The sequence below is a fragment of the Aurantimonas litoralis genome, assembly GCF_026153195.1.
GTDB lineage: Bacteria > Pseudomonadota > Alphaproteobacteria > Rhizobiales > Rhizobiaceae > Aurantimonas > Aurantimonas coralicida.
The window spans coordinates 1-112,276 of sequence record NZ_JAPFBM010000005.1 but is presented as its reverse complement, the minus strand read 5'-3'; the positions used below and the strand labels follow the sequence as shown (position 1 = coordinate 112,276).

The 112,276-nt window shown below is 67.4% G+C and carries 99 protein-coding genes, 1 tRNA gene, 1 pseudogene and 1 riboswitch (1 of these 102 cut by a window edge); of the genes and pseudogenes, 53 read left to right on the top strand and 48 right to left on the bottom strand.

Translation table 11 applies throughout. The features are described from left to right. Positions 1–383 carry the 5' end (the start) of an L-threonate dehydrogenase gene (ltnD, locus tag N7I30_RS12485; RefSeq protein WP_498639239.1) on the bottom strand. Its footprint begins 556 nt before the window's first position, so only the first 383 of its 939 coding nucleotides appear in the window; it begins with the start codon at positions 381–383; its stop codon lies beyond the left edge, outside the window. Between the two features lie 184 nt (positions 384–567). Between ltnD and N7I30_RS12480 the strand changes: the two genes are divergently transcribed. Then, positions 568–1,809, top strand: a complete 1,242-nt coding sequence (locus N7I30_RS12480; RefSeq protein WP_498639237.1) for an FAD-dependent oxidoreductase — start codon at positions 568–570, stop codon at positions 1,807–1,809. On the opposite strand, the gene N7I30_RS12475 is transcribed toward N7I30_RS12480, so the two are convergent. Continuing rightward, entirely contained in the window at positions 1,806–2,753 is a 948-nt protein-coding gene (locus N7I30_RS12475) for a D-alanyl-D-alanine carboxypeptidase family protein (RefSeq protein ID WP_498639235.1), read from the bottom strand. The genes N7I30_RS12480 and N7I30_RS12475 overlap by 4 nt on opposite strands. A 308-nt stretch (positions 2,754–3,061) precedes the next feature. Between N7I30_RS12475 and purU the strand changes: the two genes are divergently transcribed. Continuing rightward, positions 3,062–3,916 carry a formyltetrahydrofolate deformylase gene (gene purU / locus N7I30_RS12470; protein ID WP_498639233.1) on the top strand — a complete coding sequence of 285 codons (855 nt, stop codon included), beginning with the start codon at positions 3,062–3,064 and terminating at the stop codon, positions 3,914–3,916. Between the two features lie 19 nt (positions 3,917–3,935). Here purU and N7I30_RS12465 read toward each other — a convergent pair whose 3' ends face one another. From N7I30_RS12465 to N7I30_RS12450, 4 genes are all read right to left on the bottom strand, one after another. Then, the gene (locus N7I30_RS12465; RefSeq protein WP_498639231.1) at positions 3,936–5,024 is read right to left on the bottom strand and encodes an ABC transporter ATP-binding protein; all 1,089 of its coding nucleotides are present in this window, start codon (positions 5,022–5,024) and stop codon (positions 3,936–3,938) included. After that, positions 5,021–5,845, bottom strand: coding sequence for an ABC transporter permease (locus N7I30_RS12460; RefSeq protein WP_498639229.1), 825 nt, complete (start codon positions 5,843–5,845; stop codon positions 5,021–5,023). Before N7I30_RS12460 ends, N7I30_RS12465 begins: the two co-directional genes overlap by 4 nt. Further along, positions 5,842–6,759, bottom strand: coding sequence for an ABC transporter permease (locus N7I30_RS12455; protein WP_498639227.1), 918 nt, complete (start codon positions 6,757–6,759; stop codon positions 5,842–5,844). Before N7I30_RS12455 ends, N7I30_RS12460 begins: the two co-directional genes overlap by 4 nt. Before the next feature lie 72 nt (positions 6,760–6,831). Beyond that, positions 6,832–7,944 (bottom strand): ABC transporter substrate-binding protein, encoded by a 1,113-nt coding sequence (locus N7I30_RS12450; RefSeq protein WP_498639225.1) that lies wholly within the window; start codon positions 7,942–7,944, stop codon positions 6,832–6,834. A gap of 375 nt (positions 7,945–8,319) precedes the next feature. Here N7I30_RS12450 and N7I30_RS12445 point away from each other — a divergent pair, with 375 nt between their 5' ends. From N7I30_RS12445 to N7I30_RS12420, 6 genes are all read left to right on the top strand, one after another. Continuing rightward, a complete protein-coding gene (locus N7I30_RS12445) occupies positions 8,320–9,003 on the top strand; it encodes a DUF1045 domain-containing protein (protein WP_498639223.1) in 684 nt (227 codons plus the stop codon). A 1-nt stretch (position 9,004) separates the two neighbouring features. Then, entirely contained in the window at positions 9,005–10,141 is a 1,137-nt protein-coding gene (locus N7I30_RS12440) for an alpha-D-ribose 1-methylphosphonate 5-triphosphate diphosphatase (protein WP_498639221.1), read from the top strand. Then, positions 10,131–10,730, top strand: a complete 600-nt coding sequence (gene phnN / locus N7I30_RS12435) for a phosphonate metabolism protein/1,5-bisphosphokinase (PRPP-forming) PhnN (RefSeq protein ID WP_498639219.1) — start codon at positions 10,131–10,133, stop codon at positions 10,728–10,730. The genes N7I30_RS12440 and phnN overlap by 11 nt, the downstream gene beginning before the upstream one ends. Before the next feature lie 127 nt (positions 10,731–10,857). After that, positions 10,858–11,742: an SMP-30/gluconolactonase/LRE family protein gene (locus N7I30_RS12430; RefSeq protein WP_498639217.1), complete on the top strand. Its 885-nt coding sequence runs from the start codon at positions 10,858–10,860 to the stop codon at positions 11,740–11,742. A 33-nt stretch (positions 11,743–11,775) separates the two neighbouring features. After that, the gene (locus N7I30_RS12425; RefSeq protein ID WP_498639215.1) at positions 11,776–12,387 is read left to right on the top strand and encodes a glutathione S-transferase N-terminal domain-containing protein; all 612 of its coding nucleotides are present in this window, start codon (positions 11,776–11,778) and stop codon (positions 12,385–12,387) included. A 98-nt stretch (positions 12,388–12,485) separates the two neighbouring features. Beyond that, positions 12,486–13,559: a tartrate dehydrogenase gene (locus tag N7I30_RS12420; protein WP_009211212.1), complete on the top strand. Its 1,074-nt coding sequence runs from the start codon at positions 12,486–12,488 to the stop codon at positions 13,557–13,559. Between the two features lie 66 nt (positions 13,560–13,625). Here the strand turns inward: N7I30_RS12420 and N7I30_RS12415 are convergent, their stop codons facing one another. Next, the gene (locus tag N7I30_RS12415) at positions 13,626–14,564 is read right to left on the bottom strand and encodes a hypothetical protein (RefSeq protein WP_498639213.1); all 939 of its coding nucleotides are present in this window, start codon (positions 14,562–14,564) and stop codon (positions 13,626–13,628) included. A gap of 215 nt (positions 14,565–14,779) precedes the next feature. Here N7I30_RS12415 and N7I30_RS12410 point away from each other — a divergent pair, with 215 nt between their 5' ends. Next, positions 14,780–15,529: a response regulator transcription factor gene (locus tag N7I30_RS12410; RefSeq protein ID WP_498639211.1), complete on the top strand. Its 750-nt coding sequence runs from the start codon at positions 14,780–14,782 to the stop codon at positions 15,527–15,529. Continuing rightward, the gene (locus tag N7I30_RS12405) at positions 15,526–16,779 is read left to right on the top strand and encodes an ATP-binding protein (RefSeq protein WP_498639209.1); all 1,254 of its coding nucleotides are present in this window, start codon (positions 15,526–15,528) and stop codon (positions 16,777–16,779) included. The genes N7I30_RS12410 and N7I30_RS12405 overlap by 4 nt, the downstream gene beginning before the upstream one ends. 3 nt (positions 16,780–16,782) lie before the next feature. Here the strand turns inward: N7I30_RS12405 and N7I30_RS12400 are convergent, their stop codons facing one another. Both N7I30_RS12400 and N7I30_RS12395 read right to left on the bottom strand, forming a co-directional pair. Further along, the gene (locus tag N7I30_RS12400; RefSeq protein ID WP_498639207.1) at positions 16,783–17,340 is read right to left on the bottom strand and encodes a metallophosphoesterase family protein; all 558 of its coding nucleotides are present in this window, start codon (positions 17,338–17,340) and stop codon (positions 16,783–16,785) included. 214 nt (positions 17,341–17,554) lie between these two features. Beyond that, positions 17,555–17,767, bottom strand: coding sequence for a cold-shock protein (locus N7I30_RS12395; RefSeq protein WP_009211216.1), 213 nt, complete (start codon positions 17,765–17,767; stop codon positions 17,555–17,557). Positions 17,768–18,086: 319 nt separating this feature from the next. On the opposite strand from N7I30_RS12395, the gene N7I30_RS12390 reads away from it, so the two are divergent. Continuing rightward, on the top strand, positions 18,087–19,826 hold the full coding sequence (locus N7I30_RS12390) for a DEAD/DEAH box helicase (protein WP_498639205.1): 1,740 nt from the start codon (positions 18,087–18,089) through the stop codon (positions 19,824–19,826). An 82-nt stretch (positions 19,827–19,908) separates the two neighbouring features. Here N7I30_RS12390 and gbd read toward each other — a convergent pair whose 3' ends face one another. Next, positions 19,909–21,039 carry a 4-hydroxybutyrate dehydrogenase gene (gene gbd, locus N7I30_RS12385; protein ID WP_498639204.1) on the bottom strand — a complete coding sequence of 377 codons (1,131 nt, stop codon included), beginning with the start codon at positions 21,037–21,039 and terminating at the stop codon, positions 19,909–19,911. 342 nt (positions 21,040–21,381) lie between these two features. Between gbd and ugpB the strand changes: the two genes are divergently transcribed. The 8 genes from ugpB to N7I30_RS12345 all read left to right on the top strand — a co-directional run bounded on the left by ugpB (position 21,382) and on the right by N7I30_RS12345 (position 30,604). After that, positions 21,382–22,689 (top strand): sn-glycerol-3-phosphate ABC transporter substrate-binding protein UgpB, encoded by a 1,308-nt coding sequence (ugpB, locus tag N7I30_RS12380; RefSeq protein ID WP_187390049.1) that lies wholly within the window; start codon positions 21,382–21,384, stop codon positions 22,687–22,689. A gap of 108 nt (positions 22,690–22,797) precedes the next feature. Then, positions 22,798–23,679: a sn-glycerol-3-phosphate ABC transporter permease UgpA gene (gene ugpA, locus N7I30_RS12375; RefSeq protein ID WP_009211220.1), complete on the top strand. Its 882-nt coding sequence runs from the start codon at positions 22,798–22,800 to the stop codon at positions 23,677–23,679. A gap of 18 nt (positions 23,680–23,697) precedes the next feature. Continuing rightward, positions 23,698–24,546, top strand: coding sequence for a sn-glycerol-3-phosphate ABC transporter permease UgpE (gene ugpE, locus N7I30_RS12370; protein WP_009211221.1), 849 nt, complete (start codon positions 23,698–23,700; stop codon positions 24,544–24,546). 2 nt (positions 24,547–24,548) lie between these two features. Further along, a complete protein-coding gene (locus tag N7I30_RS12365; protein ID WP_475362067.1) occupies positions 24,549–25,622 on the top strand; it encodes a sn-glycerol-3-phosphate import ATP-binding protein UgpC in 1,074 nt (357 codons plus the stop codon). Positions 25,623–25,746: 124 nt separating this feature from the next. Then, positions 25,747–25,836, top strand: a riboswitch (glycine riboswitch). A 150-nt stretch (positions 25,837–25,986) separates the two neighbouring features. Then, entirely contained in the window at positions 25,987–27,282 is a 1,296-nt protein-coding gene (locus tag N7I30_RS12360) for a D-amino acid dehydrogenase (RefSeq protein WP_498639201.1), read from the top strand. 125 nt (positions 27,283–27,407) lie between these two features. Then, positions 27,408–28,220: an N-acetylmuramidase domain-containing protein gene (locus N7I30_RS12355; protein WP_498639199.1), complete on the top strand. Its 813-nt coding sequence runs from the start codon at positions 27,408–27,410 to the stop codon at positions 28,218–28,220. A 146-nt stretch (positions 28,221–28,366) separates the two neighbouring features. After that, complete coding sequence (gene otsB, locus N7I30_RS12350) at positions 28,367–29,110, top strand: trehalose-phosphatase (protein WP_498639197.1); 744 nt, start codon at positions 28,367–28,369, stop codon at positions 29,108–29,110. A 78-nt stretch (positions 29,111–29,188) separates the two neighbouring features. Beyond that, a complete protein-coding gene (locus N7I30_RS12345; RefSeq protein WP_277025105.1) occupies positions 29,189–30,604 on the top strand; it encodes an alpha,alpha-trehalose-phosphate synthase (UDP-forming) in 1,416 nt (471 codons plus the stop codon). Positions 30,605–30,631: 27 nt separating this feature from the next. Here N7I30_RS12345 and N7I30_RS12340 read toward each other — a convergent pair whose 3' ends face one another. Beyond that, positions 30,632–31,783 carry a YbfB/YjiJ family MFS transporter gene (locus N7I30_RS12340; RefSeq protein WP_475364934.1) on the bottom strand — a complete coding sequence of 384 codons (1,152 nt, stop codon included), beginning with the start codon at positions 31,781–31,783 and terminating at the stop codon, positions 30,632–30,634. A gap of 212 nt (positions 31,784–31,995) precedes the next feature. Here N7I30_RS12340 and N7I30_RS12335 point away from each other — a divergent pair, with 212 nt between their 5' ends. Further along, on the top strand, positions 31,996–32,799 hold the full coding sequence (locus N7I30_RS12335) for a polyphosphate kinase 2 family protein (RefSeq protein WP_230787842.1): 804 nt from the start codon (positions 31,996–31,998) through the stop codon (positions 32,797–32,799). A 33-nt stretch (positions 32,800–32,832) separates the two neighbouring features. Here N7I30_RS12335 and N7I30_RS12330 read toward each other — a convergent pair whose 3' ends face one another. Then, positions 32,833–33,243 carry a hypothetical protein gene (locus N7I30_RS12330; RefSeq protein ID WP_370196724.1) on the bottom strand — a complete coding sequence of 137 codons (411 nt, stop codon included), beginning with the start codon at positions 33,241–33,243 and terminating at the stop codon, positions 32,833–32,835. Between the two features lie 289 nt (positions 33,244–33,532). Here N7I30_RS12330 and glgX point away from each other — a divergent pair, with 289 nt between their 5' ends. After that, positions 33,533–35,767: a glycogen debranching protein GlgX gene (gene glgX, locus N7I30_RS12325; protein ID WP_024350721.1), complete on the top strand. Its 2,235-nt coding sequence runs from the start codon at positions 33,533–33,535 to the stop codon at positions 35,765–35,767. A 27-nt stretch (positions 35,768–35,794) separates the two neighbouring features. On the opposite strand, the gene N7I30_RS12320 is transcribed toward glgX, so the two are convergent. The 7 genes from N7I30_RS12320 to N7I30_RS12290 all read right to left on the bottom strand — a co-directional run bounded on the left by N7I30_RS12320 (position 35,795) and on the right by N7I30_RS12290 (position 42,767). Next, positions 35,795–36,046, bottom strand: a complete 252-nt coding sequence (locus N7I30_RS12320; RefSeq protein WP_187390057.1) for a DUF3329 domain-containing protein — start codon at positions 36,044–36,046, stop codon at positions 35,795–35,797. A gap of 63 nt (positions 36,047–36,109) precedes the next feature. Then, positions 36,110–37,387: a TRAP transporter large permease gene (locus tag N7I30_RS12315; RefSeq protein WP_498639193.1), complete on the bottom strand. Its 1,278-nt coding sequence runs from the start codon at positions 37,385–37,387 to the stop codon at positions 36,110–36,112. Beyond that, positions 37,387–37,938 carry a TRAP transporter small permease gene (locus N7I30_RS12310; RefSeq protein WP_498639191.1) on the bottom strand — a complete coding sequence of 184 codons (552 nt, stop codon included), beginning with the start codon at positions 37,936–37,938 and terminating at the stop codon, positions 37,387–37,389. Before N7I30_RS12310 ends, N7I30_RS12315 begins: the two co-directional genes overlap by 1 nt. A gap of 90 nt (positions 37,939–38,028) precedes the next feature. Then, positions 38,029–38,994 (bottom strand): TRAP transporter substrate-binding protein, encoded by a 966-nt coding sequence (locus tag N7I30_RS12305; RefSeq protein ID WP_498639189.1) that lies wholly within the window; start codon positions 38,992–38,994, stop codon positions 38,029–38,031. Between the two features lie 356 nt (positions 38,995–39,350). Beyond that, positions 39,351–40,895, bottom strand: a complete 1,545-nt coding sequence (locus N7I30_RS12300) for a tripartite tricarboxylate transporter permease (protein WP_498639187.1) — start codon at positions 40,893–40,895, stop codon at positions 39,351–39,353. A gap of 9 nt (positions 40,896–40,904) precedes the next feature. Continuing rightward, a complete protein-coding gene (locus N7I30_RS12295) occupies positions 40,905–41,669 on the bottom strand; it encodes a hypothetical protein (protein ID WP_498639185.1) in 765 nt (254 codons plus the stop codon). Positions 41,670–41,759: 90 nt separating this feature from the next. After that, entirely contained in the window at positions 41,760–42,767 is a 1,008-nt protein-coding gene (locus tag N7I30_RS12290; RefSeq protein ID WP_498639183.1) for a Bug family tripartite tricarboxylate transporter substrate binding protein, read from the bottom strand. 138 nt (positions 42,768–42,905) lie between these two features. On the opposite strand from N7I30_RS12290, the gene N7I30_RS12285 reads away from it, so the two are divergent. From N7I30_RS12285 to N7I30_RS12275, 3 genes are read left to right on the top strand one after another with little or no spacing between them, the layout of a single operon-like run. Continuing rightward, positions 42,906–43,925, top strand: coding sequence for an SMP-30/gluconolactonase/LRE family protein (locus N7I30_RS12285; RefSeq protein WP_498639181.1), 1,020 nt, complete (start codon positions 42,906–42,908; stop codon positions 43,923–43,925). A gap of 27 nt (positions 43,926–43,952) precedes the next feature. Continuing rightward, positions 43,953–45,008 carry a Gfo/Idh/MocA family protein gene (locus N7I30_RS12280; protein ID WP_498639178.1) on the top strand — a complete coding sequence of 352 codons (1,056 nt, stop codon included), beginning with the start codon at positions 43,953–43,955 and terminating at the stop codon, positions 45,006–45,008. After that, positions 45,005–45,709 carry a GntR family transcriptional regulator gene (locus N7I30_RS12275; protein WP_024350731.1) on the top strand — a complete coding sequence of 235 codons (705 nt, stop codon included), beginning with the start codon at positions 45,005–45,007 and terminating at the stop codon, positions 45,707–45,709. The genes N7I30_RS12280 and N7I30_RS12275 overlap by 4 nt, the downstream gene beginning before the upstream one ends. Before the next feature lie 96 nt (positions 45,710–45,805). Here the strand turns inward: N7I30_RS12275 and N7I30_RS12270 are convergent, their stop codons facing one another. The 4 genes from N7I30_RS12270 to N7I30_RS12255 form a co-directional block, all read right to left on the bottom strand. Next, positions 45,806–46,132 (bottom strand): putative quinol monooxygenase, encoded by a 327-nt coding sequence (locus N7I30_RS12270; protein WP_498639175.1) that lies wholly within the window; start codon positions 46,130–46,132, stop codon positions 45,806–45,808. Then, positions 46,129–47,217, bottom strand: coding sequence for an isocitrate/isopropylmalate dehydrogenase family protein (locus tag N7I30_RS12265; protein ID WP_498639173.1), 1,089 nt, complete (start codon positions 47,215–47,217; stop codon positions 46,129–46,131). Before N7I30_RS12265 ends, N7I30_RS12270 begins: the two co-directional genes overlap by 4 nt. 363 nt (positions 47,218–47,580) lie before the next feature. Continuing rightward, entirely contained in the window at positions 47,581–50,376 is a 2,796-nt protein-coding gene (gene fdhF / locus N7I30_RS12260; protein ID WP_498639172.1) for a formate dehydrogenase subunit alpha, read from the bottom strand. After that, positions 50,373–52,052: an NADH-ubiquinone oxidoreductase-F iron-sulfur binding region domain-containing protein gene (locus tag N7I30_RS12255; protein WP_498639170.1), complete on the bottom strand. Its 1,680-nt coding sequence runs from the start codon at positions 52,050–52,052 to the stop codon at positions 50,373–50,375. Before N7I30_RS12255 ends, fdhF begins: the two co-directional genes overlap by 4 nt. 270 nt (positions 52,053–52,322) lie before the next feature. Between N7I30_RS12255 and N7I30_RS12250 the strand changes: the two genes are divergently transcribed. Then, a complete protein-coding gene (locus tag N7I30_RS12250) occupies positions 52,323–53,516 on the top strand; it encodes a mandelate racemase/muconate lactonizing enzyme family protein (RefSeq protein WP_498639168.1) in 1,194 nt (397 codons plus the stop codon). A gap of 48 nt (positions 53,517–53,564) precedes the next feature. Here the strand turns inward: N7I30_RS12250 and N7I30_RS12245 are convergent, their stop codons facing one another. The 6 genes from N7I30_RS12245 to N7I30_RS12220 all read right to left on the bottom strand — a co-directional run bounded on the left by N7I30_RS12245 (position 53,565) and on the right by N7I30_RS12220 (position 57,063). Continuing rightward, entirely contained in the window at positions 53,565–53,921 is a 357-nt protein-coding gene (locus N7I30_RS12245) for an SH3 domain-containing protein (RefSeq protein WP_024350737.1), read from the bottom strand. Between the two features lie 129 nt (positions 53,922–54,050). After that, complete coding sequence (locus N7I30_RS12240) at positions 54,051–54,947, bottom strand: YiiX/YebB-like N1pC/P60 family cysteine hydrolase (RefSeq protein WP_498639166.1); 897 nt, start codon at positions 54,945–54,947, stop codon at positions 54,051–54,053. Then, positions 54,944–55,873, bottom strand: coding sequence for an MBL fold metallo-hydrolase (locus tag N7I30_RS12235; protein WP_498639164.1), 930 nt, complete (start codon positions 55,871–55,873; stop codon positions 54,944–54,946). Before N7I30_RS12235 ends, N7I30_RS12240 begins: the two co-directional genes overlap by 4 nt. Before the next feature lie 195 nt (positions 55,874–56,068). Further along, entirely contained in the window at positions 56,069–56,359 is a 291-nt protein-coding gene (locus N7I30_RS12230; RefSeq protein WP_050767741.1) for a YARHG domain-containing protein, read from the bottom strand. A 118-nt stretch (positions 56,360–56,477) separates the two neighbouring features. Beyond that, on the bottom strand, positions 56,478–56,678 hold the full coding sequence (locus tag N7I30_RS12225) for a hypothetical protein (RefSeq protein WP_498639162.1): 201 nt from the start codon (positions 56,676–56,678) through the stop codon (positions 56,478–56,480). Positions 56,679–56,978: 300 nt separating this feature from the next. Next, positions 56,979–57,063, bottom strand: a tRNA-Leu gene (locus N7I30_RS12220). Between the two features lie 524 nt (positions 57,064–57,587). Here N7I30_RS12220 and N7I30_RS12215 point away from each other — a divergent pair. Both N7I30_RS12215 and N7I30_RS12210 read left to right on the top strand, forming a co-directional pair. Then, positions 57,588–58,592 (top strand): complex I NDUFA9 subunit family protein, encoded by a 1,005-nt coding sequence (locus N7I30_RS12215; protein WP_370195636.1) that lies wholly within the window; start codon positions 57,588–57,590, stop codon positions 58,590–58,592. A 56-nt stretch (positions 58,593–58,648) separates the two neighbouring features. Then, entirely contained in the window at positions 58,649–59,398 is a 750-nt protein-coding gene (locus tag N7I30_RS12210) for a sulfite exporter TauE/SafE family protein (RefSeq protein WP_498639159.1), read from the top strand. Between the two features lie 21 nt (positions 59,399–59,419). Here N7I30_RS12210 and N7I30_RS12205 read toward each other — a convergent pair whose 3' ends face one another. Then, a complete protein-coding gene (locus tag N7I30_RS12205) occupies positions 59,420–60,313 on the bottom strand; it encodes an undecaprenyl-diphosphate phosphatase (RefSeq protein WP_228239275.1) in 894 nt (297 codons plus the stop codon). A 313-nt stretch (positions 60,314–60,626) separates the two neighbouring features. On the opposite strand from N7I30_RS12205, the gene N7I30_RS12200 reads away from it, so the two are divergent. Genes N7I30_RS12200 through N7I30_RS12185 form a run of 4 tightly spaced genes read left to right on the top strand, consistent with a single transcriptional unit; the run spans position 60,627 to position 63,762 of the window. Then, positions 60,627–61,319: a glutathione S-transferase family protein gene (locus N7I30_RS12200; RefSeq protein ID WP_009211238.1), complete on the top strand. Its 693-nt coding sequence runs from the start codon at positions 60,627–60,629 to the stop codon at positions 61,317–61,319. A 56-nt stretch (positions 61,320–61,375) separates the two neighbouring features. Further along, entirely contained in the window at positions 61,376–62,521 is a 1,146-nt protein-coding gene (gene queG / locus N7I30_RS12195; RefSeq protein ID WP_498639156.1) for a tRNA epoxyqueuosine(34) reductase QueG, read from the top strand. Beyond that, positions 62,502–62,837, top strand: a complete 336-nt coding sequence (locus N7I30_RS12190; protein WP_498639154.1) for a hypothetical protein — start codon at positions 62,502–62,504, stop codon at positions 62,835–62,837. The genes queG and N7I30_RS12190 overlap by 20 nt, the downstream gene beginning before the upstream one ends. Before the next feature lie 4 nt (positions 62,838–62,841). Next, a complete protein-coding gene (locus tag N7I30_RS12185; protein WP_498639152.1) occupies positions 62,842–63,762 on the top strand; it encodes an SDR family oxidoreductase in 921 nt (306 codons plus the stop codon). A gap of 17 nt (positions 63,763–63,779) precedes the next feature. Here N7I30_RS12185 and vapC read toward each other — a convergent pair whose 3' ends face one another. From vapC to N7I30_RS12160, 5 genes are all read right to left on the bottom strand, one after another. Beyond that, entirely contained in the window at positions 63,780–64,169 is a 390-nt protein-coding gene (vapC, locus tag N7I30_RS12180) for a type II toxin-antitoxin system VapC family toxin (protein ID WP_498639150.1), read from the bottom strand. Further along, positions 64,166–64,375: a type II toxin-antitoxin system VapB family antitoxin gene (locus N7I30_RS12175; protein ID WP_475362090.1), complete on the bottom strand. Its 210-nt coding sequence runs from the start codon at positions 64,373–64,375 to the stop codon at positions 64,166–64,168. Before N7I30_RS12175 ends, vapC begins: the two co-directional genes overlap by 4 nt. A 117-nt stretch (positions 64,376–64,492) precedes the next feature. Beyond that, on the bottom strand, positions 64,493–66,010 hold the full coding sequence (locus tag N7I30_RS12170; protein ID WP_498639147.1) for a RimK family ATP-grasp domain-containing protein: 1,518 nt from the start codon (positions 66,008–66,010) through the stop codon (positions 64,493–64,495). 9 nt (positions 66,011–66,019) lie between these two features. After that, the gene (locus tag N7I30_RS12165) at positions 66,020–67,285 is read right to left on the bottom strand and encodes a peptidase C39 family protein (protein ID WP_498639145.1); all 1,266 of its coding nucleotides are present in this window, start codon (positions 67,283–67,285) and stop codon (positions 66,020–66,022) included. Between the two features lie 751 nt (positions 67,286–68,036). After that, positions 68,037–68,255 (bottom strand): hypothetical protein, encoded by a 219-nt coding sequence (locus N7I30_RS12160; RefSeq protein WP_188075330.1) that lies wholly within the window; start codon positions 68,253–68,255, stop codon positions 68,037–68,039. A gap of 173 nt (positions 68,256–68,428) precedes the next feature. On the opposite strand from N7I30_RS12160, the gene N7I30_RS12155 reads away from it, so the two are divergent. Further along, the gene (locus N7I30_RS12155; RefSeq protein WP_498639143.1) at positions 68,429–69,160 is read left to right on the top strand and encodes a glutathione S-transferase; all 732 of its coding nucleotides are present in this window, start codon (positions 68,429–68,431) and stop codon (positions 69,158–69,160) included. Positions 69,161–69,242: 82 nt separating this feature from the next. On the opposite strand, the gene N7I30_RS12150 is transcribed toward N7I30_RS12155, so the two are convergent. Further along, on the bottom strand, positions 69,243–70,073 hold the full coding sequence (locus tag N7I30_RS12150) for a lytic murein transglycosylase (protein WP_187390083.1): 831 nt from the start codon (positions 70,071–70,073) through the stop codon (positions 69,243–69,245). Positions 70,074–70,379: 306 nt separating this feature from the next. After that, positions 70,380–71,330: a TAXI family TRAP transporter solute-binding subunit gene (locus tag N7I30_RS12145; protein ID WP_188075332.1), complete on the bottom strand. Its 951-nt coding sequence runs from the start codon at positions 71,328–71,330 to the stop codon at positions 70,380–70,382. A 188-nt stretch (positions 71,331–71,518) separates the two neighbouring features. On the opposite strand from N7I30_RS12145, the gene N7I30_RS12140 reads away from it, so the two are divergent. Continuing rightward, positions 71,519–73,690 (top strand): malate synthase G, encoded by a 2,172-nt coding sequence (locus tag N7I30_RS12140; RefSeq protein WP_498639141.1) that lies wholly within the window; start codon positions 71,519–71,521, stop codon positions 73,688–73,690. A gap of 213 nt (positions 73,691–73,903) precedes the next feature. Here N7I30_RS12140 and N7I30_RS12135 read toward each other — a convergent pair whose 3' ends face one another. The 5 genes from N7I30_RS12135 to polA form a co-directional block, all read right to left on the bottom strand. Next, positions 73,904–75,889: a polyhydroxyalkanoate depolymerase gene (locus N7I30_RS12135; RefSeq protein ID WP_498639139.1), complete on the bottom strand. Its 1,986-nt coding sequence runs from the start codon at positions 75,887–75,889 to the stop codon at positions 73,904–73,906. A 256-nt stretch (positions 75,890–76,145) separates the two neighbouring features. Continuing rightward, positions 76,146–76,439: a DUF1330 domain-containing protein gene (locus N7I30_RS12130; protein WP_187390087.1), complete on the bottom strand. Its 294-nt coding sequence runs from the start codon at positions 76,437–76,439 to the stop codon at positions 76,146–76,148. Positions 76,440–76,512: 73 nt separating this feature from the next. Next, positions 76,513–77,229 (bottom strand): orotidine-5'-phosphate decarboxylase, encoded by a 717-nt coding sequence (pyrF, locus tag N7I30_RS12125; protein WP_498639136.1) that lies wholly within the window; start codon positions 77,227–77,229, stop codon positions 76,513–76,515. After that, the gene (locus tag N7I30_RS12120; protein ID WP_230787904.1) at positions 77,226–78,443 is read right to left on the bottom strand and encodes a PAS domain-containing protein; all 1,218 of its coding nucleotides are present in this window, start codon (positions 78,441–78,443) and stop codon (positions 77,226–77,228) included. Before N7I30_RS12120 ends, pyrF begins: the two co-directional genes overlap by 4 nt. Before the next feature lie 122 nt (positions 78,444–78,565). Further along, positions 78,566–81,496, bottom strand: coding sequence for a DNA polymerase I (gene polA, locus N7I30_RS12115; protein WP_498639134.1), 2,931 nt, complete (start codon positions 81,494–81,496; stop codon positions 78,566–78,568). Positions 81,497–82,131: 635 nt separating this feature from the next. Between polA and N7I30_RS12110 the strand changes: the two genes are divergently transcribed. The 4 genes from N7I30_RS12110 to N7I30_RS12095 all read left to right on the top strand — a co-directional run bounded on the left by N7I30_RS12110 (position 82,132) and on the right by N7I30_RS12095 (position 86,748). Continuing rightward, a complete protein-coding gene (locus N7I30_RS12110) occupies positions 82,132–83,241 on the top strand; it encodes an S-(hydroxymethyl)glutathione dehydrogenase/class III alcohol dehydrogenase (protein ID WP_009211254.1) in 1,110 nt (369 codons plus the stop codon). Beyond that, entirely contained in the window at positions 83,241–84,077 is an 837-nt protein-coding gene (gene fghA / locus N7I30_RS12105) for an S-formylglutathione hydrolase (protein WP_498639132.1), read from the top strand. The genes N7I30_RS12110 and fghA overlap by 1 nt, the downstream gene beginning before the upstream one ends. A gap of 169 nt (positions 84,078–84,246) precedes the next feature. Further along, entirely contained in the window at positions 84,247–85,638 is a 1,392-nt protein-coding gene (locus tag N7I30_RS12100) for a M20/M25/M40 family metallo-hydrolase (RefSeq protein ID WP_498639130.1), read from the top strand. 276 nt (positions 85,639–85,914) lie between these two features. Continuing rightward, the gene (locus N7I30_RS12095) at positions 85,915–86,748 is read left to right on the top strand and encodes a MipA/OmpV family protein (RefSeq protein WP_024350763.1); all 834 of its coding nucleotides are present in this window, start codon (positions 85,915–85,917) and stop codon (positions 86,746–86,748) included. Positions 86,749–86,839: 91 nt separating this feature from the next. On the opposite strand, the gene N7I30_RS12090 is transcribed toward N7I30_RS12095, so the two are convergent. Next, a complete protein-coding gene (locus N7I30_RS12090; protein WP_228239314.1) occupies positions 86,840–87,634 on the bottom strand; it encodes an SDR family NAD(P)-dependent oxidoreductase in 795 nt (264 codons plus the stop codon). Between the two features lie 399 nt (positions 87,635–88,033). Here N7I30_RS12090 and N7I30_RS12085 point away from each other — a divergent pair, with 399 nt between their 5' ends. The 9 genes from N7I30_RS12085 to N7I30_RS12045 all read left to right on the top strand — a co-directional run bounded on the left by N7I30_RS12085 (position 88,034) and on the right by N7I30_RS12045 (position 98,707). Next, entirely contained in the window at positions 88,034–90,301 is a 2,268-nt protein-coding gene (locus tag N7I30_RS12085) for a transglycosylase domain-containing protein (RefSeq protein WP_498639127.1), read from the top strand. A gap of 508 nt (positions 90,302–90,809) precedes the next feature. Beyond that, positions 90,810–92,738: a molecular chaperone DnaK gene (dnaK, locus tag N7I30_RS12080; RefSeq protein ID WP_024350766.1), complete on the top strand. Its 1,929-nt coding sequence runs from the start codon at positions 90,810–90,812 to the stop codon at positions 92,736–92,738. A 239-nt stretch (positions 92,739–92,977) separates the two neighbouring features. Next, positions 92,978–94,060, top strand: a complete 1,083-nt coding sequence (locus tag N7I30_RS12075) for an acyltransferase family protein (RefSeq protein ID WP_498639125.1) — start codon at positions 92,978–92,980, stop codon at positions 94,058–94,060. A 150-nt stretch (positions 94,061–94,210) separates the two neighbouring features. Beyond that, positions 94,211–95,353, top strand: coding sequence for a molecular chaperone DnaJ (gene dnaJ / locus N7I30_RS12070; protein ID WP_024350768.1), 1,143 nt, complete (start codon positions 94,211–94,213; stop codon positions 95,351–95,353). A 118-nt stretch (positions 95,354–95,471) separates the two neighbouring features. Next, complete coding sequence (locus tag N7I30_RS12065; protein WP_498639122.1) at positions 95,472–96,098, top strand: class I SAM-dependent methyltransferase; 627 nt, start codon at positions 95,472–95,474, stop codon at positions 96,096–96,098. Between the two features lie 30 nt (positions 96,099–96,128). Then, the gene (locus tag N7I30_RS12060; RefSeq protein WP_498639120.1) at positions 96,129–96,770 is read left to right on the top strand and encodes a class I SAM-dependent methyltransferase; all 642 of its coding nucleotides are present in this window, start codon (positions 96,129–96,131) and stop codon (positions 96,768–96,770) included. Next, entirely contained in the window at positions 96,767–97,351 is a 585-nt protein-coding gene (locus N7I30_RS12055; RefSeq protein ID WP_009211266.1) for an NADPH-dependent FMN reductase, read from the top strand. Before N7I30_RS12060 ends, N7I30_RS12055 begins: the two co-directional genes overlap by 4 nt. 101 nt (positions 97,352–97,452) lie before the next feature. After that, positions 97,453–98,058, top strand: a complete 606-nt coding sequence (locus N7I30_RS12050; protein ID WP_498639118.1) for an HdeD family acid-resistance protein — start codon at positions 97,453–97,455, stop codon at positions 98,056–98,058. A gap of 1 nt (position 98,059) precedes the next feature. Continuing rightward, complete coding sequence (locus tag N7I30_RS12045) at positions 98,060–98,707, top strand: hypothetical protein (RefSeq protein WP_498639116.1); 648 nt, start codon at positions 98,060–98,062, stop codon at positions 98,705–98,707. Positions 98,708–98,716: 9 nt separating this feature from the next. On the opposite strand, the gene N7I30_RS12040 is transcribed toward N7I30_RS12045, so the two are convergent. Beyond that, positions 98,717–99,472 (bottom strand): SDR family NAD(P)-dependent oxidoreductase, encoded by a 756-nt coding sequence (locus N7I30_RS12040; protein WP_024350773.1) that lies wholly within the window; start codon positions 99,470–99,472, stop codon positions 98,717–98,719. Between the two features lie 144 nt (positions 99,473–99,616). Between N7I30_RS12040 and N7I30_RS12035 the strand changes: the two genes are divergently transcribed. The 7 genes and pseudogenes from N7I30_RS12035 to N7I30_RS12005 all read left to right on the top strand — a co-directional run. Continuing rightward, positions 99,617–100,861 carry an ABC transporter substrate-binding protein gene (locus N7I30_RS12035; protein WP_498639114.1) on the top strand — a complete coding sequence of 415 codons (1,245 nt, stop codon included), beginning with the start codon at positions 99,617–99,619 and terminating at the stop codon, positions 100,859–100,861. Between the two features lie 67 nt (positions 100,862–100,928). After that, positions 100,929–102,659, top strand: a complete 1,731-nt coding sequence (locus N7I30_RS12030) for an ABC transporter permease (protein ID WP_498639112.1) — start codon at positions 100,929–100,931, stop codon at positions 102,657–102,659. Further along, positions 102,656–103,312, top strand: a complete 657-nt coding sequence (locus N7I30_RS12025; RefSeq protein WP_498639110.1) for an ATP-binding cassette domain-containing protein — start codon at positions 102,656–102,658, stop codon at positions 103,310–103,312. The genes N7I30_RS12030 and N7I30_RS12025 overlap by 4 nt, the downstream gene beginning before the upstream one ends. Further along, positions 103,309–105,795 carry an ATP-dependent helicase HrpB gene (gene hrpB, locus N7I30_RS12020; protein ID WP_498639108.1) on the top strand — a complete coding sequence of 829 codons (2,487 nt, stop codon included), beginning with the start codon at positions 103,309–103,311 and terminating at the stop codon, positions 105,793–105,795. The genes N7I30_RS12025 and hrpB overlap by 4 nt, the downstream gene beginning before the upstream one ends. A 515-nt stretch (positions 105,796–106,310) precedes the next feature. Further along, complete coding sequence (locus tag N7I30_RS12015; protein WP_498639107.1) at positions 106,311–107,126, top strand: N-acetylmuramidase domain-containing protein; 816 nt, start codon at positions 106,311–106,313, stop codon at positions 107,124–107,126. Between the two features lie 8 nt (positions 107,127–107,134). Beyond that, entirely contained in the window at positions 107,135–108,655 is a 1,521-nt protein-coding gene (locus N7I30_RS12010) for a T6SS phospholipase effector Tle1-like catalytic domain-containing protein (protein ID WP_498639105.1), read from the top strand. Between the two features lie 492 nt (positions 108,656–109,147). Beyond that, a pseudogene (locus tag N7I30_RS12005) lies at positions 109,148–109,542 on the top strand (IS3 family transposase); the annotation flags it as partial. A gap of 26 nt (positions 109,543–109,568) precedes the next feature. Here N7I30_RS12005 and N7I30_RS12000 read toward each other — a convergent pair. From N7I30_RS12000 to N7I30_RS11985, 4 genes are all read right to left on the bottom strand, one after another. Beyond that, positions 109,569–109,700 (bottom strand): YHYH domain-containing protein, encoded by a 132-nt coding sequence (locus N7I30_RS12000; protein ID WP_498639521.1) that lies wholly within the window; start codon positions 109,698–109,700, stop codon positions 109,569–109,571. 39 nt (positions 109,701–109,739) lie between these two features. Further along, the gene (locus N7I30_RS11995; protein WP_498639103.1) at positions 109,740–110,918 is read right to left on the bottom strand and encodes a hypothetical protein; all 1,179 of its coding nucleotides are present in this window, start codon (positions 110,916–110,918) and stop codon (positions 109,740–109,742) included. A 14-nt stretch (positions 110,919–110,932) separates the two neighbouring features. Next, positions 110,933–111,463 carry a hypothetical protein gene (locus tag N7I30_RS11990; protein ID WP_498639101.1) on the bottom strand — a complete coding sequence of 177 codons (531 nt, stop codon included), beginning with the start codon at positions 111,461–111,463 and terminating at the stop codon, positions 110,933–110,935. A 283-nt stretch (positions 111,464–111,746) separates the two neighbouring features. Continuing rightward, positions 111,747–112,166, bottom strand: coding sequence for a hypothetical protein (locus N7I30_RS11985; protein ID WP_498639099.1), 420 nt, complete (start codon positions 112,164–112,166; stop codon positions 111,747–111,749). Positions 112,167–112,276 lie beyond the last annotated feature (110 nt).

Sequence of the window (112,276 nt, the reverse complement as noted above, 5' to 3'; positions counted from 1 at the left end):
CCGGCGGCCTCCAGTTCGGCGGCGATGGATTTGGCGTCGGCGACCGAGATCGTCGCGGAGACCATGACCGGCGTTCCCGCCTTCAGATGCGCGGCAAGGCCCTTCTCGCCGAACAGCGCATCCCGGCACTGGGCGGCGTTGACGGTGAGGAGGATGACGGCATCGAGGTCGCCCGCGAAGTCGCGCCCGTCGCTGGCCGCGCCGGCTCCGCCGGCCTTGACGAAGGCCTCGCAGGCCGTGTCGCGCGGGTCGATGCCGTAGGTGGTCAGGCCCGCCGCGACGCAGGAGGTCGCCGCGCCCATGCCCATCGAGCCCAGGCCGACCACGGCGACGCGCATCGACCCGCCTGTTGCGCCTGCGGCGGTGTTGTCCTCGTTACCCATCGTCGTCTTCCCCTCTTGGTCGATTCCCGCACGGCAGCGCGTGACATCATCATCGGTCATGCTGACATAGTCGTGCGAGCCCCCGGCAGTCTACCGCCCCGCCCGATCGCGTGCCGCCGGACCACAGGATAGGGGCGCGCTGGCGTGTTCGTGATCGTCGCGGGATTGCCCTGCGGCCAAGGGGATGCTTGGCGACAGATCAGGACCGGGCGGCGCTGCCGCCCTTGCGAACGGAGCCAAGCCCCTGCCCGAGACCCACAGCGGCCGACGCAAGCATCTGGTGCTTCTGGGCGCCGGCCATTCCCACGTGGCGGTCCTGAAGGCCTTCGGCGAGCGACCGCATCCCGATGTCGACGTGACGCTGGTCACGCGGGACGTCGCCACGCCCTATTCCGGCATGCTGCCGGGCTTCGTGTCCGGGCAATACACGCATGCCGACCTGCATATCGACGCCGGCGGGCTTGCCCGCTTTGCCGGCGCGACGCTGGTGACCGGCGACGCGACGGGCCTCGACACCACCGGCCGGACGCTGAGCATCGCCGGCCGGCCGCCGCTCGCCTACGACCTCCTGTCGATCGACATCGGTTCCGCGCCGAGCCGGCCCGCCGGCATGCCGGGCATTCCGGTCAAGCCGATCGGCGGGTTCGTCGAACGGCTGGAGAATCTGTCGGCGGAACTGGCCGCAAACCCGGACCCCGTTCGCATCGCCGTGATCGGCACCGGGCCGGCCGGGGTCGAACTGGCCCTGGCGCTGCATCGGCGCCTGTCGGGCGCCGGCCTGCAGAACGGGGAACGCAACGCGGCGAAGGTCGCGATCCGATTGCTCGGTCGCGCCGACACAATTCTTCCCGAACGCAGCCGGCGCACCCAGCGCCGGATCGCCGCCACGCTCGCGCGCCGGGGGATCGAGCTGCGAACCGGCTTCGACGTCACGAACTTCGAGAACGGCACGGTGCGGGCAGCGGACGGCCGTACGGTCGCGGCCGACATGCTGCTGTGGGCGACCAACAGCGCCGCCGCGCCCTGGCTGCGGGACACCGGCCTTGCCCTCGATAAACAGGGCTTCGTGCGGGTGGATGCCTGCCTGCGATCGCTCTCGCATCCCGAGGTCTTCGCCGCCGGCGACATCGCCGCGCTGCCCGATCCGCGGCCCAAGGCCGGTGTCTTCGCCGTCAGGCAAGGCCCGGTGCTGGCCAAGAATTTGCGCCGTGCGATCGACGGCGAAGCGCTGCAAGCCTACCGGCCCCAGAAGCACTGGCTGACGCTGCTCTCCACCGCCGATGGCCGGGCGGTCGCCGACAAATGGGGCCTGTCGCTGGAAGGGCGCTGGGTCTGGCGCTGGAAGAACTGGAACGACCGCCGCTTCGTCGACGGCTACAACGCCCTCGCCGCATCCGCCGGCGGCAACAGCACGCGACGCGGCTAGCGGGTCATGGAGAGACCCGGCAGCCCGGCCACGGCGCCGGATGCAGGGCCGAGATACTGGTCGATCAGCGCCTCGACCCTGGCATTGCGCTCGCGCCCGGTGCGGCCGCCCATCACCACGACGATGATCCGCCGGCCCCGGCGGGTGGCGGTGGCGGCCAGATGGAAGCCGGCGTCGCGGATATAGCCGGTCTTCAGGCCATCGACGCCCTCAACGCTGCCGAGCAGCTTGTTGGTGGCGTTGTAGCGGCGGCCATTATAGTCGAAGCCAGTCCGGGTGAAGAGCGAGGCATAGGCCGGAAAGCGGTTCAGCAGGGCCCGGCCGAGGGTCGCCATGTCGCGGGCCGTCGAGATCTGACCCTCGTCCGGCAGGCCGGAGGCATTGACGAAGCGCGTCCGGCTCATGCCGAGCGCGCGGGCCTTGGCGGTCATGGCATTGGCGAAATTGGCCTCGCTGCCACCGAGGTTCTCCGCGATCACCGTGGCGACGTCATTGGCCGATTTCACCGCGATCGCCTGGGCGGCGTCGGCGACCCGGATCGTTTCGCCGGCCTTGAGGCCGAGCTTGGAGGGCGGCTGCGACGCGGCGTTCTCGCTGACCCGCAACTCGCTGCTCATCGACAGCCGACCGGCCTCGATGGTCTCGAACAGGAGATACAGCGTCATCATCTTGGTGAGCGAGGCGGGATAACGCAGGCCGTCGGCCGCATCCTCGTAGAGCGTGCGCCCGCTGGCGAAGTCGAGCACCAGCGTCGATTCCCCGCGCACTTCCGCAACGCCCGGCGACGCCGTGGCCGCGCCGACCCGGGCATAAGGCAAGAGCCCGGCGGTCGTCAGCTCGGTCGACTGGCAGGCGACGAGCGTCAGCGCCAGGAGCGCGGCAAGCGCGGCCTTGAGGGATGCGAGCGGGCGAAGCGGGAACGACAGGCGCTGGGTCAAGATCATCTCGTCTGGATCGGATGGCCGAAAGCTAAGTCGTCCCGGCACGGCCCTGTCAAATAACAGTCCCGCCTTCATGATCGCTTAACGCTGGTTGTGCTTTCGCGACCACACTTCCCCGGGTGGCAGAAGACACGCTGTCCGCCCCGCGGCGACGCGCCGGGGGTGCAAGGCGCTAGTGGCGTTCCCATGTTGCGGCGGTCTAGAAGGGCCGTCAGGTCGCAGACCGACGGCGGCGCCCGGTCGCCCGCCCGTCACTCCCGCCGTGCCCCGTCCCGAACGTCTCCCCGCCGCCCATCCATCCCGGACCCGCCATGACCGAACACGCCTTCATCCTCACCCTGTCCTGCAGCGACCAGCCGGGCATCGTCGCCGCGGTGACGACCGAACTGGCCGATGCCGGCGCCAATATCGCCGAAAGCGCCCAGTTCTGGGATCGCCAGACGGGCCGGTTCTTCCTGCGCATCGCCTTCACGGCGCCGGCGAGTGCCAGCCGCGACGCCCTCGAGCGCCAGCTCGCGCCGGTGGCTGGGCGGTTCGACATGAAGCTCGCCATCACCGACGAGGCGCGGGTGCCGAAGATCATCCTGATGGTCTCGAAATTCGACCACGCGCTGCTGCACCTGCTCTACCAGATCAGGGTCGGCTGGCTGCGGGCCGAAGTGGTCGCCATTGTCTCCAACCACGAGGATTCGCGCCGCACGGCCGACCATGAAGGCGTGCCGTTCCACCATTGGCCGGTGACCCGCGAGACGAAGGCCGAACAGGAGGAACGGGTCCTGAAGCTGGTGCGCGACAGCGATGCCGACCTCGTCGTCCTCGCCCGCTACATGCAGGTTCTGTCGGACAATCTCTCGCGCCGGCTGTCGGGGAAGGTGATCAACATCCACCACTCCTTCCTGCCCAGCTTCAAGGGCGCCAAGCCCTACCATCAGGCCCATGAGCGGGGCGTCAAGCTGATCGGCGCCACCGCCCATTACGTCACGGCCGACCTCGACGAAGGTCCGATCATCGAGCAGGAGACCGAGCGCGTCAGCCACGCCATGTCGCCCGACGACTTCGTCGCGGTCGGACGCGACGTGGAAAGCCGGGTGCTGGCCCGGGCGGTGAAGATGCATCTGGAACGCCGGGTGATGATCAACGACCACCGCACGGTGGTCTTCCGCTGATCTGAGCGCCCGCCCCGCCTCAGGCGGGCTCGGCTGCCTTTGCCGACGCCGCGTCGTCCGGCTGGAGCGCGAAGACGTCGGCCGGTGAGAAGTGCAGATCGACCCGCGCGCCGCGCGCCGGCGGCGGCGTCGTCGGGCGGTTGAAGGTGTCGGCCAGCACCGTGCCGCCGGCGACATTCAGCTTCAGCCGCACCACCGAGCCGAGGAAATGCGTGTCCTCGACCACGCCGACGATACGGTTGGTCCGGTCCGGCGACGCCTCCAGCCGCATCGCCTCGGGGCGGAGCGCCAGGGTCACCGGCGTACCCGCAGCGCCGGGAGGCGGTTCGGCGAGGATGATCGGGCAGCCCTCGACCATGACCGATCCGTCCGCCGCGACGATCCCCTCGACCCGGCTCAGCGTGCCGACGAACCCCGCGACGAAGCGGCTTTGCGGCCGGTTGTAGATGGCGAAGGGCGCGTCGCACTGCTCGATCCGGCCTTCGCTCATCACCACGATGCGGTCGGACATGGACAGCGCCTCCTCCTGGTCGTGGGTGACGAAGATGGTGGTGATGCCGAGTTCGCGTTGCAGCGCCCGGATCTCCTCGCGCAGCGACAGGCGGATCTTGGCGTCGAGGGCAGACAGGGGCTCGTCGAGCAGCAGCACCCGCGGGCTCGGCGCGAGCGCGCGGGCCAGCGCCACACGCTGCTGCTGGCCGCCAGAGAGCTGGTAGGGGTAGCGGTCGCCAAGATGCGGCAGGCCGATCAGCGTGAGCATCTCCTCGACGCGCGCCGCGACGTCCGGCTTCGACCGACCGGCAACCTTCAGCCCGAAGGCGACATTGTCGGCCACCGACAGGTTGGGAAACAGCGCGTAAGCCTGGAACACCATGCCGATCCGCCGCCGGTTGGGCGCCAGCGCGGTCACGTCCTCGCCGTCGATGACGATGCGCCCCGCCGAGGGCGTTTCGAAGCCGGCGATCATGCGCAGCATCGTCGTCTTGCCGCAGCCGGAGGGGCCGAGGAAGGACACGAACTCGCCCTTCGCCACGTCGAGGGAGAAGTCGCGCACCACGGTGCTCGGCCCGAAGCTCTTGGACACGCCGTGAATTTCCAGGAAGCTCATCGCGCGGCACGCCTTGCAAGCTTGAACAGGGGACGCCCGGATCGCCGCCGCCCCGACGCGCTGTTGGCGAAGAGCTGCAGGAGACCCATGCAGGCCCAGGTGATGGCGAAGGCGATCATCGCCAGCGCCGCCGGCTCGTAGGCCCGATTGGCGCCGATCAGGGCGAGATAGGGGCCGAAGGCCGGGCGGTTGAGAAGGCTCGCCAGCACGAACTCCCCGATGACGATCGCGAAGGTCAGGAAGGCGCCGGACAGGACCGCGGCCCGCACATTGGGCAGGATCACCCGGAACAGGATCGTCGAGCGCTTCGCCCCGAGGCTTTCGGCCGCCTCGGTCAGGGTGCGGATGTCGATCGCCGCCATGCCGGTGTCCACGGCCCGGAACATGTAGGGCAGCGACAGGACCACATAGCCGAAGACCAGGAGGAGGTTGGTTCCGCTCGCACTGTTGGTGAAGGGCAGCCAGGACGAGGAATTGTAGAGCCGGATATAGCCGAAGACGAGGACGATGGGCGGGATCACCAGCGGCAGCAGGGTGATGAACTCCACCAGCGGTCGCAGCTTCGCGAAGCGCAGGCGGACCCAGTAGGCCGTCGGCACGACGAGCAGCGCGCCGAGCACGATGGTCGCCAGGGCCGCGATGACGGAGAAGGCGAAGGTCGTGCGGAACTGCGGGTCGGCGAAAACCACGCGGTAGGCCTCGAAGCTCCAGATGCCGCGCAGCATCGACAGCGAGAACTCGAAGGTCGCGACCAGCGGCAGGACGAAATAAAGGGCGCCAAGGAGGACGATCACGGCCGGACCGATGCGCGAGGCCGTCATCGCTGCCACCGTTCGGCGCGCGAGCGCAGCCACAGATAGAGAAGGTTGGAGCAGCCGGTGATGACGATCATGCCGAAGGCCAGCGCGTAGCCGAGATTGGGATTGTAGAGAACGTCGCCGCGGATCTGCGCATAGAGCAGGATCGGCACGATGTTCAGCGACGATCCGGTCAGCGCATAGGCGGTGGCGATGGCGCCGAAGGAATTGGCGAAGAGCAGGAGGAAGCAGCCGAGGATCGACGGCGCCAGCACCGGCAGCGCCACCATCCGCCAATATTGCCAGCGGGTTGCCCCGAGGATCGACGCGGCCTCGCGCCATTCGCCCTTCAGCCCGTCGAGGGCCGGCGTGACGATGAGCACCATCAGCGGGATCTGGAAGTAGAGATAGGTGATCGTCAGGCCCCAGAAGGACAGGAGGTTGAAGCCGAGAGCGTAGATGTTGACGCCTGCCGCCTCCTTCAGGAACAGCGTCACCAGACCGAGCCTGCCGAGGGTGGCCAGGAAGGCGAAAGCCAGCGGAATGCCGGCGAAGTTCGAGGCGACGCCGGAGAAGGTGACCACGGTGGGCCGAATCCAGGCCGGCAGCCGGCCGTGGACGATGGCGTGGGCGAGGAAGAAGCCGATCAGCGCGCCCAGCGCCGCCGAGGCGAGGCTGACCTGGATCGAGATGGCATAGGCCGCCATGATCTGGGGCGTGAACAGGCCGAGAATGTTGTCGAAGGTGAAGGCGCCGCTGCGATCCTGGAAGGCGCCGGCGACGAGGTAGAGCGTCGGCCCGATCAGGAACAGGATGGCGAAGCCGAAGAAGGGCGCGAGGCCCAGCCAGGCAAAGGAACGCGATGGCCGGCGCGACGGCGCCGCGCCCGTCTTGCCGTGGGCGGCCCCAGCCGTGGCTGCGTCGATGGCTGCGCCCATGATCCCCCGCTGCTGACAAATCCGGACGGAGGGGGCGGCGAACGGGCCGCCCCTTCCGAACTCGCTGTGTTGTTACTGGACGGTCGCGCCGACGACGCTGTCCCACTTGGCGGCGATCTCGGCCTTGGCGGCGTTCTGATCGTCGAGGGTCGGGAACACGGCCTTCTCGTAGGCTTCGGCCGGCGGCAGCTTGTCGAGCAGGTCCTGCGGGATCTTGCCGGCCTTCGACATGGCGTTGAAGCGGATCGGGTGGCAGTAGCCCTTCAGCCAGGTCAGCTGGCCCTCGTCGGAATACAGGTACTCCATCCACAGCTTGGCGGCGTTCGGATGCGGCGCGTAGGCGCTGATCGCCTGGACATAGACGCCGGCGACGACGCCGTCGGACGGCACCACGACCTCGATCGGCGGGTTGCCGTTGAGATTGTCGCGCATCGACAGGAGGTTGTAGTCCCAGTTCATCGCGACCGGCGTGGTGCCCTGGGCGATCGGGGCCGCCTCGGCGTCGACGGTGACGAAATTACCGGCTTCGTTGAGTTCCTTGAAGAACTCGAGACCGGCCGTCGCGGCCTCCATGCCGGTCTTGCCGCCCCGGGCGATGCCGGCTGCATAGAGCGACATGATGGCGTTGTTGGCGCTGCGCGGATCACCGGCAAGGGCGACCGAATTGGCGTAGTCGGACTTGAGGAGATCCTCGAAGCTCTGCGGCGCGGTGTCGATGACGTCCTTGTTGATACCGAAGGCCAGCACGCCGTAATAATCGCCGTACCAGTAACCGTCGGCATCCTTGGCGTCGTCCGGAATCTCGTCCCAGGTCGCGACCTTGTAGGGCATCAGCAGGTCTTCGGCCTTGGCAGACGGGCCGAATGACAGGCCGACATCGATGACGTCTGGCGCCTGCGGGCCGGTGTTGCCCTTGTTGGCCTTGATCGCCTCGATCTCGTCGCCGGACCCGGCATTCGGGTTCAGCTCGTTGATCTCGATGCCGTATTTGGCCTTGAAGCCCTTGATCATCTCGCCGTAATTGCACCAGTCGTGCGGCAGCGCGATCGTGGTGAGCTGGCCTTCCTTCTTGGCGGCCGCAACGAGATCGTCCATCGACATCTCGCCGGACTGGGCGAAGGCGAGGCTGGTGGACAGCGACAGGACCGTCGCCAGTGCCGTCGTGGACATGCGGGAAATCTTCATGGGTCACCCTCTGGGGAGCCGCGGCCATTGACGGCGCGGGCGAAAAACCGGATTGCGCCTCCGTTGCGGGGAAGCGCCAGTCCGGTAGCACCGGCCCATGACAGTCGCGTGTCGCATGCATCGCCGGGGCCACTGGCGCACAGGGCTTGCCGGTGTCATCAAGCGGACAGGCGCGGGCGCTAGAAGCGGCCGCGATCCGCGCCGGTCCCCGCTGTCGCCGCAACCTTCGGGTGCCGTGCGACACCTCCGCAGGGTGGCCGGATCGAAATGCCGCTTATATCCCCCGCGGACCCACCCTCTCCCGTGACCAAGCCGAGCGCGAGCGTCGCCGACCGACATGCCCTTCCGCTGCCCTCCAGTCCCAGGACCCTGACCATGCGCGCCGCGATCTATTTCACGCCCCCCGCCGGCGCGCCGCTGACCCGCACCGCCGCCGAATGGCTGGGCCGCAGCGCCTTCGACGGCGAGCCGACCCGCGCGCCCGATCCCACCGTCGATCCGCTCATCGCATCACCGGCGCGCTACGGCTTTCATGCGACCATGCGCGCGCCGTTCCGGCTTGCCGATGGCGTCGATCTGTCCGAGGTGGATGCGCGGCTGGCGGCCTTCTGCGCCTCGCGCGACCCGGTGCGGATCGCAGAGCTTGTGCTGGCGAGGCTCGGGCCGTTCTTCGCGCTGGTGCCCGAGACCGCGCCGCCGGCCCTCGGCGAACTGGAATCGGCCGTCGTGCGCAGCTTCGAGCCGCTGCGCGCCCCCGCCACGGCCGAGGAGATCGCGCGCCGCAAGCCGCACAAGCTGACCGAACGCCAGCGCGACTATCTGGAGAGATGGGGCTATCCTCACGTCTTCGAGGAATTCCGCTTCCACATGACCCTGACCGGCAAGGTTCCGGCCGCCGAGCGCAAGCCCGTCGAAGCGCGGTTGCGCGACAGATTCGCCCCATTCGATGGCGCCCCGCTTGCCATCGACCATCTGGCTCTCTTCATGGAGCCGGAGCCGGGCGCACCGTTCCGCGTCCATTCGGTCCATCCGTTCCGCCGCCCTTCGGAAGAAGCCTGACATGCCCGACGAGACCATCCTCACCAATGCCCGCATCGTCACGCCGGAAGCGGTGATCGACGGCCATGTGGTGCTGCGCGACGGCATGATCGCCGGCTTCGACGAAGGCCCGGCCAGCGGCGAGGACATAGGCGGTGACATCCTCATCCCCGGCCTCGTCGAACTGCACACCGACCATATCGAGGGCCATTTCAATCCGCGGCCGCGGGTGATGTGGAACAAGATGGCCGCCATTCAGGCGCACGACAACCAGATCGCCGGTTCCGGCATCACCACAGTCTTCGACGCGCTCAGGGTCGGCACCGAGGAGAACGGCACGCTGACCGCCGACGACATGGCGGAGATGGGCCGGACCATCGACCGCGCCGTCGCCGAGGGACGGGTGCGGGCCGACCATTACATCCATCTGCGCTGCGAGGTCTCGGCGGCGGACGTGGTCGAGGGCTTCGACAAGATCGCCGCCAATCCGCGGCTGAAGCTGGTGTCGCTGATGGATCATGCGCCCGGCCAGCGCCAGTTCGCCGACATGGACGCCTATCGCGCCTATTTCCAGAAAAAGCTGAACCTGTCGGATGCCGATTTCGACGCCTTCAGCGCCCGCCGGCTCGCCGAATCCGAGCGCCACGCGCCACCCGCCCGGCGTGCCATCGCGGGCGTCTGCCGCGAGCGCGGCATCGCTGTCGCTTCCCATGACGACGCCACCGCCGCCCATGTCGCCGAAGCCATCGAGCTGGGCACCCGCATTGCCGAGTTCCCGACGACGGTCGAGGCGGCCGCCGCTTCGCGCGATGCCGGGCTGCACGTCCTGATGGGCGCGCCCAACATCGTGCGCGGCGGCTCGCATTCCGGCAACATCTCGGCGATCGAGCTCCTGCGCCGGGGCACCCTCGACATCCTCTCCTCGGACTATGTTCCCTTCTCCATGTTGCAGGCGGTGTTCGCTTTGGCCGAGAGCGGCGAATGCGACTTGCCGGCGGCGGTCCGGCTGGTCACCGCCAATCCGGCCGCCGCCGTCGGCCTCGCGGATCGCGGCGCCATCGCCGAAGGGCTGCGCGGCGATCTGGTCCGCGTTGCCACCAGCGCCGGCGATCCGCCGGTGGTGCGCGCGGTCTGGCGGGAGGGCCGGCGTGTCGCCTGATCCCGCGCGCAGCGCAGGCGGGACGGCCCCAAGCGGCCCCGGCCTGTTCGTCGCCGTGGTCGGCCCGAGCGGCGCCGGCAAGGACACGCTGCTGGCGCTGGCGGCGGAAGATCTGGCGAAGACACAGGGCATCGTCTTTGCCCGGCGGATCGTGACCCGGGACGCCATCGCGGCGATCGAGGATCACGACGTGATGAGCCCTGCCGACTTTGCCGAGGCGGAGGCGTCGGGAGCGTTCTGCCTGTCGTGGCGGGCGCACGGCCTCGCCTATGGTTTGCCGGCGTATCTGACGACCGCGCTGACCGACGGAACCATTGTGGTCGCCAATGTCTCGCGCCGGGTCCTCGCCCAGGCCGCAGAGCGCTTCGCACGGCTTGCCATCGTCGAGATCACCGCGCCGCCCGCCGTGCTCGTCTCCCGCATCGCCGCGCGTGGCCGCGAAACGCCGGAGGAAATCTCCGCCCGCATCGCCCGGCAGGTGGAACTGAGCGTGCCGCCCGGCGCCGAGGCGCATCATCGCATTGTCAATGATGGCAGCCCGCAGGACGGCCGCCGCAAGCTGGTGGAGATCCTGCGCGCCGCAAGCTGACCGTCCTCGCAGGCCGAGGCTCGACAGGGGCGGCCGGCCAAGTCATCTTCGGCCCCGATTTGCGGCGGCGCGCGTCCGCCGCGCTGCGGCTGCCGAGCCGCCAAGAGGACAATCCGGACCCAGCACCATGCACGACGCCGACATATCCGTCAGCCTCTATTCGAATATCGCCTGCCGGCTCGGCGAGGGGCCGACCTACGATCCGGCGACGGACACCGCCTTCTGGTTCGACATCGAGGGCCGGATGCTGCTGGAAAAGCGCGGCGATGCGGCCGAGGCGACGACGCATCCGCTGCCCGTTATGGCCAGCGCGCTGGCGGTGATCGACGGCGATAGGCAGATGATCGCCGCCGAGGACGGGCTGTATATCCGGGAGACCGCCACCGGCCGCCTGTCCCTGCATACACCGCTGGAAGCCGACAACCCGGTCACCCGCTCCAATGACGGCCGCGTCCATCCCTCCGGCGCGCTGTGGATCGGCACCATGGGCAAGCACGCCGAGCCGAAGGCCGGGGCGATCTACTGGTACCGCGCCGGCGAGCTGAAACGCCTCTATGCCGGGATCGGCATTCCGAACTCGATCTGCTTCTCGCCGGACGGCGCCATCGCCTATTTCGTCGACACGCAGGCAAACCGCCTGATGCGCGTCGCCGTCGATCCGGCCAGCGGCCTGCCGACCGGTGATCCGGTGCTCTTCCACGACCATTCCGGCGGCGATGGCGGCCTCGACGGCTCGGTCTGCGACGCCGACGGCACGCTCTGGAATGCCCGCTGGGGCGGCGGTACGCTCGATGCCTATTCGCCGGACGGCGTACGCGTCAGGAGCGTCGCGCTCGGGGCGCGGCAGGTCACCTGCCCGTCCTTTGTCGGCCCGAATGCCGACCGGATGATCGTTACCTCGGCCTGGACCGGCCTCGACGGGGCCGGACGGCGCGCCGATCCCGATGCCGGCAAGACCTTCCTCGTCGATCTGCCGGTGCGCGGCCGGCTCGAACCGAAGCTGGTGCTGTGATGGAAATCGCTCCTTACGACCGCGAGCGCTGACATGCCGACGCTCCTGAAGAACAACACCTCGCCCTTCGCCCGGATCGCCCATGCCGCGCTGATCGACGCCGCGGTGCCCGACTTGAGCATCCGCATCGCCGACCAGTGGAACGACGACCCCGCGCTGCTGGCCGCCAACAGCGCCGGGCGTGTGCCCTGCCTCGTCCTCGACGACGGCACGGCGATTGCCGAATGCCTGCTGATCGCACGCTACGCTGACAGGATGGGGGCGGCGCCGGCGCCCGGGAATGACGCTCCGCAGATCCTGTCGATCGCTGGTCTGGCGCTGGGCGTCTGCGACGCCGCGGTGCAGACGCTGGTCGGCCGCAAGATCGTCAGCGGCGATTTCGCCGACACGACCTTCGACGCCAGCCCGATCGGCCGCAAGCGCCGCCGCACGATGGTGGACGGGCTGGCCGAACTCGACGCCCGGATCGACGCGTCGCCCGGCAAACGGCTCGATCTGGCGACCATCGCCGCGGTCACGGCGCTCGACTATGTGGCACTGCGGTTTCCCGATGCCGACTGGGTTCCCGACACGCCGCGGCTGAAAGCCTTGCGCGCGGCGACAGCGGAGCGCCCGGCGTTTCGCGACACGCGGCCATTTCTATGACGGACTTACTTCCGCTATAGCTCGTCCGCGGGCCGTGCGCGGCCCTCTCATTCCACTTCGCCGGCATCGCCGGCCATCGCAGCCAGAACGAGGTCTCCATGTCATCCAACGCGCTCAGGATCGCGGTCATCGCCGGCGACGGCATCGGCAAGGAAGTCGTGCCGGAAGGCCTGCGGGTCCTCGAAGCAGCTGCCGCGAAATTCGACCTGGCGCTGGAGTTCGACGAATTCGACTTCGCCTCCTGCGACTATTTCGCCAAGCATGGCGAGATGATGCCGGGCGACTGGAAGGCGCAGATCGGCGGCCATGACGCGATCTATTTCGGTGCCGTCGGCTGGCCCGAGACCGTGCCCGACCACATCTCGCTGTGGGGCTCGCTGCTGAAGTTCCGCCGCGAGTTCGACCAGTACGTCAATCTGCGCCCGGTCAAGCTGATGCCCGGCGTCAAGAGCCCGCTGGCCGGCCGCGAGCCGGGCGACATCGACTTCTTCGTGGTGCGCGAGAACACCGAGGGTGAGTATTCCTCGGTCGGCGGCCGGATGTTCGAGGGCACCGACCGCGAATTCGTGCTGCAGGAGACGGTGATGACGCGGACCGGCGTCGACCGCATCCTGCGCTACGCCTTCGATCTCGCCCAGACCCGCGAGAAGAAGCACCTGACCTCGGCGACCAAGTCCAACGGCATCTCGATCAGCATGCCCTATTGGGACGAGCGGGTGGAGGAGATGGCGAAATCCTATCCCGACATCGCCTGGGACAAGTACCATATCGACATCCTGACCGCCCATTTCGTGCTGAATCCGGACCGGTTCGACGTTGTCGTCGCCTCGAACCTGTTCGGCGACATCCTCTCCGATCTCGGCCCGGCCTGCACCGGCACGATCGGCATCGCGCCGTCGGGCAACATCAATCCCGAGCGCGACTTCCCCTCGCTGTTCGAGCCGGTGCACGGCTCGGCGCCGGATATTGCCGGCAAGGGCGTCGCCAATCCCGTCGGCCAGATCTGGGCCGGCGCGATGATGCTCGACCATCTCGGCCACAAGGACGCCGGTGCGGCGATCGTTCGGGCGATCGAGACCGTGCTGGCCGAAGACAAGCTGCGCACCGGCGATCTCGGCGGCCCGCTCGGCACGGTCGATTGCGGCAAGGCCATCGCCGACGCGCTCGGCTGAACCCACGCATGAAAACGGCCGGCCCCGAAGGGCCGGCCGCCTGGCGTTCGTCCGGAGATGACAGGATCAGCCGCGGTCGGGACGCTGCTCGCCACCGCCGTGGTGACGCTCGTGACGGCGCTCGCCGCCATCGCGCTTGTCGCCGCCGTGATGCCGGCGATGCATCTCGCCATGGTCACGGCCACCGCCGCGCTCCATCCGGCCGTGATGTCCGCCGCGCTCGCCGCCGCGGCCACCGCGCATTTCCATGCGGGCATCGCGCATCATCGAGCGCACGATCTTGCGGGCCGTGGTGACCTGCTCCGGCGTCAGCGTCGTCTGCAGATCGGCGAGCGCGCTCTTCAGCGTCTCGGCCTTGTCGCCGCGCTCGATGGCGCGGTCGGCCATGCGGTCGAGCATCCGGAAGGCGCGGTCGCCCCGTGCGGCCGCGTCGTCACCGGCCTCGGGCGCATCGGCCTCGGCCATGGTGTCCGCGTCGTCCGTCTCGTCCGCATCGATCGTGGTCTGATCGTCGGCGGCCTCGTCATCAGCATCGGCCGGGCCGGCGTCGTCATTCGGCATCATCCGCATGCCGCCACGGTCGTTGCCCCGGCCCATGCGCGGCGGCTGCGAGGCGTCGGCGAAGTCCACCAGCGCCGCGGTGAAGGCGCGCCAGCTTTCCATCTGGTCGGGCCGCACGCCGATGCCGGTCTCGATCGCGGCGAGCGCGCCGGCGACCTTGGCCGGGGTGAACATGCGGTGCATGGCGTGATGTCCGCCACGGCCCCCACGGCCGGCCCGATGATGCTTGCCGCCGCGCTCGCGCCGATGCTCGGCGACCCGCTTGTTGTCGCCGCGCTGGCCGGCATTTTCGGAAGCGGTGGTGGCCGCAGCCGGCGCGGCCGGTGCCGGCGTCGTCTGGGCGAAGGCCGAAGTGGCGGCGGCGCTGGCGAGGAGCGCGGCGCCGGCGAGACCCAGAAGGCGGTGCGAACGGCGGGTGTTCGTCTGGCTGTGCTTGGAGGTCATGGAGATTTCCTTCCCTTGGTGACTACCGAAACCGAAGCTAGTGCGCCGATGTTGCGAGGATGCGGCAGAATGTTGCGAAGCGTGTCGCCGACACGGAAACTTGTTACGCAATGTTGCGGGCCGCGGTTCCTGCAACGCGCCGTTACAAGAATGGTCTCGCGTCCCGCGCGCAGCCCGGTCACAGAAGGGCGAGAGCCATCATTCGAGAGCCCCGCATGAGCCAGCCCCACATCCTTGTCGTCGACGACGACCCCGAGATCGGACGCCTGCTCGGCAAGTATCTGGAGAGCCAGGGCTTCCGTTGCACCATCGCGGCCAGCCGGCGGGCCTGCGAACAGAAGATCGCCGACGCCCGCATCGATCTCGTCGTGCTCGACGTGATGCTGCCGGACGGCTCGGGTCTCGACATCTGCCGCGACCTGAAGGACCGGCGGCCGGAGATCGCCATCATCCTCCTGACCGCGCTGAAGGAAGACGTCGACCGGATCATCGGGCTGGAAATCGGCGCCGACGACTATCTGGGCAAGCCGTTCAATCCGCGCGAACTGGCCGCGCGCATCCGGGCCGTTCTGCGGCGCGGCGGCGGCGGGGACGCCGCCCCGGGCGAGGCGGCACCGACGCGCTTCACCTTCGAAGGCTTCACCGTCGATCCCGAGCGGCGCCTCGCCACCGACCCGGACGGAGCCGAAGTGGTCCTGACAGGGGCCGAGTTCGATCTCCTGATGATCTTTCTGGAGCGGCCGGGCCGTGTTCTGTCCCGCGACATCCTGATGGATCTCCTGCACGGGCGCACCGCCGATCCCTTCGACCGCTCGGTCGATGTGACGATGAGCCGGCTGCGGCGCAAGTTCAACGATGGCGGCGTGTTCCGGCTCTTCAAGACGGTGCGCAATGGCGGCTACCAGTTCGCCGCCCGGGTGGAGCGGGTTGAAGCCGCCACGGGCACCGGGGACGGCCAGCCATGAGGTCGCTGCGCTCGCGCTTGGCACTGCTCCTGGTCCTCGCCATCGTCGGGGTCGTGGCGGTCGCCTCCCTGGTTTCCATCGTCGTCCTGGAACGGCCGGACCGCGACAGTTTTCGTGAGGTCTTCGCCGAGGAGGTGCGGATCGTCGCCGCGCTGCTGGTCGAGGACCCGGCGGCCGCCGACAGGCTCGGCATCGAGGTCGGTCCGGAGCCGGTGCGCGAAGACGACATGCGAGTGCGCGACGCCCGCGGCATCGCCAGCGCCGTGGCGGCCAAGGGATTGTCGATCCCGGTGCGGGTCGTCGGCGATCCGGCCGCGCGCACCCGGCAACTGGCGCTGGAATTTGCGCCGGGCCGCTGGGCCTATCTGCCCTATACCGGGTTTCCGCCGCGCAACTGGCCGATCTTTGTCTTCTACATGACGCTGGTCGTCGTCGGCGCCGCCGCGGTCTCGATCTTCGTCGCCACCAAGATGACCCGCCCCTTGCGTATTCTCGACCAGGCGGTCTCCACCGTCGGCCGCGACGGCCTGCCCGCGCATATTCCCGAGGACGGGCCGGCCGAGGTGCGCGCCACCGCCGCCGCGCTCAACCGGCTGACCACGCGGGTGCGCGAGGCGGTGGAAAGCCGCATGCGTCTCGTCGCGGCCGCCGGCCACGATCTGCGCACGCCGATGACGCGGATGCGGCTGCGCGCCGAGTTCCTGCCCGACGAGGACCGGGAGGTCTGGCTGAAGGACCTGGCCGAGCTCGACCGCATCGCCGACAGCGCGATCCGGCTGGTGCGCGAGGAAGTGGATGCAGGTTCGCTCGAAGAAGTGCGGCTCGACCGCCTGCTGACCGAGATCATCGCCGAGCTGCGCGAGATCGGTCGGCCGGTGGAGCCACCCCGTCTCGAGGGACCGGCGCTGTCGATCCGGGCCCGGCCGCTGGCGGTCAAGCGGGCGCTGCGCAACCTCGTCGACAATGCCGCCGTGCATGGCGGCGGGGCGCGGGTGGCGCTGACCCGCGACGGGCAGGATGCCGTGGTGAACCTCGCCGACGACGGGCCGGGCATTCCCGAAGAGCTGCTCGGGCGCGCCTTCGAGCCGTTCTTCCGGGTCGATCTCGGCCGCCGCCAGTTCAAGCCGGGCGCCGGTCTGGGCATGGCCATCGCCAAGGAGATCATCGACCAGACCGGCGGCTCGATCGTGGTGGCCAACCGCGCCGGCGGCGGGCTCGACCAGACCATCCGGCTGCCGCTGGCGGACTGACGCCTACGGTCTCGCGGGTCTCGCCTGGGTTTTGGACGATGCCTTGCCGGCAGGACCGGCCGCCTTGCGGCGCTGCGGCCGCGAGGCCAGCATCTCGTCCAGCGTGACCGGCCGGAAGTCCCAGGCGTCGACGCCGACATCGAACTGACGGGTAATCTTCTTCAGCCGTCCGTGGGAATGGCCATGCAGGTCGATGGCGCCCTTGCCCATGCCGTTCCAGGTCCGGAAGGCGTAATGGCACAGGACGATTCGGCGGTCGTCGAGGGTGAGTTCGCGATAGGCCTGGACGGTTTCCCAGCCGGGCGCGGCGATCGTGTCGGCATCGTCGTTGTTGCCGGTGACGAGCTGCTTGCGACCGTTGAGGCGGGACAGAAGCGCGGCCTTGGCGGCGGCGTCGCCGCGCGCGAAATCGCCGAGATGCCAGACGATGTCGTCCGGCCCCACGACGGCGTTCCAGCGATCGATCAGCGCGGCATCATGGTCGGCAAGATCGGCAAAGGGGCGCCGGTCGATCCGCAGGACGCGTGGATCGTTGAAATGCGTGTCGGCCGTGAAGAACATCGATCGGTCTCGTTGCCGTGCCGGGCCTCAGGAAGGTCCGGCACGGTCGTGTCTGCCACCCGCGGCGGGCATCCGGGCGATCGCTTCGGCCAGGCCGGTGCAGCGATCGAGCCCGTCTGCGGGCAGGTCGATCAGCGGGCGTTTCGGCGCCTGCCGGAAACCGTCTCGCGACGGGGCCCGACGGGGAGCGGACGAAACGGTCCTGCTGGCCGAATTATGCGGGCTGAATGTTGACCGCCTTGGGGCCCTTGCCGCGCGGATCGGGTTCCGTGTCGAAGGAAACCTTCTGATTCTCCGTGAGGGAAGTCATGCCGGAGCGCTCGACGGACGAGATGTGCACGAACACATCGCTTCCGCCCGCATCCGGACTAATGAAGCCGAAGCCCTTGTCCATGTTGAAGAACTTCACCGTACCAGTCTGAGCCATTTTACTACCTGTTTTTCCAGTCGGCGCCGGACGTACCGCCCGCGCGCCGGCACAGAATGGTGGGCAATGACGCGCGATGCAAGCGGGGGCTGTCCCGGAATGACGATATTCCGCTGCGGCAGTGCACAGTGCATGCACCCTCGGGACGGTGATTGGCGCGCAAAACTGCCGGCGTGGGCGGCCCGGAGAGCGGCGGCAAGCGCCGTTTCGGTTGAGCCGCGGGCCTGCCTGTGCAATAGGGGGCGCGGCTGGGCGGAAATGCCGCCACTCGCGCGCGTGCTCGTTGCCGCCGCCACTGCCGATACCCAAGGATTACCAGATGCCGTTTCGCACGACGAGCACGCCACTCGCTCACGCGCTCGCAGAGCGCGGTTACGTCGACCCGACCCCCGTTCAGGACGCCGTCCTGGAGCCGCAGGCGGCCGACCGCGACCTCCTCGTCTCCGCCCAGACCGGTTCGGGCAAGACCATTGCTTACGGGCTCGCCCTGGCCCCCACCCTGCTCGGCGAGGCCGAGCGCTTCGGCCCGGCCGGCGCGCCCATGGCGCTGATCGTCGCGCCGACGCGCGAACTCGCCATGCAGGTGACGACCGAACTCGCCTGGCTCTACGCCCAGACCGGCGCCGAAATGGTGACCTGCGTCGGCGGCATGGATCCGCGCGCCGAGAAGCGCAAGCTGGCCCAGGGCGCCCATATCGTCGTCGGCACGCCCGGCCGCCTGCGCGATCATCTCGAACGCGGCGCCCTGCAGATCGGCGGCCTGAAGGCGCTGGTGCTCGACGAAGCCGACGAGATGCTCAATCTCGGCTTCCGGGAGGATCTGGAGTTCCTGCTGGAGGCCACCCCGCGCGAGCGCCGCACGCTGCTGTTCTCGGCGACGCTGCCGAAGCTGATCTCGTCCATGGCCAAGCGCTACCAGCGCGACGCCCTGCGCATCGAGGCGACGCGCAGCAGCGAAGCCCATGCCGACATCGAATACAAGGCGATCCGGATCGCGCCGAACGAGCTGGAACATGCCGTCGTCAACGTCCTGCGCTACAACGATGCGCCGAGCGCGATCGTGTTCTGCAACACCCGCGAGGCGGTGCGCCATCTGTCCTCCGGCCTTCTGGAGCGCGGCTTTTCGGCGGTGACGCTGTCGGGCGAACTCGGCCAGGCCGAGCGCAACCAGGCCATGCAGGCGCTGCGCGACGGCCGTGCGCGGGTGTGCGTGGCGACCGACGTCGCCGCCCGCGGCATCGACCTGCCGGGCCTCGCGCTGGTCATTCACGCCGATCTGCCGAGCGACGCCGAGACGCTGCAGCACCGCAGTGGCCGCACCGGCCGCGCCGGGCGCAAGGGCATTTCGGTGCTGCTGGTGCCGATCTCGCGCCGGCGCAAGGCCGAGCGGCTTCTGGCCGAAGCGCGGATCCGGGCCGAATGGGGCGGCACGCCCTCGGCCGACGCAATCCGCAAGCTCGACGAAGACCGGCTTCTGACCGATCCCGTGCTGGCGCAGGAGTCCAGCGAGGAAGATCTCGCCGTCGCCCGCAGCCTCCTGGAGAAGCATTCGCCCGAAGCCGTCGCCGCAGCGCTGGCACGGCTCTATCGCTCGCGCCTGCCGGCGCCCGAGGACGTCTTCGATCCCGGCTTCGGCCCCGACCCGAAGGCCGGCAAGGATTTCGCGGGCAAGGAACGCACGCCGCGCAAGGAGCGCGATCAGGCGAGCGGCCCGATGGTGTGGTTCCACATGGATGTCGGCCGACGCAACAATGCAGATCCCAAATGGATCCTGCCGCTGCTGTGCCGCCGCGGCAAGATCACCCGGCAGGAGATCGGCATGATCAAGATCTTCGATCGCGAGACGAAGTTCGAGATCTCCGAGAGCGTCGCCAAGCGTTTTGCCGACGCCGCCGAAGTCAGCGACGGCGACGACATCACCATCTCCACGACGGGCGCACCGGGCGGTGGCGATTCCGACCGCAAGGGCGGTTTCGGCAAGAAGCCGTTCAACCGCAAGGGCGGCACCGGTCCCGGCAGTGCCAAGCCGCGCCGTCCGCGGCCCAAGCCGAAGGGCTGATCCAGCCGGTAACGACCGGGCGCCCGGCGCCCGGTTCGTCACTTCTAGAGCACCTCCCGAACGCGGCGTTGCGCCTTTCGGCTCAATAGGCCTCTTCGAGCAGTTTCAGGAAATCGGCGGCGACGGCCGGCCGCGGATTCGTGGCCGTCGAATGGTCGCGCTCGGCGCCCTCGGCAACGAGGCCGAAGCAGTCGCGCGGCACGTTCATTTCCGACAGGGTCGTCGGCATGGCGAGATCGCGGTTGAGCGCGGTGATCGCCGCGGCCAGATCGGCGTCCGCCTCCAGCCCCATAGCACCGGCCAGCGCCCGGTATTTCTCCTCGGCGGACGGCGCGTTGTACCGCAGCACCGCCGGCAGCAGGATGGCGTTGATCGTGCCGTGATGCAGGCGCACGCTCTTCAGCCCGCCGAGCGGATGCGACAGCGAGTGGACCGCGCCGAGCCCCTTCTGGAAGGTCATGCCGCCCTGCAGCGCCGCCATCATCATCTCGCTGCGCGCGGTGATATCGTCGCCGGCCTCCGTCGCCCGGCGGATCCAGCGCATGGCGCGGGCCAGCCCGTCCAGCGCGATCGCCTCGGCCGGCGGATTGTAGCGCGGCGACAGATAGGTCTCGATGCAGTGGGTGACGGCGTCCATGCCGGTCGCCGCGGTCAGTCCCGAGGGCAGGCCGACGGTCAGTTCCGGGTCGCAGATCGCCACGCTCGGGATCATGTGCGGCGAGATGAAGCCGAGCTTGCGGCCGTCGTCGAGCGTGACGAGCGCGGCGCGCCCGACCTCGCTGCCGGTGCCCGCGGTCGTCGGAATGGCGATCAGCGGCGGCTTGTTCGCGGTGATCTTCGGGATGCCGCTGAGGATCGCGGCGTATTGCTCCAGCGGTCCGGCATGGGTGGCCAGCAACGACACCGCCTTGGCCAGGTCGATGGGCGAGCCGCCGCCGATCGCCACGAGGCTGTCGCAGCCATGCTCGCGATAGAGCGCCAGCGCCGCGTTGACCGCCGCTTCGGTCGGGTTCTCGGGCGTGCCGTCGAAGACCACCGTGTCGGCGGGCAGTCCGCCGGCCGACAGCACGCGCTCCACCAGCCCCGCCGCGACGATCCCCTTGTCGGCGACGATCATCGGCGTGCGCACGCCCAGTTCGCGCAGTTCCGCGCCGAGCAGGCTGGCGGCGCCGACCTCGAACTGGATCTTCGTCAGATAGGTGATCAAGGCCATGCGATTCTCCCCAATGGCTTTTTGGCGCGCGGGCCCCTTGCCCCTCCGGCGGACGCGCACGGCGATATGTCCTAATCCTTGCGAACGATTTTGGGAATGCCGCCGCGGCTTGCGCGGCCAACGCTGCGCGGTTCGCGCGTAGCAGCCTGAAACCGGCTGATGGCAGCCAACAGGCGCACGACGTGCGCCGGATCACGGTCGTTACAGCCGCCATACCGAGTTTTTCCACTGTCATCGAACCTTCATGCTTGTGTCACCGATCGGTTTTGAAGCACTCCTAGAGAAGCGGCTTGCAACGAGCTCGGCAACAGGGCCCGAGAGTCGCATCAAGGGTGAGGAAACATGATGAACCGCAAAATTCTGGGCGCCGCCGTCGCGCTGGGCGCGCTGGTCGCTGGCGCAGGTCAGGCCATCGCCGTGACCGAGCTGCAGTGGTGGCACGCGATGTCGGGAGCCAACAACGAAGTCGTTGACACGCTCGCCAAGGAATTCAACGAGAGCCAGGACGCCTACAAGATCACCCCGGTCTTCAAGGGCACCTATCCCGAGACGCTGAACGCCGGCATCGCCGCCTTCCGCGCCAAGCAGCCGCCGGCGATCATCCAGGTCTTCGACGTGGGCACCGGCGTGATGATGGGCGCCGAGGGTGCGGTCATGCCGGTCGCCGACGTCCTGGAAGCCGGCGGCTACAACTTCGACAAGTCGAACTACCTGCCCGGCATCGTCGCCTATTACTCCAAGCCGGACGGCACGATGCTGTCCTTCCCGTACAATTCCTCGTCGCCGATCCTGTACTACAACAAGGACATCTTCGAGAAAGCCGGCCTCGACGTCGACAGCCCGCCGGAGACTTGGCAGGACGTGTTCGCGGCGGCCCGCACCATCAAGGAATCGGGCGCGGCCGAGTGCGGCTACACCTCGACCTGGCTGACCTGGATCCACCTCGAGAATTTCGCGGCGTGGAACAACGTGGCCTATGGCACCAACGAGAACGGCCTGGCCGGCACCGACGTCGAGCTGAAGCTCAACGAGCCGCTCTATGTCCAGCATTTCCAGGACATCGCCGATCTCGCCAAGGACGGCGTCTTCCGCTACGGCGGCCGCACCTCGGAAGCCAAGCAGCTCTTCCTGTCGGGCGAGTGCGGGATCCTGACGGAATCTTCCGGTGGTCTCGGCGACATCGTCAAGTCGGGCATGAACTACGGCATCGGCCAGCTTCCCTATGACGCCAATGCCGAGGGCGCACCGCAGAACACCATCCCGGGCGGCGCCAGCCTCTGGGTCTTCGGCGGCAAGTCCGACGAGGAGTACAAGGGCATCGCGGAGTTCTTCAACTTCCTGTCCCAGACCGAGATCCAGTCGCGCCTGCACCAGGTGTCGGGTTACCTGCCGGTGACCATGGACGCCTACGAGGCGACCAAGGATTCGGGCTTCTACGAGAAGAACCCGGGCCGCGAGACCCCGATCCTGCAGATGATGGGCAAGGAGCCGACCGAGAACTCCAAGGGCGTGCGCCTGCCCAACCTGCCGCAGCTGCGCGACATCGAGAACGAGCAGTTCGAGCTGATGCTCTCGGGCCAGCAGGACGCCCAGGCCGCGCTCGACAAGATCGTCGAACTCGGCAACGAGGCGATCGCCGAAGCGCAGTAAGCGCCATCGTCACCGACGCCGGGCGGTTCGACCGCCCGGCGTTGTTCTGCCTGTCGCCCTTTTCCCGTCGCCACGCGCCCTGCGCGGCGGCCCAGTCCCAGAGACGCCGTGTCGAAAGCCGTCTTTCCCAACAAATGGCTGCCCTATCTGCTGCTCGCGCCGCAGGTGGCGATCACGCTGGTGTTCTTCTACTGGCCGGCCAGCCAGGCGCTCTACCAGTCAGTGCTGCGCCAGGACCCGTTCGGGCTGAAGACGACCTTCGTCGGCCTCGCCAATTTCCGCTCGGTGCTGAGCGATCCCGGCTATCTCAATGCGGTGAAGGTCACGGCGATCTTCTCCTTCTCCACCGCGATCCTCGCCATGGCGCTGGCGCTGCTGCTGGCGTCGGCGGCCGAGAAGGTCGTGCGCGGCAAGGGCTTCTACCGCACCCTGCTGATCTGGCCCTATGCGGTGGCGCCCGCCGTCGCCGGCATGCTGTGGCTGTTCATGTTCAACCCCGCCATGGGCACCTTCGCCTACATGCTGCGCCGGTCGGGCTACAACTGGGACCCGCTCTTGAACGGTGACCAGGCGATGCTGCTGGTGGTGGTGGCGGCCGCCTGGAAGCAGATCAGCTACAATTTCCTGTTCTTCGTCGCGGCGCTGCAGTCGATCCCGAAATCCCTGACCGAGGCCGCCGCCATCGACGGCGCCGGCTCGACCAAGCGCTTCTGGACCATCGTCTTCCCGCTGATCGCGCCGACGACCTTCTTCCTGCTCGTCGTCAACACGGTCTACGCCTTCTTCGACACCTTCGGCATCATCGACGCGGTTACCGCCGGCGGGCCGGCGCGCGCCACCGAGACGCTGGTCTACAAGGTCTATATCGACGGTTTCGTGAATCTCGACCTCGGCAGCTCAGCGGCCCAGTCGGTGATCCTGATGGCGATCGTCATCGCCCTGACGGCGGTGCAGTTCCGCTACGTCGAACGGCGGGTGCATTATGGCTGATCCACGGAACCGCCGACCATGATCGAGCGCAGCCCCATCGGCCGGCCGGTCGCCCACGTGCTTCTGGTACTGGGCCTGGCGATCGTCGCCTTCCCGATCTACTACACCTTCGTCGCCTCGACGCAGACGCTGCAGACCATCCTGCGGCCGCCGCTGCCGCTGGTGCCGGGCGACCAGTTCCTCGACAATTACGGCGAGGCGCTGTTCGGCGGCGTCGACCGGATCGGCGGCGTCAGCGTCTGGACCCTGCTGTTCAACACATCGGTGATGGCGCTCGGCATCGCGGTGGGCAAGATCGTCATCTCGATCCTGTCGGCCTTCGCGATCGTGTTCTTCCGCTTCCCGCTGCGCATGACCTTCTTCTGGCTGATCTTCATCACCTTGATGCTGCCGGTCGAGGTGCGCATCCTGCCGACCTACAAGGTGATGGTCGATCTCGGCATGATCGACACCTATGCCGGGCTGATCCTGCCGCTGATCGCCTCGGCGACCGCGACGCTCCTGTTCCGGCAGTTCTTCATGACCATCCCGTCCGAACTGGTGGAGGCGGCGCGCGTCGACGCGGCCGGGCCGATGCGCTTCTTCCGCGACATCCTGCTGCCGCTCTCCAAGACCAACATCGCGGCCCTGTTCGTGATCCTCTTCATCTATGGCTGGACGCAGTATCTGTGGCCGCTGCTCGTCACCAACGACAACCAGATGAACACGATCGTCATCGCCCTGAAGAAGATGGTGTCCTTCGCCGACGCCGATACGCCGTGGCATCTGGTCATGGTGACGGCGATCCTGGCGATCGCGCCCCCCGTCCTGGTCGTCGTCCTGATGCAGCGCTGGTTCGTGCGCGGCCTCGTCGAAGCGGAGAAGTAAACTTGGCAGGCATCGAACTGAGGGACGTGCGCAAGGTCTATGCCGGCAATGTGGAGGCCGTGAAGGGCGTCTCGCTGGATATTCCCGATGGCGAATTCGTCGTCCTCGTCGGCCCGTCCGGCTGCGGAAAGTCGACGCTCTTGCGCATGGTGGCCGGGCTGGAAGCGATCTCCTCCGGCACGATCACCATCGGCGACCGGGTGGTCAACGACCTGGAACCGGCCCAACGCGACATCGCCATGGTGTTCCAGAACTACGCGCTCTATCCGCATATGAGCGTGCGCCAGAACCTCGAATACGGCCTGAAGAACCGCAAGATGGCGAAGGACGAGATCGCCCGGCGCGTCGAGGAGGCCTCGAAGGTGCTGGAGATCGCCCCGCTCCTGTCGCGCAAGCCCGGCCAGCTCTCCGGCGGCCAGCGCCAGCGCGTCGCCATGGGCCGCGCCATCGTGCGCGAGCCGGCGGCCTTCCTGTTCGACGAGCCGCTGTCCAATCTCGACGCCAAGCTGCGCGTCCAGATGCGCGCCGAGATCCGGCGGCTGCAGCGCCAGTTCGCCACCACCAGCCTCTACGTGACCCACGACCAGCTCGAGGCGATGACGCTGGCCGACCGGCTGGTCGTGCTGAACGCCGGCCGCATCGAGCAGGCCGGCTCGCCGATGGACATCTACGAGCGTCCCGCAAGCCTGTTCGTCGCCACCTTCATCGGCTCGCCGGCGATGAATCTCGTGCCGCTCGGCGGCGGCGCCGCGCACGTGGCCGGCATCAGCGGCCTCGACGACGCCGGTGCCACGACGGCGTCCGGCGTGACCCTCGGCATCCGCCCCGAGCACATGCGGCTTCTCGCCGACGCGCCGGCCGCTCCGGGCGAGTTCGTCTGCGACCTCACCGTCAGCGGCGTCGAGGTGGTCGGCGCCGAGAGCTACGTCTATGGCGCGCTGCCGGACAAGGGTCCGGAGATCGCCGTGCGGGTGGCCGGCTACAGCCATCTGGAGCCGGGCACGAAGGTTCGCGCCGCCGCGCCGATTTCAGCCTTGCACCGCTTCGACACGTCGAGCGGCCTGCGCATCGACTGAGACGGGCCGTCAGCGAGCCGCCAACCGCGAGGCTCATACCCGCGCTGCCGACATGGCTGGCCCTGCGCCGACGCCGATACGCCCCCGCTTGCCGGCGCCCCGTGAAAGGCATAGGATAAGTGCACAGACGCTAGCGGGAGAGACCGGCCGCAAGGCCGGCGCCGAAGGAGCAACCGCCCCGGAAACTCTCAGGCAAAAGGACCGCCTGCGTCTCTGCAAATTCCGAAGAGCGACGGCCATTCATCGGCCGTCCGCCGAAGGAGAAAGTGGCCGCCGGAAATTCCTCTGCGGCCGCGAAGCTCTCAGGCTCATGACGGGAGGGGCATGAACGACGCCCCCGCTGCGGCGGGGCGAAAGGATCGTCATGACCTCCATCGCCGTCATCGGCGCCGGCATCACCGGCGTCACCACTGCCTATCAGCTCGTCCAGCGCGGCTTCGACGTGACCGTCTTCGACCGTCATGCCCATGCCGCGATGGAAACCTCCTTCGCCAATGGCGGCCAGCTTTCGGCCTCCAACGCCGAGGTCTGGAACCAGCCGAGCACCTTCCTCAAGGGCCTGAAATGGATGCTGCGCAAGGATGCGCCGCTGCTCGTCCATCCCTCGCCCTCCTGGCACAAGCTGTCCTGGATGATGGAATTCGTCCTCGCCGCGCGCAGCTACGAGGCCAACACCATCGCCACCACCCGGCTGGCGATCGCGGCGCGCCGGCATCTGCTGGACGCGGCCGAACGCGAGGGCTTCGACTTCGACGCCGAGAAGCGCGGCATCCTGCATGTCTATGAAAGCCGCGCGGAAATGGCCCATGCCGCCGGCGTGGACCGGCTCCTGGCCGAAGGCGGCCTGCGCCGCGACGCGGTGACGCCGGCCGAGATCGCCGCGATCGAACCGACCATCCGCGGGGATTTCGTCGGCGGCTTCTTCACCGAATCCGACTTCACCGGCGACATCCACAAATACACCCGCCACCTCGCCGAGGCCTGCCGGCGGAAGGGCGCGACTTTCGCCTTCGATGCCGACGTGCGCAAGCTCGCCTCGCGCGGCGCCGACGGCGTCGACGTGACCTGGAAGGATGGCCGCCGGCCACAGGACGCGCCGCGCCAGCAGCGCTTCGACGGCATTGTCGTCTGCGCCGGTGTCGCCAGCCGCGCCTTCGCCCGCCAGCTCGGCGACCGGGTCAACATCTACCCGGTGAAGGGCTATTCGGTGACGGTGAACCTCACCGACGAGGCGAGCCGCGCCGGCGCGCCCTGGGTCAGTCTCCTCGACGATCACGCCAAGGTCGTTACCAGCCGCCTCGGGGCCGACCGGCTGCGCATCGCCGGCACCGCGGAATTTGCCGGCGAGAACCGCGACATCAGAGCGGCCCGCATCCGGCCGCTGGTCGAGTGGTGCCGCACGCGCTTCCCGGAGATCGCGACGGATTCGGTCGTGCCCTGGGCGGGCCTGCGCCCGATGATGCCGAACATGATGCCGCGGGTCGGCGCCGGCCGGGCGGCCGGGGTGTTCTACAACACCGGCCACGGCCATCTCGGATGGACCCTGTCGGCGGTGACGGCGGACATGATCGCCGGCGAGGTCGAGGCCCGCTATGCCCGCCCGCGTGCCGCCGGTTTCCGGCAGATGCCGGCCGAAACGGACCTGCCGGCCGCCGCCTGACCCGTCCGGCTTCGGCATCCATCGACCCCTGCCCATATCGGCCGTCCCTCGCCTGAGGGGCGGCCGTTGTTTTCTCCCCGCCTGCTTCGATCCGGCGACACTGGTCGCGGTGACGGGAGGGAGCGATGAGGGTGGATCAGGCGGTTCTCGGCGCAGCGCGCCATGTATCGAAGACGAGCGGCATCGACGCGGCGGTGCTGGTCGCCGTCGCGCTGGTGGAAACCAACGCGGTGGCGTTCGCGCGTATCGGCGATCGCCGCGAACCGCTGATCCGCTTCGAGGGCCATTATTTCGACCGGCTGCTGTCGGGGCCCGCACGCCAGCGCGCGCGGGCGGCGGGGCTGGCCGATCCGCGGGCCGGGCGTATCCGCAATCCCGCCTCCCAGAGCGCCCGCTGGAAGCTCTTCGACGCGGCGGCCGCGATCGATGCGGCGGCAGCCGCCGCTTCGGTCTCCTGGGGCCTTTGCCAGGTGATGGGCTCGCACTGGAAGGCGCTCGGCTATGGCGATGCCGCCGATCTCGCGGCAGCGGCGCGCGCCTCGGCCGAAGGGCAGTTCGAGATCGCGGCGCGGTTCCTCGCCGCCGGACGGCTCGCGGATCGCCTGGTCAATGGCGACGTCGCCGGCTTTGCCCGCCGCTACAACGGCCCGGCCTATCGCCGCAATCGCTATGACGAGAAGATCGCCGCCGCCCTGCGCAAGGCGAGAAGCCCTCTGGGTACGGACCCGGCGACCGGCGAGTTGCGCCGCGGGGCGCGCGGCGACCGCGTCCGCCGGCTGCAGGGCGCCCTCGTCGCCCATGGCCACCGCCTCGTCGTGGACGGCATCTTCGGCCCCGGCACCGAGGCCGCGCTGACGGGTTTCCAGGCAGCGCTCGGCCTGCCGGTCTCGGCGGCGGCGGACGCTGCGACCATGGCGCGGCTGGGTGTTTCGGCATAGCCCTGCGCCAAGGCCCGCTAGCCGGCGGAGCGGCGATCCGCGCCCGGCGGCACTTCCTCCGGCGCATGCGGTCGGGGAGAAACCGGTCGACTTTCGTATCGATCCTGTGGCCGCGGGCGTTCCGGATGCTATGTACTGCAACCGAGATGGTACAAGAATCCGCATTCCCCCCCGCCCTCGACACGACCCGTCACGCCGTCTTTCTGGACTTCGACGGGACGCTGGTCGAGCTCGTCGACGATCCGCAGGCCGTGGCGATGGCGCCCGCTGCCCAACGGGAGCTGGCCGGCCTTGCCCGGAAGCTGGACGGCGCGCTCGCCGTCGTCAGCGGCCGCCGCATCGCCGATCTCGACCGCTTCCTGTCGCCCGACCGCTTTGCCGCGGCCGGCGTCCACGGGCTTGAGCGTCGGCGCAGCCCCGACGGCGCGGTGGAGATGCTGGCCGGTCCGGAGACCCTCGACCCGGTGCGCGACCGCATCGCCAGCGCGGTCGAATCCGCCCGGCGCCTGCATCTGGAGGACAAGGACACCGCCCTCGTCCTGCATTACCGCACGGCTCCGGACCTGCAGGATCTGGCCGAGCGGATCATGGCGCAGGCGACCGAAGGCCGCGACGACCTCGTCGTCATGCATGGCGACTGCATCGTCGAGGTGCATCCGGCCGGCATGGACAAGGGCAAGGCCGTCGCCGCGATGATGGAGGATGCGCCCTTTGCCGGCCGCATTCCCGTCTATGTCGGCGACGACACGACGGACGAATTCGCGTTGCGCCACGTGCGCAACCAGGGCGGCGTCTCCATCAAGGTGGGCGGCGCCGAGAAGACCAGCGTGGCGGAGTTCCGGCTGCCGGACATCGCCGCCGTTCACGCCTGGATCGCCGCGGCCTCCTGAGGGAGCGCCGGAGGCTGGACCATACGGCAATCACGACGACGAAGCCGAAGGCGGCTTTGCAACAGGAGACGGGAGACGATGGCGGACGGGCAGCGGCGACTGGTGGCGGTGTCGAACAGGGTCGGCCCCCTCAATGACGAGGGCAAGGCCGGCGGTCTGGCGGTCGGGCTGTCGGATGCGCTGAAGCGGCGCGGTGGCCTGTGGTTCGGCTGGAGTGGCGACACGTCGGAACAGGGGACCTTCAGCGAAGCCCATACCGAGGTGCAGGACAGCGTGTCGATGACCACCATCGACATGAACCAGGAAGAGCTTGAGGGCTTCTATTTCGGCTATGCCAACCGCTCGCTCTGGCCGCTGCTGCACTACCGGCTCGACCTCGCCCAGTTCGACCGGCAATCGGAGCGCGTCTACCGCTCGGTGAACCAGCGCTTCGCCGCCCGGCTGGCGCCCATGCTGGACGACGACGACATCGTCTGGGTCCACGATTATCATTTCTTCTTCCTCGGCTCCGAACTGCGCCAGTGCGGCTTCGAAGGCCGCATCGGCTTCTTCCTGCACATCCCCTTCTGCCCGCCGGAAATCTTCACGGCGCTGCCGGCCAGCCACGACATCGTCCGGGCGATGCTCGCCTACGATCTCGTCGGCTTCCAGACCGACACCGACCGGCGCAATTTCCTCGCCTTCTGCATTCGCGAACTGGGCGGCCAGAAGCTGTCGGACAATCGCATCCGGGTCGGTGACCGGGTGGTGACGGCGCGGGTCTTCCCGATCGGCATCGACGCCCCCGGCTACGAACGGTTCGCCGTGTCGCCGGAAGCCGGCGAGCACGAAGAGATGCTGCGCGACATGGCCGGCGAGCGGCTGCAGATCGTCGGCGTCGACCGGATGGACTATTCCAAGGGCCTGGTCGAGCGCTTCCGCGGCTTCGAGCGCCTGCTCGAGGATTATCCTGAGAACCGCGGCAACGTGCAGTTCCTGCAGGTGGCGCCGCTGTCGCGATCCGAGCTCGGCGCCTATGTCGAGCTGCGACGCGAGCTGGAGGAACTGGCCGGCCACATCAACGGCCGCTTCGCCACCCTCGACTGGACGCCGATCCAGATCATGACCCGCGGCTTCACCCGCCGGGCGCTGGCCGGCATCTACCGCGCGGCAAGGGTCTGCCTGGTCACGCCGCTGCGCGACGGCATGAACCTCGTCGCCAAGGAATTCGTCGCCGCGCAGGACCCCGACGATCCGGGCGTCCTGGTGCTGTCGCGCTTTGCCGGAGCGCGGGCCGAGCTGCCCGATGCGTTGATCGTCAATCCCTACTCGACCGACGATGTCGCACGCGCCCTGCAGCGGGCCCTGACCATGCCCTTCGACGAGCGCAAGCGGCGCTGGGAGGGCATGCGCGAGGCGGTCTTCGCCGGCACGTCGGAAATCTGGTGCGACAGCTTCATCGAGGCGCTGGAAAACGCCGACGCCAGCCTGCCGGAGGACGCGCCGCAGCCGTGATCGGCGAGCGCCGCGAATGATGACGGGTCAGACGGTGGCGGGCCGCATCCGGATCGCCACCGCCAGCGCCACAAGGCCGATCCCGAGCACGGCGGCCGATCCGGCCAGCGCCATGTCGTAATTGCCGTCGCCCGCGACGAGGAAGCCGGCAATCAGCGGGCCGAGCATCTGGCCAAGGCCGAAGCCGGCTGTCAGGACGGCAAAGCCGCGACCGCCGAGACCGTGCCGCCCCAGGGGAATGGTCAGCAGGGTGATGGCCATGAAGGTGCCGCCGAAGAGCACTGCCGCGACGAGCGCCGCCGCGCCCGAGTCCGAGACGACCGGCAGCAGGACGCCGACGATCTGCGCCGCATAGGCCGCCATCAGCGCGGCGGAGAAGCCGAAGCGTTCGGCCATGCGCGACCAGAACAGGCAGCTCGGCAGGCCGGCGAGACCGGCGATGATCCAGACCCAGTCCCCCATGCCCTCCAGCCCCGGCCGCGACTTGACGATCGCGACGATGAAGGTGGCGAAGACCGAATAGCCGAGGCCTTCGCAGCTGTAGTTCAGCATCAGCGGCCAGAACGGCAGCGGTCGCGGCACGCGGCGGCGCGGATCGGGCGCCCGCAGGGTGGCGGGCAGATCGCGCTCGCCGATCTCGATGAAGACGATGGGCGCCAGGATCGCCGTCAGAAGCCCAGCCGCCATCCACAGCCCGGCCGAATCGATGAAGGGCGCGGCGAAATGGACGAGCAGCCCGGATCCGGCGATGCCGATGCCGACCCCGCCGAACATCCAGCTCAGCCTGGCTTCGGCGCCGATCGCGGCGAGGGCTTCGGCGACCATGCCGGCCGCGGCGATCATGGCGAAGGCGCTGGCGAGGCCCGAGACGGTGCGCAGGACCAGCCAGAGCGCCAGATCGTCGGTCAGCCCCATGGCGAAGGTGGTAACGATGCTGGCGACGATGCCGATCCGGAAGGCGGCGAGCCGCGGGGCGCCCCGGCTGATGAAGGTCGCCATCAGCGAGCCGGCGAGATAGCCGGCAAAGTTCGCAGCGGCGACGATGCCGGCGATGTCCGGCCCGAAGCCGTAGTCGCGCTGCATCAGCGGCAGCAGGGGCGTGTAGTAGAAGCGGCCGACGCCCATGACGATGGCCAGCGTCAGGAAACCGCCGAGGAGCATTCGATTGGTCGGGTGCATGGCACGCACTGGTCGTCGGGGGTGAGCACGGCGCTCGGTTCGCCGCTTGTAAGCCATATGGCCGGCTGACGATATGCCCGCCGGCGCATGCCCCCCTCGACGCCGCTGCATGGCCGTCTTCCGGGCGGGCGGTGCTGAATTCGTCCCCCCTCGTCGGAATCCGGTGGGTGTGCCCTAATTGGGGGCGTGACAAACCCGGAAGCGAGGACGGCATGGACGATCAGAGCGGCAAGCGGCGTCTCGAAGCGCTCGACATGAGCGCCAAGCTGGGCAGCAAGGAATATGACGCCCGGCTCGAGGCCGTGCAGCTTCGCTTCCGACAGATCCAGCAGGCCTATCTGAACAGCAAGGAAAAGGCCGTTGTCGTCTTCGAGGGCTGGGATGCGGCCGGCAAGGGCGGCGCGATCCGCCGCATGGCGGCCGTCATGGATCCGCGCGGCTTCAAGGTCTGGCCGATCGCCGCCCCGACGCCGACCGAGCTGTCGCATCATTACCTGGCGCGGTTCTGGTCACGTCTGCCGGCCAAGGGCGAGATCGCCGTCTTCGACCGTTCCTGGTACGGTCGCGTGCTGGTCGAGCGGGTGGAGGGTTTTGCCAGCGAGCCGGAATGGCGCCGGGCCTATGACGAGATCAACGGCTTCGAGAAGCTGCTGGTCGACGACGGCGTGAAGATCGCCAAGATCTTCCTCTATATCGACCGCGACGAGCAGCTCGACCGCTTCGAGCGGCGCCTCCACGACCCGTTGAAGCGCTGGAAGCTGTCCTACGAGGATTTCCGCAACCGCGACAAATGGGACGAGTATCTGACGGTGGCCGACGACATGCTGGATCGCACCGATACGGCCGCCGCGCCCTGGACGGTGATTGCCGCCAACAGCAAGAAATATGCGCGGGTCACCGCTCTGGAGACCATTGCGGACCGGCTGTCGGCCGGGGTGAACCTCGCACCGGCCGAGCTCGACCCGGAGCTCGAGAAGCGCTTCACCGCCGAGATCGCGGCGGCGAAGCCCGGCTGACCGGGCGAGCCGCGATGGCGACGCGAGCGGCGTCTAGGGCAGGATCTTCTTCAGCGCCTGATCGATCAGCGCGTTGGCGATCTGCATCCGGGTCGTTGCCTGGACGGGAAAGTCGTGGCCGTAGCCGTCGGGATGATTGCGCCGGGCAAAGCTGCGGCGCACGCCCTGCAGTTCGGCGGCCGTCATGCCCGGGCGCAGCCCGAGTTCGTCGAGGATCACAGCCGGATCGACGCTCGGCGGCTGCGCCGCGTCGGGCAGATCCATCGGCTCCGGCGTCACCGGCTTCTTGCGGGCGCCCCCGGCCGTGGCCGAGCGGGGCGGAACGATGCGGGCGAAGGCCGACCAGAATCCCGGCGAACTGCGAGGACCCGCGCCATTCTGGGCCAGTGCGGCTTCGGCGGTGGCGACCTCGTCGAGGATCTGTTCAAAACTTGGGGCGGGCATCGTCGGTCACTCGGTTCATTGCGTGCCGATCGTCGCCGGAACCGATGAAGCGCCCGTTAAGTGGGCGATACCCGTGTCCCGTAATGGTTATCGGGACCTGTTCCGCCGATCGTCAAAGACGAAACACGCGGCGGCGACGGAAGTTGCGACGTTCCCTCAATGCCGCGGCGATAGCCGGCAACATGGTTACCTCCCGGTTCACGGATTTGCACATGAGCGCCCATGCGCGCGGAACCGGACCGCGGGGTCCGGCGTTGCTGCCTGCCTTCTTACCCAGGAAACCAGATACATGATCGACTCGCCCAGGCAGTCCGCCCCGCAAGTGCAGCAGCGCGCCGTGGTCCGCGAAGGGCGGCCCTTCCCTCTGGGCGCCACGTGGGATGGTCTCGGCGTCAACTTCGCCATCTTCTCGGCCAACGCCACCAAGGTCGAACTCTGCCTGTTCGACGACGACGGCGTCACCGAGCGCGAGCGGATCGAACTGCCCGAATATACCGACGAGGTCTGGCACGGCTATCTGCCGGAAGCGCGTCCGGGCACCGTTTACGGCTTCCGCGTCCATGGCCCCTACGAGCCCGAGGCCGGCCACCGCTTCAATGCCAACAAGCTGCTGATCGACCCCTATGCCAAGCAGCTGGTGGGCAATCTGGAATGGGGCCCGGAGCTGTTCGGCTACCAGCTCGACCATGCCGACAAGGACCTGTCCTTCAACGACCAGGACAGCGCGCATCTGATGCCCAAGTGCCGGGTCATCGATCCGGCCTTCACCTGGGGCTCGGCGACCCATCCCATGGTGCCGTGGGAGCGCACGATCACCTACGAGATGCATGTGAAGGGCTTCACCAAGCTCAACACCCGCATTCCCGAGGCCGAGCGCGGCACCTTTGCCGGTCTCGCCCATGCGCGCGTCGCCGAATATCTGCGAGCGCTCGGCGTCACCTCGGCCGAGCTCCTGCCGATCCACGCCTTCGTCGACGACAGCTACCTGATCGAGAAGGGGCTGAAGAACTACTGGGGCTATAACAGCCTCGCCTTCTTCGCCCCGGCACCGCGCTATCTCCAGACGCCGTTCGTCAACGAGTTCAAGGAGATGATCAACCAGTTCCACAATGCCGGCATCGAGGTGATCCTCGACGTGGTCTACAACCACACCGCCGAAGGCAACGAACTGGGCCCCACGCTCTCCCAGAAGGGCATCGACAACGCCAATTACTACCGGCTGCTGCCCGACCAGAAGCGCTACTACATCAACGACACCGGCACCGGAAACACGGTGAACCTGTCGCATCCGCGGGTGCTGCAGATGGTGGCGGATTCGCTGCGCTACTGGGTCAACGAAATGCGCGTCGATGGCTTCCGCTTCGACCTCGCCACGATCCTCGCCCGCGAGCCGCACGGCTTCGACGAGGGCGGCGGCTTCCTCGACGTGTGCCGCCAGGACCCGGTGCTGAGCCGCGTCAAGCTGATCGCCGAGCCGTGGGACATCGGCCCGGGCGGCTATCAGGTCGGCCAGTTCCCGCCGGGCTGGGCCGAGTGGAACGACAAGTTCCGCGACACGGTCCGCTCCTACTGGAAGGGCGACGACGGCGTGCTGCCGGAGTTCGCCCGCCGCATCTCGGGATCGGGCGACCTCTTCAACAGCCGCGGCCGCAAGCCGTGGGCGAGCGTCAACTTCATCACCGCCCATGACGGCTTCAACCTGAACGACCTCGTCTCCTACAACGACAAGCACAACGAGGCGAATGGCGAGGACAACAACGACGGCCATTCCAACAACCATTCCTGGAACCACGGCGTCGAAGGTCCGACCGACGATCCGGAGATCCAGGAGCTGCGCGAGCGCCAGAAGCGCAACATGCTAGCGACGCTGCTCCTGTCCCAGGGCACGCCGATGATCCTGGCCGGCGATGAGTTCGGCCACACCCAGGACGGCAACAACAATTCCTACGCCCAGGACAACGAGATCAACTGGCTGGACTGGAACAACATCAGCAAGGACGGCCGGGCACTGCAGGAGTTCACGCGCAAGCTGATCGCCGTGCGCCGCGCCTATCCGATCCTGCATCGCGGCCGCTTCCTCGTCGGCGAATACAACGAGGAACTGGACGTCAAGGACGTGACCTGGCTGTCGCCGACCGGCGACGAGATGGCGCAGGAGCAGTGGGACGAGGAGGGCGCGAAATGCTTCGGCATGCTGCTCGACGGCCGTGCCCAGCCGACCGGCATCAAGAAGCGCGGCGACGACGCCACGCTGCTGATCATCACCAATTCCTACCACGACGTGGTGGAGTTCACCCTGCCCGAGGTGCCGGAAGGCAAGCGCTGGGTCTGCCTGATCGACACCAACACGCCGGATCGCACCGACGTGCCGTCCTTCAAGTTCGGTGAGGTCTTCGAGGTGACCGGGCGCTCGCTGCTCGTCTTCGTTCTCAGCCAGGAAGACCGGCAGCCGAAGAACCTGCGCGAGGCGATCGGCGCGATCCTCGACATCAAGGAGCGGCCGCTGGACATCTCGCGGCCCTGAGGGCGGCGCGGGCCACGGCCCGTCGCATCAATCCGGCTCGTTCGCGCCTTCCGGCGCGTGCGGGCCGGTGTCGTTCTTGGCGCCCTTTGCGGCGTTCGGATCGTAGGTGACGAAGAAGGTCCAGATCGCCCAGACCGCCGCGGCGGCGGTGACGATGCCCCAGAAGGACGCGGCGTGGAACCACTCCAGCGCCGACCAGCCGATCAGCGACGCGACCAGGCAGACCCGCACCCAGAGCGGGCGATAGAACGGGTGCGCGGCCTCGTTGCTGCTCATCATCTGCGAAAAGTCCTCATCGTCGCTGCATCGTGACAGGCCGGCCGACCAGACCGGCCGCCAACGTCATCCACCATAGCCGAGCGCCGCCGGCAGGGCGAGGGTGAGCTGGGGAACGTAGGTCACCAGCAGCAGCACCACGACCAGCGGAATGAAGAACGGCACCAACGCACGGGCGAGCTGCGTGACCGGTAGCTTGGCGACATCCGCCACCACGAAGAGGCACAGCCCGACCGGGGGCGTGATCAGGCCGATCATCAGGTTCAGCACCATGACGACGCCCAGATGCAGCGGGTCGACGCCGAGCAGCGTCGCCGAGGGCAGCAGCACCGGTGCGAGCATGATGATCACCGGCGCAGAGGCCATGAAGCAGCCGAGACCGAACAGGATGAGGTTCACCAGCAGCAGGAAGACCCAGGGTTCGGCGGAAAAGCCGATGATCGATTCGGCCAGATGGATCGGCACCTGCTCGGCGGTCAGGATCCAGCCGAGCAGCGCGCTGGCGGCGATGATGAACAGGACGTTGGCCGAGCTGCGGGCAGTTTCCATCACCAGTTCCGGCACGTCGCTCCAGCGCACGGTGCGATAGACGAACTTGCCGAGGATGAAGGCGTAGAGAACCGCGAAGGCACCGGCCTCGGTCGGCGTGAAGACACCCCCCAGAATGCCGCCGATGATGATCACCGGGGTCATCAGGGCAAGGAAGGCATGGATGAAGGACGCGCCGAGTTCGCCGAAGCCGAAGGGCTGCGAGCGGCCATAGCCCCGCTTCATCGAATAGAAGGCGACCATCACCATCAGCGCGCCGCCCATCATCAGGCCGGGCACCAGCCCGGCGGCGAAGAGCCCGCCGATCGAGACGCCGGCGGTCAGGCCGTAGATGACGAAGGAGATGCTGGGCGGGATGATCGGCCCGATGGTCGAGGAGGCGGCGGTCAGGGCGGCGGCGAATTCGACGTCGTAGCCGTCCTCCTTCATCGCCTTGATCTCGATCTTGCCGAGCCCGCCGGCGTCCGCCACGGCCGAGCCGGACATGCCGGCAAACAACATGCTGGCGACGACGTTCACATGGCCAAGGCCGCCGGGCACGGCGCCGACGATCGCCTTGGCGAGGCGGAAGATGCGGTCGGTGATGCCGGCATGGTTCATCAGCTCGGCCGCCAGCATGAAGAACGGGATCGCCAGCAGCGGGAAGGAATCGATGCCGGTCGCCACGCGCTGGGCCGCGATCAGCGGGTCCATGCCCATGACCAGCACCACGTAGCCGAGGCCGACGACCACCATGACGGCGGCAATCGGCATGCCGGCCGCCAGCAGCAGGAAGAAGACGAGAAGATAGGTCATTACTGATCCCTCAGATCGCGGGACGCGGTCGGATCGTCGGGACGGACCTCGCCACGCAGGGCGTAGCGGGCGTCGTGGACCGCGTGGATCACAAGGTGCAGGACAAGGATGCCGACGCCGGCCGGCAGGCTGAGATAGATCGCCGAATAGGGGATCTTCAGCGCCGTCGAGGTCTGGTTGGCCGCCAGCCCCATCAGCCGGATGCCGAGCCAGGCGAGATAGGCGAAGCCGAGCGCCGCGATCAGCTGCATCAGCGCCGAAAGCGCGAGGCGCAGGCGCGGCCGGGCGAGGACGAGAAAGGCATCGACCTTCATCAGGCGGCGCCCGGCAGCCAGATGCGCCGCCGTCATGAAGGTCACCCAGAACAGCGAGATCTGGGCGACCTCCTCGGTCCAGCCGAGGGAATAGCCGAAGAAATAGCGCGAGATGACCTGCAGCCAGGCCGACGAGACCATGGCGAGAAAGGCGAGGATGATGACGAACGCGACCAGCCGGTTGAGCAGGGCGAGCGCGCGCGCCGGGCCCGGCCGGTCGGCGGTGGACAGGGACATGGTTCGCCTCTCAAGCGGTCGCGGATATGTCTCAGACAAGCATTCGGCGGCGCGCGGCAGGCCGGGGCCGCCGCGCGCCGCCGCGTTGCATCACATGGATTTGGCGGCTTCGAAGACGTCGTTGCCGATGACCTCGCGATAGGCCTCGTGGACCTCTTCGGCGCGTTCCTTGAAGCCGGAGACGTCCGGGTCCTCGACGATGGTCATGCCCTTTTCACGCAGCAGCGCGACATACTCGCCGCTGATCTTGCTCATCTTCTCGGCATGCCGGGTCTCGGCATCGGCTGCCGCGTCGACGATGACCTGGCGGTGCTCCTCGCTGAGGCTGTCGAGGAAGCTCACGCTGGCGTTCAGGAAGAGCCGCGTCTGCATGTGGTTGGTCAGGGACAGATTGCCGGCGACCTCGTAGATCTTCCAGTCGTGCATGACCTCGATCGGGTTCTCCATGCCGTCGACCGTGCCGGTCTTCAGCGCCAGGAAGAATTCCGACGAGGACAGCGGCGTCGGCTGCACGCCGAAGGCCCGCCAGGTGTCCATGTAGATGTCGATGCGCGGCACCCGGATCTTCAGGCCCTGGATGTCGTCGACCGAATTCACCTCGGTCTCCTTGGTGGACAGGATGCGCGGGTTGCGGTTGAGGAAGGCGAGCGTGCGCACGCCGGCCTGTTCGGCCATGTCCTCGGTCCAGCCCTTGGCGGTGTCGCTGGCGAGGAAAGCGTTCAGGTGGTCCTGGTCACGCCAGAAGAAGGGCAGGTTGATGATCGACCATTTCGGATAGAAGTTCGAGACGATCTCGCCGTTGAGGGCGAGCTGGGTCAGTCCGCCCTGCAGCTGCTCGAACACCTCGCGGTCCTTGCCGAGGGTGGAGTTCGGGAAGATCTTGATGGTGATCTCGCCGCCGGTCTCCTCCTTCACCTGCTCGGCGAACTCGACCAGTGTCTCGTGGCGCGGATCGTTGATCGGTGCGAGATGCGCCAGATTGATCTCGCGGGCATCGGCCTGCGCCGTCAGCGCACCGCCCAGAAGCAAGGCCATCGCGGCCGTCATCATCTTCATGGTCATCTCTCCTCCCTAGAGCCAGTGGACCGCATATTCGAAGAGCGGACCGGCACGATGTGTGCTGCTGGCCGCCTTCGCGCTCCCCGCGATCCGGCCCGCACTATGGTCGCATGCCAGCGCATTCGTCAATGCATACGTTAGATTGTACGGAAAGAATGCGCAGTGGACCAGGAGGGTTCGGCGCTCCAGCGGCCTTCATTTGCCGCGCGGAGGCGCACAGGACGAGCACCATCATCGATCGGCGATCGTCGCGTGACGCCCTCGTCGCTACAGCGAACATATGGCGACGGACCGCCCCTCAGGCGCAGGCGGCGGCCTCCGCCATCGACGACTGAGCGGCATCAACCGGTCGCTCAGTCGCGGTTCCGGATCCGCGAAAAGGCCCGACCCAGCCATGCGTTCTGCCGTTGGCGCAGCCGGCGATAGGCCGGAAGCTGGACCAGCACCATCAGGACGATGGCGAGGATCAGGATCAGGCTGACCGGACGGGTGAAGAAGCCGGTGACATCGCCCTGCCCCACCATCAGCGCACGGCGCAGATTGGTATCGGCCATCGGCCCGAGGATCACCCCGATGACCAGCGGCGCGATGGGATAGTCCATCTCGGTCAGAAGGTAGGCGGCAAGCCCCACCAGCACCATCAGGTAGAGATTGAAGACGCTGAGACCGAGCGCGTAGGAGCCGAGAACGCTGATCACGGCGACGACCGGCATGAACAGGGTCACCGGGATGCTCAGCACCCGCACCACCTGGCGGGCGAGGAAGATGCCGTTCAGCCACATGGCGAGCGAGGCCAGCACCATGATCGCGGCCAGCTCGGTCAGGAAGGTCGGACGCTCGATGGAGACCATCGGCCCCGGCGTCAGGCCGTGCAGCATCAGCGCGCCCAGCAGCATGACCGCCGGCGGGCTGCCGGGAATGCCGAGCGTCACCAGCGGGATCAGCGCACCGCCGATGCAGGCATTGTTGGCGGTTTCGGCGGAGATCAGGCCGGCCGGTTCGCCCTTGCCGAACTCCTCGGGGGTCTTCGACATGCTCTTGGCGGTGCCGTAGGAGACCCAGCCGGCGATGTCCTCGCCGATGCCGGGCACCGCGCCGATGCCGACGCCGATCAGGCCGGACCGCACGATATGGCGCAGATTGCCGAAGATGGTGCGGAAATCGGGCAGCACCCGGCCGACCTTCTGAATCGGGCCGGCGACGTGCCGCTCCTGCAGCGACCGGATGATCTGCGGCACGGCGAAGGCGCCGATCAGCACCGGCACCACCTCGAGGCCGGAATCGAGCTCCGGCAGGCCAAAGGTGAAGCGCGGAAAGAACATCAGGAGGTCACGCCCGACGGTCGACAGCGCAAGACCGATGAAGCCGGCGATCCAGCCCTTCAGGACCAGGTCCGGGCTGGTCAGGGTGCCGGAGATCAGGATGCCGAACAGGGCCAGGACGAAGAATTCGTAGGAGGTGAACTGCAGCGCCAGTTCGACGATCAGCGGCGCCGAGACGACCAGCGCCAGCATGCCGATGACGGTGCCGATGAAGGAGGCGGTGGTGGTCAGTCCCAGCGCGCGGCCGCCATCGCCGCGCCGCGCCATCGGATAGCCGTCGAGGGCCGAGGCGGCGGAGGCAGCCGTGCCGGGAATGTTCATCAGGATGGCGGAATAGGAGCCGCCATAGACCGCGCCGACATACATGGACAGGAGCGCGATCAGCGCGACGTCGAGGTCGAAGCCGTAGGTCAGCGTTGCCAGGAGTCCCACGCCGAGAGTTGCCGTCAGCCCGGGCAGCGCCCCGAAGACGATCCCCAGAAGGCTCGATCCGATGAGGAGCGCCCAGTTGGACGGGCTCGCCAGGAGCGCGCCGAGGGCCGCGAAGAACGAGCCGAAGGTGTCGAGGAGCCACATGGAGATCGCCTAGAAACTGGAGCGGAGCAGCGCCCGGACATGGTCGCTCGCAACGATCGTCAGCCCCTCGTGGGGAAGCGGCACCAAGAGTCCGTATTTGAAGACGATGCCGAGGATCAGCGGCGCGAGGAGGCTGAGGCCGACGCATTGCCTTGCATGGCGCGCGGCATCCTTCGGCGTGCGGGTGGCGCACAGAAGCGCGGCGCAGGCGGCCAGAACGGCCAGCCAGAGGAACGCGTCGACGATCAGCGCGGCAGGCGTTCGCACGCCGGTCTCCAGCCCGAGGAGCGCCGCCCCGCCGACCGCGAGGGACACGCCGAAGAACAGCGCCAGGATGAGCCGGGTCGCAGGGGCCGCGGTCAGATGGAAGAGCGTGGTGAAGGCCAACAGGAACAGCGCCGTTGCGGCGACGAAGTCGACCCGCGGCACGAGGGCGTAGACATAGAAGACGATGAGCGCCGCGATCAGCCAGAAGGTGGCGCTGCGCTCGGACATGCGGCTAGGCGCCATCTGGCGGATCGACGCCAGCGCCGCGGCGGCCCCGCCGGCGCGGCGGGCGCGGGCCAGCAGCATCAGGCTCAAGACGATCAGGCCGGTGGCGACGATGAGTGGAAACAGCGCCGGCGACACGTACCAAGCGTTGCGCACGCCGGCGTAGCTGCCCTGCAGGGGATAGGTCAGCGACCGGGCCAGCATCGCCGTGGCGCCGGCCAGAATGGCGAGCCCGGCCCAGAAATCGGCGCGAGCGTCCTTGAGCGAGCGATCTCGATCCATGCCCTGCGGCACTCCTCACATTGCCGGGAATGCCGGGGGCAAGGCGGCCTGGCCGCATCGCCCCCGGTGATGGTCCTGTCGGGCTGCCGGTTACGGGCGCGGAATTCCCAGTTTCTCAGGGCTGACCGTCGTCGCGCCGAGATCCTCGAGCGTCCAGGCGAACAGCGATTCCAGCCGGTTCATCTCGGCACTCGCCTTTTCGCCGGTGAGGCCAGACAGGGTGTAGTGGTTGTCCGCCGCCCATGCGACGACCGCGTCGGTGGCCATGGCCGCATCAAAGGCGCTGACCAGCTTGGCCTTGACGTCGTCGGGCGTGTCGGCGCGCACGGCGAGGCCGATCGCCTGCTTGACCGGCAATGTCTCGGTCAGGCCCGGATAGGTGTCGAAGGCCGACGGCACGGTGCCGATGTCGGGTAGCTCCGTCGCGTCCGCCGTCAGCATGGCGAGCGGGCGCAGACGCTTGGCCTGGATGAGCTGCTGCTGCTCGGCGAGCGAGGTGACGACCAGCGTGACCTCGCCGGAAATCGCCGCGTTCTGGGCCGGGGCCGAGCCGGTATAGGGGATGAAATTGAACTCCGTCCCCGTTCCCTTCTGCAGGGCCAGGAGGTTGAGATGGTGGATCGAGCCGGCCGCACTGGCGCCCGCGCGAATGGTGCCGGGGGCCTCCTTGGCGGCGGCAATGAGCTCGTCGAGGGTCTGGTACGGGGCGTTTGCCGAGACCGAGATGATTTCCGGCGAGCCGCCGACGAGGAAGAAGTCCCAGACGTCCATGCGCTGGTCCCAGCCGCCCTGGATGCCGGCCGTCACGACGGATTCCGAGATGCCGGCCAGCGTGTAGCCGTCGGCGGGCTGGGAATGGACGTAGCTCATGCCGACCGAGCCGCCGACGCCGCCGGTGCGGTTGGAGACGTTGATATTGACGCCCAGCCCCTCCTGCATCTCGGCCGAGATCAGCCGGTTCAGCGTGTCCGTTCCGCCGCCGGCGGCCCAGACGACGACGTTGGAGATGTCGCGATCCGGGTAATCCTGCGCCATTGCGGGCATTGCGAGGGCCCCGGCGAGCAGCGCTGCCGCGCCTGCACTTTTCCAGTCAAGCATCTGATTTTCCTCCCATGAGACGTTCCACTCGGTATTCCTCCGACCTCCCAGTCGGAGCAATCTCTGCACATTGTATGCGCTTATGTATTAGTCTACTGATAGGGTACTGCTCTTTTATATCCTTGTCGAGGTCGCCTGATGCTCAGTCTTTCCGGGATCGCTTCTCACGGCCACGGGCTGAACCGTCCGGAATGCGTCCTTGCCCATGCGTCAGGGCACTTGATCGCCGCCGACTGGACCGGTGGTGGCGGCGTCTCGATCATCGAGCCGTCGGGGCGGGTCAGCCGGCATCTGGCGCAGAATCCGCCCCGGCCGCTGCGGCCGAACGGCATCGCGCTGGAGCGCGGCGGCAGCCTGTTGCTGACCGAGCTCGGCGTCGACACCGGCGGCGTCTGGCGGCTTCACCCGGACGGCACGGTGGACCCGGTGCTGCTGGAGGTGGACGGCACGCCGCTGCCGCCGTCCAATTTCGTGCATCTGGATGCGGCCGGCCGCATGTGGGTGACGGTCAGCACGCGCATGAATCCGCGCCATCTGGCGGCGCGCGGCGACGTCGCCGACGGCTTCATCGTCCTCGTCGAGAACGGACATGCGCGGATCGTCGCCGACGGGATCGGCTTCAGCAACGAATGCCTCGTCTCCCCGGACGGCCGCCATCTGTACATCAACGAGACCTTCACCCGGCGCCTGACCCGCTTCAGCATCGCGGAGGGGAAACTGGAGGCGCGGCAGGTGGTGGCGCAGTTCGGCCCCGGAACCTATCCCGACGGCATGACCTTCGACGCGGAAGGCCATCTGTGGATCACCAGCATCGTCAGCAACCGGGTCATCCGGGTCAGCCCCAACGGCGACCAGACCCTGATGCTGGAAGACTGCGACGCCGATCACGTCGCCTATGTCGAGGCGGCCTATGCGTCGAAAACCATCGAGCGCTCGCATCTCGACACGATGAAGAGCAAGAAGCTGCGGGCGATCTCCAGCCTCGCCTTCGGCGGGCCCGACCTTCGGACCGCCTATCTCGGCTGCCTGCAGGGCGAGGCGATCGCCAGTTTCGAGAGCCCGGTGGCCGGTCTCGCGCCGCTGCACTGGTCGCTGCCGATCGATGCGCTGGAGCGGCGGATCGCCGACCTGCCGACCGTTGCCCCGAACCCGTCCTGATCCTGAATGCCGAGGAGCCCGAGACCCATGAGCACACTGCGCGTTGCGACCATCGGCGCCGGCTATTTCAGCCGTTTCCACCATGATGCCTGGTCGCGCATCGAGGACGCTTCGCTGGTCGCGGTCTGCGACCAGGATGAGGGAAAGGCGCAGGACTATGCCGAGCGCTTCGCCGTGCCCGCGGTCTATACCGATGTCGACGCGATGCTCGAGGTCGAGCGCCCCGATCTCGTCGACATCATCACCCCGCCGCACACCCATCTGGACCTGATCCGCAAGACAACGGCGCGCCGCATTCCGACGATCTGCCAGAAGGCCTTCTGCACCAGCGTCGCGGAAGCCGAAGAGGCAACGCGGATCGCGCGAGAGGCGGACACCATGCTGGTGGTGCACGAGAATTTCCGCTTCCAGCCCTGGCACCGCGAGATCCGCCGCCAGATCGAGGCCCGGCGGATCGGCAGCGTCTACCAGGCCAGCTTCCGCCTGCGGCCCGGCGACGGACAGGGCCCGCGGGCCTATCTCGATCGCCAGCCCTATTTCCAGAAGATGGAGCGCTTCCTCGTCCACGAGACGGCGATCCATTTCGTCGACACGTTCCGCTATCTCTTCGGCGCCGTCGAGGCGGTGATGGCACGGCTGGTGCGCCTCAATCCGGCGATCGTCGGCGAGGATGCCGGCATCATCCTGTTCGAGTTCGCGAACGGCGCGCGGGCCATGCTGGACGGCAACAGGCTGGGCGACCATCAGGCCGACGACCGCCGCCTGACCATGGGCGAAATGCTGGTCGAGGGCTCGGACGGCACGATCCGGCTCGACGGCTACGGACGGCTGTTCTTCCGCGCCTTCGGCAGCAATGACGAGAGCGAGATCGCCTATGAGCGCAACATGGAGGGGTTCGGCGGCGACAGCGTCCTCGCCCTGCAGCGCCACGTGGTGGACCATCTCCTGCGCCAGACACCTGTCGTCAACGCGGCAGCGGACTATCTGGCCAATCTGCGGATCGAGGCGGCCATCTATGCCTCCGCCCGCGACGGAATGCTAAAGACGGTCCAAGATGATTCTCATGCGGAAGGTGCCTTGTGACAGTGGCGACAGAGACTGGAACGCCCGCTTCCGTCGCGGAGGAGCGGATCTCCTATGCCGAGCGTGCGTATCGTGAGATCCGCAGGCTGATCCTGAACAACGAGATGCCTGCCGGCACCCACGTCCTGGAAAAGGAACTGTCGGTTCTTCTGGAGATGAGCCGCACGCCGATCCACGAAGCCATGATCCGCCTCGCCGAGGAAGGCATGGTCGAGATCAAGCCGCGGCACGGCATGCGGGTCCTGCCGGTCTCGGCCGACGACATGCAGGAAATCTACCAGATCCTGACGGCGCTGGAATCGGAAGCAGCCGAGGAAATCGCCCGCGAGGGTGTCGCCGACGAGGCGATGAAGGCGATGCGCCAGGCGGTGGACGACATGGACGCCGCGCTCAAGAGCGACGATCTCCTGGCCTGGGCCCAGTCAGACGACCATTTCCATCGCCTGTTGATGGAAAACTGCCCGAACCGGCGCCTGCGGGCACTGGTCTCGCAGTTCCTCGCCCAGTCGCACCGGGTCCGCATGCTCACCTTGCGGCTTCGTCCCAAGCCGGTGGGATCGAACGAGGACCATGAGGCGTTGCTCGACGCGATCGAGCGCCGGGACGCCGATGCCGCCCGGCAGATCCACCGCGAACACCGCTTCCGCAATGGCCGCATGCTGGTCGGCCTGTTGCGCGATTACGGCCTGACCCAGCTCTAGCCGGCGGCGGACGGCGCACGGACCAGCGGCCGCCCGTCTCAAGAGAATGGGCGTGGCTTGCCCCCTCGCCCGCCACGCCCCGTCGCAGCCGGGCGATTAGCCCGACGCGCCAGCCAACAGCGTGAGCTCGGTCACGCGCTTGCCCGTCACCATGTCCCCCGACGCCGCGTCGAAGGTCTTGAAATGCGACGAGGCCAGATGGGCGTCGAACGCCGTGCGGTCGTCATAGACTTCGTAGAGGACAATCCCGTAGGCGTCGCCGGGCCGCGCGCAGACGTCGAAAACGCGGCAGCCGGGCTCGTCCGACAAAGAGCGGCGGGCGTTCTCGACGATCAACTTCTCGAAAGCCGGACCGGACCCGTCGGCAACCGCGAACTCCACGAGAATGACGTAGGGCGCGTCGGCCGCTTTGGCTTCGCTCATTTGGCAGCCTCGATTTCCGCGATGACCGCGCGGGTGATATCGGCGGTACCGTTGCTGCCGCCAAACTCGAAGGGCCGAATGCGCTCGGCATAGGCCTTGTCGATCGCCGCCTCCAGGATCAGCGACGCATCGGTCAGCGCGTCCAGCTTGTGGCGGGCGCCCAGCCAGTCGAGCATCATCGCGGTCGACAGGAGCATGGCGGTCGGATTGGCCTTGCCGGTGCCCACGATGTCCGGCGCACTGCCGTGGCTCGGCTGGAACAGCGCATGCTCGTCGCCGATCTCGGCGCAGGGTGCCAGCCCCATGCCGCCGACGAGACCACCGCCGAGGTCGGAGATGATGTCGCCGAACATGTTCTCCATGACCATGACGTCGAAGTCCCAGGGCTTGCGGATCAGATCCAGCGCCGTCGCGTCGACATAGGCGGAATCGGCGTCGACGCCGGGGAAGTTCTTGGCCCGCTCGTTGAAGATCTTGCGGAAGAAGGCCATGGCGACGAAGACGTTCGACTTGTCGACGCAGGTGACGCGGCCGGTCTTGCCGCGCAGCCGCTGGCGCCGCTCGGCGAGGCGGAAGGAGAAGTCGAACAGCTTCTCGGAGGTCGAGCGCGTGATGACCATCGTCTCGCGGGCGACCTTGTCGTCCTCGACCGTGCCCTTGCCGCGGGAGTAGAACAGCCCCTCGGTGGATTCGCGAATGATGACGAGGTCGATGTCCTTGGCGCGCGGATCGGCCAGCGGGCTCGGCGTGTTCGGCAGATGGCGGACCGGGCGGACGCCGGCATAGAGGCCGAATTCCCGGCGCATCTCCAGATGCGGGGCGATCTCGGTGCCGTCGGGATAGCGAATGTCGGGCAGGCCCATGGCGCCGAACAGGATCGCGTCGCAGGACCGTGTCGCGTCGGCGGCCTCGTCGGTCAGGGCGATGCCGGTTTCCTTGTAATAGGCCGCGCCGCCTGGGTGCTGGTGGCGCACGAGACGAAAGCCGCAACGCGCCTCCAGAGCGTCCAGAACCGCCAGACCGCTGTCCATCACCTCGACTCCGATCCCGTCACCGGGAAGGACCACGATCTCCAGATCACTCATTCGGACACTCCTGTCGCCACTGCTTTCCTTGTGATCAGGCGTAGCCCCATTCAATGCATGCGTCAATGCATGCATTGTTGTCGCGGTCATGAATTTCCGATGCGCCGCGCGTCGGGGCAGCGCCTGAGCGCGTTTGGTTAGCCGGATTCAGCGCATGTCCCGAAGCCCTCGCGTCGGGTCGCATGCCTGCGGCTCGGCGATGGACGGTATGTAATCGGGTAAGCCGCCGGAGGGGCACGACGGCAAGCTCAAGCGCACGACGCGCGCTGCGAAGGAGAGGACAGGCGGCTTTCCGGAGGCATTGCCGGGGGACGCGTAGTCGGGACGCCGGCGCTGTCACAAGCGCCGGCGGTCCGTGATCTGCTACTCCGCGGCTTCCCGGGTGGTCGCGGGCGCGACAATGCGGGCGGCGCAGTATTTGAACTCCGGAATCTTGCCGAAGGGGTCGAGCATCGGGTTGGTCAGCATGTTGGCCGGGCTTTCGTTGAAGCAGAACGGCATGAAGACCATGCCATCGGCCACCTCCCGGTCGGCCCGCAGGATCGCCTCGACCGTGCCGCGCCGCGTCTCGATCGCAATCATCTCGCCCTGTTGCAGGCCGCGACGACCAATCTCCCGCGGGTTCATCGACGCGATGCCCTGGGGCTCGATGGCGTCCAGCACGCCGGCCCGGCGCGTCATGGCGCCGGTGTGCCAATGTTCCAATAGCCGGCCCGTGGTCAGCACGAGCGGGAAGTCGGCGTCGGGCACCTCGTCCGGCGGCAGCAGATCGGCTGGCACGATGCGCCCGCGGCCGTCGGCGGTCGGGAAGCTGGTCGAGAAGATGATCTCGTTGCCCGGCTGGTCCGGACCGTCGGCCGGGTAGATGACCGATTCCTCCCGTTCCACGCGTTCCCAGGAGATATGCTTCAGCGACGGCATGACCGCCGCCATCTCCGTATAGACCTCCGAGACATGGCTGTAATTCCAGTCGAGGCCGATGCGGCGGGCAAGGTCGATGATGATGTCGAGATCCTGCCGGGCCTCACCAGGCAGGTCGAGCGCCGGCCGGCCGATCTGCACCTGCCGGTTGGTGTTGGTGAAAGTGCCGAGCTTCTCGGCATGGACGGAAGCCGGCAGGACCACGTCGGCATGCCAGGCGGTCTCGGTGAGGAAGATGTCCTGCACCACCAGATGCTCGAGCTTGGCCAGCGCACCACGGGCATGGGCCTGGTCGGGATCCGACATGGCCGGATTCTCGCCCATGACATACATGCCCTTGATGACGTCGTCATGGATCGCGTCGATGATCTCGACGACGGTCAGCCCGGCCTTGGGGTCGAGCGTCTGGCCCCAGAAATTCTCGTAGGTCCCGCGAATGTCGGGATTCTCGACGGATTTGTAGTCGGGATAATACATCGGGATCAGCCCGGCATCCGACGCGCCCTGGACGTTGTTCTGGCCGCGCAGCGGATGCAGGCCGGTGCCCGGGCGGCCGATCTGGCCGGTGATCAGCGCCAGGGCGATCAGGCAGCGGGAATTGTCCGTGCCGTGGGTGTGCTGGGAAATGCCCATGCCCCAGAAGATGATCGAGCGTTCGGCCTTGGCATAGGTGCGGGCGACGTCCCGCAGCGTCTCGGCCGGCACCCGGCAGATGTCGGCCATGGCCTCGGGCGAGAAGTCCTTCACCTTCTCCTTCAGCGCCTCGAAGCCGGCGACATTGGCCTGGATATACTGCTCGTCATAGAGCTGTTCCTCGATGATCACGTGGATCAGCGCGTTCAGCATGGCGACGTCGGTGCCGGGCTTGAACTTCAGCGAGTGGGTCGCGTGGCGCATCAGGTCCTGGCCCCGCGGGTCCATGACGATGAGCTGCTTGCCCAGCTTGGCGGCCTGCTTGAAATAGGTCGCGGCGACCGGATGGTTGGTCGTCGGGCGGGCGCCGATGACGATGATGCACTCGGCCTTCATGGCGTCGTTGAACGGCGCCGAAACCGCGCCGGAGCCGACACCCTCCATCAGTGCGGCCACCGAGGAGGCATGGCAGAGCCGCGTGCAATGGTCGATATTGTTGGTGCCGAAACCCTGCCGGATCAGCTTCTGGAAGAGATAGGCCTCCTCGTTCGATCCCTTGGCCGAGCCGAAGCCGGCCAGCGCCTGGCCGCCATGGGCCGCCATGATCGATGTCAGCCCGCCGGCGGCGCGCTCCATCGCCTCTTCCCAGGTCGCCTCGCGAAAGACGGTCAGCGGATCGACGTCGCGCATGTCGATGTCGCCGGCCTTCGGCGCATCGTCGCGGCGGATCAGCGGCTTGGTCAGCCGCTCCGGCGACATGGCGTAGTCGAAGCCGAAGCGGCCCTTCACGCACAGCCGGTTCTCGTTGGCATAGCCGTCGCGGCCGTCGACCTGGACGATGCGGTTGTCCTTGACCGCGACCCTGGTCTGGCAGCCGACGCCGCAGAACGGGCAGACGCTGTCGACGACCTTGTCGAAGTCCTGGACCGCGCGAACGGTGCGCGTCTCGTCCATCAGCGACTTTTCGTACAATGCACCGGTCGGACAGGCCTGGACGCATTCGCCGCAGGTCACGCAGGTCGACAGGCCCATCGGGTCGTGGATGTCGAAGACGGGCACGGAGCGGTTGCCGCGCTCGGCCATGCCGATGACGTCGTTGACCTGCACCTCGCGGCAGGCCCGCACGCAGGCGCCGCAGGTGATGCAGGCGTCCATGTTGACGGCGATGGCCGGATTGGTGACGTCGAACTCGGCCGTGGCGTGACCGTCGGCGAATTTCGACGGATAGCGGTCGCTGCCGGCCACCCCCATGGAGGACGCCCAGTCCCAGAACATCGACTGGTTGTCCGGGCTTTCCTCGGGCGGCCGCATGTTGCTGGCCAGAAGCTCGACCACCATCTGGCGCGACTTCACCGCGCGCTCGGTGGCGGTGCGCACCACCATGCCCTCGGCGGGCTTGCGGATGCAGGAGGCGGCCAGCACCCGCTCGCCGTCGATCTCCACCATGCAGGCGCGGCAATTGCCGTCCGGCCGGTAGCCCGGCATGTCGACATGGCACAGATGCGGGATGCGCGTGCCCTCGCGCTTGGCCACTTCCCAGATGGTTTCGCCGGCATCCGCGGCGACGGACTTGCCGTCGAGTTCGAAGGTGATCTTGCTCGTCATCGCGACAGCTCCTCGCGGAAATGCGTCAGAAGATGATTCACGGGATTGGGCGCCGCCTGGCCGAGACCGCAGATCGAGGCGTCGCGCAGGACGGTCTCCAGATCGCGGATCGCCGTTTCGTCGATCGGCCCCCTGCTCTCCAGCAGCGACACCAGCTTGCCGGTGCCCTCGCGGCAGGGCGTGCACTGGCCGCAGCTCTCATGCTCGAAGAAGCGCAGAAGGTTGAGCGTGGCCTCGCGGATATCGTCCTTGTCGGAGAACACCACGACGGCATGGGAGCCGACGAAGGCGCCGTGGCGGGCGAGCTCGCCGCCGAAATCCAGCGGAATGTCGCCGAGGGAGGCGGGCAGGACACCGCCCGAGGCGCCGCCGGGCAGATAGGCCTTGAACGCATGACCCTCGGCCATGCCGCCGCAGTGCTCCTCGATCAGTTCGCGCACGGTGATGCCGGCCGGGGCGAGCTTGACGCCCGGCTCGCGCACGCGGCCCGAGACCGACCAGGAGCGCAGCCCCGGAAAGCCCGGCTTGCCGAGGCCGGTGAACCATTCGGGACCGTTGTCGACGATGTCACGGATCCACCACAGGGTCTCGACATTGTGGTTCAGCGTCGGACGCCCGAACAGGCCGACTTCGGCGATGTAGGGCGGGCGGTGCCGCGGCAGGCCGCGCTTGCCCTCGATGCTCTCCAGCATCGCGCTTTCCTCGCCGCAGATATAGGCGCCGGCGCCGCGGCGCAGCTCGATGAAGCCCGGCGTGATCAGGCCGCCGGCTTCCAGCGCGGCGATCTCGGTGCGCAGGATGTGCAGCACGGCCGGGTATTCGTCACGCATGTAGAAATAGATGCGCTCGGCCTCGACCGCATGGGCGGCAACGAGAGCGCCTTCCAGCGTGCGGTGCGGGTCGCGCTCCAGGTGGTAGCGGTCCTTGAAGGTGCCGGGTTCGCCCTCGTCGCCATTGATTGTCATCAGGCGCGGCCCCGGATAGGAGCGCACGAAGCCCCATTTCTTGCCGGCCGGGAAGCCGGCGCCGCCGAGCCCGCGCAGGCCGGCGGACTGCATGGTCTCGATCAGCGTCTCGACGGCGAGCGACCCGTCGCGGATCTTCGACAAGAGCTTGTAGCCGCCGGCGGCGAGATAATCAGCCAGATTGGTGTAGTCGGGGACCCGGACGGTGGTCTCGCCGGCTGCGGCCAGGGCGGCCAGCCCCGCGGCGCTGGCGTGATCGACCTCGCGGTCGCCGATGCGGGCGGCCGGCGCCGTGGCGCAGCGGCCCATGCAGGGCGCGCGCACGACCCGGATGGCGGCCGGATCGACGCCTGCCGACACTTCACCGATCAGCGCTTCGGCGCCGGCCAGCGCGCAGCTGATCGAATCGCAGATCCGGATGGTCAGCGGCGCCGGCTTCTCCTCGCCTTCGCGCACCACGTCGAAATGGTCGTAGAAGGACGCCACCTCGTAGACTTCCGCCTGGGACAGCCGCATCTCCTCGGCCAGGGCGCGCAGATGGGCCGCGCTCAGGCAGCCGAAGCGATCCTGGATCAGATGCAGATATTCAATGAGTAGGTCCCGTCGCCGCTCCCCTTCGCCGAGGAGCTCACGTATGTCCGACCACGCCGTCTCGTCGAGTTCCCGTCCCTTGGGCCCACGATCCCGTGGCCGAAGCTCCCGCACCGCCATTCTTCCTCCTTCACGGTGCCCACCATGAACCTCAATGCCGCATAACGCCTTGAGGCAAAAGACCGTACCAAAAAATATCCCGACATGGCGACCGCAACGGCGCCCCGAACCGGCGATTTTCGTACTTGTAGCTTACGGAACGATGCGTCAGCCTGACGAGGGGAGAGGGAGACGCGGGCAGGCCGGTTTCGCGTGAGCGCCACCCGTCTGCGCCCGCGCGGCCTCCGCGGCCGTTTCGCGGTCGCACCGGTTGCAAGGGAGGGGACGCCGATGAAGATCGAGCGCATCGACACCTATGTTCTCAAGGTCTCCAGCCGCGAGAACGCGTTCTATTCGTCGCAGGATTATTTCGCCGAGCGCACCAGCCTGCTGGTGCGGATCACCTGCGACGACGGGACGACGGGCTGGGGCGAAGGCGGCCAGTACGGGCCACCCGAGCCGCCCGCCAGCTGCATCAAGGACGTCATCGGCCCGCGGCTGATCGGACGCTATCCGGCGGCGCCGACGGCGATCTTCGAGGAGTTCTACGCCCGCACCCGGGATTTCGGCCAGAAGGGCGCCTATGTCGAGGCACTGAGCGCCATCGACATCGCCCTGTGGGACATCTTCGGCAAGATGGTCGGCCAGGCGGTCCATGCGTTGCTCGGCGGCGCCATCCGCCAGCGCGTGCGGGCCTACGGGACCGGCTGCTACTATCCGCCGGACTATGCCGACCGCCCGGTCATGCTGGACAAATTGCGCGAAGAGGTGCTGCGCATCCGCGCCACCGGCGTCGCCGCGGTCAAGATGAAGATCGGCCTCCTGCCGATCCGCGACGACATCGAGCGCATGCGCCTCGTGCGCGAGACCCTCGGCGACGAGGTCGAGATCATGGCCGATGCCAACCACGCCTACAACTACGCCTCCGCCGTGCGGATCGGGCGGGTCATGGAAGAGCTGGATTTCCGCTGGTTCGAGGAGCCGGTGGTGCCGGAGGACCGCGAGGGCTATCGCCGCCTGCGCGAGACGCTGGACGTGCCGATCGCCGGCGGCGAGGCCGAATTCACCCGCTTCGGCTTTCGCGACCTCATCGGCGGTGGCTGCATCGACATCGCCCAGCCGGATATCTGCGCGGCCGGCGGCTTCACCGAATGGAAGAACATCCTGGCGCTGGCGACGAGCCACAACATCATGGTGGTGCCGCATGTCTGGGGATCGGGCGTGGCCGTCGCCGCCGCCCTGCAGGCGCTGGCGATCGTGCCCCATGCGCCCTATACGGCGCGTCCGGTGCCGCTGCAGAACGAGACGATGATCGAGTTCGACCGTACCTACAATCCGCTGCGCGACGACATCCTGACGGAGGCATTCGTGCTCGACGACGAGTGCCTGGCGATCCCCACCGGCCCGGGCCTCGGTGTCACGGTCGACGCGGACGCCGTGCGCCGGCACTGCGTGCGGCACGAGACGATCGACGCCGGCTCCTGACAGGCCGGCCTTTGGCGACCGTCGCCAGGACCGGCATCCCGATATGCGTCAAGGGCAGACGCCCCGGGCACGGACATAGCGGGCGGAGACCCAGCCGGATGGAGAGGCCGGGCCCCACAACGGGTCCTCGCAGTCCCCTTCCATGCAGGTCACATGGTACCAGTTGCCGCGCCGGTCGTAGACCGACAGAAGATCGCCGGCATAGACCTCGCCGATCTGCCGTGTGCTGGAGGACGGCCCGCGCCGCACCGCCAGAAAACCCGCGCCGGTCCGGTGGTCGTAGGAGGAGATCGGGCGCACGCCGCTCACCCGTCCGGTGCAGTCGCCGGCGAGCGCCTGGGGCGCGGTGCCAAGCCCCGCAGCGACGAGAACCGCCGCTGCGATCCCAGATGTCAGTCGCGTCATCCGATCGTCCTTTCGAAGCGCCCATCGTGGGCAGGTGCCGCGCCCATCCTGCCGAAGACGACGGCAAGCCCCTTGATCCGGATCAAGCGGCGCGGCCGGCTCGGGCCTTTCTGCGCCGACAGGTCGGCGTCAGGGCTGTGCCGCCCAGTAGCGCGCGAGATCGCCGCGCAGCCGGGCCGGCGATCGCGTTCCCCATTCGCCGCGATGGCCCACCAGATAGAGGACCGGCCGCAGCCGCGACGGACGGGCGGCCGCGAGATCGGCGAACTGGTCGGGCACGAAGACATGCCGGCCGTAGATGTGGCGGGCCTCCACCGGCAGGCTCGGAAGGGCCCGGCGCACGAGTTCGCTGCAGAAGAAGCAATCCGCCGTATCCGCGTCGAAGCGGAAATCGAAGGGCTGGCCGACGGCGCCGAGCAGGAACCGCGTCGCCCGGCGGCGTTCGGCCCGCGCGGCGAGCGCCGGGCGCAGCACGACCAGATAGTCCGCGTTGAGGACGGTCTCGGCCGAACTCAGATGCACCCCGTCCTGATCCGCTTCGATGAAGGTCCGGCCGGCGAGGATGTCGGGCGCCTGCCCCTGCGCGACCGCATCGCTCCAGACGCCCAGCCGGCGCAGGTCGGCGTCCGAGCCCAGATGGATCGCGACATGCTTGAACAGGCCCGGCAGGGTGGCGTTGGTCAGCCGCCCGCCGGACGTCACGAGAACGATGTCGAGCGGCCGCAGATGTCGCCGCAGGAGCCGGACGGCGCCGTCCCGGCCATACAGATGGCCATCGCGCCATTCGACCGCGGCCACGACGCGGCCGATCACCGGCGCGACCGGGTCGAGCACGGCCACCAGCCAGTCGGGATAGCGTTCGACATTCGCGCAGCATTTGCGGATCGCCGGCGGCGGTGGCTCCGGGCCGAGATCGCCGCCTGCCGGGCCGGTGACGCAGCCGGCAAGCGCCGATAGCAGCAGGGCGCAGGGCAGGAGCAGCAGGCGTATCGGCCAAAGCGTCGTCAGACAGCCGGTGCCTGTCATGGAAAGCGCGCCGTTTCGCCGAGCGACAGGGTGCGGGCGTTCCTCGTCGCGCCGGCCCGCAGGAACCGCCGCGATGGTTCGCCGCGGGGCTCCGGCGACAGGGCGAAGGTGCCCCAGTGAATGCCGATCGCCGCCTTCGCCCTCACATCGTCCGCCAGCCGGACCGCCTCTTCCGGGGTCATGTGCATGTCGCCGACCAGGTGCCGGGGCTCGGACGCGCCGATCGGCACCAGCACGAGGTCATAGGGTCCGCGCCGGCGTCCGATCTCTGCAAACACCGGTGCGTAGCCGCTGTCGCCGATGAACAGGACGCGGTGGGACGGGTCCCTGAGCTCCCAGGAGAAGGCCGTCCCGTCCGGGATGCCGAGAAGGTTGCGCCGGGTGGCGTGGATCGCCGGCAGGCCGGTGATCGTGACCGCGCCAATCCTGGCGGATCCGTTCAGCGGAAGCGCGTGGATGCGCCGGAATCCGGCATCGGCTGCCAGATGTGCAAGACCGTCCGGCACGACGATGGCCGCCTCCGGAAACCGTCCGGCGAGCATCCGCAGGGAGGGAGCGTGGAGATGGTCGAAGTCGCCATGGGAGAGGACCACAGCATCGATTCTTCGAAGCTGGTCGAGGTGCAATTGCGGCCAGCCATAGCGAACCGGCAGCGGGCTTGTGAACGAGACGGCGCCCGCCAGCACCGGATCGGTCAGGATCACGGTCTTCCCAAGCTGCAGGAGAACGGTCGAATGACCGTACCAGGCCACCGTCATCCCGCCCCGCTGCGGTGGCCCGGCGGATGTCGATGCTTCGCGCGCCTCCTCCGGTCCGGGGGCTTCGCCTGGTTCCCGCAGGCGTTCGGCGAGCGCATAGACGCCGGTGGCCATCGAGACATGATGGATGGCGAGGCCGACACCGCGCAGCGGCTGCCGCGCGAGCACAACCGGTGCCGCGTCGGTGCGCGGCGTTCGGCCTGGCAAAGACGCGGCACAGCCGCAGAGCAAGACCGTCAGGCACAGCGCAGCCCGGATGCCCCGAAGACGCAACATGAGGAAATCCCCGGAACGCGGAAACAGGCTGCGGCGCGAGCCGACCCAGGAGTGGGCCGGCGACGGATCAGCGGTGGCGTTCGCCGCCTAGCGGCAGCCCTTGCGGCGCTCCCATCGCTGGATCGCGGCGACCTCACGCCTGTCGGGGCCCGACAGCTCGCCATAGGGCGGGAAGCAGCTGCGGCCGAAGGCGCGGCGCGCCCGGCGGGTTTCGAAGCAATAGCCATTGTCGGCATAGATGGCGTTGCGGGCATACCAGAGCTCGTCGCAGCTCATGCTCCGATAGCTCTGGGCCACCGCCTGCGATGCGCCGGCAAACGAGACGAGCGCAGCGACGATCAGCGTGCCTCGCAGGGTTCCAGTTGTCTGCATCTTCATGTTGGGCGCCTCCCGCCGGGTTGTCGATGCCCGAGCGTGACGGCCATTCGCGCGCTCCGACTTGACGTGCATCAAAACTACCCGCGTTTCTTCCCCAGCGGAAGACAGGCTGGACGCGCTAAGCCCAGGAGTCGTCGTCGGCGGTCAGGATCAACGTTTCCACATGGGCGTCCGGCTGATGGTCGACCGAGGCACAGACGGTCTCGGTGACGATATCTTCGCGATCCTGAAGCGCGGCGCGCCGTTGGCAGCAGTGTCGCTCATCGAGACCTCGACGCTCGCGCCGCGCAGGCGACGATCCATTGTCGTCGTCATCCATCCCAAACCACACATCCCGGCCTGAGGCTTTCGCGTTCCTCGCCTGGAACTCTCCGCAGACAATACACTCAAGATTCGCCACGCTTTTTCCCCGATTCCGTGGCACGCTCCCCGGCGTCCGGAAAAGCAGCATGACGACAGGCCCTGCGGCACGCGCAGGCACCACCCGGCATCCGCGCGTCGAAGCAAAATGGTGCGCACGCCATGCCCGGCCGATGCCGGAGCCATCATATCGCGAAGTGTTCGGGGGGGGGGGTGTGGCTACTGTCCGGATCGCTGCGGATCATCTCGAACAGTCAATTGGTGCCCAGGAGAGGACTCGAACCTCCACGCCTCGCGGCACACGGACCTGAACCGTGCGCGTCTACCAATTCCGCCACCTGGGCACGGCGCGGAGCATTAGAGGGAGGCCGGGTCGCTGTCAACGCAGTTTTGCGACGATTGGCGCCGGCGCACGAATTTTCTGTCGCAGTGCAGCGGACCGGCGTGGACAGCGCGGTTTTCGCAGGCGATGGCGCACCGTTCCGCTAAGTGCTGCGAGACCGGGACGCGCATGCCGGACGCGCCCGCCGGCTGTCGCGGGGCAAGCCAGGACGCGCGGCGGGAGCGGGGCAATGGCGCCGGGCGGCGGGCGTCCCCTGGCCGCGGCAGGGCCCTGCGACGGTTTGTGCCGCGGGCTTGCGGACCGGGGGCGATGCGCCATCTGCGCGATTGTGCGGGACCGGCGTCCCCGGTCCGGCGGACGCTGCGTGAAACAGCCGGCTCGCGGCGCGGCGCCGCCTTCACCTGACGCCGCAGACGGGCTATGACGCGGCGGAACGGGGCCCGCGCCGGGCGGCGCGAATCATCCGGCCCCGCCCGGACGGGAACCGGGCCGACGGGCCACAGGCAAGGCAGGAGCTTGAGTACGATGAGTGTCGACACGAACAAGACGGTGGTGGTGTTCGGCGGTTCGGGCTTTGTCGGCCGCTACCTGGTGCAGGCCCTGGCCCGCCGCGGCCATCGCATTCGCGTCGCCTGCCGGCGCCCGGATCTGGCCTATCACCTGCAGCCCAACGGCAATATGGGCCAGATCATGCCGATCCAGGCCAATCTGCGCTATCCGTGGTCCGTCGAGCGGGCGGTCGAGGGGGCCGACCATGTCGTCAACCTCGTCGGCATTCTCGCCCAGAGCGGACAACAGAGCTTCGACGCGCTGCAGTCCTTCGGCGCCCGCACCGTGGCGGAGGCGACCGCGAAGATCGGGGCCGGCATGACGCAGATCTCGGCCATCGGCGCTGACGAGACCTCCGAATCCGAATATGCCCGCACCAAGGCCGAGGGCGAGAAGGCGGTGCTCGACGTTATTCCCGGCGCCTATATCATGCGTCCGTCGATCGTCTTCGGCGCCGAGGACCAGTTCTTCAACCGCTTCGCCGACATGGCGCGGTTCTCGCCGTTCCTGCCGTTGATCGGCGGCGGCAAGACCCGGTTCCAGCCGGTCTATGTGGGCGATGTCGCCGAGGCGATCGCCGACACGGTGGACGGCAAGGTTCCCGGCGGACGGGTCTACGAGCTCGGCGGGCCCGAGGTGCTGACCTTCCGCCAGATGATGGAGGAGATGCTGCGCATCATCGAGCGCAAGCGCAACTTCGTCACCATCCCGTTCGGCGCCGCCGCCTCGATGGCCAAGCTGATGCGCTTCCTGCCCGGCGCGCCGCTGACGCCCGACCAGGTCACCCAGCTGCAGACCGACAATGTCGTGTCGCAGGACGCCATCGAGGACGGCCGCACGCTGGAGGCCTTCGGCATCCGGCCGCGCACCGTCGACGCGATCCTGCCGACCTATCTCGTCCGCTTCCGCAAGCATGGGCAGTTCACCCACCCGCAGCCCCAGGCCGGCGGCGTGCGGATGCCCGACGACGAGGCGGTCTGAGCCACGGCGATCGGTGAGCCCGACATGGCCGTGACCGGCTGACCGGCTTGGACGCGATGCTGCTTCCGCCGGGCCTTGCGGCCGGCACCGCGCTGCTGCTGGTCGTGGCGAGCTTCTTCACCTCGGCCGCCACCGCCGCCTTCGGCATCGGCGGCGGGCTGTCGCTCCTCGCCATCATGAGCACGGTGCTGCCGGTGGCGGTGCTGATTCCCGTCCATGGCCTGGTGCAGCTCGCCTCCAATCTCGGGCGGGTGCTGGTGCAGCGGCGGGCCGTGTCCTGGCGCGCGCTGCTGCCGTTTCTGGCCGGCGCGGCGCTCGGCGCGCTGATCGGCGCGCGCTTCGTCGTCACCCTGCCGGAAGCGGTGCTGCAGACGACGCTCGGCGCCTTCATCCTGATCCTCGCTTTGGCGAAGCTGCCGGCGATCGGCCGGATCGGGCCGCCGGGCTTTGCCTTTGCGGGTCTCGTCACGACGTTCCTGTCGATGTTCGTCGGGGCCACGGCGCCGATCAACGCGGCGTTCTTCGCCAAGGCCTTCAACGACCGCTCGGAACTGGTCGCGACGCTGGCGGCGACGACCTTCCTGCAGCATCTGTTCAAGAGCGTCGCCTTCTTCGCCCTCGGCGTGGGGCTCGCCGCCTATGCGCCGCTGATCGCCGCGATGATCGTCACGGGCTTTGCCGGCACGCTGGCCGGAACGGCGCTGCTGAAGCGCATCGACGAGCGGCTGTTCCGCTTCGTGCTGACGGCGATCCTCGTCGTGATCTCGCTCGACCTCCTGCGCCGCGGCCTGACCGGGCTGCTGTGACCCCGGCTTCGACGGCCTAGCCTAGCGCGCGGGCGGCGTCCCACCGTCGGTGGCGAGCGGCTGCGAGACGGAGGCCGGCACGGGCGTCGCCGCCTCGCCGCCATCCTCGGCCGGCAGGGCCAGCAGCAAGACCATGCCGACGAGGCCGACGCCGATGCGCCACCAGGCGAAGACGGCGAAGCCGTGCCGCGAGACGAAATCGAGCAGAAAGCGGACGACGAAGAGCGCCGAAACGAAGGCCATGACGAAGCCGATGACGATCAGCCCGGCATCGTCGACCGACAGAAGGTCGCGATTCTTCATCAGGTCGTAGGTGAAGGCGCCCAGCATGGTCGGCATGGCCAGGAAGAAGGAGAACTCGGCCGCCGAGCGCTTGTCGGTGCCCATCAGGAGCGAGCCGGCGATGGTGGCGCCGGAGCGCGAGGTGCCCGGGATCAGCGCGAGGCACTGGAAGATGCCGATCTTCAGGCAGAGCGACAGCGGATAATCCATGACGTCGTCATAGCGCACGATCCGCGGCATGCGGTCGATGACGAGAAGCAGGATGCCGCCGACGATCAGCGCGACGCAGATCACCATCGGCGTTTCGAACAGGATGGTCTTGATGAAGTCGTGCGCCAGAACGCCGACGAAGGCCGCCGGCAGGAAGGCGAGCAGGATGCCGGCGGTGAAGCGGCGGCTGCGGGGGTCGGTCGGCAGGGTGACGAAGATCCGCCAGAGCCGGCCGAAATACAGGATCAGGATGGCGAGGATCGCGCCGAGCTGGATCAGCACCTCGAAGCTGCGGGCGGTGGACTGGAAGCCGAGAAAATGGCCCAGCAGCAGGATGTGCCCGGTGGAGGAGACCGGAAGGAACTCCGTCAGTCCCTCGGTGATGCCCAGAATGACGGCGTCGCCGACTGCTGCGAAATCCATGACAATCCCCTGCCCCGTTCCAGCGCGGCGTCTACCCGATCTGCCTGCGAAGGGAAACGGGGACGGCCATCCGATGGCCGGAATCCTCGGCCAGTGTGGCGAGTGCGCCCGTTCGCGGCGCAGCCCGCGCCGCTTGCCGCCGGTGCGATTCCGGCTATGTCGCTCAAAGCAAAGGCAGACCCGTTGACGGTCCATTGACGAGTGTCTGCCATCATGACGCGCAGGGACGTCCTTTCGGGCGCGCCGTCGATCATTTCAAACAGGGGCAGCCCGCGCGCGGGTGATCCATCCGAAGAGCACCCGATCCAACCGCATGCTGAAGCTACACCATCATCCGATGTCCGCCGCCTCGCGTTTCGTGCGGCTCGTCCTCGGGGAATATGGCGAGCGCGCCGAATATCTGGAGGAGCGTCCGTGGGAGAAGCGCCGCGACTTCCTGGCGCTGAACCCGGCCGCGACCCTGCCGGTGATGCTCGAGGATGACGGCCCGGCGATCGTCGGCGCGACGGTGGCGGGCGAATATCTCGACGAGACCCGCGGCGTCTTCCAGCGCGACAAGCGGCTCCTGCCGGAAAAGCCGCTGGAGCGGGCCGAGGTGCGGCGGCTGACCGAGTGGTTCCTGGGCAAGCTCGACAGCGAGGTCACGCGCTATCTCGTCCGCGAACGGGTGTTCAAGCTGGAAATGAGCGCCGATGCCGGCGGCGGACCGCCGGACGCCTCGGCGATCCGGGCGGCACGGGCCAATCTGAAGCATCATCTGCGCTATCTCGGCTGGCTGGCCGAAAGCCGCGACTGGCTGGCCGGCCCGCGACTGTCCTATGCCGATCTGGCGGCTGCCGCCGAACTCTCGATCCTCGACTATCTCGGCGAAATCCCGTGGGAGAAGGAGCCGGCGGCCAAGGACTGGTACATGCGGATCAAGTCGCGCCCGTCCTTCCGTCCGCTCCTGACCGAACGCGTGCGCGGCCTGCCGCCGGTGCATCACTACGTCCAGCTCGACTTCTGAGTTTAAACGCAGGCCCCGGGCGTGCGCCGGACCGACGAACAGCCTATATCGGCACCATGACCGCGCGCGAGACACTGACCGACTTCATCCGCAAGGACGCCGGCCGGCTGGGCTTTTCGGCAGTCGGCATCGCGCCGGGCACCGGCGACGTCGCGGCCGGCCCCCGCCTCGACGAATTCATCGCCAAGGGCCGCTACGGCACGATGGGCTGGATGCCGGAGACGGCGGAGCGGCGCCGTTCCGCCCGGGCGCTGTGGCCCGACGTGCGCTCGATCGTCGTTCTCGGCATGAATTACGGCCCGCAGGAGGATCCGCTGGCGATCCTGGAGCGCCCGGATCGCGGGGCGATCTCGGTCTATGCCCGCCACCGCGACTATCACGACGTCATCAAGGGCCGGCTGAAGGAACTGGCCGGCCGCATGGTCGCGAAAGCCCGCCAGTCCGGGCTCGGCGATCACGACGCCAAGGTCTTCGTCGACACCGCGCCGGTGATGGAAAAGCCGCTGGGCGAGATGGCCGGCCTTGGCTGGCAGGGCAAGCACACCAATCTCGTCTCCCGCGAGCACGGCTCCTGGCTGTTCCTCGGCTCGATCTTCACCACGCTGGAGATGACGCCGGACACGCCGGGCCGCGATCTCTGCGGTTCCTGCCGGGCCTGCCAGGACGTCTGCCCCACCGACGCCTTTCCCGAGCCCTACAAGCTCGATGCCCGACGCTGCATCTCCTACCTGACGATCGAGACCCGCAAGCCGGTGCCGCAAGAGTTCCGGGCCGCGATGGGCAACCGCATCTATGGCTGCGACGACTGCCTTGCCGTCTGCCCGTGGAACAAGTTTGCCGGCAAAGCCAGCGAAGCCAAGCTGATCGCCCGAGACGACCTGAACGCGCCGAAACTCGCCGATCTTCTCGCCCTGGACGATGCGGCCTTCCGCGCCCTGTTTTCCGGTTCGCCGATCAAGCGGATCGGCCGCGACAAGTTCGTGTCCAACTGCCTGATCGCTGCCGGCAATTCCGGCGATCCGGCGCTGCTGGGCGCCGTGAGGGAGCATCTCGCGGACGCGGCGCCCCTCGTGCGGGCCATGGCGATCTGGGCGCTCGACCGCCTGTCCCCCGAAGATGCCTTGCAGCTTCGGCCCGCCGCGCTTGATAGGGAAGACGATCCCGTCGTCAGGAGCGAATGGCATGCCCTTCAAGGACCGTAAGCCATCCCGATCCGGTGCCTGCGCTGCCGAGTTTGAGACCAAGGTGCGACGGGCCGTCGGCCAGTTGCGTAACGGAATGCCGGCGACACCGGCCGCGGCCACGGGTTCTGCGGCGCTCGGTGCCGGCGCAATCGGCGCATTGGCCATCGGCGCGCTGGCGATCGGATCGGTGGCGGTGGGCGCCTTCGCCATCGGGCGATTGTCCGTCGGGAGCGCCCGTATCGGAACGGCCGACATCGGCAGGCTGCGGATCGGCAGGCTGGAGCTCGGCGAGATGGCCCGGCCGCACGATCCCGCCGAACCCTGGAGCGACTGACCCCATGCATTTCTTCGTCTTCGGCCACGGCTATTCGGCCGGGCACTTCGTCGACACGCTCGATCCGCACGACGTCACCGGCGTGACGGTGCGCACGGCGGACAAGGCGAGCCGGCTGGCGGCGCATCATCTGAAGCCCTTCGTCTTCGACGGCGAACACCCGACGGACGGCATCTCGCCGGCGCTCTACCGCGCCACGCATCTGCTCGTCTCGGTGCCACCGGGCCATGCGGCGCCGAGGGGCGCCAGCGTCGGCGGCGCCAATGCGCGGCCGGGCGACCCGGTGCTGCGCTGGTATGGCGACGCGATCGCCCATGGCTGCCCGAACCTCGAATGGATCGGTTATCTCTCCACCGTCGGGGTCTATGGCGACCATGATGGCGGCTGGGTGGACGAGGACAGCGAGACGCGGCCGGTCTCGGAGCGTTCGAAAGCCCGCATCGCCGCTGAAGTCGCCTGGCAGGAAGCGGCCGCGACGCGGCGGGTGCCGCTTGCGATCCTGCGCCTGTCCGGCATTTACGGCCCCGGCCGCAACGGCTTCGTCAATCTGGCGAAGGGGACGGCCAAGCGACTGGTGAAGCCCGGCCAGGTGTTCAACCGGATCCATGTCGACGACATTGCCGGGGCGCTGAGCCTCCTGGCGGAACAGCGGCTCGGCGGCATCTACAACGTCACGGACGACGAGCCGGCCCCGCCCCAGGACGTGGTTGCCCACGCCGCGGCGATGGCAGGCGTCGCACCGCCGCCGGAAATTCCCTTCGACGCCGCCGAACTCTCGCCGATGGCGCGCAGCTTCTATGGCGAGAACAAGCGGGTCTCCAACGCCCGGATCAAGGAAGCGGGCTACCGGTTCCGCCATCCGACCTATCGCGAGGGACTGGAGAGCGTGCGGGCCGATGCGGCGCTGATCGGCGCCGGCAGCTAAAGGGCGGCCCGTCCGCGTCAGGCGGTCTGCAGCCCGCAATGGGCGGCCAGCGCCGCCATGTCCGGGTCGGCGTGCAGGACGCGATGTCCCCGGTCGATGGCATGGGCGGCGATCAGCGCCGCTTCGGGCCGCTGCAGCGCGACGCCCCTGCCCCGCAGAATGCGCGCGAGACCAGCTGCCCGCCCGACCGACCGCTCGCCCGTGACGGGCAGGATCGGGAACTGGCGCAGATAGCGGCCAATGCGGTCGGCGTCGCGATCGTCCGCCGCCCCTGCCAGCAACCGGTAGAGGGTCAGATCGGCAATGCCGATCTCCGACAAATCGCGGCTCTCCCGCAGCATACGGAGCTCGCGCGTGTCCTCGCCCCTCAGATTGGCGATCCAGACCGAGGCGTCGACGAGGATCATCCGCCGGCCGCGTCCGTCTGGCCGGGTCCGCTCGTCCCGGGTCCCGGCCAGCCCATGCCGTGCATGTCGGCGAGGGCGCGGCGGCGACGCTCCTGAGCGATCAGCCGGCGCAGGGCCTCCTCGACCGTCGCCTTCTTGGTCGACAGGCCCGCGGCAGCCATCGCCTCGGCCATCAGCCGGTCGTCGATCTCGATATTGGTGCGCATGACCCGCTCCGATGTGCAGACAGGCCCAGCGGTCTACACATCGCCCCGGACCGCTTCAAGCCGCGCGCCTTCCGGCCGGGCGGTCCGGGAACGGGCGAGGCACAGCAGCAGAAGGTCCTAGCGTTCGATGCGGTCGATGAACCAGCGGGTCAGCCGGGTCCAGACCTCGTCCTTCTCGGCGTAATCCTCGACGCCGTGTTCGAGGTTCGGATTGTCGTTGACCTCGATCAGGAAGACGCCGTCGTCGGTCTCCTTCAGATCGACGCCATAGAGCCCGTCGCCGATGCAGCGGGCGCCGCGCAGGCCGGCGTCCAGCACATGCGGCGGCGCCTCGCCCAGCGCGAAGGGGCGGAAACCGCCCTCCATCGGCCGGTCGCCGGTCTCGTGATTGATGATCTGCCAGTGCTCGCCGGCCATCAGATACTGCACGGCGAAGAGCGGTTCGCCGCCGAGGACGCCGATGCGCCAGTCGAATTTCGTCGGCATGAATTTCTGGGCGATCAGGAGGTCGGAATCCTCCAGCCATGCCCCCGCCAGCCTGACCAGCCCGGCCATGTCGTCGACCTTCTTGACGCCGCGCGAGAAGGAGCCGTCGGGGATCTTCAGCACCATGGGGAAGCCGAGCACGTCGGCGGCCTTCTGGAAATCCTCCTTGCCGCCGATCATCACCGAAGGCGGCGTCGCCACCCCGTTCGCCGCCATCAGCTCGTTGCAATAGACCTTGTTGGTGCAGCGGATCATCGAGATCGGGTCGTCGATGACCGGCATGCCCTCCTGCATGGCGCGCCTTGCGAAGCGATAGGTGTGGTTGGAGATCGAGGTCGTCTCGCGGATGAACAGCGCGTCGAAATTGGCCAGCCGCGGCAGGTCGCGGCGGGTGATCGGCTCGACATCGACGCCGAGCCGGGCGGCCGTGCGGGCCCAGTGCTTGAGCGTGTCCACCGAGGATGGCGGCAGCGCCTCGTTGGGATCGTAGAGCGTCGCGAAAGCATATTTTGCAGGCGTCTTGGCCTTGGCGGCGCGCCATTCGCGGGCGGTGTAGCGCTCCATGGCGGCGAGCAGGCGGCCGGTCTCGACCGCGTCCAGCTTGGCGGGCGCGGCAAAGCCGATACGGCGGATTTTCGCCCGTCTGTCGTGCTGCGCCTGGATGCCGGTCCGCCGCGCGGACGCGGCTGGCGCCGGCCGCTCCGCGGCTTCGGCGCCGTCCAGATGCACCTCCAGCGCCGGGGCGCGGAACCAGTCGAAGACCAGCTTGGCGAAGCGCTCCAGACGCGGATCGTCGGTGTAGCCGAAATAGATGCGGATCGGCGATGCCGGCCGCTCGCCCTTCTCCAGCGCCCTGGCGAGGGCGGCGTCCAGCTCCGGCAGGGCGTTGTCGTAGAGCTTCTTCTCCGACAGGTCGATCATCGTCTCGACCGAGGGGATGATGCGATGGCCCCGCGCCTCGGCGAGCAGCGAGCCGTAATAGGCGCGGCTCTGATAGGCGTAGGAGCGCGACAGATTGATGATCTTGGGGCGCTGGCCGCGGAACAGGCCAGGCCGCGCGAGATAGTCGCGCACCGTCATGACCTTGTGCGGCGTCGCGCCGTTGTCGAGATCGGACAGGCGTCCGACGAGAACCACCCATTGGGACATGAAAGACGGCTAAGCCTCGCGCCTGGACAGGAACACCGCGGCCCGGAGGCCGACCTTGCCGAAACGCGCGATCCGGTCGAAGGTCTCATAGGGGATCGGAAGATTGGCCGCGTCGGCGACCGTCTCGCCGCGCTCGTCGGCGACCCAGGGGTCGTGGATGACGATATGGCGGCCGTCGTCGCCATGGACGAGCACCCAGTGCGGCACCTTCTTGCCGAACATGTGATAGCCCGAGATCAGGACGACGGCGGTCTTGCCGGCGGCGATCGCGGCGCGCAGATCGTCGAGGGTGAAACGCCCGATGGTCACGTCGATGGCGTAGCGCTCGGCCCGGCGGCGGAAATCCTCCTGGGCGAGCCCCATCACCACCTGCTTTTCGGGACTGCGGACGCCTTCCAGAAACAGGTCCCCCGGCTCGGAGACGTGAATCTCGGCGGCAAGGCCCGCCTCGTGGGCGGCGACCGCCAGGCCATAGGGTTCGCAGCCGCCCGGCCCCGACATCATGAAGATGGTCGTCGCCTCGCGCCACAGCCGGATCTCGGTCACCGGCTCCAGCACGAAGCCCGGAATGTCGCGGCCCATGGCCATCATCAGGCAGCAGGCGCCGCAGGTGAAGTCGGTCGTCTGCTCGTAATAGGGCACGCCAGTGTCGATCGGGTGATCGCCGCGCAGGGTCTTTTCGAAGCGCAGCGCCGTTTCGTGGTCGGCGTAATAGTCGAGATAGGTGCCGATGGGGCGGAAGCCCTCGCCGCGATAGAGCGCGATGGCGGCGGCATTGTCGGCGCGCACTTCCAGCCGCAGGGCGATGCGGTCGCGCGCGAAGGCCGCGGCCTCCGCCGCCTTCAGGAGGGCCCGGCCGACGCCGCGTCCCGACGCCTTCGGAGAGACCGCGATGGAATAGAGCCGGGCGAGACCGGTGCCGCGCCGCACGAGGAGCGCGGCATAGGCGAGGATCGGTCCGGATCGCGGCGCGTCACCAGCTGCGGGCGACGCGTCTGCTTTCGTGGCATCAACGCTCCCGGCGCCGTTGCCAGCCGCCTCGACCACGAGGACGACGGCGCTGGGCGAGGCGATGAGATTGCGGAAGGAGCGCCGGGAGATCCGGTCGGCCTCGAAGACCGCGGTCTCGATCGCCACGAGGGGCTCCAGATCGCCCGGCCGCGCGGGACGGATGAGATATCCGGACTGTTCGGCGGTTTTGGTATCGCGATGGGGGGATCGGGGGCGGCCGTCTTCCCGCGGGGAGACGGAACTGGGCGACGGCTGGTGCAGCATCGGGGCGTCATCGGCAGGGAGGTGACGCAAACGACACGATGCCGCCGCCTGTCCCTTCATAGGCTATCGCTTATAGGCCCCTGCCAGGGGAAATGCGACGGGAATCGGTAGCGGTGACGCGCTGGTGATGGGCGCCGCACAGCCTCGCCATCGGCGCGACTATGCCCGCCATACAGGTGCCCGAAAGCGTTGGATTAAAGCCTCGCGGAGCCACTTCGGCCAACCGGTTCGTGCCGGCGAGCAAGTCCGGCCCGCAGCCATCGCTACAACGGGATCAGCGCCGTCAGCGCGCAATAACAGGAAGCCAGGCGAGCGAACGGCGCAGCATCCTCGGAGACTGCGCCCCGCAAGCTTACACGCAAGCATCCGCATCGCAGAACACCGCGATCCGGCGCTCGGAATCGGTTTCAACTCAGACGCCCGCAATCATGCGGACGGGCGTAATGGAGACTTGGGAGCAGCTATGGTTCGGGCCTTCGACGAGTGCAACAGCCCGTCAGCCGCTCCCAAGGCCTGTCAGTGAAAACGCCGCTATGCGGAGGCCCGTACAACAACCTCGGCAGTCCGTGCGGCGACATGCATAGGTGGTTCCATTCGACACCTCCCGCAGCGTCATTGACGCAGTTATCAGCCTACTCTTTCAGGGCTGTGCGTCAAGTCCATGACAGCAAAATCGATTGCCGCTCCGTCAGTTCCAGCCAGGCTCGCGCCATGCCCATCGAGGGGTGGCCGCCTTATCGGCCCACCGCCGTCATCCCAAACCGGCGACGAAAGGCCGGCGCCCGGTCGGCGTGATCGTCTCGGCGTAGCGCAGGGCCTGCAACCGCTGATGGGGCGTCAGGGAGTGCAGCTTCGCCTCTGCCTCCGTCGAGACCCGGTACTCGCCGCAGCGCTCGCAATGGATCGCGCGCTGGTCCGGCTTCTCCGGCTCCAGCAATGTCGCCTCACCCTCGCAGATCGGGCATTTCATACGCTTCCTCCTCGAATGTCAGACGCCCGCGATGATACGCGACGCAGAGCGCCCCGACGAGGCCTGCGGCACGATTGCGGGACAGGGGTTCAGACGCGGCCCGCGGCCCCTATAGTCTCGGCGATGGACAGGCGAGCGATCGCTCGCTCGCGTCACCTTTGGCAGGAGCGACAATGGCCTATGATCTCTATTACTGGCCGATGATCCCGGGCCGCGGGGAATATCCGCGGCTGGTCCTGGAAGCTGCCGGTGTCGCCTATCGCGACGTCGCTCGCCTGCCCGAATCCGAGGGCGGCGGCATCGCCGCGATGCAGGCCTTCATCGCCGGAAAGGACGGCCATCTGCCGCCATTCGCGCCGCCCTTCCTGGTCGATGGCGATCGCGTCGTCTCGCAGGCCGCGGAAATCAGCATCCTTGTCGGCGAGCGGCATGGGCTGGCGCCGAAGGGCGAGGCGGAGCGGCTGTTCGCCCGTTCGATCGCGCTCACCACGGCCGATCTCGTCGCGGAGGCCCATGACGTCCATCATCCCCTCGGCGTCGGCCTCTATTACGAGGACCAGAGGGATGCGGCGCGCGAACGGGCCCTTGGCTTCCGCGAGGAGCGGCTGCCGAAGTTCCTCGGCTGGTACGAGCGGATCCTGGCCGGCAACCCGGCCGGTTCGGGCGTCCTCGTCGGGGACGCCATCAGCTATGCCGATCTCGGCCTGTTCCAGACGGTGGCGGGCCTGCGCTACGCCTTCCCGCGGCGCATGAAGACGCTCGCCCCCGACTATCCGGGCATCGCGGCGCTGGTCGAGCGGGTCGCCGCGGAGCCGCGCGTCGCAGCGTATCTCGCCAGCGACCGCCGCATGGCCTTCAACGAGGACGGCATCTTCCGAAACTACCCGGAACTCGACGCGGACTGACCCCCAAGCGAAAACGCCCCGGCGAGAGGCCGGGGCGCGAAACGCAGCAAGGGGCCAGACCCTGGTCCGGCCGGCAGGCCGATCAGTTGGCGAGCTTGGAGGCGAAGAGCGCCAGGGCCTTCTGGTAGACGCCGGCCCGGTTCCAGTCGCGCAGGATGGCGAAGTTGGGCTCGCCCTGCTGGTAGCCGGCGCCCGGACGCCAGCCGTGCTGACGCAGGAAGTTCGCCGTGGAGGCGAGCACGTCGGCCTTGGAGTTGATCAGGTCGCGGCGGCCATTGCCGTCGCCGTCGACGGCGAAGCGCAGGTAGTTCTTGGCGAGGAACTGGGTCTGGCCGATCTCGCCGGCCCAGGCGCCCTTCATCTGGCTCGGCTTCATGTCGCCGCGATCGACGATCGCCAGGGCTGCCAGCAGCTCTTCGGTGAAGAAGGCCGAGCGGCGGCAGTCATAGGCCAGCGTCGCCAGCGAGCTGAAAATGTTCATCGAGCCGGAATTGGCGCCGAAGCCGGTTTCCATGCCCCAGATCGCGACGATGATCTCCTTCTGGACGCCGTAGCTCTTCTCGATCGAGTTGAGCAGGCCGGCATTCTGCTGGATGATCCGCTTGCCCTTCTTGACGAAGGAGGCCGGCGCGCGGCGCTGCATGAACGCCTCGAGCGAGATGTTCATGGAATGCTGGTTGCGGTCCAGCTTGATGACCTGGTTGGAATAGCTGGTCGGCATCAGGGCCGACTGCACGGTGCCCTGGGAGATGCCGGCGCGCACGGCTTCCTGGGCGAATTCCTGCTTCCACTGGTTGAAGCCACCGGCGCTGTTGCCGCACTGGGCGGCAAGGGCCGGAGCGGCGGCGCCGAGGCCGATGGTCAGGGCGAGCGATGCGGCGAGCGTCCGCAGGGACGTCAGGCGTACCTTCATGGGTCTGCTTCCTCGTTTCAGGTCGTGGGGCCGCGCGGGCCGCGTTGCGTCGAATGGGGTGAACGGCGGCGCCGGGGCGCATGGCCATCGGCGGCGGACACCGTCCGGGTGCATCCTATCACCCACTTTCCTAACCGATTGCGCGGTGTCTGCGTAGTGCAGCACTGCGACACGGGGACCGGGAAGTGCCGCGCGGGCGCTCTTCGGGCCACAGTTCGGCCGCCAGACGCGAACGGCCGCGCCGCCCCCGGGGGCGACACGGCCGTCACAGCTTCGCGGCGCCCGAAGGCGCCGCACGTTAACTGACTAGAGCAGGCCGGCTTCCTTGTAGTAGCGCTCGGCGCCCGGATGCAGCGGCACCGGCAGGTTCTTGCCGGCGGTCTTCGGGTCGATGCCCTCGGCCGCGTTGTGGGCAGCGATGAGCTCCGGCAGGTTCTCGAAGAGCTGCTTGGTCATCTGGTAGGCGAGTTCCTCGTCGACTTCCGACGAGGTCACGAGAATGTTGGTGATCGCCAGGGTCGGAACGGCGGCGTCCTGGCCGTCATAGGTGCCGGCCGGGATCTCGGCCGCAGCGAAGGGCGCACCGAGCTTCTCGGCGATCTCGGCGGGGACCGCCACGACGGTGATCGGCAGCGAGGAGGCCAGATCGCGGATCGAGGCGACGCCGAGACCGGCGGACTGGAGCGTCGCGTCGAGCTGGCGGTTCTTGATCAGCTCGACGGATTCGGCGAAGGGCAGATATTCGGTCTTGCCGAGATCGTCATAGCTCATCTCGGCGGCGCCGAAGATCGCCCGGGCGTTCAGCTCGGTGCCCGAGGCCGGGGCGCCGACGGACAGGGCCTTGCCCTTCAGGCCGGCCAGATCGGTGATGCCGGATTCCTGCGAGGCGACGATCTGCACGTAGTTCGGATAGATCGCGGCGATGGCGCGCAGGTTCTCGACCGGCTGCTGGAAGCCGGCGTCGGCATTGCCTTCGGCGGCGGCCTTCACCGTGTCGCCGAGGGCGAAGGCGATCTCGCCGCGACCCTGGGTGACGAGGTTGACGTTCTCCACCGAGGCCTTGGTCGACTGGACCTGCGTCTTCACGCCCTCGATGTTGTCGGCATAGACCTTGGCCAGCGCCACGCCCAGCGGATAATAGACGCCCGAGGTGCCGCCCGTCAGGACGTTGATGAACTGCTGGGCCGAGGCGGTGGCCGGCGCGAAGGCCAGGCCCGCGACCACGGCCGAGGCGGCGATGCGGTGGAAAAGCTTCATGAAGTGTCCTCCCAGTGGCGAGCCGACGGGCCCGTTCGGCCAATAAGTACCAGCCGCACGGGAAAGCTCAAGGGTCCGGCACCCCGACCATCGTCGGTGGCAACTTGCCCGGGCGCGGTGCCGTGCCTCGATTGACTTCGCCGATGCCATGTCCGATGTCGATCGCAAAGCATCTCTGGAGGAAGCGCATGCCTGAAATGACAGACGTCCACGGTTTGAGCGTCGCGACGACCCTGAAGACCTTCATCGACAGTGAAGCCCTGCCGGGCACGGGCCTCGAGCCGGACGCCTTCTGGAAGAACTTCTCGGACCTCTTGAACGGCCTGGCGCCGAAGAACCGCGAATTGCTGCAGATCCGCGCGGACATGCAGCGCGCCATCGACGAGTGGCACGTGGCCCGTCGCGGCAAGCCGCAGGACATGGACGAATACCGCGCCTTCCTCGACCAGCTCGGCTACATCGTGCCGGAAGGGCCGGACTTTGCCATCGAGACCGCCAATGTCGATCCCGAGATCGCGCTGGTGCCGGGTCCGCAGCTCGTCGTGCCGCTGATGAATGCGCGCTACACGCTGAACGCCGCCAATGCCCGCTGGACCTCGCTCTACGACGCACTCTACGGCACCGACGCCATGGGCGACATGCCCGAGGGCAAGGGCTATGACCGCGCCCGCGGCGCGCGTGTCGTCACCTGGGCCAAGAGCTTCCTCGACGGCGTCGCGCCGCTGGAGGGCATCTCCCATATCGACGTCACCCGCTACACCGTCGACAGCGGCGCGCTGGTCGCCGAATTCGGCGCGGGCAAGACGGCGCGGCTGAAGACCCCCGCGGCCTTTGCCGGCTACCGCGGCGACGCCGCGGCCCCGACGGCCGTGCTGTTCAAGCATAACGGCCTGCATGTCGAGGTGACGATCGACGCCGAGCACCGGATCGGCAAGAACGACACCGCCCATGTCGCCGACATGCTGATGGAATCGGCCATGTCGACGATCTGCGACTGCGAGGATTCCATCGCCGCGGTCGATGCCGAGGACAAGACGGCCGTCTATCGCAACTGGCTCGGCCTGATGAAGGGCGACCTGGAAGACAGCTTCGAGAAGGGCGGCGAGACCGTCATCCGCAAGCTGAACCCGGATCGCGACTATACCGGCCCCGACGGTTCGACCCTGACGCTGCCGGGCCGCTCGATGCTGCTGATCCGCAATGTCGGCCACCTGATGACCAACCCGGCCATCCGCCTCAAGGACGGCTCGGAGGCGCCGGAAGGCCTGATGGACGCGATGATCACGTCGATGATCGCGCTGCACGATTTGAAAAAGACCGGCGGCCTGCGCAATTCGCGCGCCGGCTCGGTCTACATCGTCAAGCCGAAGATGCACGGCCCCGACGAGGTCGCCTTCTCCAACGAGATCTTCGGCCAGGTCGAGGATGCGCTGGGTCTTGAGCGCTACACGCTGAAGATGGGCATCATGGACGAGGAACGCCGCACGACGGTGAACCTCAAGGAGTGCATCCGCGCCGCAAAGCACCGCGTCTTCTTCATCAACACCGGCTTCCTCGATCGCACCGGCGACGAGATCCACACCTCGATCGAAGCCGGCCCGGTCGTGCGCAAGACGGTCATGAAGGACCGCACCTGGATCCAGGCCTATGAGGACTGGAACGTCGATGTGGGCCTGGCCTGCGGCCTGCGCGGCAAGGCGCAGATCGGCAAGGGCATGTGGGCCATGCCGGCCAAGATGAACGACATGCTCGCCGCCAAGATCGGCCACCCGCAGGCAGGCGCCAATTGCGCCTGGGTGCCGAGCCCGACCGCCGCGACGCTGCACGCGACCCATTATCACACGGTCGACGTGCTCGCGCGGCAGGAAGAAATCGCGCAGAAGGGCCGCCGTGCGGTGCTTTCCGACATCCTGACCATCCCGCTGGCCAATCGCGCCAACTGGCCGGAAGAGCAGGTGAAGGCCGAGCTGCGCAACAACGCCCAGGGCATCCTCGGCTATGTCGTGCGCTGGGTCGACCAGGGCGTCGGCTGCTCCACCGTTCCCGATATCAACGATGTCGGCCTGATGGAGGATCGCGCGACCTGCCGCATCTCGTCCCAGCACATCGCCAACTGGCTGCATCACGGCGTCGTCTCGAAGGACGAGGTCATGGACGCGATGCAGGAGATGGCCGCGAAGGTCGACGCGCAGAACGCCGGCGATCCGGCCTACGAGCCGATGGCCGGTCATTTCGACACGTCGATCGCCTTCAAGGCCGCCTGCGAACTGGTCTTCGAGGGCCGCGAGCAGCCGTCGGGCTACACCGAGCCGGTGCTGCATCGCCGGCGGCTGGAGAAGAAGGCCCAGCAGGCCGGCTGATCAGCCGAGCAACAATTTCGGCCGCGTGCGGGGATCGTGCGCGGCCGATGTGCTTCGGAGAGTAGCGGTTCGGGAGGTTCCCGGCGGGGGAACCGGAGCACGCATGGGCCATCGCCGGCATGCGGATGACGCGGATGCGCGTTCGATGAGCTGACAATGCAATGCGGACGACGCCTTGGCGCCGTCCGTCATGCCATTCGGTCGATAGCCGCGTTAGCGGCGGCGGCGCGTGGCGGCGGCGCGCCGGGTCTGGCGGTTGCCGCCGGTCTCCGGCTTGCCCGCCACCGGCGTTGCGGCCTTTGTCTCCGGCGCCGTGTTCCCTGCGGATGCCGAGGCCGCCACCTGTTCGGGCTTCGCAATATCCGGCTTGGCCGCTGCAATGTTCTCGGCGGGCTTCGCGACTTCGACTGCCGGCTTGGCGGTCGCGACGGTTTCGGCCGGCTTTTCAACCTTCACTGACGGCTTCACTGCTTGGGCCACAGGCTTCGTCTCGGCCACCGGTGCCGGCTTGGCGGCTTCGGCCGAGGCTGGCTGATCGTTGGCTGCGGGGCGCGGCTGCGGCGCAGGTGCCTTCGCCGGCTTGGCTTCCGCCACGGGCGCGGATTTGGCAGCGGCCTTGCGCGCCGCCGGCTTGCGGGCGGTCGCCGGGGACTTGGCGGCGGGCGACTTGGCGGTCGTCTTTGCCGCTGCGGTCTTCGCTACGGCCGGCGCGCTCTTCTTCGCCTTGGCCTGGGCCGGGGCAACAGCCTCCGGTGCCGGTGTCACAGCCGCCTGCGCGGCGGCTGCCACGGCCTTGGCCGCGCCGCCTTCGGAGACGACGGCGCCGGCCAGAACCGTCTCGCCGGCACCGGTCACGTCCTTGCCGAGGGTTTCTGCCTTGGCCTCGCGCTCGGCGACGGCGCCTTCCCGCTCGGGCGTGCCCGTGGCCTTTGCCGGCTGGCCCCGCTTCGGCAGCGAGGCGGCCGAATGGGTGGTGCCATGGGTCAGGGCAAAATCGACTATGCGCGGGCAAATCTCGGCCCTAAAGCGCGAGCCGTTGAAGACGCCGTAATGGCCGACCTTTGGCTGCACGTAATGGACGCGCTTGTCGTCGGGGATGTTGACGCACAGATGCTGCGCGGCCTCGGTCTGGCCGACGCCGGAAATGTCGTCGTTCTCGCCCTCGACGGTGAGGAGCGCGGTGCGCCTGATCTTGGTCAGGTCGATCCGCTGGCCGCGATGCATCATCTCGCCCTTCGGCAGCGAGTGCTTGATGAAGACCTCGTCGACGGTCTGCAGGTAGAACTCGGCGGTCAGGTCCATGACCGCGTTGTATTCGTCGTAGAACTCGCGGTGCTTGTCGGCGGAGTCGCCGTCATCCTTGACCAGATGCCAGAAGAACTCCTTGTGGGCGGTCATGTGCCGATCGAGGTTCATCGACATGAAGCCGGTCAGCTGCAGGAAGCCCGGATAGACCTGACGCATGAAGCCGGGCTGCGGGAAGGGCACCGGCATCACGACATTGTCGCGGAACCAGTCGATGCCCTTTTCCTGGGCGAGCTGGTTGACCGAGGTCGGATTGATGCGAGTGTCGATCGGGCCGCCCATCAGCGTCATGGTGGCCGGCGCGCAATCGTCGCCCTCGGCCTCCATGTGTGCCACCGCCATCATGACCGGCACGGCCGGCTGGCAGACGCCGATGACATGGGTGTCGGGCCCGAGGAACTGCAGCATCTCAATCAGGTAATCGACATAGTCGTCGAGATCGAACTTGCCGTCGGCCAGCGGCACCTTGCGGGCGTCGCGCCAGTCGGTGATGTAGACGTCGGCATAGGGCAGCAGCGCCTCGACCGTGCCGCGCAGCAGCGTCGCGTAGTGGCCGGACATCGGCGCCACGACGAGGAAGCGCGGGTCCTTGCCATGCCGCTTGGGCAGCTCGCGCTCGAAATGCAGCAACTGACCGAAGGGCTTCTGCCAGACGACCTTGTCCTGCACCGGAATGCGCTGGCCGTCGACGACGGTCTCGTGCAGGCCGAATTCCGGCTTGCCGTAGACGCGGGTGGTGCGCTCAAACAGCTCGGCCGCGGCCGCCATGGAGCGGCCCACCGGCATGTGAGACAAGGGATTCAGCGGGTTTTCGTAGAACAGCTTCGTGGCGTCCGCGGCGGCGCGGAGCGGGACGAGCGCGGCATGGTTCCATTCATAGAAGTGGTACAGCATCGGCTCTCGCTCGTTTTAGTTTCCGGCAATCTAGCAATTATTGCTGCAATGCACAAATCCGCTCACGGTGCGGCACGCCGGGATGCGCCCTTGCCGACGCGGCTTCCCACGTTGCAACGCAGCGACGACCCCGGCGTTCCGGAGCCGCCGACGACGTTCGGTCAAGCATGCGCCGAAATGCTTACGCCAGACAGTCACGGGACCGTCACACCCGGCCATCCAACTCGGGTGCGGGTCCCATGCGCTGCGGCCGTTCTCAGCCGTCATAGCCCTCGACGATGACCATCTCGGCGTCTGCGTAGCGCTGCCGGATCGCCTTGGCCTTCTGGTACTGCTCGCTCTCATAGCAGGCACGCGCGGTCTCGACGCTGTCGAACTCGATCACGACGTTGCGGCTGCGCGCCGTGCCTTCCAGCTCGACGAAGGGGCCGCCGCGCACCAGGAAGCGCGCGCCATATTCCTTGAAGGCCGGCCCCGCGGTCTCGACATAACCCTTGTAGCCCTCGGCGTCGTGCACATCGACGCGTGCGATCCAGTATCCCTTGGCCATGATTTTTCCCTCCCGTTGCACCACGTCCCCAGCGGCCGCGGCGGCGATGCGTGACATCGGCTTGATCGTGTCGTCAGCCCAGCGCGGCGGCCATCTCGTCGAGAATGGCGATGGCGGCCTGGCGCGGATCGCCGGCGGCCACGATCGGCCGGGCCACCACCAGATGCGAAGCCCCTGCCCGCAGCGCATCGCCGGGCGTCGCCACCCGCTTCTGGTCGCCGGCTGCGGCGCCGGCCGGGCGGATGCCGGGTGTGACGATCGCCATGTCCGGACCGATCAGTTCGCGCATCGGGCCGGCCTCGGACGCAGCCGAGACGATGCCGCCCATGCCGATGTCGCGCGCCTGCTGCGCCCGCCGGGCCACCAGCTCGGGCACGGTGAGGCCGTAGCCGGCATCCTTCAGGTCGGAATCGTCCAGCGAGGTCAGAACGGTGACGCCGAGAAGCGTCAGGGGCGAGCCGCTGGCCGCCTCGACCGCTGCCTTCATGGCATGGGGATAGGCATGGATCGTCAGCATCGCGGCGCCGAGCGCCTGGGCGCTCTCGACGCCCTTGGCGACCGTGTTGGAGATGTCGAGGAGCTTGAGGTCGAGGAACACCTGCTTGCCGGCGCGGGCGAGTTCGCTGACCAGCGGCAGGCCGCCGGCATAGGCGAGCTGGTAGCCGATCTTGTACCAGAGCACCTCGTCGCCGAGCGTATCGACGATCGCTTCCGCCTCCGCCCAGGTGGGCACGTCGAGGCCGACGATCAGCCGGTCACGGGCGGCCGCACGGTTTGTCACTGCATTCAATTGGAATCCTCCGGGGGAATGTCGACGGTCACGACCGTCCCCGCCATCTCGCTGCTGACATCGATCCGGGCGTTCAGCCCCTGCACGAGCGATAGGGTGATCCGTCCGCCGAGGCCACCCTGCGCCTGGGTCCGGCGCTGGCGGGCGAGCGCGTTGCCGCTGGTATCGACGACCTCGCTGCCGGTCTCTGCATCGGCATCGTCGTCGCTGCCGGCGCGGCCATGGCCGATGGATTCGGCGATCTGGCGGGCGACATTGGGCTCCTGCGCCGCATCGGCGGCGCGGGCGCGATCAGCCGGCCGGTCGTCGCTCCGGTAGGGCCACTGGCTGCCGTCGGGCAGGCCGATGCCGTCGTCGGACACGGTCATGCGGATGACGCCGGAGGACAGCATCTTGAGGCGCGCCTCGACCAGCCCTTCCTCGCGCCCCTCGAAGGCGTGCTTGAGCGCATTGGTCAGGAGCTCGGAGAACAGGAGCCCGATCCGCGCCGCCCGCTCCACGTCGTCCTCGATGGCGTCGCAGTCGATGTTGACGCGGATCGAACGACGCCCGTCGAGATGGCCGATGGTCGATGCGATCCGGCTGACATAGGCGCCCAGCGGCACGCGCTTGGACCGCGTCGACGCGATCCCGCCCTCGGTCATCTCCTGATAGAGGAGCTGCAGGCTCTCGATGCGCCGCGCCAGCGCGTCGAAGGCTTCCTTGCTGGTCTTGGCCCGGGCCTGCATGCGGATCATGCCGACGACCATGGCCAGATGGTTCTTGACCCGGTGCTGGACCTCGCCGATCGCCGCGTCGATCCGCTCGGCCTCGCCGCCCTGCCGCGACGGGTCGAAATCCGCCCCCTCGCTCATGTCGCGCTGGACGCCGAGGAAACACTGGAGATTGCGTTCCTCGTCATAGAGCGGCGTGATCATCAGCCGGTTGAGGAACTTCGTGCCGTCGGAGCGGTAGTTGACGATATCGACGGAAAAGTCGCGCTCCTCGCGCACGGCCTGCGCCAGCTGGCGAACCTGTGCCGGGTCGGTGTCGTCGCCCTGCAGGAACCGGCAATTGCGGCCGATCACCGCGTCGGAGGAATAGCGGGTGATCTTCTCGAATGCCCGGTTGGCGTAGACAATGGGATTGTCGTCCAGATTGGGATTGGTGAGGACCAGAGCCAGCGGCATCTTGGCGAGGGCAGTCGTGCTGATGTCCTCGGGCATGGCGGGCATGCCATGCGCATCTCCGTCGAAACGCCCCATCGAACCTCTCTCACCGTCGTCTGCCCGCGTGCCGGGCCGTTGGGCAAAGATAAAGCCGATTGCCCGTCAGGCAATGTCCGGATGCCGCCGACCTAGTGCGCCTCGTCCCAGTTCGCCGCCGCCTTGGCATCGACCTCGATCGGCACCGAAAGCTGGACGACCGGCAGGGCCGCGTCCTCCATCACCTTGCGGACCACCGGAATGGTCGCTTCGACCTCCTCGTCCTCGACTTCGAAGATCAGTTCGTCATGGACCTGGAGCAGCATCCGGGCCGACAGGCCGGCGTCGGCCAGCGCCGGCTCCATGCGGATCATGGCGCGGCGGATGATGTCGGCCGCGGTGCCCTGGATCGGCGCGTTGATCGCCGCCCGCTCGTTGAAGGCGCGGACCGAGGCATTGGGCGAACGGATGTCGGGATAGTGCACCCGCCGGCCGAACAGGGTCTCCACATGGCCGTGTTCCTTGGCGAAGGCCTTGGTGGAATCCATGTAGTCGCGGATGCCGGGGAAGCGCTCGAAATAGCGCTTGATGTAGGTGCCGGCCTCGTCGCGCGGAATCGACAGCTGGTTGGCGAGCCCGAAGGCCGAGATGCCGTAGATGATGCCGAAATTGATCGCCTTGGCGCGGCGGCGGATCTCCGACGGCATGCCCTCCACCGGCACCCCGAACATTTCCGACGCGGTCATGGCGTGGATGTCGAGCCCTTCGCGGAAGGCCTCCTTCAGCTGCGGGATGTCGGCGATATGGGCGAGGATCCGCAATTCGATCTGGCTGTAGTCGGCCGAGACCAGGCTGTGGCCGGCCGGCGCGACGAAGGCGGTGCGGATCGCCCGCCCCTCTTCGGTGCGCACCGGAATGTTCTGCAGGTTCGGCTCGGAGGAGGACAGCCGCCCCGTGGTGGTCGAGGCCATGGAATAGGAGGTATGGATGCGCCCCTGTGCATCCATGTGCCCCGGCAGCGTGTCGGTATAGGTCCCCTTCAGCTTGGTGAGCTGGCGCCAGTCGACGATGCGACGCGGCAGCGGATGGCCTTCGGCGGCCAGGTCCTCGAGGACCCGCACGTCGGTCGACCACTGGCCGCTCTTGGTCTTCTTGCCGCCGGGCAGGCCGAGCTTGCCGAACAGCACCTCGCCGAGCTGCTTGGGCGAGCCGGGATTAAAAGTCTCTCCCGCGATCTCCGCGATCTCGGCCTCCAGTCCCGCCTGCTTCTGGGCGAAGCGACCGGACAGGCGCGACAGGATCTGCCGGTCGACCTTGACGCCGCGCTCTTCCATGCGGGCAAGGACGGCGACCAGCGGCCGCTCCAGCCGCTCGTAGACGGTAGCGAGCCCCTCGGCGACGAGGCGCGGCTTGAGCACCTGCCACAGCCGCAGCGTCACGTCGGCATCCTCGGCGGCGTAGGCGGTGACCTTGTCGATGGCGCAGGCGGCGATCGGCCTGGCGCCCTTGCCCGAGCCGCAGAGCTCCTTGTAGCTCATCGGCTTGTGGCCGAGGAAACGCTCCGACAATTCGTCCATGCCGTGGCCAGCCAGCGAGGCCGAGGCGTCGAGGGCGTAGGAGATCAGCATGGTGTCGTCGAAGGGCGCCATGGTGATTCCGTGGCGGCGCATGACGAGATAGTCGTATTTGACGTTCTGGCCGATCTTCAGGACGGCGTCGTCCTCCAGCACCGGCTTCAGGATGGCCAGCGCCTCGTCCATCGGCAGCTGCGGACCGATCTCGTCCTCCACCGCCTTGTCGGACAGAAGGTCGGCCTCGCCCGACGGCGAGACATGGGCGAGCGGCACATAGGCGGCGCGACCCGCTTTCGTGGCGAAGGATACGCCGACGAGGTCGCATTTCATCGCCGACAGCGAACTCGCCTCGGTATCGAAGGCGAGAAGGCCGGTCTCGCGCGCCTCGTCCATCCAGGCCGACAGCGTCGCCGCGTCGCGAATGGTGACATAGGCGCTGTGGTCGAAGACCGAGGCCGCGGCAGCGGCCCGGCGGCTTTCGACGAGGGCTGAGGGCGTCAGCGGCAGGGCGGCGTCGCCGGCACCGGGTGCGGCGACGGCCGATCCGGCCGGGTCGAGGTCGGGCCCGCGCGCCGGCGTGTCGACGGCGATCGCGGCGCTCTCGACCTCGGAGGCGTCGGTGCCGAGCTGGGCCGCGGCCCGGCGGGTCAGGGAAGTGAACTCCATCGCCTTCAGGAAGGAGATCAGCTTCTCGCCGTCCGGCTCATGGATGAACAGGTCGTCCAGCGGCACGTCGAGCGGCGTGTTCTGGTCGAGCGTGACCAGGGTCTTCGACAGCCGCGCCTGGTCGGCGAAGGCGATCAGGTTCTCGCGGCGCTTGTTCTGCTTGATCTCGGCGGCGCGCTCCAGCAGCGTTTCGAGATCGCCATATTCCGCCAGCAGCTGCGCGGCGGTCTTCGGGCCGATGCCCGGCACGCCCGGCACGTTGTCGGAGGTGTCGCCGACCAGCGCCTGCAGGTCGATCATCTTGTCCGGATGAACGCCGAACTTCTCCTTCACCTCGTCGGGACCGAGGCGCTTGTCCTTCATCTGGTCGTAGAGGATGACCCGCGGCCCGACGAGCTGCATCAAGTCCTTGTCGGAGGAGACGATGGTCACGTCGCCGCCCGCCTCGACCGCGTGGCGCGTATAGGTGGCAATCAGGTCGTCGGCCTCAAAACCCTGCTTCTCGATGCAGGGCAGGTCGAAGGCGCGCACCGCCTCGCGGATCAGCGCGAATTGCGGGACGAGGTCCTCGGGCGGCGCCTCGCGATTGGCCTTGTAGTCGGCATAGAGCTCGTTGCGGAAGGTCGTCGAGGAATGGTCGAAGATCACCGCGAAATGGGTCGGCGCGACGCCGACCGAGGTATCGCGGGATTCCTCGACCAGCTTCCACAGCATGTTGCAGAAGCCCGAGACGGCGCCGACCGGCAGGCCGTCGGACTTGCGCGTCAGCGGCGGCAGCGCGTGGTAGGCCCGGAAGATATACGCCGATCCGTCGACGAGGAAGAGATGGTCGCCCTTGTTCATGGGCCGGTCGTAGCTTGGCGTCTCGCGCGAGTCCATCCGGTTTGCGGCCTCTCCAGAGCGTCTGCCGGCATGGCCCGGAGAAGGGCTGGCGCCGCCATTTCCGCGGCTTTCCAGGTCCGCAGCGCGGGGCGCTGGCGCACAAATTAGCCCGCCCCCCTTGCAATCACACGATTGTTGCTGTTTGTTACGGTTTGGCAATGGTGCGATCACGGCGATGTGATCGCCCTTCACGAGTCCATTGCTTGATTTCCCCCACCCCACGACGCATCTCTTGTTCAACGACGCCCCGAGCGTCGTGTTCGGCCACAAGCACGTCCCCCGCTTATGTGCCGGAATGGAGAGCGACACGGCCCCTTTCCCCCTCTCCGGGGCGCGCCGCTCGGACTAAGCGAGAGAGTCGTTGCGGTGTATCCCCCTCCAGGCCGCGGCGGCTCTCTTCTCGCGTCCCCACCCCTCTTCCAGACCATCATCGTCGCAGGCTGAATCTTGTCGGCCGCTGCCGCTTCGGCGCTGATCGCAAGCGTTTGTCGCGGCTTGCCGGCTGCCATTTGTCGGCGGCGACCGCCTTTCGGGGTATTTGCATCGCGGCCCGAAACGTCTAGCAGGAACCCGGCACCGACAGTCTGGAGACCTCTATGAAGACCCGCGCCGCCGTCGCATTCGAAGCCAAGAAGCCGCTGGAGATCGTCGAACTCGACCTCGAAGGCCCCAAAGCCGGCGAGGTCCTCGTCGAGATCATGGCGACCGGCATCTGCCATACCGATGCCTACACGCTGGACGGCCTCGATTCGGAAGGCCTGTTCCCCTCGGTCCTCGGCCATGAGGGCGCGGGCATCGTCCGCGAGGTCGGCGCCGGCGTCACCTATGTGAAGCCCGGCGACCACGTGATTCCGCTCTACACGCCGGAATGCCGCCAGTGTAAGTCGTGCCTGTCGGGCAAGACCAATCTGTGCACCGCCATCCGCGCCACCCAGGGCAAGGGCGTCATGCCCGACGGCACCTCGCGCTTCTCCTACAAGGGCAAGCCGATCTACCATTACATGGGCTGCTCGACCTTCTCGAACTTCACCGTGCTGCCGGAGATCGCGGTCGCCAAGATCCGCGAAGACGCCCCCTTCAAGACCTCCTGCTATTGCGGCTGCGGCGTGACCACCGGCGTCGGCGCCGTGGTCAACACCGCCAAGGTCGAGCCGGGCGCCAATGTCGTGGTCTTCGGCCTCGGCGGCATCGGCCTGAACGTGATCCAGGGCGCCCGCCTCGTCGGTGCCGACAAGATCATCGGCGTCGATCTCAACAACGACAAGAAGGAATGGGGCGAGCGCTTCGGCATGACCCATTTCGTCAATCCGAAGGAGATCGAGGGCGACATCGTCGCGCATCTGGTCGAGCTGACCGGCGGCGGCGCCGACTACACCTTCGACTGCACCGGCAACACCATGGTCATGCGCCAGGCGCTGGAAGCCTGCCATCGCGGCTGGGGCGTCTCCGTGGTCATCGGCGTCGCCGAGGCCGGCAAGGAGATATCCACCCGGCCGTTCCAGCTCGTCACCGGCCGCGTCTGGAAGGGTTCGGCCTTCGGTGGCGCGCGCGGGCGTACCGACACGCCGAAGATCGTCGACTGGTACATGGACGGCAAGATCCAGATCGACCCGATGATCACCCACACGCTGACGCTCGAAGAGATCAACAAGGGCTTCGACCTGATGCACGAGGGCAAGTCGATCCGTTCGGTGGTGGTGTTCTGATGGAGACCGTCTCCACCAACACCGCCCATGGCGGCGTGCAGGGGGTCTACCGCCACGCCTCGAAGGAAACCGGCACCGAGATGACCTTCTCGGTGTTCGTGCCGCCCCATGCCGACGGCGCGAAGCTGCCGGTGGTCTGGTACCTGTCGGGCCTCACCTGCACCCATGCCAATGTCACCGAAAAGGGCGAGTACCGGCGCATCTGCGCCGAGCTCGGCCTGATCTTCGTGGCGCCGGACACCAGCCCGCGCGGCAAAGGCGTGCCGGACGATGCCGAGGGCGCCTACGATTTCGGCCTCGGCGCCGGTTTCTACGTCGACGCCACGCGGGCGCCCTTCGCCGAGAACTACCGCATGTGGTCCTATGTGACCGAGGAACTGCCGGCCCTCGTCGCGGCCGAATTCCCGGCCGACATGGCCCGCCAGTCGATCCTCGGCCATTCCATGGGCGGCCATGGCGCCCTGACCATCGGGCTCACCCATCCGGACCGCTACAAGGCCGTCTCGGCCTTCGCGCCGATCGTCGCGCCCGGCCAGGTGCCGTGGGGCCACAAGGCCCTGCCGCTCTATCTCGGCGACGACAAGGCCGCATGGCGCAAGCACGACGCGGTGGCGCTGATCGAAGACGGCGCCCGGGTGAAAGACCTTCTGGTCGACCAGGGCGAGGCCGACAATTTCCTCGCCGAGCAGCTGAAGCCCGAACTCCTGGAAAAGGCCTGCGCCGATGCCGGGATCGCGCTGACGCTGCGGCGCCAGCCGGGCTACGACCACAGCTACTACTTCATCTCCACCTTCATGGAAGACCATTTGCGCTGGCACGCCGAACGGCTCGGCTAGGCGCGCGACATCCTGCCGGGCGGCGCCGCGACGCGCCGCCCGGCATCGGCCTTGATCCCCACCCGATGTCTCCCGTAACGAAGGACATCGCGTGCCTGCGCCCCATCTTCACGGGCACGACCCGGCCCCGCCCGCCGCGCGGCCGCTCCCTTGCAGAAACGGATCTCCCATGGCCAATCTCGACAGCGTCCTTGCCTGCCTCGATCTCAATCTCGAGCGCTCGCTCGGCCGGCTCACCGATCTCCTGAAAATCCCGTCGATCTCCACCGATCCGGCCTATGCCGCCGATTGCCGCCGCGCGGCGGAATATCTCGTCGGCGACCTCGACGCGATCGGCTTCGACGCCTCGCTGCGCGAGACGCCGGGCCACCCGATGGTCGTCGCCCATCACGACGGGCCTGAGGGCGCGCCGCACGTCCTGTTTTACGGCCATTACGACGTCCAGCCGGTCGACCCGCTGGAATTGTGGGAGACCGCGCCCTTCGAGCCCGTCGTCAAGGACGGCCCGGACGGCACCAAGCGGATCGTGGCGCGCGGTTCGGCCGACGACAAGGGCCAGCTGATGACCTTCATCGAGGCCTGCCGCGCCTACAAGGCCGAGACCGGCGGCCTGCCCTGCAAGGTCACCATTTTCCTCGAAGGCGAGGAGGAATCCGGTTCGCCCTCGCTGACCCCGTTCCTCGACGCCAATCGCGAAGAGCTCTCGGCCGACGTGGCGCTGGTCTGCGACACCAATATGTGGGACCGCGAGACCCCGGCGATCTCGACCGGCCTGCGCGGCCTCGTCGGCGAGGAAATCGTCCTGACGGCGGCGAACCAGGACCTGCATTCGGGCTATTTCGGCGGCGCCGCGCAGAACCCGATCCGCGTCCTCGCCCGCATCCTTGCCGACATCCACGACGCCGACGGCCGGGTCACCGTCCCCGGCTTCTACGACGGCGTCCAGGACATTCCGGACGAGGTGCGCGCCATCTGGGACGGGCTCGACTTCTCGGCCGAGGAATTCCTCGGCTCGGTCGGCCTGTCGGTGCCGGCGGGCGAGACCGGCCGCTCGGTGCTGGAGCAGGTCTGGGCGCGCCCGACGGCGGAGTTCAACGGCATTTCCGGCGGCTATACCGGCAAGGGCTTCAAGACCGTCATCGCCTCGCAGGCGATGGTGAAGGTCTCGTTCCGGCTGGTCGCCGGCCAGGACCCGGACAAGATCCGCGCCGCCTTCCGCGCCTTCGTCGAAGCCCGACTGCCGGCCGATTGCTCGGTCGAATACCATCCCCATGGCGGCTCGCCGGCGATCCAGCTCCCCTTCGATTCGCCCTGGCTCGGCAAGGCGCGCGCCGCGCTCTCGGACGAATGGCCGAAACCCGCCGTGATGATCGGCATGGGCGGCTCGATCCCCGTGGTGGGCGAGTTCAAGGCGCGGCTCGGCATGGAATCGCTGCTGATCGGCTTCGGCCTCGGCGACGACCGCATCCATTCGCCGAACGAGAAGTACGAGATGAGCTCCTTCCACAAGGGACAACGCTCCTGGGCCCGCGTACTGGCGGCGCTGGGCGCCGGCGACTGAGGTCACGGGGGGCTCCAACGGCTCGAACGACAGGGCGCGGCGCCAACCGGCTGCCGCACCCTTTGCTTGTCGGACCGAGGGTCTTCCGGGCGCGCCATCGCGTCGTGCCGGCCTGCGCCATCCTGTCACTGTGCCTGCGGCGCAACGGCGCCCCGGCAAAGCGTCGGCGGGGTCATTCCGGCAATTGATGGATCGCGAATTTCCCGTATGAACGAAGGCAACACGCCACGCGGTCCAAAGGATCGAAGAATGGCGTGACAGGCTGGAGTATCAGACATGCGCATTCGTACCGCCGCCTCGGCCCTTGCCCTGCTGCTCGCGACCTCGCTGAGCGCGGCTGCCGCCGATGCCGTCTACGCCCCCTACGACCCGGCACCGGCGCCGCTGGCGCCCGCTGCCAACGACTATGGCGATACCGACTTCGTCTTCGAGCTCGGCATCTCCGGCATCGTGTCGCCGGAATATCTCGGCTCGGACGAGTACCAGATCAATCCGTCGCCGATCATCAGCGTCGAGTATCTGAACCTGCCGGGCATCGGCTCGTTCGGCGGCAAGGACGGCCTCGGGCTGTCGATCGGACCCTCCTTCGACTATATCGGCGACCGCGACGCGAGCGACTATTCGGAGCTGACCGGCCTCGACGATCTCGACGCAACCTACGAGCTCGGCCTGAAGGCCAGCTACGAGTGGCAGAGCGCCGAAGTCTACGGCGCCGTGCGCTATGCCTTCGGCGGTGCCGACGGCTTCGTCGGCGACATCGGCGCGAATCTGATCGCCCGGCCGACCGAGCGCCTGGTGCTGAAGGCCGGCCCGACCGCCAGCTTCGCCTCCAGCGACTACATGGATTCCTATTTCGGCGTCAGCGCCCGCGAATCGGTTGCGTCCGGCTTCCGCCTCGGCGCCTACGATCCCGATGGCGGCTTCAAGAGCGTCGGCGTCGCCGCTTCGGCGCGCTACGAGATCTTCACCGACTGGTTCATCAATGCCGACGCCAAGTACGACCGGCTGGTCGGCGACGCCAAGGATTCGCCGATCGTGCAGGCCGGCGACGAGAACCAGTATTTCTTCGGCCTCGGCGTCTCCAAGCGCTTCTCGCTCGACCTCTGGTAGGACGGCAGGCTTTTCAGCGCTTTTCTCTTCAAGGGCCCGGTCGCCAGCGACCGGGCCCTTTTCGTATCGGGCTCCGCGTACCAGTAGCCCGTCAGGCGATGGTGTCGACCACGCCGCCATCGACGCGCAGCGCCGCGCCGGTGGTGGCCGAAGCCTCCTTCGAACAGGCATAGACGATCATGTTGGCGACCTCCTCGACCGTTGCGGGCCGGCCGATGATCGAGCTCGGCCGCGCCGCCTTGACGAAGGCGACGCCCGCCTCCTCGATCGAGATACCCTGCTCCGACGCCATCTCCGCCAGCATTCCCTCGACGCCCTCCGACATGGTCGGTCCGGGCAGCACCGAATTGACGGTGACGCCGGAGCCGCCGGCCAGCTTGGCAAGCCCCCGCGAAATCGACAGCAGCGCCGTCTTGGTGAAGCCGTAATGGATCATGTCGGCGGGAATGTTCAGCGCCGATTCCGACGACAGGAACACCACGCGCCCCCAGCCGCGCTCCATCATGGCCGGCATCCAAGCCCGCGACAGGCGCACGCCGGACATGACGTTGAGCTGAAAGAAATCCTCCCAGACATCGTCCCCGATCTCGAAGAATGGCTTCGGCCCGAAGATCCCGACATTGTTGACGACGATGTCGGGGTCGGGCACGGCGCGGACCAGCGCCTTGCAGCCGTCGGCGGTCATCAGGTCGGCGGCGGCGCCCGAGACGTCGGCGCGCGGCACGGCGTCGACCACCTTGCGCACGGCGGTCTCCACCCGGTCCTCGCCGCGCCCGTTCACAACCACGCTGGCGCCGGCACGGGCAAGGCCGATGGCGGCGGCCAGACCGATCCCGCCGGTCGAACCGGTGACGACGGCGCGCTTGCCCGACAGGTCGATGTTCATGGCGTCTTCCTTCTCGCAAGTCTCCGGGTCGGGGCGCCTGGCGTCCCCGCTTCGGTGCGGGACATGGCGCAGCGCTCCGGTCGCATCAATGGCGTCTCGTGGCGGCGCGAGGCGGCTGACAGGCGGGTGTTCGCGGCGCTCCGGCCGCCGCCGCATTGCTTAATGCCCCGTTAATTCGCCGCATTTAAGCTGCATCGCGGATCTGCGGAGACGTTTGCGACGGGGCTTGGGGGCCCGGTCGGTTGGCGCATGGACCGGTCCGACGCAGCTCGGCGATCCGGCCGGGCGACGTCTCCTGCGCGATACTTGGGGTTGGAGGCCGATCCGCGCGCGACGCGCAGCGGCCTTCGCGTAACGAACAGGACCGGCCCTGCCGGTTCGTGAGGGAAAGACGTCCGAATGGCGGCACGACGGCACGAGCGCATCGAACCCAGCTTCGGCGGTTCCGAACTCGGCGACGACGACTTCCGCATCAGCGCCGACGATCGCGCCGTTCCGAACGCTTCCAGCGGTCCGCGCCGCAAGACCGCGAAGAAACCCGTCAACGACCGCAAGCCGGCCAAGCCTGCCGCCTCCAGTCGGCGCGGCCGCGGCAAGACGCAGGGCGGCGGTGGCTCGGGCCGCGGCGGCGGACGCCGCCGGCGCAGCTTCCTCGGTCATGTCTTTCGGCTTTTCCTGATGCTCGGCGTCGTCGGCGGGCTGACGGTGGCGGCCGTGGTCGGCTACATGGCCGTCAAGCTGCCGCAGGAAGCCTGGGCGATCCCGGACCGGCCGCCCAACGTCAAGATCGTCTCGGTAGCCGGCGAGCTGATGGCCAATCGCGGCCTGACCGGCGGCAAGGAAGTCTCGCTGGACGAGATGAGCCCCTATATCCCGCAGGCGGTGATCGCCATCGAGGACCGGCGCTTCTACGACCATTGGGGCGTCGATCCGATCGGCATCACCCGCGCCTTCATGCAGAACATGGCGGCCGGCGAGACCGTGCAGGGCGGCTCGACCCTGACCCAGCAGCTCGCCAAGAACGTCTTCCTCAATCCCGACCAGACCATCCGCCGCAAGATCCAGGAAGCGATCCTGGCCTTGTGGCTGGAGCAGAAATTCACCAAGGACCAGATCCTCGAGATGTATCTGAACCGGGTCTATTTCGGCTCCGGTTCGACCGGCGTCGAGGCAGCGTCCCGGCGCTATTTCGACAAGCCGGCCGAAGAGGTGAATCTCGGCGAGGCGGCGCTGCTGGCGGGCCTCCTGAAGGCGCCGTCGCGGCTGTCGCCGGCCAACGATCCGGCCGCCGCCAAGGCGCGGGCCGAGGTGGTGCTGGCGGCGATGCGCGACGAGGGCTTCATCAGCCAGGCCGAATATGCCGACGCCAAGGCGCAGAAGCCGACCAATGCCAAGAGCTACTGGACGGGCGGCGAGCATTACGCCGCCGATCTGGTGATGCGCGACATCAAGCAGCTGGTCGGCGACATCGACCAGGACGTCATCGTCGAGACCACCATCGACCTCGCCCTCGAGAAGAAGGCCGAGGAGGTCGTGCGCAAGACCGTCGACGGTGCCTCGCAGAATGTCAGCCAGGGCGCCCTCGTGGCGGTGGACGGCACCGGCGCGATCCGCGCCCTGGTCGGCGGCCGCGACTATGCCCAGAGCCAGTTCAACCGCGCGGTCGACGCCAAGCGCCAGCCGGGCTCGACCTTCAAGCCCTTCGTCTATGCGACTGCTCTCGAAAAGGGCTGGCGGCCCGAATCGATCATCGACGACGCCCCGGTGCGGATCGGCAACTGGTCGCCGCAGAACTACGACAACAAGTTCCGCGGTCCGGTCACCGTCGCCGACGCTCTGCGCCAGTCGCTCAACACGGTCGCGGCGCGGCTGGTGGACAGCGCCGGTGCCGACGCGGTGATCGAGACGGCGCATCGCATGGGCATCAAGTCCGACCTCGTCGACAACGCCTCCATCGCGCTCGGCACGTCGGAAGTGTCGCTGGTCGAACTGACCGGCGCCTTCACGGCGCTGGCCAATGGCGGCTACCGCGCGACGCCGCATCTGGTGAACCGCGTCGTCACAGAACAGGGCAAGGTGGTCTGGGAACGCGGCGCCGAGGTGCCCCCGGTGGTCGTCTCGCCGGAGATCGTGGGCATGATGAATGCCATGCTGACCCGCGTCGTGTCGGCCGGCACCGGGCGCCGGGCGGCGATCGACGGCTGGCAGGCCGCCGGCAAGACCGGCACGACCCAGGACTTCAAGGACGCCTGGTTCGTCGGCTACACGGCCAATCTCACCACCGGCGTGTGGCTGGGCAACGACAACGGCGCCAAGATGCGCAAGGTCACCGGCGGCTCGCTGCCGGCCGAGGCCTGGCACGATTTCATGACGGCTGCCCATGAGGGGCTCGACCCGATCCCGCTGCCCGGCGACTACCGGATCGGCGAGGCGCAGGCGCCGCTGACGGCCGATAGCGGCTATTCGGATGGCGGGTTCTACGAGGGGGAATCGGCCGATCCCTATTACCGTCAGAACGGCGAGGCGCCGATCCCGCCGCAGGGTCTGCCGGTCGAAGGGGGCGGCCGCGTCTATGACAGCGCACCGCCGCCGGGGGTGACTGTCGAGGGGCCGGCCCGGGGCCGCTCCAGCGACCGCTCGCTGTTCAGAAGCATCTTCGGGGGCTGACCGGCCCTTGTATTGGCCGGCGGCCTGTCCGCCGGCTGTCTTTCTCGGTTCTGCGCGTTCAAGGACCTTCCGCGACCCTTGGGGCCGTAGGAGGCGGACGCGCCGCGTCGAGTCCTTACAGGACGCCGAGCAGCGACAGGACGATGGCGACGACGACGACCAGGCCGACGAGATAGATGATGCTGTTCATGGCTTGTCTCCTTCAGACCGGCAGGAGGCGGACCATCCGCGCGCCGGCATATTCGGTGGGGTAAGTCCCGACCGTCCGTTGCGGTTCCAACCATTTTCGGATTCAGCCGCCCGCAAGGCCCGCAGGACGCGAACTCACGAAAGCGCGACCATCCGTCTTGCACCCCCAAATGCCACTTCATATATACCCGCCAGCCCCGCCGAAGCCGGCGACGCAGTCGTTTCGGCCCTGCGGTTCATCCCAGAATTTCCAGGGGCTGCCCAATCCGGAATGCCTCTTCGAGGGTCCCGGGCGGCTCGCTAAACAAGGAGACTATGCATGGCGAAGGTAATCGGAATCGACCTTGGCACGACCAATTCCTGCATCGCGGTCATGGACGGCAAGAACGCCAAGGTGATCGAGAATGCCGAGGGCGCGCGCACCACGCCCTCCATGGTGGCCTTCACCGACGACGGCGAGCGCCTCGTCGGCCAGCCGGCCAAGCGCCAGGCGGTGACCAATCCCGAAGACACGCTGTTTGCGATCAAGCGCCTGATCGGCCGGACCTTCCAGGATCCGACGACGCAAAAAGACAAGGGCATGGTCCCCTACAAGATCGTCAATGCCGACAATGGCGATGCCTGGGTCGAGGCGGCCGGCGAGAAATATTCGCCCTCGCAGATCTCGGCGATGATCCTGCAGAAGATGAAGGAAACCGCCGAGGCCTATCTCGGCGAGAAGGTCGAGAAGGCGGTCATCACCGTTCCGGCCTACTTCAACGACGCCCAGCGTCAGGCGACCAAGGACGCCGGCAAGATCGCCGGTCTCGACGTCCTGCGCATCATCAACGAGCCGACCGCGGCGGCGTTGGCCTACGGCCTCGACAAGAACGACGGCAAGACCATCGCGGTCTACGATCTGGGCGGCGGCACCTTCGACGTGTCGGTCCTGGAGATCGGTGACGGCGTCTTCGAGGTGAAGTCCACCAATGGCGACACCTTCCTCGGCGGCGAAGACTTCGACATGCGTCTGGTCGATTACTTCGCCTCGGAGTTCAAGAAGGACCAGGGCATCGACCTGAAGAACGACAAGCTCGCCCTGCAGCGCCTCAAGGAGGCCGCCGAAAAGGCCAAGATCGAGCTGTCCTCGGCCTCGCAGACCGAGATCAACCTGCCGTTCATCACCGCCGATGCGTCGGGTCCCAAGCACCTGACCATGAAGCTGACCCGCTCCAAGTTCGAGAGCCTGGTGGACGACCTCGTGCAGCGCACGATGGATCCGTGCAAGGCGGCCCTCAAGGATGCCGGCGTCACCGCGTCGGACATCGACGAGGTCGTTCTGGTCGGCGGCATGACCCGCATGCCGAAGGTCCAGGAAGCGGTGAAGAACCTGTTCGGCAAGGAGCCGCACAAGGGCGTCAACCCGGATGAGGTCGTCGCAATGGGCGCCGCCATCCAGGCCGGCGTGCTGCAGGGCGACGTCAAGGACGTGCTGCTGCTCGACGTGACGCCGCTGTCGCTCGGCATCGAGACGCTGGGTGGCGTGTTCACCCGCCTGATCGATCGCAACACGACGATCCCGACCAAGAAGAGCCAGGTGTTCTCCACCGCTGAGGACTCGCAGAACGCCGTGACCATCCAGGTCTTCCAGGGCGAACGCGAGATGGCGCAGGACAACAAGTCGCTCGGCCGGTTCAACCTCGAGGGCATTCCGCCGGCACCGCGCGGCGTGCCGCAGATCGAGGTCACCTTCGACATCGACGCCAACGGCATCGTCAACGTGTCGGCCAAGGACAAGGGCACCAACAAGGAGCAGCGGATCACCATCCAGGCTTCCGGTGGTCTGTCCGACGCCGATATCGAGCAGATGGTCAAGGACGCCGAGGCCAATGCCGACGCCGACAAGAAGCGTCGCGCGGCCGTCGAGGCGAAGAACCAGGCCGAGAGCCTGCTGCATTCGGCCGAGAAGTCGCTCGAGGATTACGGCGACAAGGTCTCCGAGGAAGATCGCGCTGCGATCAGCGCGGCGATCGAGGACCTGAAGGCCGAAGTCGAGAAGCCGGAAGCCGACGCCGAGGCCATCAAGGCCAAGAGCGACCGGCTCGCCGAAGCCTCGATGAAGCTCGGCCAGGCCATGTACGAGGCTGCCCAGGCCGAACAGCCCGAGGGCGAGGACGGCGCCGATGCGTCGGAAGCGGCCAAGGACGACGTCGTCGATGCGGACTTCGAGGAAGTCAACGACGACGCGGACCAGAAGAAGTCGGCCTGATCCAACAGGCAACGGGCGGGCCGGATCGGCCTGCCCTCAGATCGCCAAGACCTGCAAAGCCCCGGCCCAAGCGCCGGGGCTTTGTCGTTTCAAGCAGCGCCAGGCCCAACATGCGCGGCGTTTACCGTTAATTCATCCTTGGCTTGCAGGCTGCGGTGTCTCGCGCGCCTATGGGCACGGCGGACAGGGCGCGCGGCGCAAGGCCCGCCCGTTCCGATCGGGTCGCGACAGGAGCAGCCATGCACTTCCGTGTCTTCGATTGCTGGCGTCTGACCGCCGCGATGTTGATCATGGCCTATCACTTCCTGTTCTTCGCGCCCTATGGCGTGGAGGCCGGTACGCAATTCCTGCACCGGCTGCTGCCGCTGCTCGACATGTTCTTCATGATCTCCGGCTTCCTGATCGCCAGCCGCTACGCGACGCGCATCGCCTCGGTCGCCGACTATGCCAATTTCATGCGCCGGCGCATTGCGCGGCTCTATCCGCTGCATTTCCTGACCACGATGTTCTTCGCCGCCATCGCGCTGGTGGCGCTGGTCGTCGGCTCGGCCCACCATCCCTGGGCGCGCGACCTCGCGGCCCTGCCGCTGCACCTTCTCGCCCTCCACGGCCTCGGCACGACGGACGAGCTGGCGCTCAACTATCCGTCCTGGTCGGTCAGCGCGGAATTCTTCGCCTATGCGCTGTTCCCAATCATCCTCCTGGCGTTCCGCTGGAAGGGGCTTGCCGGATTGTTCGCGCTGCTGGCCGTCTGGGTCGGCGGGCTGGAATACGCCTCCTGGCGCGGCGTCTTTCCCTCAGGCCACTGGACCGGCGCCGACACGATGGGCGCCTACCGCGCCTTTGCGGACTTCATCGCCGGCTCGGCGATCGCCGTCGTCGTCGGGCGACGGATGATCTCCATCACCGCCCACTGGCCCGGCATCGTCCTCAGCGTCGCCGCCGTCGCGGCGATGATCCTGCAGGCGCCGCCCTACCCGACCCTCCTGCTCCTGGCGCTGGCGCTGACCGCCACGGCGCTGGCCGAGACGGCCCGGCCGGACTCCACTGCCATGCTGGCGCCGCTGATGCCGGTGACGCGGGTCTCCTTCGGCATCTATCTCCTGCATCCCGTCATGGAGTTCGTCTTCCTGACGGTGATCTGGCAGCGTGTGTTGGAGCCCCTCGGGATCATCGATTTCTACGTCTACTGGACCCTGCCGATGGTCGCGACGGTCGCCGTGGCGATGCTCTCCGACCGCTTCGTCGAGCGCCGGTTCGGCGGCTGGATCGCCGGTCCGCGCCGGCCCGAGGGCAAGCCCGCGCGCATGGCCTCGGCCTGAGCCGCAAAGGAAGCCGCGGTTCCTTTCGGGACGCCGCTATGGTATCGCGCCCCAGCCGTTCCTACATCGAAGGCATGTTGTCGCGGGCGCGGCGGGCGAGAGCCCCTGCTGCCGCGCAAATCGTCTGTCCAGAACCCATGGAAGTCCTGAATGAAGGCCGATTACTACGAGATGCTCGGCGTGCCCCGCGATGTCGACGAAAAGGGGCTGAAGTCCGCGTTTCGCAAGCTCGCGATGCAATACCACCCCGACCGCAATCCCGGAAACGCGGACGCCGAGGTGAAGTTCAAGGAACTCGGTGAAGCCTACGAGGTCCTGAAGGACGGGCAGAAGAGGGCCGCCTACGACCGCTTCGGTCATGCCGCCTTCCAGAATGGCGGCGGCGGCAATGCCGGCTTCCGCGGCGATTTCTCCTCCTCCATGGCCGACATCTTCGACGACATCTTCGGCGAGATGATGGGCGGGCGCGCCCGCGCCGGACGCCAGCCCGGCAACGGCCGCGAGCGCGGTTCGGATCTGCGCTACAACATGGAGATCAGCCTCGAAGAGGCCTATGACGGCAAGACCGCCGAGATCGGCGTGCCGACGACGATCCAGTGCGACGAATGCACCGGCAGCGGCGCCAAGCCCGGCACCAGCCCGAAGACCTGCCCCACCTGCGCCGGTGTCGGCCGCGTCCGGGCCGCTCAGGGCTTCTTCTCCATCGAGCGCACCTGCCCGAACTGCCAGGGTCGCGGCCAGGTCATCGCCGATCCCTGCGGCAAGTGCGGCGGCGACGGCCGGCTTCCGGAAGAGCGCAACCTGTCGGTCAACATCCCGGCCGGCATCGAGGACGGCACCCGCATCCGTCTTGCCGGCGAGGGCGAGGCCGGCCTGCGCGGCGGGCCGCCGGGCGATCTCTACATCTTCCTGTCGGTGAAGCCGCACGAATTCATGCAGCGCGACGGCGCCGATCTGTTCTGCCAGGTGCCGCTGTCCATGGTGACCGCCGCGCTGGGCGGCCATTTCGACGTCTCGACGCTGGACGGCAACACCACCCGCGTGAAGGTGCCCGAGGGCACCCAGACCGGCAAGCAGTTCCGGGTGAAGGGCAAGGGCATGCCGGTGCTGCGCTCGCCGCAGGTCGGCGACCTGTTCATTCAGGTCTCCGTCGAGACGCCGCAGAACCTGTCGCGCCGTCAGCGCGAACTCCTGGAGGAATTCGAGGAGATTTCCTCTTCCGACAATTCTCCCCAGTCCACAGGCTTCTTCTCGCGGATGAAGGAGTTCTTCGAGGGGTTGAGTGAAAATTGATCCGCGACATGTTTAGTGAGACGCAGAGCGCATCGACGGCTGCGTCGTAAAGCCGTTACACAGGCACGGCATCACGTGTTGCCGGACCTCGGCCGTCGGGCCGGACTGGAGGACACGAGTGTTGGGAACCCCGGAGCCGCGTCAGACCAACCCGTTGCGCAAGCGCAAGAAGGTCAGCGACGAGGCGCGCTTCTTCCGGGGATGGCTGCAGCGGCCGCTGGTGATGGGGGCGGTGTCGCCCTCCTCGCGCACGCTCGGCCGGGCGATGGCCGCCTATGTGCCCGATCCCGCCGGTTTCGACGCTGATTCCCGTGTTCTGGAACTGGGTCCGGGCACCGGCGTCGTCACCCAGTGCCTCGTCGACCGGGGCGTGCCGGAAGCCGCCCTCGTCCTCGTCGAATATTCTCCCGAATTCTGCATCCTCCTGCGGGCCCGCTTTCCCGCCGCGCTGGTCATCCAGGGCGATGCCTACGCGCCCAGCGCCGCGGTGAGCCGGGCGATGGAGGGAAAGCGCCTGGAAGCCGTCGTTTCCAGCCTGCCGCTGTTCACCAAGCCGGACGCCAAGCGCGAGGCCGTCATCGGCGGTTCGTTGGCGCGCATGGCCTGCGGCGCGCCCTTCATCCAGTTTTCCTACGCGCTGACCATGCCGGTGAAACCCGAGCGGATCGGCGCCGAACTGATCACCAGCCCGTGGATCAAGCGCAACCTGCCGCCCGCCCGCGTGTTGGTGTATCGATCCGCCTGACGGCGGCAGCAGCACGGGAGAGGACGGCAGATGGCGGGCAACGGCGCACGGGGCGAGACGACGCAGGCAGGTGAACGCTACGAAGGCGACTGGGCGCGCTTCTTCGCCAACTGGGTTCGCCATCCGGTGAAGATGGGCGCGGTCGCCCCGTCCAGCCGGGCTTACTGCAACATGATGGTCCGCCACGCCACGATCGATCTCGACGGACCGATCCTGGAACTGGGACCCGGCCTCGGCGTCGTCACCCGCACCCTGCTCGAGCATGGCGTCGCCCCCGAGCGGATCACCTCGATCGAGTATGATTCCGATTTCGCCCGGCAGCTCCAGCGCCGCTTTCCGGGCGTCAACGTCATCAACGGCGACGGCTTCGATCTCGACCGGACCCTTGGCGACCGCCGGGACGAGAAATTCGCCGCGATCCTGATGGCCACACCGATCGTCAGCTTCTCGCAGGAAAAGCGCCAGGCGCTGTTCACCGACTATCTCTCGCGGCTCGTGCCCGGCGGAAACCTGACGGAGCTGTCCTACATGCTCACCCCGCCCGTCAGGCCGGTTCCGGGCGTGTTCTCGGTGTCGTCCTCGCCGCGGGTCTGGAACAACATCCCGCCCGCCCGGGTGTGGATCTACTCGCAGGACACGGCTCCCGCAGAGAATGCGGCGACGGCTTCGTGAGCGCCAACATCCTCGTCCTGCCGGGCTCGCTGCGGCTTGCTTCGCACAATCGCAAGCTCGCCGCCGAGGCGACGCGCATGCTGGCGCTGTCCGACGCGGTGGTGACCCGGCTCGATCTCGCCGATTATCCGCTGCCGCTCTATGACGGCGATCACGAGCAGGACAACGGCATTCCCGAGAACGCCGTGCTGCTCGCCCACCGCATCGCGGTGCAGGACGGGCTGCTTCTGGTGAGCCCAGAATACAATCACTCGATCCCGGCGGTGCTGAAGAACGCCATCGACTGGGCGAGCCGCGTGCGCAAGGTGCAGGGCCGGCCGGTGCAGCCCTTCAAGGGGCTGGTGGTGGGCCTTGCCTCGGCTTCGCCCGGCCGCTTCGGCGGCGCGCGCGGCCTCGAAGCCCTGCGGCTGGTGATGCGGGCGCTGGGCGCCGAGGTGCTCACCCAGCAATGCAGCGTCGCCGACGCGGCCAACGGCTTCGACGAGAACGGCCGCCTGTCCGACGACATCGCCCGCACCTCGCTGGAATCGCTGGTCGACAAGCTGCTCGATACCTCGCGCAGCCTCAGCCGCCGCGGCTGACGCATTCCGCCGAGCGCCGAACGCGGCGAGTGCCGCGGCTTGGAACCGGGGACGGGCGGCGCGAATTCCGGTTCGAACAGGCGACGGCAAGGGAACGCGACATGAGCATCGACCCGGACCATCCGCAGACGCTGCGTCCGCAGGATCTCCAGCGCACGGTGGAACGCCATCTCCACGACCACTGGAAATCCTACGCCTTCCAGGGCGGCCTGATGGTGGTCGTCGGTGTCCTGGCGATCCTCGCCCCCTTCGCGGCGACGCTGGCGACGACCCTGCTGTTCGGCTGGCTGCTGATCTTCGCCGGCATCGTCGGTGCCGTCAGCGCGTTCCGGGCGAAGGGCGCACCGGGTTTCTGGTCGAGCCTCCTCCTGTCGCTGCTCGCGGTCGCGCTGGGCGCCGTCATCATCTACGATCCGGTGGCCGGCTCGATCACCCTGACATGGATGCTCAGCTTCTATTTCCTGTTGTCCGGCGTGTTCAACTTCTCCATCGCCCGCGCCTTCCAGCCGTCGACCGGCCGGTTCTGGCTGCTGGTGGTCTCCGGCATCGTCGATATCGTGCTGGCGGTCTTCCTGATCCTCGGCCTGCCGGGCACCGCGGTCTGGGCCGTCGGCCTGTTCCTCGGCATCTCGCTGATCACGTCGGGCATGGCGCTCCTGTTCTCGGCGCTCGACGCGCGCAACAACGCGCCCAGCCGGGGGGCGTGACATGAGCCGGTCGAAAGAGGATCTGGTCGCGCGCCTTCTGGAGCGCAGCGGTGGCGCGACCTTCGCCGACGATCTGGGCGTCGACCTTGGCCGCAACGAGCCGATGGGGTTGTTCCTGTGGCTGGTGGCCGCGAACCTGTCGTCGGCGCGCATTTCCGCAGAACAGGCGCTGCGCGCGGCCAAGGCCCTGAAGGATGCCGGGCTGACCACCGCGCAGCACATGGCCGACGCGACCTGGAAGGAGCGCGTCGTCATCCTCAACCGCAACGGCTATGCGCGCTTCGACGAGAAGACCTCGCGCTTCCTGCAGGACATGGCCGACCACTGCCTGGCTGAATATGACGGCGACCTGCGCAAGCTGCGCGCGGCGGCCGGAGAGGACCCGGCCGAAGAGCGAAGGCTCCTGAAAGCCTTCAAGGGCATCGGCGATGTCGGCGTCGACATCTTCTTCCGCGAGGCGCAGATCGCCTGGGAGGAGATCTATCCCTTTGCCGACAAGCGCGCGCTCAAGGCTGCCGAAGAGCTCGGCCTCGGCGAGGATGCCGAGACCCTGGCCGGCCTCGTGCCGAAGCAACGCTTTCCGGCGCTCCTGGCGGCGCTTCTCAAGGCCGATCTCGACAAGGCGCTCGACGTGATCGCGAAGGGCTGAACCCCGGCCTCAGACGTGCTGGCCGCCATTGATGTGCAGTTCGGAGCCGGTGACGTAGGACGCCTGCCCCGAACACAGGAAGTAGATCACGTCGGCGACCTCCGCGGTCTGGCCGAGGCGGCGCAGCGGGATGTCGTCGATCATCTTCTCGGTGCCCGGCGACAGGATCGCTGTCTCGATCTCGCCCGGCGCGATGGCGTTGACCCGGATGCCGGCCGGGCCGAAATCATGGGCCATCTCGCGGGTCAGCGAGTTCAGCGCCGCCTTCGAGGTGGCATAGGCCGTCCCGGCGAAGGGATGCACCCGTCCGCCGGCGATCGAGGTGATGTTGACGATCGAGCCCCGCGCCTTGGACAATTCCTTGAACAGGCCGCGGGCCAGCATGATCGGGGCGAAGAAGTTCACCTGGAACACGTCGCGCCAGGCATGCATGGGCGTGCGGATCGAATCCATCCGCGAGCCGCCCTCGCCCTTGGGCGAGATCGCCGCGTTGTTGACCAGCGCGTGCAGCTCCGAGCCGTTCGCCTCCAGCCGGCGCCGGATCTCCGACACGGCGAAGCCGACATCCTCCTGGTCCGACAGATCGACCCGGATGTGATCCTCCGGTCCGGCCGGCCAGGGGCAGTCGTCGGAGAAATCCTGACGCGAGCAGGTGATCACCCGCCAGCCTTCGCGGGAGAAGCGCTTTACGGTCGCGTGACCGATGCCCCGCGACGCGCCGGTCAGAACCAGCGTCTTGCGGTCGTCCTGCGGGGTGTCCGCCATTGGTAGAGGCCCTCTTCGAAACTCGAATTCCCGCGCCCGGCGATCACGGAATGATCAACTTGTCCGATGGCGCGCGACATGCGGTTGCTTCTAGCACGTTCGCCGATGCACATAGGCGATCCGGGAAGCGGAGACGAACAATTGATGGTGCGTGTCGGCAAAAATGCTCGTCTCGTCGCAAGACAGTGCGTCGCTGCTCTGGCGACGGCCCTGCTGCTGGCAGCGCCCGTCCGCGCCGCCGATCCCGATCCGTCCGACTGGCCAGCGGTCCTCGACGCCGCCGAGGGGCAGACCGTCTATTTCAACGCCTGGGGCGGCTCGCAGAACATCAATGATTACATCGGCTGGGTCGCCGACACGGTGAAGGACCGCTTCGGCGTCACTCTGCAGCACGTCAAGCTCGACGACACCGCCAACGCCGTGGCCGCCGTCGTTGCGGAAAAGGCGGCCGGCAAGGATACGGGCGGGTCGGTCGACCTCGTCTGGATCAATGGCGAGAACTTCGTCTCCATGCAGAAGCAAGGCCTCCTGGCCGAGGGCTTCGCCACCGCCCTGCCCAACTGGGAATTCGTCGATACCGACAATCCCAGCGTGACCACCGACTTCACCGTGCCGACCAAAGGCCAGGAATCGCCCTGGGGCGGCGCCAAGATGGTGTTCTTCGCCGATACCGCCCGCAGCGGCGCCATCGCCGACATGCCGCAGGACACCGATGCCTTGCTGGAATGGGCCAAGGCCCATCCCGGCCAGTTCTCCTATCCGGCGCCGCCGGACTTCATCGGCTCGAGCTTCCTGAAGCAGGTGCTGATCGAGCAGGCCCCCGACGCGTCCGTCCTGCAGGAGGCCGCGACCGACGCGAATTTCGCGGAAACGACGGCGCCTTTGTGGGCCTGGCTCGACGCGATCCGTCCGGTGCTCTGGCGTGAGGGCCGCGACTATCCGCAGAACTACCCGGCCATGAAGCAGCTTCTGGGCGACGGCGAACTCGGCATCATCTTCGCCTTCAACCCGTCCGAGGCCTCGGCCGGCATCGCCGCCGGCGAACTGCCGGACACGGTGCGCTCCTTCACCTTTCCCGGCGGCACGCTGGGCAACACCCATTTCGTCGCCATTCCGTACAATTCCTCGGCCAAGGCCGGGGCGATGGTGGTCGCCGACTTCCTGATCTCGCCGGAAGCGCAATTGCGCAAGGAAGACCCCGCCTATTGGGGCGACCCGACGGTTCTCGCCATGGACCGGCTGGATGCGGCCGATCGCGAGGCCTTCGCCGCCATCGACCGGGGCGTCGCCACGCTGCCCCCGTCCGAGCTCGGTCCGGTCCTGCCGGAACCCCACGCCTCCTGGATGACCCGCATCGAGGACGAGTGGAAGCGCCGCTACGGCGGCTGATGGCGCGCACGGATGCCCCTGCCCGGACGGCCGGTCCGCCTCAGACGGCGTCCGGCAGCCTGATCCCATGAGTGGCGACGTGCCCCCCTGCCGGATGTGTTTCACTGCGATCCTGCCGGCGCTTCTGGCGTTGCTCCTCGCCGCGCCCGTCGCCGTCGGGCTGGCCGGGGTGGCGCTGCCGGCCTTCGGCTATCTGCCGGCGCTCGGCGGCGACGCCTTTTCCCTCGCACCGCTGCGGGCGGTTCTGGCCGCGCCCGGCATCGGCGTTTCCGTCGGGCTCAGCTTTGCGGCCGGGCTCCTGACCACGGCCGTCTCGGTCGTCGGCGTCGCGCTGTTCCTCGCCGCCTTTTCCGGCAGCCGGGGCATGGTCGTGGTGCGGCAGGCGCTGGCGCCGCTTCTGGCCGTGCCGCATGCGGCGGCCGCCTTCGGCATTCTGTTCCTGATCGCGCCGTCCGGCCTTCTCTTCCGCCTCGCCGCGGTGCCGCTCGGCCTGGAGCGTCCGCCGGACCTCCTGATCGTCGGCGACCCGCTGGCCCTGTCGATGATGGCGGCGCTCGTCGCCAAGGAAATGCCCTTCCTCATGCTGGTCGCTTTCGCGGCCCTGCCGCAGGCCGATCCCGAGCGCCGACAGCGGCTCGGCCGTTCGCTCGGCTATGGGCGGATGGCCGCCTTTCTCCTCACCGTCTGGCCATCGGTCTACCGCCAGATCCGGCTGCCGGTCATCGCGGTCGCGGCCTTCGCCTCGGCCGTCGTCGACGTGGCGCTGATCCTCGGGCCCTCGACGCCGGCGCCGCTCGCCGTCCGGCTGATCGGCTGGATGAACGATCCCGATCTCGCCATGCGCTTTAAGGCTTCCGCCGGCGCGCTGGTGCAGCTGGTGGTGACGCTTGCCGTCATCCTCGCCTGGCTCGGCCTCGAGCGGGTCGGCGGCTGGCTCGTCCGCCGGGAAGCGGCCAAGGGCCGGCGCCATGCCTCCGACGCTCCCCTGCGCGCCCTCGCCGCCCTGCCGGTGCCGCTCGCCGCTCTTGCGGTGTTCGTCGGGCTTGCGCTCCTTCTCCTGTGGTCGGTCTCCGGCTTCTGGGGCTTTCCCGACCTCCTGCCGCCGACCCTCAATTTGCAGAGCTGGCGCCGCGCCGTCGACGCCGCCAGCGAGCCTCTGTGGACGAGCTTCGTCGTCGCGCTGGCCGCTGCGACCATCGCCCTCGGCCTCGTCGTCACACTCCTGGAAGCCCGTCGCCGGCGGTTCCCCGCCGCGCGTGCTGGCGAGATCCGCCTGCCCTCGGCCATTGCCGGCCTGATCTACCTGCCGCTGATCGTCCCCCAGATCGCCTTCGTCTTCGGCCTGCAGGTGCTGATCCTCGTGGCCGGCCTGACGCCGTCGGTGCCGTTGCTGGTCGCCGCCCATCTGATCTTCGTCGCGCCCTATGCGGCGCTGGCGCTGGCCGACCCCTGGTTTGCCCTCGATCCGCGCTACGAACGGGTCGCGGCCGGGCTCGGCCGGTCACGCCGGGCGATCTTCTTCCGCGTCCGCCTGCCGATGCTGACGGCGCCGATCCTGACCGCGCTGGCCATCGGATTTGCCGTCTCGATCGGCCAGTATCTGCCGACCGTGCTGATCGGCGCCGGCCGCCTGCCGACGATCACGACCGAGGCGGTGGCGCTGGCCGCCGGCGGCAATAGGCGGGTTATTGGCGCCTATGCTCTCCTGCAGACCGCGCTGCCCTTCCTCGCCTTCGCCGCCGCCAGCCTCGTGCCGGTCTTGCTTGCGCGCGGCCGTCGCGGCATGAGGGCGCCATGACCCCAGACGAAGGATTGCGCCTCGACGCGGTCGAGATCAGCCTTGGAACCCGCCGGCTTCTGACCCTCGACCGGCTGGTGCCGCCGGGCCAGACGCTCAGCGTCATGGGACCGTCCGGCTCGGGCAAGTCGACGCTGTTCGCGCTGATTGCCGGCTTCCTCGATCCGGCCTTCACCGCGACGGGGCGGGCGCTTCTCAACGGCCGCGACCTGACCGGCCTGCCGCCGGAGCGACGCCGGGTGGGCCTGCTGTTCCAGGACGCGTTGCTCTATCCGCACATGTCGGTCGGTGGCAATCTGCTCTTCGGCCTGTCCGCCCGGGTGAAGGGCCGCAGCCGTCGCCGCGCCGCGGCCGAGGCGATGCTGGAGCGCGTCGGCCTGCCGGGCCATCTCGACCGCGATCCGGCGACGCTCTCGGGTGGCCAGGCCGCTCGGGTGGCCCTTGCCCGCACACTGCTGGCCGACCCCGAGGCACTGCTTCTCGACGAGCCCTTTTCGCGGCTCGACACGGATCTGCGCCAGACCGTGCGGCAGCTGGTCTTCGACCTCGTCGCCGAGCGGCAGATCCCGGCCTTGCTCGTCACCCATGACCGGGCCGACGCCGAGGCCGCCGGCGGGCCGATCGTCGATCTCGGCGCGGGAGCCACCTTGTGACGCCCGCGCCTCTGCCCGATCTGCCGGTCAAGGACGTTCTCGGCGAATTGTCGGCGGCGATGGCGGCACGCGGCCGCGCCGTCCTCGTCGCGCCGCCCGGCGCGGGCAAGACGACGCTGGTGCCGCTCGCCTTCCTGGCTGAGCCATGGCTGGGCGACGGCAAGATCATCCTCGTCGAGCCCCGACGCCTTGCCGCCCGCGCCGCCGCCCGGCGCATGGCCGACCTTCTCGGCGAGGCGGTCGGCGACACGGTCGGCTGGCGCATGCGGCTCGATACCAAAGTCTCGCGCAGGACCCGCATCGAGGTCGTCACCGAAGGCGTCTTCACCCGCATGATCCTGTCCGACCCGGAGCTGACAGGCGTCTCCGCCGTCCTCTTCGACGAGTTCCATGAGCGCTCGCTGGACGGCGATTTCGGCCTGGCGCTCGCCATCGACGTCGCCTCGGCGCTGCGCGAGGATCTGAAGATCCTCGTCATGTCGGCAACGCTGGACGGCGCCCGCGTTGCGACGCTTCTGGGCGATGCGGCAGGCGACCCGGTCGCCGTCGTCGAAAGCCATGGCCGCGCCTTCCCGGTGACCCTGCGCTATTGCGACCGGCCGGGGACCGAGACGGTGGAAGATGCCGTCGTCGCCGCGATCCGCGCCGCGCTCACCGAGGAAAGCGGCAGCCTGCTGGTCTTCCTGCCCGGCCAGCGCGAGATCGAGCGGGTCGCCGAGCGCCTGCGGCCGCTGGTGGCCGAAACGGTCGATGTCGCGCCGCTCTACGGCGCCATGGAGGGCGCCGCCCAGGACCGTGCCGTGCGCCCCGCCCCCGAGGGACGCCGCAAGGTGGTGCTCGCCACCTCCATCGCCGAGACCTCGCTGACCATCGACGGCGTGTCGGTGATCGTCGATGCCGGGCTGCGCCGCCAGCCGGTCTTCGAGCCGGCGACGGGCCTGTCGCGACTGGAAACCGTACGCATCTCCAGGGCCGCGGCCGACCAGCGCGCCGGCCGCGCCGGACGCACTGCGCCGGGCACCGCGATCCGGCTGTGGCGAGAGGAGCAGACGGCGGCGCTCGCGCCCTTCGACCGACCGGAAATCCTCGCCACGGACCTCTCCGGTCTCGTCCTCGACTGCGCCGCCTGGGGCGTTGCCGAGCCGGCCGACCTCGCCTTTCTCAATCCGCCGCCCGGCCCCGCCGTCGCTGAGGCGCGCGCGCTCCTGACCGAGCTCGGCGCGCTCGACACCGACGGCCGGCTGACACCGACGGGCGAAGCCATGCGCGGCCTGCCGCTTCCGCCGCGGCTGGCCCATATGGTGGTGGCGGCCGGCGATACGGCCCGGCGCGACGCGGCGTTGCTGGCGGTGCTCCTGACCGAACGCGGCCTCGGCGGCACCGACATCGATCTCGGCGAACGCCTGCGCCGCTTGGCCGGCGACCGCTCGCCGCGCGCCAGGGCCGCTGCTGGTCTTGCCGGCCGGATCGCCAGCGATGCCAGGGCGACCGCGCCGCCGCGCTCAACGGAACCGGCGACCGAGCCCGGCGAATTGCTGGCCCTCGCCTATCCCGATCGCATCGCCATCGCCCGCGGGGCGCACGGCCATTTCGTCCTGGCCAATGGCCGCGGCGGCGTCGTGGATGCGGCCTCGAGCCTTGCCCGCGAACGCTTCCTCGTCATCGCCGAGCTCCAGGGCCAGGCCCGGGCCGGGCGCATTCTCTCGGCCGCGCGCCTGTCGTCCGAGGCGACGGACCGGCTCGTTGCCGACCGCGGCGTCAGCGAGGACGTCGTCACCTTCGACACCGCGTCCCGGCAGGTGCGCGCCCGCCGGGTGCGCCGGCTCGGCCGCGCCACCCTGTCCGAAGCGCCGCTGCCGACCCCGACAGGCGAGGCGACGATTCGCGCGCTGGCCGATGGCCTGCGCCGTCTCGGCTTCGCCGCCCTGCCGCTCGGCAAGGACAATGAGCGGCTGCTGCGCCGCCTGCGCTTCCTCGCCGCCGCCTATGGCCCGCCCTGGCCGGAGCTTTCCGACGCGGCGCTGCTCGCCGGCCTCGATGACTGGCTGATGCCCTATCTGCCGGGCGTCACCGGGCTGGCGCAGATCACGCCCGGGCAGATCTCCGAGGCGCTGCGCGGCCTCGTCCCGCCCGCGGCGGCCAACCGGCTGGAAGCGCTGGCGCCCTCCCATTACGAGGCGCCGACCGGCTCGCGCGTGCCGATCCGCTACGAGGCCGACCAGCCGGTGCTGGCGATCCGGGTGCAGGAGCTCTTCGGCCTGTCGCAGCATCCCACCATCGCCGATGGTCGCCTGAAGCTGACCGTCGAGCTTCTGTCGCCAGCCCATCGCCCGATCCAGATCACCCGCGACCTGCCGGGCTTCTGGGCCGGCTCCTGGTCCGACGTGCGCGCCGACCTGCGCGGCCGCTATCCCCGCCACGCCTGGCCGGAAGACCCGGCCAACGCACACCCCACCGCCCGCGCCAAGCCCCGCGGACAATAGGGGCCCGGCACGCTGCAGCCATCGCCGCGGCACCGCAGCAACCGGCAGGTGCACGACGCATCCGGCAGGCGGGAGGGGATGACGGCGACGCGCGGCGCTGTCCGGATCGCTTGATCAGCCGAAGTTCGTTCCCGGGCGGCGTTCAGCCTCCACCAGCACGCCATCGCTTCTTGCCGTGCGCCCCCGGATCGGTTAGGGAGATTTCGGTCATGCCGATCCGTTCGCCGGATCCCGCCCGCGACCCGGGCACCCGTAGCTCAGCTGGATAGAGCGCTGCCCTCCGAAACTTCCTACGGCACGCACGCCAACACGCGGAACTCTCTGTTTTTGCTAAGCGCAGGACTGATCTGCAGAACATAATTCGCTTCGCTGGCACACTGCCGGCACGGCAATGAAGCTCTCGATGATGCCGCTGGCGGCGATCTATTCTCGACGCGCTTCTCGCGAACTTCATTGACATCTAAATCCTTGCATCCGAAGGTAACCTTTACATTCCTTTCGGGTAAGGTTCGGGTATGTCAGACAATTCGATCTCCCACGGTCGTGCACTGTCACAGAACCGGTTTACCGAGGCTGCTGAGACGCTCGGTATCGATGCCGCAAAACTATGGGCTGTCATGGAGGTTGAAGCTAAACGGTGCGGCTTCCTTGACGATAGGCGGCCCGTAATTCTCTTTGAACGTCACAAGTTCCACCAGCGCACCGGTGGTAAACATACCCATTCTTATCCAGATATTAGCAGCAAAGACGCCGGAGGTTACGGTAGGGCTGGATCACACCAACATCTTCGCTTCGAACGAGCTGCGGGACTGGATCGGGCAGCAGCGATTTGGAGCACTTCGTGGGGTCTCGGTCAGGTGATGGGATTCAATGCGAAGGTCGCGGGATTTGCCGACGAAGAGACTATGGTTCGGGAGATGTGCGCCTCCGAAGACGCTCAACTCACCGGGCTGGTGAATTTCGTGAAGCACAATAATCTGGACCGCCCTCTCCGGGTCGGGGACTGGACATCCTTCGCTCGAGGTTATAACGGCCCGAAATACCACATTAATAAGTATGATGACCGTCTTAGAGGCGCTTATCTGAAATTCACGGCTGGCCCGATGCCAGATATGAAGGTTCGGGAAGCACAGATTCTCCTAACCTATCTGTCTCTAGATCCAGGTCTGATAGATGGGTGGCTCGGCCCGTCTACGCTCCGAGCATTGAACGAATACAAATCGTTCTTCCGACAGCCCTCTACCGAGACCTTGACAGATGACGATGTCGCCGAACTCCGAGAAGCGGCGCACGGAACTAACGGACGGAAACGTAAATCTCAGATAGCATAGGAACCTCAATGGCTAACATGGCGGTTTTCTGTGACGGAACCTGGAACACGCCGAATGACACGGACGGCGGTGTTCCATCGCCCACCAACGTCGTCAGGATGTATAACGCCCTGAGCGAATGCGATGCTGTCGGGGTCACGCAGAACAGATACTATCACCCAGGTGTTGGGACGGACGGCGGGCGGATCAACCGGCTGCTGGAGGGTGGCACTGGCAAGGGTCTCGACCGCAATATTATGAGCGCTTACAAGTGGGTTAGCACCCAATACGAAGCTGGTGACAAATTGTTTCTTCTCGGCTTTAGCCGCGGTGCATATACCGTGCGCAGCCTCGCAGGAATGATAACCCGGTGCGGGTTGCTTGACCTTGTCGGCTCAGATGATGAAACAGCCTGGGCATCCGTAGAAGCTGTTTTCGATTGCTACCGGCACAAGAAAACGCCGGTGCGGGCGCAGCGGCCGATCCGAATGGACGGCGCTCGAATCGAGATCGAGTTCCTTGGCGTATGGGACACTGTCGGTGCGCTGGGAATTCCGGATCACTTGGCGCTGCTCAACCTCGTGGACGATCTGCGCGAACATGATTTCCATGACACAGAACTTAGCGCTCAGGTGAGGCGTGCTCGGCATGCTGTGGCAATCGACGAACTACGGGAGAGTTTCGGCCCGACGCTTTGGTCGAACGCCGAGAGCCATCCAGATGCTAAAGAGGTGTGGTTTCCCGGAGTCCACTCGAACGTCGGTGGCGGCTACGGGCAGACGGGCTTGTCCGACGGACCGCTGCTATGGATGATCAAGCAGGCGCAGACCTCCGGCCTCAGCTTCCGCGAGAATGCGCTGAAGCACATCACTCCGAACTCAAGCTGCATCCTCCACAATTCCTGGACAGGCGTGTTTGAGAAGCTGAAGAGTCAACCTCGAAGCGCCCCCTTCATTCACCGGGAAAGCGTGGATGCCGGTAGGCTCCACGAGTCCGCTCTCACGCGTCAAAATGATCCGCCTCTCGATCAGCCCCCCTACTGGCCGACCGACTCGGTCGAGACAGCCGACGCCCGAGTGGTTGAGATTTACGCTCGCCAAATATGGAACGCTACCGGCCTGTATCTCAGAGCAGGTGTTCGCTACGAGCTAACTGCCGTAGGACAATGGATGGACGGCCCCATCAAATGCGGACCAGAGGGCACTGCGGACGGCCAGTTTCACATCGCCGAGGTTGCTCACCTCGCCGCTTCGGCCTGGGGGAAGGTGGAGACACTTTTTCAGGCCGCTACAGGAAATGATCGCGCCGATTTCTGGTTCACACGCCGTGAGGAAGCGCTTCCGTGGTTCTCGTTAGTGGGCGTTGTGGCCAACGGCTTCGTTGATAGCCGAGGTAACCGTATCAACAGTGAAACGTTTGCAATCGGCCAAAGCGCCGAGTTTGAACCCGCGCGGTCAGGGTATCTTTTTTGCTTCGCCAATGACGCCTGGAACGCTTATGAAAATAACAGGGGCGGCGTGACTTTGACGGTGCAGCGGCAGGACAACTGAATCTTTGTAATATTTCGGTGGCCATTCCTATTCTACAAGACCTTACGCCCGCCGAAGGCGGCGGGACATGGAAGTCAGTTCCGGCGAAATAGAGTTCAGCTGCGTCAAATGCTGCGCCGCTCAACGTAACACGCGCGGCCGAATGATTACTGAAACGTGACGAAATTCGCGCTGTTGCAATGCGAGGCCTGCCGTAGTGACAGACGCATGCACAGGCGCTTCAGCGCTTTTCGAAGCGGCAGGGGTCAGGGACGGCAGGAGGCGCAGATGATCGGATCCAGGCGCAGATCTCGCGCCAGAGTATGGACCGAACATAGCAAACCATGGCGCTCGAACCTTTAGATTTTTTCCTCTGCGCAAGCCCGATCGCACGCTCCTACAGATGCTCCCGCAACCTTTCGACCGAAATCGACATGGCTTGTTCGACACGACCTGCTTCATGAGACCGTCAGCTGGTCTGCCCCACGTGTCATCGTCCCTGAGGTGTGGTCTTTGAGCCATTGGCGGACCAGAGAATGCCAAAGAAGAAACAAGCCTGGAGAGATCTTCGCGAAGTTCCGGCACGTTGATGACCTGGTTGCGCAGGACCGGTCGGTTTCTGAGGCGGTGCGTGCGACCGGCATGACGCAGTTTCCGTATGATCGCTGGCGCCAGGAGTTCGGCCGTTTGAAGCTAATCCGAACGCTTTGCCTGGCTTGCTCTGGGCCACATCGCACGACGCAGCACAAGGTGCCGACCGGCCCAGACGACGAAGCGGCGCTGACCACCGATACCATCGCGCCCGCCGCCCAATACGACCGCTATGGCTACCGCCGGATTAGGGCGCTCCTGCATCCGGCCGATGGTCGGTCTACGTCGAAGGGGTAGAGCGGATCTGGCAACGGGAGGACCATTCATTGATTGGAGGACGTGCTTAGTGACAGTGGTAGCCGTGCTGCTCGTTGAAATGACATCCACGACTATCGGTGGGTCCAGGATGAGCCGCACTCGGCGCACTAGTTAAAACTACGATGCCGATCGCAAAGATCAGCCTCCAGTTCTTCATTCTCATGGCGACCAACTCCTTGCTCCTCTAGCGAATGGATTAGCGAACCATATAGCTTTCGATTTCGTTTAGAAAAACTAGGCTATCGCATAGATTCCTGGTGATACCGGCTTCTACCTTTTGACATCCTGCAGCGTTTTCCAATCTGGCAATTTCTTCATACGCATATGGATCTATCTCATGCAGCCTAAGAGACGTCTGGCGTTCCAGATAGTCACGAAGCATTTTTGGCCTCATTCCTCCAAACTGCTCATCAATCACTTCTGGCAAAAAGAAACGACGAGCGGGCCCATCTACGGTCATCAGCTGCCGAAAGCACCTTACCATCTCGTCCAATACAACCGATCGTGTAAGTCGAGATTTTTTCCTGAATTCATCATACTCCGTGTCCGGTAGGCCCGACAGTTCCTTATACAAATTATGCGCAGCAGGAAATCTCTCATTACAAAAAGGTGTTTTCTTTACGGAAAGCCGCCATACTCGACGAGGCAGCAGATACCTGGCGCCACGAAGTCTGCCATCCGAACTCAGTATTCGTTCCGAAATTTCCGAAAGACGCTCATCGCGGGAAAGACGAAATCGCGTGAGTAGAGCGAGCCTTGATGGGGCACGAGCAGGTAGGCCAAACCACTCCGTGTTGTCGACCAGCCAAGATACTGAATCTGCATAGACAGCAAGTGCGCGTCCTAGAGGTGGCGTCAACGGGATGTCGCTTTCTCTTGCGTCGCCCTGCAGATACGAGATAACGCCGTCCGAAAGCACGAATGCCTTTACCCAGTCAGCTTCGTATTGCAGAGCACTCATGTCCGCGTAGTAGGCATCGACTGCCGCCTTTTGCGGTTCGCCCAGTAGATGCAAATTCACTGGATATGTCGTCGCATCATTAGGTCGACGAGGCAGAGCTAAGGGTATTGATGGCGATATAGCAGCAACGCCATCAGGCTTCAGCAAGCGGAATTCCAAATTTGTGAGCGTTTCCTCCACGGTGCGTATCTGAGCGCGCCACAAGCGGTTGTCTGCGCGAAACTCTATCTTGCCGCCCTCATTCATCAAAGCGGCTTCTGGCTTAAGCTCCGGTGATAATTCTGATAGAATTCCGGCTGCGTCTTCAGTCCACTCTGGAATGAAATGGAGTTCCGTCGCTCCCCCATGCCATGGCACAACAACAAACAACGAGCATACGAAGCCAAACAACCCGGCTTTGGCGATATTTGTCATTTTTCGCACCTCTGTCACGATTTCTTTTGGACTAAGTAGGCCCCGGCTGCCGCAGCGAGAAAGCCAACCGAAATCGCCTTCACGGTCGCTAGCATGGCTATAAGCGAATCGATGTTACGGATATTTTCCGTCATTGACCCAGATAAGAGCGCCGCGAAGCCCCTTACCTCATGCGGCTTTAGCCCCATCAAGAAATCTAGTTCGTAGGATGAAATTAGAATTGAGAGAGTTGTTACAAGAATCACAATTCCCGGCGCACTTTTACCGCCGTAGGAAGTCGCCGCGATGGCTCCTGCAATAAGTGCGGGCAACGCAGCCCAGTATTGCGTAATAAAGCTAAAAGAACCGCTCTCTATCGATGCAACTCCGGCTAGCGCAAGGCTTACAGGACCCGGATCCTCCAGTCTTAGTATTACAAATATTTGAAATGCTACGGCAACAATCGAAGGCATCAGAAATGTTACTGTCGCGAGGGCGGCAGCTAGCCTCAATAACGATCTGTCCACGTCACGATCAACTGCAACCGGGCTCTGGGTAGATGACATTGTAGCATCCCACTTACGCAGCGTTCAGAAACCACTCCAAACCATTACCCTACAGGCAGTTATCGGCTGTTGCTAGCTGAGTCTGATAAATTTACCGGCTGAGGGCGGTATAGGAGCTGCCATTGCAGAGCAGCACTCTCTCAGCTGATCATCGCCGGGAATCCCTGCCAGCCAGACGTCCGCGACGTCGATTGATGAGATCCTGCTCGCGCCGATAGCGGATCGGCACAATCGCGGCACATCACCGCCGAAGGCGTGGAAAGACACGACCGAGCTACATGCGTCAGGCGCTTGCTGACGAGCCTGCGAGCAAGAAGGCCACGACGTTAAGCGCCGTCAGCGCCATCGCCTGACGATATGGGCCGCGCACGCCGGTGCGCTTTTCAAACCACCACGAGGACGCTGAAGTCGGCACGCCGAGCACCAAAGCCGCCACAGTCGCTGTGACGCAGGCCCAGAGCTCGCCATCCCAGATCGGACCGAGGGCGAGCACAACGACGACGGTTAAGGCCGCGCAGGCTGCCGCCATGGGGACGTAGACGGCGCGCAGCACGATCTGCATCGCAACCGTAGACTCCATCCCTTCTGCTTTGAGCGCCTTGTCGTGATGAACCGCCGGGGCTGGTCCAAAGGCGTATTTGGCAGCCATAGCCAGCACGCCTGCGGCCACGAGAAGATACAGCGCTACTCCGGAAACCAGCATCGCCCCCCCCCCGTCGTCTTCCCGAGCTCGAAGCTAGAGCAGATCCGGCCTATTCCGGTTCATAGCCGGCAGCGGCGAAATAGTTGGCGCATTCGTCTGGCTTGAAGAGC

What these genes read in the sequence shown, in the direction of transcription:
- N7I30_RS12480 (WP_498639237.1), top strand. Translation starts at nt 568, where the DNA reads ATGCTTGGCGACAGATCAGGACCGGGCGGCGCTGCCGCCCTTGCGAAC.
- N7I30_RS12475 (WP_498639235.1), bottom strand. Translation starts at nt 2,753, where the DNA reads ATGATCTTGACCCAGCGCCTGTCGTTCCCGCTTCGCCCGCTCGCATCC.
- purU (WP_498639233.1), top strand. Translation starts at nt 3,062, where the DNA reads ATGACCGAACACGCCTTCATCCTCACCCTGTCCTGCAGCGACCAGCCG.
- N7I30_RS12465 (WP_498639231.1), bottom strand. Translation starts at nt 5,024, where the DNA reads ATGAGCTTCCTGGAAATTCACGGCGTGTCCAAGAGCTTCGGGCCGAGC.
- N7I30_RS12460 (WP_498639229.1), bottom strand. Translation starts at nt 5,845, where the DNA reads ATGACGGCCTCGCGCATCGGTCCGGCCGTGATCGTCCTCCTTGGCGCC.
- N7I30_RS12455 (WP_498639227.1), bottom strand. Translation starts at nt 6,759, where the DNA reads ATGGGCGCAGCCATCGACGCAGCCACGGCTGGGGCCGCCCACGGCAAG.
- N7I30_RS12450 (WP_498639225.1), bottom strand. Translation starts at nt 7,944, where the DNA reads ATGAAGATTTCCCGCATGTCCACGACGGCACTGGCGACGGTCCTGTCG.
- N7I30_RS12445 (WP_498639223.1), top strand. Translation starts at nt 8,320, where the DNA reads ATGCGCGCCGCGATCTATTTCACGCCCCCCGCCGGCGCGCCGCTGACC.
- N7I30_RS12440 (WP_498639221.1), top strand. Translation starts at nt 9,005, where the DNA reads ATGCCCGACGAGACCATCCTCACCAATGCCCGCATCGTCACGCCGGAA.
- N7I30_RS12430 (WP_498639217.1), top strand. Translation starts at nt 10,858, where the DNA reads ATGCACGACGCCGACATATCCGTCAGCCTCTATTCGAATATCGCCTGC.
- N7I30_RS12425 (WP_498639215.1), top strand. Translation starts at nt 11,776, where the DNA reads ATGCCGACGCTCCTGAAGAACAACACCTCGCCCTTCGCCCGGATCGCC.
- N7I30_RS12420 (WP_009211212.1), top strand. Translation starts at nt 12,486, where the DNA reads ATGTCATCCAACGCGCTCAGGATCGCGGTCATCGCCGGCGACGGCATC.
- N7I30_RS12415 (WP_498639213.1), bottom strand. Translation starts at nt 14,564, where the DNA reads ATGACCTCCAAGCACAGCCAGACGAACACCCGCCGTTCGCACCGCCTT.
- N7I30_RS12410 (WP_498639211.1), top strand. Translation starts at nt 14,780, where the DNA reads ATGAGCCAGCCCCACATCCTTGTCGTCGACGACGACCCCGAGATCGGA.
- N7I30_RS12405 (WP_498639209.1), top strand. Translation starts at nt 15,526, where the DNA reads ATGAGGTCGCTGCGCTCGCGCTTGGCACTGCTCCTGGTCCTCGCCATC.
- N7I30_RS12400 (WP_498639207.1), bottom strand. Translation starts at nt 17,340, where the DNA reads ATGTTCTTCACGGCCGACACGCATTTCAACGATCCACGCGTCCTGCGG.
- N7I30_RS12395 (WP_009211216.1), bottom strand. Translation starts at nt 17,767, where the DNA reads ATGGCTCAGACTGGTACGGTGAAGTTCTTCAACATGGACAAGGGCTTC.
- N7I30_RS12390 (WP_498639205.1), top strand. Translation starts at nt 18,087, where the DNA reads ATGCCGTTTCGCACGACGAGCACGCCACTCGCTCACGCGCTCGCAGAG.
- gbd (WP_498639204.1), bottom strand. Translation starts at nt 21,039, where the DNA reads ATGGCCTTGATCACCTATCTGACGAAGATCCAGTTCGAGGTCGGCGCC.
- ugpB (WP_187390049.1), top strand. Translation starts at nt 21,382, where the DNA reads ATGATGAACCGCAAAATTCTGGGCGCCGCCGTCGCGCTGGGCGCGCTG.
- ugpE (WP_009211221.1), top strand. Translation starts at nt 23,698, where the DNA reads ATGATCGAGCGCAGCCCCATCGGCCGGCCGGTCGCCCACGTGCTTCTG.
- N7I30_RS12360 (WP_498639201.1), top strand. Translation starts at nt 25,987, where the DNA reads ATGACCTCCATCGCCGTCATCGGCGCCGGCATCACCGGCGTCACCACT.
- N7I30_RS12355 (WP_498639199.1), top strand. Translation starts at nt 27,408, where the DNA reads ATGAGGGTGGATCAGGCGGTTCTCGGCGCAGCGCGCCATGTATCGAAG.
- otsB (WP_498639197.1), top strand. Translation starts at nt 28,367, where the DNA reads ATGGTACAAGAATCCGCATTCCCCCCCGCCCTCGACACGACCCGTCAC.
- N7I30_RS12345 (WP_277025105.1), top strand. Translation starts at nt 29,189, where the DNA reads ATGGCGGACGGGCAGCGGCGACTGGTGGCGGTGTCGAACAGGGTCGGC.
- N7I30_RS12340 (WP_475364934.1), bottom strand. Translation starts at nt 31,783, where the DNA reads ATGCACCCGACCAATCGAATGCTCCTCGGCGGTTTCCTGACGCTGGCC.
- N7I30_RS12335 (WP_230787842.1), top strand. Translation starts at nt 31,996, where the DNA reads ATGGACGATCAGAGCGGCAAGCGGCGTCTCGAAGCGCTCGACATGAGC.
- N7I30_RS12330 (WP_370196724.1), bottom strand. Translation starts at nt 33,243, where the DNA reads ATGCCCGCCCCAAGTTTTGAACAGATCCTCGACGAGGTCGCCACCGCC.
- glgX (WP_024350721.1), top strand. Translation starts at nt 33,533, where the DNA reads ATGATCGACTCGCCCAGGCAGTCCGCCCCGCAAGTGCAGCAGCGCGCC.
- N7I30_RS12320 (WP_187390057.1), bottom strand. Translation starts at nt 36,046, where the DNA reads ATGATGAGCAGCAACGAGGCCGCGCACCCGTTCTATCGCCCGCTCTGG.
- N7I30_RS12315 (WP_498639193.1), bottom strand. Translation starts at nt 37,387, where the DNA reads ATGACCTATCTTCTCGTCTTCTTCCTGCTGCTGGCGGCCGGCATGCCG.
- N7I30_RS12310 (WP_498639191.1), bottom strand. Translation starts at nt 37,938, where the DNA reads ATGTCCCTGTCCACCGCCGACCGGCCGGGCCCGGCGCGCGCGCTCGCC.
- N7I30_RS12305 (WP_498639189.1), bottom strand. Translation starts at nt 38,994, where the DNA reads ATGAAGATGATGACGGCCGCGATGGCCTTGCTTCTGGGCGGTGCGCTG.
- N7I30_RS12300 (WP_498639187.1), bottom strand. Translation starts at nt 40,895, where the DNA reads ATGTGGCTCCTCGACACCTTCGGCTCGTTCTTCGCGGCCCTCGGCGCG.
- N7I30_RS12295 (WP_498639185.1), bottom strand. Translation starts at nt 41,669, where the DNA reads ATGGATCGAGATCGCTCGCTCAAGGACGCTCGCGCCGATTTCTGGGCC.
- N7I30_RS12290 (WP_498639183.1), bottom strand. Translation starts at nt 42,767, where the DNA reads ATGCTTGACTGGAAAAGTGCAGGCGCGGCAGCGCTGCTCGCCGGGGCC.
- N7I30_RS12285 (WP_498639181.1), top strand. Translation starts at nt 42,906, where the DNA reads ATGCTCAGTCTTTCCGGGATCGCTTCTCACGGCCACGGGCTGAACCGT.
- N7I30_RS12280 (WP_498639178.1), top strand. Translation starts at nt 43,953, where the DNA reads ATGAGCACACTGCGCGTTGCGACCATCGGCGCCGGCTATTTCAGCCGT.
- N7I30_RS12270 (WP_498639175.1), bottom strand. Translation starts at nt 46,132, where the DNA reads ATGAGCGAAGCCAAAGCGGCCGACGCGCCCTACGTCATTCTCGTGGAG.
- N7I30_RS12265 (WP_498639173.1), bottom strand. Translation starts at nt 47,217, where the DNA reads ATGAGTGATCTGGAGATCGTGGTCCTTCCCGGTGACGGGATCGGAGTC.
- fdhF (WP_498639172.1), bottom strand. Translation starts at nt 50,376, where the DNA reads ATGACGAGCAAGATCACCTTCGAACTCGACGGCAAGTCCGTCGCCGCG.
- N7I30_RS12255 (WP_498639170.1), bottom strand. Translation starts at nt 52,052, where the DNA reads ATGGCGGTGCGGGAGCTTCGGCCACGGGATCGTGGGCCCAAGGGACGG.
- N7I30_RS12250 (WP_498639168.1), top strand. Translation starts at nt 52,323, where the DNA reads ATGAAGATCGAGCGCATCGACACCTATGTTCTCAAGGTCTCCAGCCGC.
- N7I30_RS12245 (WP_024350737.1), bottom strand. Translation starts at nt 53,921, where the DNA reads ATGACGCGACTGACATCTGGGATCGCAGCGGCGGTTCTCGTCGCTGCG.
- N7I30_RS12240 (WP_498639166.1), bottom strand. Translation starts at nt 54,947, where the DNA reads ATGACAGGCACCGGCTGTCTGACGACGCTTTGGCCGATACGCCTGCTG.
- N7I30_RS12230 (WP_050767741.1), bottom strand. Translation starts at nt 56,359, where the DNA reads ATGAAGATGCAGACAACTGGAACCCTGCGAGGCACGCTGATCGTCGCT.
- N7I30_RS12225 (WP_498639162.1), bottom strand. Translation starts at nt 56,678, where the DNA reads ATGGATGACGACGACAATGGATCGTCGCCTGCGCGGCGCGAGCGTCGA.
- N7I30_RS12215 (WP_370195636.1), top strand. Translation starts at nt 57,588, where the DNA reads ATGAGTGTCGACACGAACAAGACGGTGGTGGTGTTCGGCGGTTCGGGC.
- N7I30_RS12210 (WP_498639159.1), top strand. Translation starts at nt 58,649, where the DNA reads ATGCTGCTTCCGCCGGGCCTTGCGGCCGGCACCGCGCTGCTGCTGGTC.
- N7I30_RS12205 (WP_228239275.1), bottom strand. Translation starts at nt 60,313, where the DNA reads ATGGATTTCGCAGCAGTCGGCGACGCCGTCATTCTGGGCATCACCGAG.
- N7I30_RS12200 (WP_009211238.1), top strand. Translation starts at nt 60,627, where the DNA reads ATGCTGAAGCTACACCATCATCCGATGTCCGCCGCCTCGCGTTTCGTG.
- queG (WP_498639156.1), top strand. Translation starts at nt 61,376, where the DNA reads ATGACCGCGCGCGAGACACTGACCGACTTCATCCGCAAGGACGCCGGC.
- N7I30_RS12190 (WP_498639154.1), top strand. Translation starts at nt 62,502, where the DNA reads ATGCCCTTCAAGGACCGTAAGCCATCCCGATCCGGTGCCTGCGCTGCC.
- N7I30_RS12185 (WP_498639152.1), top strand. Translation starts at nt 62,842, where the DNA reads ATGCATTTCTTCGTCTTCGGCCACGGCTATTCGGCCGGGCACTTCGTC.
- vapC (WP_498639150.1), bottom strand. Translation starts at nt 64,169, where the DNA reads ATGATCCTCGTCGACGCCTCGGTCTGGATCGCCAATCTGAGGGGCGAG.
- N7I30_RS12175 (WP_475362090.1), bottom strand. Translation starts at nt 64,375, where the DNA reads ATGCGCACCAATATCGAGATCGACGACCGGCTGATGGCCGAGGCGATG.
- N7I30_RS12170 (WP_498639147.1), bottom strand. Translation starts at nt 66,010, where the DNA reads ATGTCCCAATGGGTGGTTCTCGTCGGACGCCTGTCCGATCTCGACAAC.
- N7I30_RS12165 (WP_498639145.1), bottom strand. Translation starts at nt 67,285, where the DNA reads ATGCTGCACCAGCCGTCGCCCAGTTCCGTCTCCCCGCGGGAAGACGGC.
- N7I30_RS12160 (WP_188075330.1), bottom strand. Translation starts at nt 68,255, where the DNA reads ATGAAATGCCCGATCTGCGAGGGTGAGGCGACATTGCTGGAGCCGGAG.
- N7I30_RS12155 (WP_498639143.1), top strand. Translation starts at nt 68,429, where the DNA reads ATGGCCTATGATCTCTATTACTGGCCGATGATCCCGGGCCGCGGGGAA.
- N7I30_RS12150 (WP_187390083.1), bottom strand. Translation starts at nt 70,073, where the DNA reads ATGAAGGTACGCCTGACGTCCCTGCGGACGCTCGCCGCATCGCTCGCC.
- N7I30_RS12145 (WP_188075332.1), bottom strand. Translation starts at nt 71,330, where the DNA reads ATGAAGCTTTTCCACCGCATCGCCGCCTCGGCCGTGGTCGCGGGCCTG.
- N7I30_RS12140 (WP_498639141.1), top strand. Translation starts at nt 71,519, where the DNA reads ATGCCTGAAATGACAGACGTCCACGGTTTGAGCGTCGCGACGACCCTG.
- N7I30_RS12135 (WP_498639139.1), bottom strand. Translation starts at nt 75,889, where the DNA reads ATGCTGTACCACTTCTATGAATGGAACCATGCCGCGCTCGTCCCGCTC.
- N7I30_RS12130 (WP_187390087.1), bottom strand. Translation starts at nt 76,439, where the DNA reads ATGGCCAAGGGATACTGGATCGCACGCGTCGATGTGCACGACGCCGAG.
- N7I30_RS12120 (WP_230787904.1), bottom strand. Translation starts at nt 78,443, where the DNA reads ATGCCCGCCATGCCCGAGGACATCAGCACGACTGCCCTCGCCAAGATG.
- polA (WP_498639134.1), bottom strand. Translation starts at nt 81,496, where the DNA reads ATGAACAAGGGCGACCATCTCTTCCTCGTCGACGGATCGGCGTATATC.
- N7I30_RS12110 (WP_009211254.1), top strand. Translation starts at nt 82,132, where the DNA reads ATGAAGACCCGCGCCGCCGTCGCATTCGAAGCCAAGAAGCCGCTGGAG.
- fghA (WP_498639132.1), top strand. Translation starts at nt 83,241, where the DNA reads ATGGAGACCGTCTCCACCAACACCGCCCATGGCGGCGTGCAGGGGGTC.
- N7I30_RS12100 (WP_498639130.1), top strand. Translation starts at nt 84,247, where the DNA reads ATGGCCAATCTCGACAGCGTCCTTGCCTGCCTCGATCTCAATCTCGAG.
- N7I30_RS12095 (WP_024350763.1), top strand. Translation starts at nt 85,915, where the DNA reads ATGCGCATTCGTACCGCCGCCTCGGCCCTTGCCCTGCTGCTCGCGACC.
- N7I30_RS12090 (WP_228239314.1), bottom strand. Translation starts at nt 87,634, where the DNA reads ATGAACATCGACCTGTCGGGCAAGCGCGCCGTCGTCACCGGTTCGACC.
- N7I30_RS12085 (WP_498639127.1), top strand. Translation starts at nt 88,034, where the DNA reads ATGGCGGCACGACGGCACGAGCGCATCGAACCCAGCTTCGGCGGTTCC.
- dnaK (WP_024350766.1), top strand. Translation starts at nt 90,810, where the DNA reads ATGGCGAAGGTAATCGGAATCGACCTTGGCACGACCAATTCCTGCATC.
- N7I30_RS12075 (WP_498639125.1), top strand. Translation starts at nt 92,978, where the DNA reads ATGCACTTCCGTGTCTTCGATTGCTGGCGTCTGACCGCCGCGATGTTG.
- dnaJ (WP_024350768.1), top strand. Translation starts at nt 94,211, where the DNA reads ATGAAGGCCGATTACTACGAGATGCTCGGCGTGCCCCGCGATGTCGAC.
- N7I30_RS12060 (WP_498639120.1), top strand. Translation starts at nt 96,129, where the DNA reads ATGGCGGGCAACGGCGCACGGGGCGAGACGACGCAGGCAGGTGAACGC.
- N7I30_RS12050 (WP_498639118.1), top strand. Translation starts at nt 97,453, where the DNA reads ATGAGCATCGACCCGGACCATCCGCAGACGCTGCGTCCGCAGGATCTC.
- N7I30_RS12045 (WP_498639116.1), top strand. Translation starts at nt 98,060, where the DNA reads ATGAGCCGGTCGAAAGAGGATCTGGTCGCGCGCCTTCTGGAGCGCAGC.
- N7I30_RS12040 (WP_024350773.1), bottom strand. Translation starts at nt 99,472, where the DNA reads ATGGCGGACACCCCGCAGGACGACCGCAAGACGCTGGTTCTGACCGGC.
- N7I30_RS12035 (WP_498639114.1), top strand. Translation starts at nt 99,617, where the DNA reads ATGGTGCGTGTCGGCAAAAATGCTCGTCTCGTCGCAAGACAGTGCGTC.
- N7I30_RS12030 (WP_498639112.1), top strand. Translation starts at nt 100,929, where the DNA reads ATGAGTGGCGACGTGCCCCCCTGCCGGATGTGTTTCACTGCGATCCTG.
- N7I30_RS12025 (WP_498639110.1), top strand. Translation starts at nt 102,656, where the DNA reads ATGACCCCAGACGAAGGATTGCGCCTCGACGCGGTCGAGATCAGCCTT.
- N7I30_RS12015 (WP_498639107.1), top strand. Translation starts at nt 106,311, where the DNA reads ATGTCAGACAATTCGATCTCCCACGGTCGTGCACTGTCACAGAACCGG.
- N7I30_RS12010 (WP_498639105.1), top strand. Translation starts at nt 107,135, where the DNA reads ATGGCTAACATGGCGGTTTTCTGTGACGGAACCTGGAACACGCCGAAT.
- N7I30_RS12000 (WP_498639521.1), bottom strand. Translation starts at nt 109,700, where the DNA reads ATGAAGAACTGGAGGCTGATCTTTGCGATCGGCATCGTAGTTTTAACT.
- N7I30_RS11995 (WP_498639103.1), bottom strand. Translation starts at nt 110,918, where the DNA reads ATGACAAATATCGCCAAAGCCGGGTTGTTTGGCTTCGTATGCTCGTTG.
- N7I30_RS11990 (WP_498639101.1), bottom strand. Translation starts at nt 111,463, where the DNA reads ATGTCATCTACCCAGAGCCCGGTTGCAGTTGATCGTGACGTGGACAGA.
- N7I30_RS11985 (WP_498639099.1), bottom strand. Translation starts at nt 112,166, where the DNA reads ATGCTGGTTTCCGGAGTAGCGCTGTATCTTCTCGTGGCCGCAGGCGTG.